Origin of the sequence: Microbacterium sp. SS28 (assembly GCF_022761035.1) — a bacterium.
Taxonomy (GTDB): Bacteria; Actinomycetota; Actinomycetes; order Actinomycetales; family Microbacteriaceae; genus Microbacterium.
In genome coordinates, this window is record NZ_JAKWJP010000006.1 from 113393 (window position 1) to 227152 (window position 113760).

The 113760-nt window shown below is 71.0% G+C and carries 111 protein-coding genes and 1 tRNA gene (2 of these 112 only partly in view); 38 read left to right on the plus strand and 74 right to left on the minus strand.

The genetic code is table 11. The features are described 5' to 3' along the window. From MJ607_RS17040 to MJ607_RS17080, 9 genes are all read right to left on the minus strand, one after another. A protein-coding gene (locus tag MJ607_RS17040) for an aldehyde dehydrogenase family protein (RefSeq protein WP_243076812.1) crosses the window boundary here: on the minus strand, window positions 1–58 show its start. It extends 806 nt beyond the left edge of the window; the window shows 58 of its 864 coding nt (coding positions 1–58); the start codon lies at window positions 56–58; its stop codon lies off the left edge, out of view. Further along, complete coding sequence (locus tag MJ607_RS17045; RefSeq protein ID WP_243076813.1) at window positions 55–1554, minus strand: aldehyde dehydrogenase family protein; 1500 nt, start codon at window positions 1552–1554, stop codon at window positions 55–57. Before MJ607_RS17045 ends, MJ607_RS17040 begins: the two co-directional genes overlap by 4 nt. Window positions 1555–1587: 33 nt before the next feature. Continuing rightward, entirely contained in the window at window positions 1588–2595 is a 1008-nt protein-coding gene (deoC, locus tag MJ607_RS17050; RefSeq protein WP_243076814.1) for a deoxyribose-phosphate aldolase, read from the minus strand. Window positions 2596–2647: 52 nt separating this feature from the next. Continuing rightward, a complete protein-coding gene (locus tag MJ607_RS17055; protein ID WP_243076815.1) occupies window positions 2648–3016 on the minus strand; it encodes a hypothetical protein in 369 nt (122 codons plus the stop codon). Between the two features lie 52 nt (window positions 3017–3068). After that, entirely contained in the window at window positions 3069–4040 is a 972-nt protein-coding gene (locus MJ607_RS17060) for a bifunctional riboflavin kinase/FAD synthetase (protein WP_243076816.1), read from the minus strand. Beyond that, window positions 4037–4525, minus strand: coding sequence for a hypothetical protein (locus MJ607_RS17065; RefSeq protein ID WP_243077060.1), 489 nt, complete (start codon window positions 4523–4525; stop codon window positions 4037–4039). The genes MJ607_RS17060 and MJ607_RS17065 overlap by 4 nt, the downstream gene beginning before the upstream one ends. 123 nt (window positions 4526–4648) lie before the next feature. Then, window positions 4649–5017: a hypothetical protein gene (locus tag MJ607_RS17070; RefSeq protein ID WP_243076817.1), complete on the minus strand. Its 369-nt coding sequence runs from the start codon at window positions 5015–5017 to the stop codon at window positions 4649–4651. Further along, a complete protein-coding gene (gene truB, locus MJ607_RS17075) occupies window positions 5014–5913 on the minus strand; it encodes a tRNA pseudouridine(55) synthase TruB (protein WP_243076818.1) in 900 nt (299 codons plus the stop codon). Before truB ends, MJ607_RS17070 begins: the two co-directional genes overlap by 4 nt. After that, window positions 5913–6599 carry a uridine kinase gene (locus MJ607_RS17080; protein ID WP_243076819.1) on the minus strand — a complete coding sequence of 229 codons (687 nt, stop codon included), beginning with the start codon at window positions 6597–6599 and terminating at the stop codon, window positions 5913–5915. The genes truB and MJ607_RS17080 overlap by 1 nt, the downstream gene beginning before the upstream one ends. A gap of 57 nt (window positions 6600–6656) precedes the next feature. Between MJ607_RS17080 and MJ607_RS17085 the strand changes: the two genes are divergently transcribed. Beyond that, complete coding sequence (locus MJ607_RS17085; RefSeq protein WP_243076820.1) at window positions 6657–7523, plus strand: A/G-specific adenine glycosylase; 867 nt, start codon at window positions 6657–6659, stop codon at window positions 7521–7523. A gap of 48 nt (window positions 7524–7571) precedes the next feature. Here the strand turns inward: MJ607_RS17085 and rbfA are convergent, their stop codons facing one another. The 4 genes from rbfA to nusA form a co-directional block, all read right to left on the minus strand. Continuing rightward, window positions 7572–8006: a 30S ribosome-binding factor RbfA gene (rbfA, locus tag MJ607_RS17090; protein ID WP_243076821.1), complete on the minus strand. Its 435-nt coding sequence runs from the start codon at window positions 8004–8006 to the stop codon at window positions 7572–7574. 70 nt (window positions 8007–8076) lie between these two features. Further along, entirely contained in the window at window positions 8077–10944 is a 2868-nt protein-coding gene (infB, locus tag MJ607_RS17095; protein ID WP_243076822.1) for a translation initiation factor IF-2, read from the minus strand. A 77-nt stretch (window positions 10945–11021) separates the two neighbouring features. Beyond that, a complete protein-coding gene (locus MJ607_RS17100; RefSeq protein WP_279234808.1) occupies window positions 11022–11294 on the minus strand; it encodes a YlxR family protein in 273 nt (90 codons plus the stop codon). Window positions 11295–11434: 140 nt separating this feature from the next. Next, the gene (gene nusA, locus MJ607_RS17105; RefSeq protein WP_243076824.1) at window positions 11435–12421 is read right to left on the minus strand and encodes a transcription termination factor NusA; all 987 of its coding nucleotides are present in this window, start codon (window positions 12419–12421) and stop codon (window positions 11435–11437) included. A gap of 111 nt (window positions 12422–12532) precedes the next feature. On the opposite strand from nusA, the gene MJ607_RS17110 reads away from it, so the two are divergent. The 3 genes from MJ607_RS17110 to MJ607_RS17120 all read left to right on the plus strand — a co-directional run bounded on the left by MJ607_RS17110 (window position 12533) and on the right by MJ607_RS17120 (window position 14953). Beyond that, window positions 12533–13144, plus strand: coding sequence for an acetate uptake transporter family protein (locus tag MJ607_RS17110; RefSeq protein WP_243076825.1), 612 nt, complete (start codon window positions 12533–12535; stop codon window positions 13142–13144). A gap of 197 nt (window positions 13145–13341) precedes the next feature. Beyond that, entirely contained in the window at window positions 13342–14328 is a 987-nt protein-coding gene (locus tag MJ607_RS17115) for an ion transporter (protein ID WP_243076826.1), read from the plus strand. A 121-nt stretch (window positions 14329–14449) separates the two neighbouring features. Beyond that, entirely contained in the window at window positions 14450–14953 is a 504-nt protein-coding gene (locus MJ607_RS17120; protein WP_243076827.1) for a pyridoxamine 5'-phosphate oxidase family protein, read from the plus strand. 32 nt (window positions 14954–14985) lie between these two features. Here MJ607_RS17120 and MJ607_RS17125 read toward each other — a convergent pair whose 3' ends face one another. Continuing rightward, window positions 14986–16785 (minus strand): proline--tRNA ligase, encoded by a 1800-nt coding sequence (locus tag MJ607_RS17125; protein WP_243076828.1) that lies wholly within the window; start codon window positions 16783–16785, stop codon window positions 14986–14988. A gap of 76 nt (window positions 16786–16861) precedes the next feature. Continuing rightward, entirely contained in the window at window positions 16862–17464 is a 603-nt protein-coding gene (locus MJ607_RS17130) for a TetR/AcrR family transcriptional regulator (protein WP_243076829.1), read from the minus strand. Between the two features lie 115 nt (window positions 17465–17579). Here MJ607_RS17130 and MJ607_RS17135 point away from each other — a divergent pair, with 115 nt between their 5' ends. Further along, window positions 17580–17843, plus strand: coding sequence for a hypothetical protein (locus MJ607_RS17135; RefSeq protein ID WP_243076830.1), 264 nt, complete (start codon window positions 17580–17582; stop codon window positions 17841–17843). Window positions 17844–17862: 19 nt separating this feature from the next. On the opposite strand, the gene ispG is transcribed toward MJ607_RS17135, so the two are convergent. Beyond that, the gene (gene ispG, locus MJ607_RS17140; RefSeq protein ID WP_243076831.1) at window positions 17863–19014 is read right to left on the minus strand and encodes a flavodoxin-dependent (E)-4-hydroxy-3-methylbut-2-enyl-diphosphate synthase; all 1152 of its coding nucleotides are present in this window, start codon (window positions 19012–19014) and stop codon (window positions 17863–17865) included. An 82-nt stretch (window positions 19015–19096) separates the two neighbouring features. Between ispG and MJ607_RS17145 the strand changes: the two genes are divergently transcribed. Then, window positions 19097–20335, plus strand: coding sequence for a low temperature requirement protein A (locus tag MJ607_RS17145; protein ID WP_243076832.1), 1239 nt, complete (start codon window positions 19097–19099; stop codon window positions 20333–20335). A gap of 162 nt (window positions 20336–20497) precedes the next feature. Beyond that, the gene (locus tag MJ607_RS17150) at window positions 20498–22423 is read left to right on the plus strand and encodes an anthranilate synthase family protein (RefSeq protein ID WP_243076833.1); all 1926 of its coding nucleotides are present in this window, start codon (window positions 20498–20500) and stop codon (window positions 22421–22423) included. A 6-nt stretch (window positions 22424–22429) separates the two neighbouring features. Here the strand turns inward: MJ607_RS17150 and MJ607_RS17155 are convergent, their stop codons facing one another. The 3 genes from MJ607_RS17155 to MJ607_RS17165 form a co-directional block, all read right to left on the minus strand. Next, window positions 22430–23680, minus strand: coding sequence for an RNA polymerase sigma factor (locus tag MJ607_RS17155; RefSeq protein WP_243076834.1), 1251 nt, complete (start codon window positions 23678–23680; stop codon window positions 22430–22432). Next, window positions 23677–24045, minus strand: a complete 369-nt coding sequence (locus MJ607_RS17160) for a YciI family protein (protein ID WP_243076835.1) — start codon at window positions 24043–24045, stop codon at window positions 23677–23679. Before MJ607_RS17160 ends, MJ607_RS17155 begins: the two co-directional genes overlap by 4 nt. 80 nt (window positions 24046–24125) lie before the next feature. Next, on the minus strand, window positions 24126–25433 hold the full coding sequence (locus MJ607_RS17165) for a site-2 protease family protein (RefSeq protein ID WP_243076836.1): 1308 nt from the start codon (window positions 25431–25433) through the stop codon (window positions 24126–24128). Window positions 25434–25505: 72 nt separating this feature from the next. On the opposite strand from MJ607_RS17165, the gene MJ607_RS17170 reads away from it, so the two are divergent. The 5 genes from MJ607_RS17170 to pflA all read left to right on the plus strand — a co-directional run bounded on the left by MJ607_RS17170 (window position 25506) and on the right by pflA (window position 32092). Further along, window positions 25506–26144 (plus strand): hypothetical protein, encoded by a 639-nt coding sequence (locus tag MJ607_RS17170; RefSeq protein ID WP_243076837.1) that lies wholly within the window; start codon window positions 25506–25508, stop codon window positions 26142–26144. 115 nt (window positions 26145–26259) lie between these two features. After that, window positions 26260–26973 (plus strand): DUF1775 domain-containing protein, encoded by a 714-nt coding sequence (locus tag MJ607_RS17175; RefSeq protein ID WP_243076838.1) that lies wholly within the window; start codon window positions 26260–26262, stop codon window positions 26971–26973. 97 nt (window positions 26974–27070) lie between these two features. Then, window positions 27071–28726, plus strand: a complete 1656-nt coding sequence (locus tag MJ607_RS17180; protein ID WP_243076839.1) for a Mur ligase family protein — start codon at window positions 27071–27073, stop codon at window positions 28724–28726. 175 nt (window positions 28727–28901) lie between these two features. Then, the gene (gene pflB / locus MJ607_RS17185; RefSeq protein ID WP_243076840.1) at window positions 28902–31181 is read left to right on the plus strand and encodes a formate C-acetyltransferase; all 2280 of its coding nucleotides are present in this window, start codon (window positions 28902–28904) and stop codon (window positions 31179–31181) included. 8 nt (window positions 31182–31189) lie between these two features. Continuing rightward, window positions 31190–32092, plus strand: a complete 903-nt coding sequence (gene pflA / locus MJ607_RS17190; protein ID WP_243076841.1) for a pyruvate formate-lyase-activating protein — start codon at window positions 31190–31192, stop codon at window positions 32090–32092. On the opposite strand, the gene dxr is transcribed toward pflA, so the two are convergent. Together dxr and MJ607_RS17200 are read right to left on the minus strand one after the other, a co-directional pair. Beyond that, window positions 32086–33171: a 1-deoxy-D-xylulose-5-phosphate reductoisomerase gene (gene dxr, locus MJ607_RS17195; protein WP_243076842.1), complete on the minus strand. Its 1086-nt coding sequence runs from the start codon at window positions 33169–33171 to the stop codon at window positions 32086–32088. The genes pflA and dxr overlap by 7 nt on opposite strands. Before the next feature lie 49 nt (window positions 33172–33220). Further along, entirely contained in the window at window positions 33221–34177 is a 957-nt protein-coding gene (locus MJ607_RS17200) for an FKBP-type peptidyl-prolyl cis-trans isomerase (protein WP_243076843.1), read from the minus strand. A gap of 173 nt (window positions 34178–34350) precedes the next feature. Here MJ607_RS17200 and MJ607_RS17205 point away from each other — a divergent pair, with 173 nt between their 5' ends. Continuing rightward, entirely contained in the window at window positions 34351–35064 is a 714-nt protein-coding gene (locus MJ607_RS17205) for a 1-acyl-sn-glycerol-3-phosphate acyltransferase (protein ID WP_243077061.1), read from the plus strand. Between the two features lie 2 nt (window positions 35065–35066). On the opposite strand, the gene MJ607_RS17210 is transcribed toward MJ607_RS17205, so the two are convergent. Beyond that, complete coding sequence (locus MJ607_RS17210) at window positions 35067–35543, minus strand: OsmC family protein (RefSeq protein WP_243076844.1); 477 nt, start codon at window positions 35541–35543, stop codon at window positions 35067–35069. A gap of 54 nt (window positions 35544–35597) precedes the next feature. Between MJ607_RS17210 and MJ607_RS17215 the strand changes: the two genes are divergently transcribed. Together MJ607_RS17215 and ald are read left to right on the plus strand one after the other, a co-directional pair. After that, window positions 35598–36587 carry an asparaginase gene (locus MJ607_RS17215; RefSeq protein ID WP_243076845.1) on the plus strand — a complete coding sequence of 330 codons (990 nt, stop codon included), beginning with the start codon at window positions 35598–35600 and terminating at the stop codon, window positions 36585–36587. 33 nt (window positions 36588–36620) lie between these two features. Beyond that, on the plus strand, window positions 36621–37736 hold the full coding sequence (ald, locus tag MJ607_RS17220; RefSeq protein ID WP_243076846.1) for an alanine dehydrogenase: 1116 nt from the start codon (window positions 36621–36623) through the stop codon (window positions 37734–37736). Window positions 37737–37806: 70 nt separating this feature from the next. On the opposite strand, the gene MJ607_RS17225 is transcribed toward ald, so the two are convergent. From MJ607_RS17225 to MJ607_RS17255, 7 genes are all read right to left on the minus strand, one after another. Next, window positions 37807–39351: an APC family permease gene (locus MJ607_RS17225; protein WP_243076847.1), complete on the minus strand. Its 1545-nt coding sequence runs from the start codon at window positions 39349–39351 to the stop codon at window positions 37807–37809. Between the two features lie 33 nt (window positions 39352–39384). Then, window positions 39385–42195, minus strand: coding sequence for an FtsK/SpoIIIE domain-containing protein (locus tag MJ607_RS17230; protein WP_243076848.1), 2811 nt, complete (start codon window positions 42193–42195; stop codon window positions 39385–39387). Between the two features lie 66 nt (window positions 42196–42261). After that, a complete protein-coding gene (locus MJ607_RS17235) occupies window positions 42262–43065 on the minus strand; it encodes a PP2C family serine/threonine-protein phosphatase (protein ID WP_374238070.1) in 804 nt (267 codons plus the stop codon). A 50-nt stretch (window positions 43066–43115) separates the two neighbouring features. Beyond that, window positions 43116–45209, minus strand: coding sequence for an ABC transporter ATP-binding protein (locus tag MJ607_RS17240; RefSeq protein ID WP_374238071.1), 2094 nt, complete (start codon window positions 45207–45209; stop codon window positions 43116–43118). Then, window positions 45206–46939: an ABC transporter ATP-binding protein gene (locus tag MJ607_RS17245; RefSeq protein WP_243076849.1), complete on the minus strand. Its 1734-nt coding sequence runs from the start codon at window positions 46937–46939 to the stop codon at window positions 45206–45208. The genes MJ607_RS17240 and MJ607_RS17245 overlap by 4 nt, the downstream gene beginning before the upstream one ends. 147 nt (window positions 46940–47086) lie before the next feature. Next, window positions 47087–48073 carry an aldo/keto reductase gene (locus MJ607_RS17250; protein WP_243076850.1) on the minus strand — a complete coding sequence of 329 codons (987 nt, stop codon included), beginning with the start codon at window positions 48071–48073 and terminating at the stop codon, window positions 47087–47089. A gap of 72 nt (window positions 48074–48145) precedes the next feature. Further along, entirely contained in the window at window positions 48146–49246 is a 1101-nt protein-coding gene (locus MJ607_RS17255; RefSeq protein ID WP_243076851.1) for a DUF5684 domain-containing protein, read from the minus strand. Between the two features lie 171 nt (window positions 49247–49417). Here MJ607_RS17255 and MJ607_RS17260 point away from each other — a divergent pair, with 171 nt between their 5' ends. Then, window positions 49418–49921 (plus strand): DUF4282 domain-containing protein, encoded by a 504-nt coding sequence (locus tag MJ607_RS17260; RefSeq protein WP_243076852.1) that lies wholly within the window; start codon window positions 49418–49420, stop codon window positions 49919–49921. A 3-nt stretch (window positions 49922–49924) separates the two neighbouring features. Here the strand turns inward: MJ607_RS17260 and MJ607_RS17265 are convergent, their stop codons facing one another. The 13 genes from MJ607_RS17265 to prmC form a co-directional block, all read right to left on the minus strand. Then, complete coding sequence (locus tag MJ607_RS17265) at window positions 49925–50674, minus strand: YaaA family protein (protein ID WP_243076853.1); 750 nt, start codon at window positions 50672–50674, stop codon at window positions 49925–49927. A 67-nt stretch (window positions 50675–50741) separates the two neighbouring features. Then, window positions 50742–51002 carry a F0F1 ATP synthase subunit epsilon gene (locus MJ607_RS17270; RefSeq protein ID WP_243076854.1) on the minus strand — a complete coding sequence of 87 codons (261 nt, stop codon included), beginning with the start codon at window positions 51000–51002 and terminating at the stop codon, window positions 50742–50744. Window position 51003: 1 nt separating this feature from the next. Next, entirely contained in the window at window positions 51004–52452 is a 1449-nt protein-coding gene (gene atpD, locus MJ607_RS17275; RefSeq protein WP_243076855.1) for a F0F1 ATP synthase subunit beta, read from the minus strand. Window positions 52453–52472: 20 nt separating this feature from the next. Next, window positions 52473–53366, minus strand: coding sequence for a F0F1 ATP synthase subunit gamma (locus MJ607_RS17280; RefSeq protein WP_243076856.1), 894 nt, complete (start codon window positions 53364–53366; stop codon window positions 52473–52475). A 21-nt stretch (window positions 53367–53387) separates the two neighbouring features. Further along, entirely contained in the window at window positions 53388–55028 is a 1641-nt protein-coding gene (gene atpA / locus MJ607_RS17285) for a F0F1 ATP synthase subunit alpha (RefSeq protein ID WP_243076857.1), read from the minus strand. 75 nt (window positions 55029–55103) lie between these two features. Next, window positions 55104–55895, minus strand: a complete 792-nt coding sequence (locus MJ607_RS17290; RefSeq protein WP_243076858.1) for a F0F1 ATP synthase subunit delta — start codon at window positions 55893–55895, stop codon at window positions 55104–55106. Beyond that, a complete protein-coding gene (locus MJ607_RS17295) occupies window positions 55895–56446 on the minus strand; it encodes a F0F1 ATP synthase subunit B (RefSeq protein WP_243076859.1) in 552 nt (183 codons plus the stop codon). The genes MJ607_RS17290 and MJ607_RS17295 overlap by 1 nt, the downstream gene beginning before the upstream one ends. 26 nt (window positions 56447–56472) lie before the next feature. Next, on the minus strand, window positions 56473–56709 hold the full coding sequence (gene atpE, locus MJ607_RS17300) for an ATP synthase F0 subunit C (RefSeq protein WP_028496101.1): 237 nt from the start codon (window positions 56707–56709) through the stop codon (window positions 56473–56475). Between the two features lie 44 nt (window positions 56710–56753). Then, the gene (gene atpB / locus MJ607_RS17305) at window positions 56754–57563 is read right to left on the minus strand and encodes a F0F1 ATP synthase subunit A (protein ID WP_374238079.1); all 810 of its coding nucleotides are present in this window, start codon (window positions 57561–57563) and stop codon (window positions 56754–56756) included. A gap of 146 nt (window positions 57564–57709) precedes the next feature. Next, window positions 57710–58192 (minus strand): hypothetical protein, encoded by a 483-nt coding sequence (locus MJ607_RS17310; RefSeq protein WP_243076860.1) that lies wholly within the window; start codon window positions 58190–58192, stop codon window positions 57710–57712. Further along, entirely contained in the window at window positions 58189–59340 is a 1152-nt protein-coding gene (locus tag MJ607_RS17315) for an MraY family glycosyltransferase (RefSeq protein ID WP_243076861.1), read from the minus strand. The genes MJ607_RS17310 and MJ607_RS17315 overlap by 4 nt, the downstream gene beginning before the upstream one ends. After that, window positions 59337–60140, minus strand: a complete 804-nt coding sequence (locus tag MJ607_RS17320; protein WP_243076862.1) for an L-threonylcarbamoyladenylate synthase — start codon at window positions 60138–60140, stop codon at window positions 59337–59339. The genes MJ607_RS17315 and MJ607_RS17320 overlap by 4 nt, the downstream gene beginning before the upstream one ends. Window positions 60141–60199: 59 nt before the next feature. After that, entirely contained in the window at window positions 60200–61084 is an 885-nt protein-coding gene (prmC, locus tag MJ607_RS17325; protein ID WP_243076863.1) for a peptide chain release factor N(5)-glutamine methyltransferase, read from the minus strand. Between the two features lie 231 nt (window positions 61085–61315). Between prmC and cysK (MJ607_RS17330) the strand changes: the two genes are divergently transcribed. The 3 genes from cysK (MJ607_RS17330) to epsC all read left to right on the plus strand — a co-directional run bounded on the left by cysK (MJ607_RS17330) (window position 61316) and on the right by epsC (window position 63886). Then, the gene (gene cysK / locus MJ607_RS17330; RefSeq protein WP_243076864.1) at window positions 61316–62254 is read left to right on the plus strand and encodes a cysteine synthase A; all 939 of its coding nucleotides are present in this window, start codon (window positions 61316–61318) and stop codon (window positions 62252–62254) included. A gap of 88 nt (window positions 62255–62342) precedes the next feature. After that, window positions 62343–63296, plus strand: coding sequence for a cysteine synthase A (gene cysK, locus MJ607_RS17335; RefSeq protein ID WP_243076865.1), 954 nt, complete (start codon window positions 62343–62345; stop codon window positions 63294–63296). Beyond that, entirely contained in the window at window positions 63293–63886 is a 594-nt protein-coding gene (gene epsC, locus MJ607_RS17340; protein WP_243076866.1) for a serine O-acetyltransferase EpsC, read from the plus strand. Before cysK (MJ607_RS17335) ends, epsC begins: the two co-directional genes overlap by 4 nt. Window positions 63887–64019: 133 nt before the next feature. Here the strand turns inward: epsC and MJ607_RS17345 are convergent, their stop codons facing one another. The 11 genes from MJ607_RS17345 to MJ607_RS17395 all read right to left on the minus strand — a co-directional run bounded on the left by MJ607_RS17345 (window position 64020) and on the right by MJ607_RS17395 (window position 76920). Then, window positions 64020–64565, minus strand: a complete 546-nt coding sequence (locus tag MJ607_RS17345; RefSeq protein WP_243076867.1) for a toxin — start codon at window positions 64563–64565, stop codon at window positions 64020–64022. Between the two features lie 22 nt (window positions 64566–64587). Beyond that, window positions 64588–64989 (minus strand): hypothetical protein, encoded by a 402-nt coding sequence (locus MJ607_RS17350; protein ID WP_243076868.1) that lies wholly within the window; start codon window positions 64987–64989, stop codon window positions 64588–64590. 97 nt (window positions 64990–65086) lie between these two features. Then, a complete protein-coding gene (gene prfA, locus MJ607_RS17355) occupies window positions 65087–66163 on the minus strand; it encodes a peptide chain release factor 1 (RefSeq protein WP_243076869.1) in 1077 nt (358 codons plus the stop codon). Window positions 66164–66184: 21 nt separating this feature from the next. After that, on the minus strand, window positions 66185–68335 hold the full coding sequence (gene rho / locus MJ607_RS17360) for a transcription termination factor Rho (RefSeq protein WP_243076870.1): 2151 nt from the start codon (window positions 68333–68335) through the stop codon (window positions 66185–66187). 179 nt (window positions 68336–68514) lie between these two features. Next, complete coding sequence (thrB, locus tag MJ607_RS17365) at window positions 68515–69468, minus strand: homoserine kinase (RefSeq protein ID WP_243076871.1); 954 nt, start codon at window positions 69466–69468, stop codon at window positions 68515–68517. Beyond that, window positions 69465–70553 carry a threonine synthase gene (thrC, locus tag MJ607_RS17370; RefSeq protein ID WP_243076872.1) on the minus strand — a complete coding sequence of 363 codons (1089 nt, stop codon included), beginning with the start codon at window positions 70551–70553 and terminating at the stop codon, window positions 69465–69467. The genes thrB and thrC overlap by 4 nt, the downstream gene beginning before the upstream one ends. Window position 70554: 1 nt before the next feature. After that, the gene (locus tag MJ607_RS17375; protein WP_243076873.1) at window positions 70555–71868 is read right to left on the minus strand and encodes a homoserine dehydrogenase; all 1314 of its coding nucleotides are present in this window, start codon (window positions 71866–71868) and stop codon (window positions 70555–70557) included. Further along, complete coding sequence (gene lysA, locus MJ607_RS17380; RefSeq protein ID WP_243076874.1) at window positions 71865–73304, minus strand: diaminopimelate decarboxylase; 1440 nt, start codon at window positions 73302–73304, stop codon at window positions 71865–71867. The genes MJ607_RS17375 and lysA overlap by 4 nt, the downstream gene beginning before the upstream one ends. A gap of 159 nt (window positions 73305–73463) precedes the next feature. Further along, a complete protein-coding gene (locus tag MJ607_RS17385) occupies window positions 73464–74285 on the minus strand; it encodes a DUF2993 domain-containing protein (RefSeq protein ID WP_243076875.1) in 822 nt (273 codons plus the stop codon). A gap of 4 nt (window positions 74286–74289) precedes the next feature. Further along, window positions 74290–75954: an arginine--tRNA ligase gene (argS, locus tag MJ607_RS17390; RefSeq protein ID WP_243076876.1), complete on the minus strand. Its 1665-nt coding sequence runs from the start codon at window positions 75952–75954 to the stop codon at window positions 74290–74292. Window positions 75955–76056: 102 nt separating this feature from the next. Further along, window positions 76057–76920, minus strand: a complete 864-nt coding sequence (locus MJ607_RS17395; protein WP_243076877.1) for a transglutaminase family protein — start codon at window positions 76918–76920, stop codon at window positions 76057–76059. Between the two features lie 182 nt (window positions 76921–77102). Between MJ607_RS17395 and MJ607_RS17400 the strand changes: the two genes are divergently transcribed. Beyond that, entirely contained in the window at window positions 77103–77891 is a 789-nt protein-coding gene (locus MJ607_RS17400) for an SGNH/GDSL hydrolase family protein (RefSeq protein ID WP_243076878.1), read from the plus strand. A gap of 48 nt (window positions 77892–77939) precedes the next feature. Next, window positions 77940–78012: transfer RNA gene (locus MJ607_RS17405), tRNA-Arg, on the plus strand. A gap of 112 nt (window positions 78013–78124) precedes the next feature. Here MJ607_RS17405 and MJ607_RS17410 read toward each other — a convergent pair. Beyond that, entirely contained in the window at window positions 78125–78448 is a 324-nt protein-coding gene (locus tag MJ607_RS17410; protein WP_243076879.1) for a hypothetical protein, read from the minus strand. 151 nt (window positions 78449–78599) lie between these two features. On the opposite strand from MJ607_RS17410, the gene opgC reads away from it, so the two are divergent. Further along, window positions 78600–79739, plus strand: coding sequence for an OpgC domain-containing protein (opgC, locus tag MJ607_RS17415; RefSeq protein ID WP_279234812.1), 1140 nt, complete (start codon window positions 78600–78602; stop codon window positions 79737–79739). A gap of 240 nt (window positions 79740–79979) precedes the next feature. Here opgC and MJ607_RS17420 read toward each other — a convergent pair whose 3' ends face one another. The 4 genes from MJ607_RS17420 to MJ607_RS17435 all read right to left on the minus strand — a co-directional run bounded on the left by MJ607_RS17420 (window position 79980) and on the right by MJ607_RS17435 (window position 83923). Further along, complete coding sequence (locus tag MJ607_RS17420) at window positions 79980–80870, minus strand: CPBP family intramembrane glutamic endopeptidase (protein ID WP_243076881.1); 891 nt, start codon at window positions 80868–80870, stop codon at window positions 79980–79982. Further along, complete coding sequence (locus tag MJ607_RS17425) at window positions 80870–82081, minus strand: MFS transporter (RefSeq protein ID WP_243077065.1); 1212 nt, start codon at window positions 82079–82081, stop codon at window positions 80870–80872. Before MJ607_RS17425 ends, MJ607_RS17420 begins: the two co-directional genes overlap by 1 nt. A gap of 104 nt (window positions 82082–82185) precedes the next feature. After that, window positions 82186–82851 (minus strand): tRNA (guanosine(46)-N7)-methyltransferase TrmB, encoded by a 666-nt coding sequence (gene trmB / locus MJ607_RS17430; protein WP_243077066.1) that lies wholly within the window; start codon window positions 82849–82851, stop codon window positions 82186–82188. A gap of 238 nt (window positions 82852–83089) precedes the next feature. Beyond that, window positions 83090–83923 carry a DUF3097 family protein gene (locus MJ607_RS17435; RefSeq protein WP_243076882.1) on the minus strand — a complete coding sequence of 278 codons (834 nt, stop codon included), beginning with the start codon at window positions 83921–83923 and terminating at the stop codon, window positions 83090–83092. 163 nt (window positions 83924–84086) lie between these two features. On the opposite strand from MJ607_RS17435, the gene MJ607_RS20085 reads away from it, so the two are divergent. From MJ607_RS20085 to MJ607_RS17455, 4 genes are all read left to right on the plus strand, one after another. Then, window positions 84087–86129, plus strand: coding sequence for a TPM domain-containing protein (locus MJ607_RS20085; RefSeq protein ID WP_279234813.1), 2043 nt, complete (start codon window positions 84087–84089; stop codon window positions 86127–86129). 87 nt (window positions 86130–86216) lie between these two features. Continuing rightward, window positions 86217–86978 (plus strand): PspA/IM30 family protein, encoded by a 762-nt coding sequence (locus MJ607_RS17445; protein WP_243076883.1) that lies wholly within the window; start codon window positions 86217–86219, stop codon window positions 86976–86978. A 106-nt stretch (window positions 86979–87084) separates the two neighbouring features. Beyond that, complete coding sequence (locus MJ607_RS17450) at window positions 87085–87906, plus strand: arginase family protein (RefSeq protein ID WP_243076884.1); 822 nt, start codon at window positions 87085–87087, stop codon at window positions 87904–87906. After that, window positions 87903–88364, plus strand: a complete 462-nt coding sequence (locus tag MJ607_RS17455) for a Fe-S oxidoreductase (RefSeq protein ID WP_243076885.1) — start codon at window positions 87903–87905, stop codon at window positions 88362–88364. Before MJ607_RS17450 ends, MJ607_RS17455 begins: the two co-directional genes overlap by 4 nt. Window positions 88365–88406: 42 nt before the next feature. On the opposite strand, the gene MJ607_RS17460 is transcribed toward MJ607_RS17455, so the two are convergent. From MJ607_RS17460 to MJ607_RS17475, 4 genes are all read right to left on the minus strand, one after another. Next, entirely contained in the window at window positions 88407–88712 is a 306-nt protein-coding gene (locus MJ607_RS17460) for a hypothetical protein (protein WP_243076886.1), read from the minus strand. Window positions 88713–88852: 140 nt separating this feature from the next. Then, a complete protein-coding gene (locus MJ607_RS17465; RefSeq protein WP_243076887.1) occupies window positions 88853–89317 on the minus strand; it encodes an SIP domain-containing protein in 465 nt (154 codons plus the stop codon). 66 nt (window positions 89318–89383) lie between these two features. Next, window positions 89384–90103 carry a tyrosine-protein phosphatase gene (locus MJ607_RS17470; RefSeq protein ID WP_243076888.1) on the minus strand — a complete coding sequence of 240 codons (720 nt, stop codon included), beginning with the start codon at window positions 90101–90103 and terminating at the stop codon, window positions 89384–89386. Continuing rightward, window positions 90100–90576, minus strand: a complete 477-nt coding sequence (locus MJ607_RS17475; protein ID WP_243076889.1) for a carboxymuconolactone decarboxylase family protein — start codon at window positions 90574–90576, stop codon at window positions 90100–90102. The genes MJ607_RS17470 and MJ607_RS17475 overlap by 4 nt, the downstream gene beginning before the upstream one ends. A 12-nt stretch (window positions 90577–90588) precedes the next feature. Here MJ607_RS17475 and MJ607_RS17480 point away from each other — a divergent pair, with 12 nt between their 5' ends. From MJ607_RS17480 to MJ607_RS17520, 9 genes are all read left to right on the plus strand, one after another. Then, on the plus strand, window positions 90589–91593 hold the full coding sequence (locus MJ607_RS17480) for an alpha/beta fold hydrolase (protein WP_374238072.1): 1005 nt from the start codon (window positions 90589–90591) through the stop codon (window positions 91591–91593). 140 nt (window positions 91594–91733) lie between these two features. After that, window positions 91734–93248 carry an ABC transporter substrate-binding protein gene (locus MJ607_RS17485; RefSeq protein WP_243076891.1) on the plus strand — a complete coding sequence of 505 codons (1515 nt, stop codon included), beginning with the start codon at window positions 91734–91736 and terminating at the stop codon, window positions 93246–93248. Continuing rightward, window positions 93245–94195, plus strand: a complete 951-nt coding sequence (locus MJ607_RS17490; RefSeq protein ID WP_243076892.1) for an ABC transporter permease — start codon at window positions 93245–93247, stop codon at window positions 94193–94195. Before MJ607_RS17485 ends, MJ607_RS17490 begins: the two co-directional genes overlap by 4 nt. Next, window positions 94192–95211 (plus strand): ABC transporter permease, encoded by a 1020-nt coding sequence (locus tag MJ607_RS17495; RefSeq protein ID WP_243076893.1) that lies wholly within the window; start codon window positions 94192–94194, stop codon window positions 95209–95211. The genes MJ607_RS17490 and MJ607_RS17495 overlap by 4 nt, the downstream gene beginning before the upstream one ends. Then, window positions 95208–95996, plus strand: coding sequence for an ABC transporter ATP-binding protein (locus MJ607_RS17500; protein WP_243076894.1), 789 nt, complete (start codon window positions 95208–95210; stop codon window positions 95994–95996). The genes MJ607_RS17495 and MJ607_RS17500 overlap by 4 nt, the downstream gene beginning before the upstream one ends. After that, window positions 95993–96841, plus strand: a complete 849-nt coding sequence (locus MJ607_RS17505) for an ATP-binding cassette domain-containing protein (RefSeq protein WP_374238073.1) — start codon at window positions 95993–95995, stop codon at window positions 96839–96841. Before MJ607_RS17500 ends, MJ607_RS17505 begins: the two co-directional genes overlap by 4 nt. Before the next feature lie 73 nt (window positions 96842–96914). After that, window positions 96915–98810 (plus strand): amylosucrase, encoded by a 1896-nt coding sequence (locus MJ607_RS17510; protein WP_243076895.1) that lies wholly within the window; start codon window positions 96915–96917, stop codon window positions 98808–98810. Window positions 98811–98884: 74 nt separating this feature from the next. Beyond that, complete coding sequence (locus tag MJ607_RS17515) at window positions 98885–99961, plus strand: M4 family metallopeptidase (protein ID WP_243076896.1); 1077 nt, start codon at window positions 98885–98887, stop codon at window positions 99959–99961. Further along, entirely contained in the window at window positions 99933–100280 is a 348-nt protein-coding gene (locus MJ607_RS17520; RefSeq protein WP_243076897.1) for a protealysin inhibitor emfourin, read from the plus strand. Before MJ607_RS17515 ends, MJ607_RS17520 begins: the two co-directional genes overlap by 29 nt. Window positions 100281–100305: 25 nt before the next feature. On the opposite strand, the gene MJ607_RS17525 is transcribed toward MJ607_RS17520, so the two are convergent. The 4 genes from MJ607_RS17525 to MJ607_RS17540 form a co-directional block, all read right to left on the minus strand. After that, a complete protein-coding gene (locus MJ607_RS17525) occupies window positions 100306–100926 on the minus strand; it encodes a GNAT family N-acetyltransferase (protein WP_243076898.1) in 621 nt (206 codons plus the stop codon). Between the two features lie 23 nt (window positions 100927–100949). Beyond that, the gene (locus tag MJ607_RS17530; protein ID WP_243076899.1) at window positions 100950–101642 is read right to left on the minus strand and encodes a uracil-DNA glycosylase; all 693 of its coding nucleotides are present in this window, start codon (window positions 101640–101642) and stop codon (window positions 100950–100952) included. Between the two features lie 3 nt (window positions 101643–101645). Continuing rightward, window positions 101646–102164 carry a phosphoribosyltransferase gene (locus MJ607_RS17535; protein ID WP_243076900.1) on the minus strand — a complete coding sequence of 173 codons (519 nt, stop codon included), beginning with the start codon at window positions 102162–102164 and terminating at the stop codon, window positions 101646–101648. Window positions 102165–102267: 103 nt separating this feature from the next. Beyond that, window positions 102268–103047, minus strand: coding sequence for an SDR family oxidoreductase (locus tag MJ607_RS17540; protein ID WP_243076901.1), 780 nt, complete (start codon window positions 103045–103047; stop codon window positions 102268–102270). A gap of 127 nt (window positions 103048–103174) precedes the next feature. Here MJ607_RS17540 and MJ607_RS17545 point away from each other — a divergent pair, with 127 nt between their 5' ends. Further along, window positions 103175–104497: a bifunctional o-acetylhomoserine/o-acetylserine sulfhydrylase gene (locus MJ607_RS17545; protein ID WP_243076902.1), complete on the plus strand. Its 1323-nt coding sequence runs from the start codon at window positions 103175–103177 to the stop codon at window positions 104495–104497. A gap of 126 nt (window positions 104498–104623) precedes the next feature. On the opposite strand, the gene MJ607_RS17550 is transcribed toward MJ607_RS17545, so the two are convergent. Further along, window positions 104624–104854: a hypothetical protein gene (locus tag MJ607_RS17550; RefSeq protein WP_243076903.1), complete on the minus strand. Its 231-nt coding sequence runs from the start codon at window positions 104852–104854 to the stop codon at window positions 104624–104626. Window positions 104855–104935: 81 nt separating this feature from the next. Here MJ607_RS17550 and MJ607_RS17555 point away from each other — a divergent pair, with 81 nt between their 5' ends. Continuing rightward, entirely contained in the window at window positions 104936–106141 is a 1206-nt protein-coding gene (locus MJ607_RS17555; RefSeq protein WP_243076904.1) for a homoserine O-acetyltransferase, read from the plus strand. Between the two features lies 1 nt (window position 106142). On the opposite strand, the gene MJ607_RS17560 is transcribed toward MJ607_RS17555, so the two are convergent. The 5 genes from MJ607_RS17560 to MJ607_RS17580 form a co-directional block, all read right to left on the minus strand. Further along, on the minus strand, window positions 106143–106895 hold the full coding sequence (locus tag MJ607_RS17560) for an NUDIX hydrolase (protein ID WP_243076905.1): 753 nt from the start codon (window positions 106893–106895) through the stop codon (window positions 106143–106145). A 118-nt stretch (window positions 106896–107013) separates the two neighbouring features. Continuing rightward, window positions 107014–108198 (minus strand): MFS transporter, encoded by a 1185-nt coding sequence (locus MJ607_RS17565; RefSeq protein WP_243077068.1) that lies wholly within the window; start codon window positions 108196–108198, stop codon window positions 107014–107016. Window positions 108199–108320: 122 nt separating this feature from the next. Beyond that, the gene (locus MJ607_RS17570; RefSeq protein ID WP_243076906.1) at window positions 108321–108635 is read right to left on the minus strand and encodes a thiamine-binding protein; all 315 of its coding nucleotides are present in this window, start codon (window positions 108633–108635) and stop codon (window positions 108321–108323) included. 28 nt (window positions 108636–108663) lie between these two features. Beyond that, on the minus strand, window positions 108664–109872 hold the full coding sequence (locus MJ607_RS17575) for a glycosyltransferase 87 family protein (RefSeq protein WP_243076907.1): 1209 nt from the start codon (window positions 109870–109872) through the stop codon (window positions 108664–108666). Between the two features lie 101 nt (window positions 109873–109973). Continuing rightward, window positions 109974–110807, minus strand: a complete 834-nt coding sequence (locus tag MJ607_RS17580) for an ADP/ATP-dependent (S)-NAD(P)H-hydrate dehydratase (protein ID WP_243076908.1) — start codon at window positions 110805–110807, stop codon at window positions 109974–109976. A 28-nt stretch (window positions 110808–110835) separates the two neighbouring features. On the opposite strand from MJ607_RS17580, the gene MJ607_RS17585 reads away from it, so the two are divergent. Further along, on the plus strand, window positions 110836–111939 hold the full coding sequence (locus tag MJ607_RS17585) for an NADH:flavin oxidoreductase/NADH oxidase (protein WP_243076909.1): 1104 nt from the start codon (window positions 110836–110838) through the stop codon (window positions 111937–111939). Between the two features lie 79 nt (window positions 111940–112018). Here the strand turns inward: MJ607_RS17585 and MJ607_RS17590 are convergent, their stop codons facing one another. Then, window positions 112019–113095, minus strand: coding sequence for a hemolysin family protein (locus MJ607_RS17590; protein ID WP_243076910.1), 1077 nt, complete (start codon window positions 113093–113095; stop codon window positions 112019–112021). After that, on the minus strand, window positions 113092–113760 hold the 3' portion of the coding sequence (locus MJ607_RS17595; protein WP_243076911.1) for a hemolysin family protein. Its footprint extends 657 nt past the window's final position; only the last 669 of its 1326 coding nucleotides appear in the window; its start codon lies off the right edge, out of view; the stop codon is at window positions 113092–113094. The genes MJ607_RS17590 and MJ607_RS17595 overlap by 4 nt, the downstream gene beginning before the upstream one ends.

Sequence of the window (113760 nt, forward strand, 5' to 3'; positions counted from 1 at the left end):
GGAAGGCGCCGCCGATGAACAGCTTGTAGGTCTTGGGAACGGTCAGCCGCTTGCTCACGAGGAGACCTCCTTCTTGACGGAGCGCGCATCGACGCGCTTCGCCTGCTCGATCGTCCCGCCAGGGCCCTGCAGATACGCGAGCAGTCCGTGCCGCCCGCCCTCGCGGCCGAAGCCCGACTCCTTGTAGCCGCCGAACGGGCTCGACGGATCGAACCGGTTGAAGGTGTTCGCCCACACGACGCCCGCGCGCAGACGGTCGGCGACCGCGAGGATGCGCGAGCCCTTTTCGGTCCAGATGCCGGCCGAGAGGCCGTAGGGGGTGTTGTTCGCCTTCTCGATGGCTTCGGCGGGCGTGCGGAAGGTCAGCACCGACAGGACGGGCCCGAAGATCTCGTCGCGCGCGATGCGGTGGCTCGACTGCACGTTCGTGAAGATCGTCGGCGCGAACCAGAAGCCCTTGTCGGGGATCGCGCACTCCGCCGTCCAGCGCTCCGCGCCCTCTTCGTCGCCGATGCGGCTCAGTTCGCGCACGCGCTCGAGCTGCTCGCGCGAATTGATCGCCCCGATGTCGGTGTTCTTGTCGAGCGGATCGCCGAGGCGGAGGGTTGACAGACGCGACTTGAGCCGGTCGACGACCTCGTCGTGGATCGCCTCCTGCACGAGCAGACGACTGCCCGCGCAGCACACCTGGCCCTGGTTGAAGAAGATCCCCGTCACGATCCCGTCGACGGCCTGCTCGATGGGGGCGTCCTCGAAGATGATGTTCGCGGCCTTGCCGCCGAGCTCGAGGGTCAGCTTCTTGCCCGTCCCCGCGACAGCCTTCGCGATCTCACGGCCGACGGCGGTCGAGCCCGTGAAGGCGACCTTGTCGACATCGGGATGCCGCACGAGCGCCGCTCCCGTCGCACCCGCGCCCGTGATGATGTTGACGACGCCCGCCGGGAGGTCGGCCTGCTGGAGGATCTCGGCGAAGATGAGCGCCGTGAGAGGCGTGGTCTCGGCGGGCTTGAGGACGACGGTGTTGCCCGCGGCGAGCGCCGGTGCGATCTTCCACGCGAGCATCAGCAGCGGGAAGTTCCACGGGATCACCTGACCTGCGACGCCGAGCGGCCGAGGGTCGGCGCCGAGGCCGGCGTGGTCGAGCTTGTCGGCCCACCCCGCGTAGTAGAAGAACCATGCGGCGACGAGGGGGACGTCGACATCCCGGCTCTCCTTGATCGGCTTGCCGTTGTCGAGACTCTCCGCGACCGCGAGCTCCCGCGCGCGCTCCTGCACGAGTCGTGCGATGCGGAAGAGGTACTTGCCGCGGTCGCGGCCGCTCATCTTCGACCACGTCCTGTCGAAAGCGCGTCGCGCGGCCGCGACGGCGGCGTCGACATCCGCTTCGCTCGCCGAGGCGATCGTCGCGATGTGGGATTCGTCGGCGGGCGAGATCGTCGCGAACGACGTCCCGCTGCCGGCGCGGAACTCGCCGTCGATGAAGAGCCCGTACTCGTCGCGCAGGTTCAGGATCGCGCGCGACTCGGGAGCGGGGGCGTACTCGAGGAAACTCATCTGTTCGTCTTCTCTTCCGGTTTCGAGTCTGCGTCAGTCGATCGTCACGTAGTCGGCGCCCGAGTAGTGCCCCGTGCGCAGCTTCTGCCGCTGCAGGAGCACGTCGTTGAGCAGGCTCGACGCGCCGTAGCGGAACAGGTGCGGCTGCAGCCACTCCTCCCCCGCGATCTCGGCGACCGTCACGAGGTACTTGATCGCATCCTTCGAGGTGCGGATGCCGCCCGCGGGCTTGACGCCGATCTTCTCCCCCGTCGCACGGTGCCAGTCACGCACGACCTCGAGCATGAGGAGCGTCGTGGGCAGAGTCGCGGCGGGCTGCACCTTGCCGGTCGAGGTCTTGATGAAGTCGCCGCCCGCGAGGATCGCGAGCCACGACGCGCGCTTGATGTTGTCGTACGTCGTCAGCTCGCCGGTCTCGAGGATCACCTTGAGGGACGCGTAGGTGCCGTCAGCGCGGCGGCACACCTGCTTGACGCGGGCGATCTGGTCGAAGACGAGTCCGTACCGGCCCGAGAGGAACGCGCCGCGGTCGATGACCATGTCGATCTCGTCCGCGCCGTGCGCTACCGCCTCGGCGGTGTCGGCGAGTTTGATCTCGAGCGACGCGCGGCCGCTCGGGAACGCCGTCGCGACTGCTGCGACGCTCACGCCGCCGTCGTCGGGATCGCCGTGGGCGGAGCCGAGCGCCTCGACGGCGTACGGCACCATGTCGCCGTAGACGCAGACCGCCGCGACGCGCGGGCAGGTGGGGTCGGAGGCATCCGGATTCAGTGCCTTCGCGACGAGCGAGCGCACCTTCCCGGGGGTGTCTGCGCCTTCGAGGGTCGTGAGGTCGATGAGCTCGATGATCTTGTCGAGCGCCCACGCCTTGGAGGTGGTCTTGATCGAGCGGGTGCCGAGGTCGGCGGCGCGCTGCTCGAGGCCCACGGCGTCGACGCCGGGGAGCCCGTGGAGGTAGCGGCGCAGCGTCGTGTCGTCGGGCTGGCCGCCGAGCAGCTCGACAGCGCGCTCGGGCAGCGTCTGCAGTTCGGTGCGGCTCATGTCTCTCCTTGTCGGGAATGCGTGACTTGCGGATCGGCGGGGATCTCCCGCGTCATCCTCCGGGCGGTGCCGTGCGGGCGAGCGCCCTCGAGTGTCTCAGCAGCACGGCGAGGCCGATCGCGACGACGACCAGGAAGGCGATCGTCAGGCTCGTGAAGGCGAACCAGTTCTCGTCGAGTGCGAGCACGATGGCCGCGGCGACCACGGCGATCGCGGCTGCCGCGATCTTCGACCCGAACTTCAAGCCTACCGCCGGGGTGAGCCGCCCGGCGGGCGAGTCGGCCCGCGCGAGGATCCAGTCGGCGAAGGCGTCGAGCGTCGCGAGCAGCGAGGCCGAGTAGGCGACGGCGCAGCCGAGCGCGCCCCACAGATTGACCGATGGCGCGGCGGACGGATCCGCGACGGCGAGGAGGGCATCCACGGTCTCGATCGTAGAGCGGGCCCCTCACGGGGTCTACGGCGCGGGGCCGGGATCAGGCGAGCAGCGTGCGGACGCGCCGCACGTCGTCGGCCATCTGCTCGATGAGCGCGGGGATCCCCTCGAAGGCGACCATGCCGCGCACGCGCGCCGTGAACTGCACTTCCACGAGCCGGCCGTACAGATCGAGATCGGTCTCGTCGAGGATGTACGCCTCGACCTGCCTCGTCGTGACGTCGTCGAACGTCGGGTTCGTGCCGACGCTGATGGCTGCGGGGTACCGCGTCGTGCGGCGGGGCTCGGCGAGGGGCGATCCGTCGGCGACCCCCTCGTCGACGAGCCATCCCGCGTAGACGCCGTCCGCCGGCACGAAGCCTTCCAGGTCGATCGAGAGGTTCGCCGTCGGGAAGCCCAGTTCGCGGCCGCGCTTGGCACCGTGGACGACCTCGCCCCACACGGCGTGCGGGCGCCCGAGCAGCCGCGCGGCGGACTCGACGTCGCCCTGCGCCAGGAGGTCGCGGACCCACGTCGACGAGACGCGGCGGTCGCTGTCGATCGAGCGCACATCGCCGATCACGTCGACCCGGAACCCGAGTTCGGCGCCGAGCTCCGTCAGGACCTCGGGGTTGCCGGCGCCACCGCGGCCGAAGCGGAAGTCGGTGCCGACCAGGACGGTCCGGGCTCCCAGCGCGTCGACCAGGATGCGCTCGACGAACTCGCGCGGGGACAGGCCCGCGAGCGCCTCGTCGAAGCGCAGCATGAGCGTCGCGTCGATGCCGGTGCCCGCGAGGAGCTGGATCTTCTGCGTGACGCCGATGAGGTCCTCGGGGCACAGTTCGGGGCGCAGGAGGCTCAGCGGATTGCGGTCGAACGTCACGGCGACGACCTTCGCGCCGGCGGCCGCGTCGACCTTCGCGCGCTCCAGCACGGCCCGGTGGCCCGCGTGCACGCCGTCGAACTTGCCGATCGCGACGACCGAGGGCCCGAAGCCGGCGGGGACCTCGGCCGGATCGCGGAAGACGATCACGACGTCACCGCGGCCGACGCGGACGGGCCCCCGTCCCCCGAGGCTCCGGGCGCGGCGTCAGCGGCCTCCGGAGTGGGGATGGCGACCGCCCGCTCGTCCGTCGAAGGCGCGGGCGGGTGCTTCACGAGCCACCACAGGCCGAAGAAGGGCAGAACGAGCGGGATGAAGACGTACCCGAACCCGAACAGCGACCAGACTGTCGGATGCTGGAACAGCTCCGGCAGCGCGAGGCTCAGTGTTCCGATCACGAGCACGCCCACGAGCTCGAAGAGGATCGCGACCCACGCCACGATGTACCAGCCGCGGCGGCCCGCGAAGACGAGCGCGAGCGTCGCGACGATGTAGACGACGGCCGAGACCGCCGACAGCGTGTACGCGAGGGGCGCATCGTCGAACTTCTGGACGATCTGCACGAACGAGCGACCGGTCGCCGCGAGCGCCATGATGCCGTAGACGAGCACGAGCACGCGGCCGATGCCGGTCATCCGGCGGGAACGGGGGGTGGGGGAAGACATCGCCTGACGATTCTATTCGCTGGCGCGGGCGGGCCCGGCGCGGCCCCCGGCGCCGCCCCACTCGCGCCCGCTGCGGCGCCCGGGTGCGGGTGCTCAGGCGAGCTGCACGGTCCAGATGATGTGCATGCGCCATGTCATGACGGCGACCGAGAGCGCCGCGACGCCCATGATCACAGTGCTCCAGCGGCTGCGCTCGAGGAGCGCCCACACGACCGCGGCGGGCGGCAGGAGCGCGGCCGAGACGAGATAGACCCAGAACTCCAGGAGCGACCCCGACGGAGGGTTGCCCACGAGCGGCGCGATGATCGCGACGACGATCTGGATGATCAGGAGCAGCTCGAGCAGCGCGATCGACCCGACCGTCCAGTCGCTCGGACGGCGTCCCGCGAGGCCCGCGATGACGCAGAACAGGCCCGCGGCGACCGCGACCCCCACCTGCACGAGGGTGAACCACAGGATCATCGGGACTGCTCCTCGGGCATGTTCATGGCGCTCTTGAGGTCGTCGCCGCGTCGCTCCACGATCCCGACGAGGACGCCCTCGGGATCGATCGCCGCCGCATGCTTGCCGCCCATGCGCACGGCGGCGCCTGCGAGCCGCTTGCCGTGACGCAGATCGCGCGCCTCGTCGGCGGTGACCTCGAGCCCGCCGATGACCGCCTGGGCCGCCGACGCGGGTGAGAGCCTGCGGGCGTCCGCGAGGTCGTCGAGGGATGCCGCATCCGCGACCTCGAACGGACCGATCCGCGTGCGGCGGAGGGCCGTGAGGTGTCCACCGACGCCGAGGCCCGCGCCCAGGTCGCGGGCGAGCGCGCGGATGTAGGTGCCGCTCGTGCAGTCGACGACGACGTCGAGGTCGATCACGCCGCCTTCGCGCCGCTCGGCGAGCACGTCGAACCGGCTCACCGTGACCTGCCGCGCCGCGAGCTCGACCTGGAAGCCCTCCCGGGCGAGGTCGTAGGCCCGCTTGCCGCCCACCTTGATCGCCGACACGCGGCTGGGCACCTGCGAGATCGGGCCGGTCAGCGCCGCGATGCCGGACAGCACGTCGGCGGAGCGGACGGCCGAGGCATCCGTCTCGTCGGTGATCTGTCCGTCGGCGTCGTCCGAGTCGGTCGTCACCCCCAATCGGATCGTCGCCTCGTAGGTCTTGTCGAGTCCCACGATGAAGGTCAGCAGTCGCGTCGCGCCCTCGACGCCGAGGACGAGCAGGCCCGTCGCCATGGGATCGAGGGTTCCCGCATGGCCGATCTTGCGCGTGCCGAACGCGCGGCGCGCACGGGCGACGACGTCGTGGCTCGTCATCCCGCCCGGCTTGTCGACGAGGACGACGCCCGCCGCGGGCTTCTCGCCGGCCATCAGCAGTAGTCCTGGTAGACGCGGACGGGATGCTCGGGGTCGATGGCGTCGACGATGGCCGAGGCCGCGGCACGCGGGTTCGCCTCGCGCAGGTACAGCTCGTGGCCCTCGCGAACCCGCGTGTTCGAGGCCGCGAGGAAGTCCGGGTCCGACCCGTCGCGCTGCGCGAGCCGTTCGAAGGCGACGTCGACCGGCACGTCGAGCCACACCGACCAGTTCCACGCTCCCCGCAGCTCGGGACGGTGCAGGAACGTCCCGTCGACGATCAGGACGGCGTCGCGGGATGCCGTGACCCAGGTGGACTCGAGGGGTTCGTCGCGGAGGAGGTCGAAGGCGGCGAGCTGGAACCCCGTCGATCCGCCCGTGCGGCCGCCCTCGCGGAACGGGTCGAGCAGCACGCGACGGAAGGTCGCGTAGTCGAACGAGTCGAGGTAGTAGCCCTCCGGCGAGGTGCGCCCCCGCGCCTGCCGCTCGACGCGCGGCCGGTGGAAGTCGTCGATGCTCGCGCGGAACACGACGGACCCGTCCTCGGCGAAGACCGCCGCGAGGCCGTCGGCGAAGGCCTTCTCGCCCGCGCCGTCGCGCCCGTCGACCGCGATGACGACGCGTCCGGCACGGGAGTGCTGGCGCACCTCGCCGCGGAGCCCCCGCCACAGAGTCGTCGCGGGAGTCGTGGGGAGGCGCATGGTTCCAGCCTACGGCGGCGCGACTCCCGCGCTCAGCGCGCGCTTAGGGTGGAGCGCATGCCCGACCTCGCTCCCGCGCTCATCGCGTGGTACCGCGAGAACGCCCGCGATCTGCCGTGGCGCAGGCCAGGGTTCGGGGCGTGGGGCGTGCTCGTGAGCGAGTTCATGCTGCAGCAGACGCCCGTGAGCCGCGTCATCCCGCATCTCGAGGCATGGCTCGAGCGGTGGCCGACCCCGACGGCGCTCGCGGCGGATCCGCCGTCCGAGGCGGTGCGGCAGTGGGCCAACCTCGGCTATCCGCGCCGCGCGCTGTGGCTGCACCGCGCGGCCGTCGAGATCCGCGACCGGCATGCGGGCGTCGTGCCGAGCGACGTCGATCCGCTGCTCGCACTGAGCGGGATCGGCGACTACACGGCGCGCGCCGTGGCGGTGTTCGCGTACGGGATGCGGCATCCCGTGGTCGACACGAACACGCGACGCGTGCTCGCGCGCGCCGTCGACGGACGGTCCCAGCCCGGTCCCCCGGCGCGCCGCGACCTCGCCGCGATGGACGCGATCCTGCCGCAGGGCGACGCCGAGGCAGCCGTCGTCGACGCCGCGGCGATGGAGCTCGGCGCGACAGTCTGCACGGCCCGCGCTCCGCGCTGCGAGGCATGCCCGATCGCCCATCTCTGCGCATGGCGCGCCGCGGGGTATCCCGACACGGGCGATGAGCGCCGCAGGCAGGCGCGGTACGAGGGCAGCGATCGTCAGGCGCGGGGTGCCGTGCTGAAGACGCTGCGGGATGCCGCGTCCCACGCCGTCGCGATGGACGACGTGATCCCGGACTGGCCCGACGCGCTGCAGCGCGACCGCGCGATCGACTCGCTCATCGCCGACGGCCTCGCCGAGGCATCCGGCGGAATGCTCTCGCTCCCCCGCTGACCCCGTGTCAGGCGTCGAAGCCCTCGCCGACGGTGCGGTGCGGACTGACTACTCTTCCTCGTCGAACTCGCGAGGCTTGAGGTACGGGTCGGCGTCGCCCGCATAGGTCGCCGATGCGGCGATCCCTGCGACGGCCTGGTCCCGCTCCCGCGCTTCGCGCAGAAGGTCCTCGATGTGCCCCGCGTTCTCGGGGATCGCATCGGGGATGAACTCGAGGCTCGGGGTGAGCCTGACGTTGAGGTGCTTGCCCACTTCGGAGCGCAGCATCCCGGTCGCCGACTTGAGCGCCTCGCCCGATGCCGCGCGCTCCTCAGGGGTGCCGAGCACCGTGTAGAAGACCGACGCGTGCTGCAGATCGCCCGTGACGCGGACGTCCGTGATCGTCACGAAGCCGAGGCGCGGGTCGCGCAGCCCCTTCTCGAGGCGCTCGGCGAGGATCACGCGGATGCGGTCGCCGAGGCGTGCTTGACGTTCGCTGGCCATGAGTGTTCCTTTCGACAGGTGAGGGACGCACCGTACAGATCAGTACAGTGGCGCCCCTCACCGAGTGCGATCAGCCGCGCGGCTTCTCGACCATCTCTGTGGTCTCGATCTCGTCGCCGATCTGGATGTCGTTGTACTTGCCGAGGCCGATACCGGCTTCGAAGTCCGTGCGGACCTCGGTGACGTCGTCCTTGAAGCGGCGCAGCGACTCGATGGCCAGGCCATCGGCCAGCACGACGCCATCGCGGATGACGCGCGCCTTGGCGTTGCGCGTGATCGTGCCGGAGCGGACGATGACACCCGCGATGTTGCCGAACTTCGAGGAGCGGAACACCTCGCGGATCTCGGCCACACCGGACTGGACCTCTTCGTACTCGGGCTTGAGCAGACCCTTGAGCGACTGCTCCACGTCGTCGATCGCGTTGTAGATGACGGAGTAGAAGCGGGTGTCGACACCCTCGCGGGCCGCGCGCTCGCGGGCCTTCGTGTCGGGCCGGACGTTGAAGCCGATGATGATCGCGTTGTCGATCGTCGCCAGGTTCACGTCGGACTCGGTGATGGCGCCCACACCGCGGTGGATGATGCGCAGCTGCACCGAATCGTCGACCTCGATCTTGAGGAGCGACTCCTCGAGCGCCTCGACGGCACCCGACACGTCACCCTTGATGATGAGGTTGAGCGACTCGACCTTGCCCTCTTCGAGAGCGCGGGTGAAGTCCTCGAGCGAGATGCGCTTGCGGGCCTTGGCCAGCTGGGCGTTGCGCTCGGCGGCCTCGCGCTTCTCGGCGATCTGGCGGGCCAGGCGGTCCTCTTCGGTCACGATGAACGTGTCGCCGGCGCGCGGCACCGAGTTGAGACCCTGCACCTGCACGGGGCGCGACGGCCAGGCCTCGAGGACCGGGTCGCCGTTCTCGTCCGCCATGGCACGGACGCGGCCGTAGGCCGTGCCCGCCACGATGGCGTCGCCGACGCGGAGCGTTCCGGACTGGATGAGCACCGTGGCCACGGATCCGCGACCCTTGTCGAGCTTCGCTTCGATCGCGACACCGCGGGCTGCCTTGTTCGGGTTGGCCGTGAGGTCCAGACCCGCGTCGGCGGTCAGCAGGACGGCGTCGAGGAGCTCCTGGATGCCGGTGTTCTGGCGCGCCGAGACGTCGACGAACATGACGTCGCCGCCGTACTCCTCGGCCACGAGGCCGTATTCGGTCAGCTGCTGACGAACCTTGGCCGGGTTGGCGTCGGGCTTGTCGACCTTGTTGACCGCGACCACGATCGGCACATTGGCCGCCTGGGCGTGGTTGAGCGCCTCGACCGTCTGCGGCATGATGCCGTCGTCGGCCGCGACCACGAGGATCGCGAGGTCGGTGACCTGCGCACCACGGGCACGCATGGCGGTGAACGCCTCGTGACCCGGGGTGTCGATGAAGGTGATGGCGCGCTCGATGCCGTCGTGCTCGGTCCACACCTGGTAGGCACCGATGTGCTGCGTGATGCCGCCGGCCTCGCCCGCGACCACGTTGGTCTGGCGGATGGCGTCGAGCAGTCGCGTCTTACCGTGGTCGACGTGGCCCATGACGGTCACGACGGGCGGACGGATCTCGAGGTCGTCTTCGCTCTCGGCTTCCAGCTCCGCGTCGAGGTCGAGACCGAAGCCCTCGAGGAGCTCCTTGTCCTCGTCCTCGGGCGAGACCATCTGGATCTTGTAGCCGAGCTCGACGCCGAGCACCTCGAACGTCGCCTCATCCAGCGACTCGGTGGCCGTGGCCATCTCGCCGAGGTTGAAGAGGATCGTGACGAGCGTGCCGGGCTGCACGGTGTAGCCCGTGATGGCCTCGATCTTGTCGGCGAAGTCGGCGATCGATGCGCCGCGGCGCATGCGGATGATCTCGCCGTTGCCGCGCGAGACGTTGACGCCGCCGACGACCGGCGCCGACCGCATCTCGAATTCCTGCCGCTTCGCCCGACGCGACTTGCGCTGCTTGGACTTGCCGCCACCCTTGCCGAAGGCACCTGCGGTGCCACCGCCGGGACCGCGGCCACGACCGCCGCCACCGCCGGGACGACCCGCGAATCCGCCTGCCGGAGCACCCGCTCCGGGCGCTCCACCGGGACGCTGGAAGCCGCCGCCGGCGCCGCCGGGACGGCCGGGGCCGCCGGGACGCTGCTGGAAGGGCGCGCCGGGACGACCGCCGCCACCGGGACGACCCGCGCCGCCCGGACGCGGAGCGCCGGGACGGGGGGCGCCGGGGCGCGGAGCCTGCGGACGCGGGATGTTGCCGGGGCTGGGTCGCTGGCCCATGCCCTGCGCCGAGGCGAAGGGGTTGTTGCCGGGGCGGGGGCCCGCGGGACGCTGGCCCATGCCCTGGCTCGACGCGAAGGGGTTGTTGCCGGGGCGCGGAGCTCCACCCGGACGCGGCGGCTGCGGCGACGGCGCACCGGGCTTCGGCGCGGCGTCCGGAGCGGCCGGGGTCGCCTCAGCGGCGGGCGCTGCCGGAGCTTCCTGCGCAGCCGGGGCTGCGGGAGTCGTGGCGGGCGCGGCCGGAGCAGCCGGCGCTGCCGGACGTGCGGGGCCGGGCGTCGGTCCGGACGAGGTCTTGCGAGCAGGCGCGGCCGAAGCCGGAGCGGCGGGTGCCGAAGCGGCCGGCGCCGCAGCGGCCGGGGCCGCCGGTGCCGCAGCAGCCGGCGCGGCGGGTGCCGCGGGCGCTGCCGGACGAGCCGGGCCGGGACGGCCGGCGGGGCGCGCGGGCGCTGCCGGCTTCTGGGCGGCACCCGCAGCGGCGGATGCTCCCGCTCCGTCCGCCTCGAGGGCGGCGCGGAGCTTGCGAGCCACGGGGGGCTCGATGGTCGATGAAGGGCTCTTGACGAACTCGCCGAGCTCCTTCAGCTTCGCGAGCGCGACTTTGCTGTCGACGCCGAGTTCGGAAGCGATCTCGTGCACGCGTGGTTTGGCGTTTACCACAATTCTCCTGTCTGGGGGCCTACCCAGACAGGGCAGGCCGTTCTAGCGGACGGGACTCATTTCGAGCCGTTCACTTTGTTTCCATAGCCATTCAGCCGTTTCTCGATGGTGTGCGTGTCGAGCGGACCCGACACACGCAATGCCCGTACGAAGGCGCGGCGCCGGATCGCGGCATCCATGCACTCGTAGGTCTCATGCACCCACGCACCCCTCCCCGGCATCGACGCGCGCTCATCGGGGATGAGGACGGAATCGATGGCCACCACTCTGAGCAGAGAGGCACGGGGGGCACGCGTGCGGCATCCGACGCACGTTCGTACGGATTCCATTCTACACCTCCGGCTTGAGCCGCCGGTCCGCTCGGCACCCCGCAGCGCGCAGCGCTCGCAGAGCTCGATGCGCTCGCCGGCGCCCGCTGCTCGATCTCGAGTCGTGACGCGTCAGCGCGGACTGCACGCGCATCGACCTGTCACGACTCGAGGATGCTGTCGGGCTGGATGTCGATCTTCGCGCCGGTCAGCTTCGCGGCGAGGCGGGCGTTCTGGCCCTCCTTGCCGATCGCGAGCGACAGCTGGTAGTCGGGCACGAGCGCGCGGACTGCCTTGATCGAGGCGTCCAGCACGAAGCTCGACGTCACCTTCGCGGGCGACAGGGCGTTCGCGACGAACTTCGCGAGCTCGGGGTCGTAGTCGACGATGTCGATCTTCTCGCCGCTCAGCTCTTCGGTGACGGCGCGGACGCGGCGTCCGAGCTCGCCGATGCAGGCGCCCTTGGCGTTGATCGTCGGGTCGTTCGCCTTGACGGCGATCTTGGAGCGGTGGCCCGCCTCGCGTGCGAGCGAGACGATCTCGACCAGGCCCGACGCGATCTCGGGGACCTCGAGCGCGAAAAGCTTGCGGACGAGGCCGGGGTGAGTGCGCGAGACCGTGATCTGCGGGCCCTTCGTGCCCTTGGCGACCGAGGTCACGTAGACGCGCAGCCGCGAGCCGTGCGTGTACTCCTCGCCGGGGACCTGCTCCTCGGGCGGGAGGATCGCCTCGACCGAGCCGAGGTCGACGTGCACCATGCGCGGGTTAGGGCCCTGCTGCACGACGCCGGCGACGATGTCGCCCTCCTTGCCGCGGAACTCGCCCAGCACGGCGTCGTCGGCGATGTCGCGGAGGCGCTGGCTGATGACCTGTTTGGCGGCGAAGGCGGCGATGCGGCCGAAGTCCTCGGGAGTGCTCTCCTCCTCGCCGATGACGACGTCCTCCTCGTCGAGGAGGGGGATGAACACGGCGACGTGGCCGGTCTTCCGATCGAGCTCCGCGCGCGCGCCGGCGGGCAGCTCGCCCGTGGGCGAGGTGTGCTTGGCGTACGCCGTGAGGATCGCCTGCTCGATGATCCCGACGAGCTCCTCGAAGGGGATCTCCTTCTCGCGCTCGACAGTACGCAGCAGTCCGAGATCGATATCCACCGGGACCTCCCTATTCAGCTCTCGCCGGCACGCCACACGCGCCTCGGCATCCCACATACGTTACCGGATGCCGCCTCCCGCGAGCCTGGGAGCTGGCTCTAGGCTGGCGCCATGGTGGACTCCTCGACCGAAGCCCGCGCGCGGGCGCGCACGGCGGATCCCGGGCTCATCGGCCTGCTCGGCTTCGTCATCGCGACGATGACGGCCCAGCTCGCCCACCTCGGCGTGCAGGACGAGCACCCCGTCTTCTGGGTCGGTGCGGTCTTCGGCGGGGTCGTGCAGGTCACGGCCGGGATGCTGTCCTACTTCATCGGCGACGACTTCCACTTCATCGTCTACAACGCGTTCGGGTGGTACTGGATCGTCGTGCCGGGGTTCCTGCTCGGCGAGGAGCTCGGGTTCTTCGAGGTCACGAGCGTCGCGCGAGGCCTGTTCGCGCTGACCTTCGCGATCCTCGCACTCGCGTTCGCGCCGGCCGGCGCGGTGCACAACACGGTCCTGCCGATCACGCTGCTCTGCGTCTCGGCAGGTCTCACGCTGCAGGCGATCGGGGCGTTCGCGGGGGCTCCGGGCATCGCAGCCGTCGGATCGTACGTCCTCATCGCGGCCTCCGCCCTCGCCGCCTACATGCTCGTCGAGAAGTTCTACTGGCGCACGATGGGCCGGCGCGTCGTGCCGCTCGGGCGTCCCTGGGTGCGCGGCAACCCCGACCCGGAGTCCTGAGCGCGTGTCAGCTGCCGCGGCATCCCTGACACCGAAGCGCTCCCCCGCCACACGACTCCGCGGCACCGGCTGAAGCGTGCGTCCTCGCGGCGTCTCATGCGCGGCGCAGTATCCCCGCGAACGGTCACCCTGCGACGGGGCCATACTGGTGCCGCCGGCCGCCGGTGGATGGCGGCCTCGAGCGTGAGGAGCCGATCATGGCCAGGTCGCACGTCAAGAAGCCGCGGTCCGAGCTGAAGAACATCTCGTACGAGATCTTCATCGGCGTCCTCTCGGTGCTCTCGATCGTGAACCTCGTGCTGCTGTACGTCATGAACCGCAGCGAGGCGCTGGAGCTCATCCTCTACGTCATGAACGCGCTCTTCAGCGCGATCTTCCTCGGCGACTTCATCTACCGCATCGCGACGGCGCCGTCGGCCTCGCACTACTTCTTCCGGAGCTTCGGCTGGGCGGACCTGCTCGCGAGCCTCTGGTTCCCGCAGCTCAAGGTCCTGCGCGTCTTCCGCCTGTGGCGCGTCTTCCGGCTCATGCGCGAGGTCGGCCCCCGCACGCTGTGGAACACCCTCATCCACGATCGCGCGAACAGCGCCCTCATGACGCTGCTGCTCATGGGCATCCTCGTGCTGCAGTTCGGCAGCATCTCGATCCTCTTCGTCGAGGAGGACGCCGAGGGCGCCAACATCACGTCCGCGTCCGACGCCCTCTGGTACACGGTCGTCACGATCTCGACCGTCGGCTACGGCGACCAGTACCCCGTGACGAACGCCGGACGCCTGCTCGGCACGCTCATCATCGTCGTCGGCGTCGGCATCTTCGGAACCTTCACGGGCTACCTCGCCAACCTCTTCCTGGGGCCGAGCAAGGAGGCCGCTGCCGGTGAGCACAACGAGGAGACGGATGCCGCACCCGCGGCCCCGGCGCTCCCGCCCGTCACGTCCGACCACACCGCGACAGGCCTCGCCGCGGGCGCCGTGTCATCCGCCGTCACGGCCGGCGCGGCATCCGGGTCCGCATCACTCGACGGGGCTGCGGGAGCAGGCGACGGTGCGGCGGCCCCGCTCGCGGTCACCTCGACGGCGCAGCTGCTCGCACTGCTCGAGCAGTCCGAGCGCTTCTCCGCCGAGCTGCGCGCGCTCGTCGCGGCAGCTCCGGCGTCGGGCGGTGCGGCGGACGACGATCGCTGAACCGGCGCGGCCCGCGACGTCAGCGCGCCGCCGCGGCCGGCGGCCGCGCTCGGCCTCCACATCCCACGGCGCGGCTGTCAACCCCTGTCCGCGCACGGGGGTGACGCGTGAAGCTCGGTTCATGACGGAACTGACGGGAAACGAAGCACGCGATCGGCTCAAGGAGCTCGTGGAGGACATCGACTTCACGATGCTCACGACAGTCGACGGGGCGGGCAACCTCGTGGGCCGCCCCATGAGCACGCGCGAGATGGACGAGGCCGGCGACATCTGGTTCTTCACCGCCGACGACTCCAAGAAGGTCGCCGAGGTCGAGGCCGACAACGACGTGAGCCTCTCGTATCTCGATGCGAAGGGCATGCGGTTCGTGGCGGTCGCCGGTCGCGCGCGGATCGAGCACGACCGGGCTCGCATGGAGCAGCTCTACACGCCCTCGCTCGACATCTGGTTCGAGGACGGTCTCGACACCCCCGGGATCGCGCTGCTGCGCGTCACCCCCGTCGAGGCCGAGTTCTGGGAGCCGTCGAAGGGCAAGGTCGCGATGGCCGCCGGAATGCTCAAGGCGCTTGTGACGCACGACACGCCCGACGATGACGTGATGACCCACGGCCGCGTCGGCGGCTGAGCGGCGGCCGGAGACCCCGGTGCAGGCACCCGCTACGCCGTGAGGCGCGCGACGGCCTCGGCGACCGAGAGCACTTCGCGGTCGCCCGAGCGACGGTCCCACAGCTCGACCTGGCCCTCGGCGGCGCCGCGTCCCACGACGAGGATGCGCGGCACGCCGACCAGCTCGGCGTCGGCGAACTTCACACCGGGCGAGACCTTGCCGGCACGGTCGTCGTACAGGACGTCCAGGCCGGCCGCCTCGAGCTGATCCGACAGCGACGCAGCGAGATCGAAGGCGACGGCATCCCTCCCCGTCGCGACGACGTGGACGTCGAACGGCGCGATGGACTCGGGCCAGACGAGGCCCTTGGCGTCATTGTTGAGCTCGGCGAGGATCGCGAGGATGCGGGTGACGCCGATGCCGTACGACCCCATCGTGACGGTGACGAGCTTGCCGTTCTCGTCGAGCACCTTGAGTCCGAGCGTCTCAGCGAAGAAGCGTCCGAGCTGGAAGACATGGCCGATCTCCATGCCGCGCGCGAGCTCGACCGGTCCCGAGCCGTCGGGCGCGGGATCCCCTGCGCGCACTGTCGCGACCTCGACGAAGCCGTCGCTCGTGAAGTCGCGGCCCGCGACCAGGGAGTGCACATGCTTCTGGTCGATGTTCGCGCCCGTGACCCACGCGGTGCCGTCGACGACGCGGGGGTCGAGAAGGAACCGGATGCCGGTAGCCGACTCCTCGCCGAGGATCGGGCCGGTCTCGGACCAGGGCCCGATGTAGCCCTTGGTGAGCAGCGGGTTGTCCTCGAAGTCCTGCTCGGTGGCAGCCTCCACGGCTGCCGGGGCGAAGGCGACCTCGACGCGCTTGTCGTCGACATCGCGATCGCCGGGCACTCCGACGATGACCAGCTCGCGCGTCCCGTCGAGGTGCGTCAGTGCGAGCACGACGTTCTTGAGGGTGTGCGCAGCAGTCCACTCCGTCGCATCGGCGGTGTCAGGGCCGGCGATGCCCGCCGCCGGAGCGGCGAGGTGCGCATTGCAGTGGTCGACGAGGGTCTGGATGGTCGGCGTGTCCGGGGAGTCGAAGATCACGGGAGCCGGAAGGCCGTCGAACGGGATCGCGTCGGGCGCCGTCGTCGTGTACGCCTCGACGTTCGCGGCGTAGCCGCCCGCCGAGCGCACGAAGGTGTCCTCACCGACCGCGATCGGGTGCAGGAACTCCTCGGAGCGCGCGCCGCCCATGAGGCCGTTGTCGGCCGCGACGATGACGTACTCGAGCCCGAGACGCTGGAAGATGCGCTCATACGCGTCGCGCTGCGCCTGGTACGAGGCATCCTGACCCTCGTCCGTGTAGTCGAACGAGTACGCGTCCTTCATCGTGAATTCGCGACCGCGCAGGAGGCCGGCGCGGGGGCGGGCCTCATCGCGGTACTTGTCCTGGATCTGGTAGATCGACAGAGGCAGGTCCTTGTAGGACGAGTAGAGGTCCTTCACGAGGAGCGTGAACATCTCCTCGTGCGTAGGCGCGAGCAGGTAGTCGGCGCCGCGGCGGTCCTGAAGGCGGAAGATGCCGTCGCCGTACGAGGTCCAGCGGCCGGACGCCTCATAGGGTTCGCGCGGCAGCAGCGCGGGGAAGTGCACCTCGAAGGCTCCCGCGTTCGTCATCTCGTCGCGGATGACGCCCTCGATCTTCGCCTTCACCTTGAGCCCGAGAGGGAGCCACGTGAAGATGCCCGGCGCAGCGCGGCGGATGTAGCCGGCGCGGACGAGCAGCTTGTGGCTCGTGACCTCCGCGTCGGCGGGGTCTTCACGGAGCGTGCGGAGGAAGAAGTTCGACAGACGGGTGACCACGAGGGTCAAGTCTAGAGCGGCGGGATGCCGCGACCCGATCCGCATCGCGGGCGGCGGTGCGCGTGCGCAGCCCCCGTCAGCGGACGGTGGACTCGATCGCGGCAGCCGCGGCCGCGGTGACAGCTGCGACGATCGCGGCCCGGCGCCTGCGGGTGCGCGTCGCGGCGTCTCCCGCGTCGGGCACGATGAGCGCGTCGAGCTGCGGCAGCACAGGCCACGCGTTGACGAGACTGACCACGGTCAGCAGCAGCTCCCCCGCATCGACTCGGTCGAGGCCCGGCAGCATGCGCTGCATGCGCGTGACCTTCTCAGCATGGAACGCCGCCCGCACGGGACTGTCGGCCGCCGCGATGCCGCGCTCGAGTCCCTCCCAATAGACGAGGCGCGGAATCTCGCCGTGCGCGATGTGGTGGTCGAAGAGCCGCGCGGCGTAGTCGCCGACCGCCTCAGGCCCGGTCCCCTCGGCCTGGACGGCCTGCAGCGCCTCCTGCAGCGCCTCCGCCAGCACGGTGGCGAACAGCTCGTCCTTCTTGCCGAAGTACTGGTAGATGCGCTCCTTGTTGACACCCGCCGCAGCCGCGATGCGGTCGACGCGGGCTCCGGCGAGCCCGTGCTCGCTGAATTCCGCCGTCGCCGCCGCGAGCAGCAGCCGCTTGGTGCGCTCGGTGTCCCACGCCATGCGACACATGGTACCGAAGAATCCAACTAAATGGTTGCGGAATAGACCCGACGGTGGTTCACTTACAACCAACCAGTTGCAACCATTCAGTTGGACTGTTCGAAGGATGCATGAGATGACCGCTTCGCCCACGACCCAGCCCACCCGCACTCCGGCCGCCGCACCGTCGATCCACGTCCGCGCCGTGATCACGTGGCTCGCGATCTTCCCGCTCGTCTCCGTGGGGATGCTGCTGATCGCGCCGATCTCGGAGTCGTGGCATCCACTCCTCCGCGCGTTCGTGCTGACGGCGGTCGTCGTCCCGCTCGCGGTTTACGTCGTCGTGCCGCGCCTGCTGCGCGCGTACGGGGCGCTGATGCGCCGCCGCGCGTCGCGCTGACAGGCGCCGCCGGCCGAGCTCAGGCCGTGACGACCTGCGCCGTGCCGACGGGGGCCTCGGGGCCCATCTCGGCGGCGAGGCGATTGGCCTCTTCGATGAGCGTCGCGACGATCATGGCCTCGGGGACGGTCTTGATGACCTGCCCCTTGACGAAGATCTGGCCCTTGCCGTTGCCCGAGGCGACGCCGAGGTCGGCTTCGCGGGCCTCGCCGGGGCCGTTGACGACGCATCCCATGACCGCGACGCGCAGCGGCACCGTCATGTCCTTGAGACCCTCTGTCACGTCGTCGGCGAGCGTGTAGACGTCGACCTGCGCGCGGCCGCACGAGGGGCACGAGACGATCTCGAGCTTGCGCTCGCGCAGATTGAGCGACTGCAGGATCTGGTGGCCGACCTTGACCTCTTCGGCGGGCGGGGCGGACAGCGAGACGCGGATCGTGTCGCCGATCCCCTCCGAGAGGAGGATGCCGAACGCCGTCGCGGACTTGATCGTGCCCTGGAACGCGGGACCGGCCTCGGTCACGCCGAGGTGCAGCGGCCAGTCGCCCATCCCCGCGAGCAGGCGATACGCCTTGACCATGACGACGGGGTCGTTGTGCTTCACCGAGATCTTGAAGTCGTGGAAGTCGTGCTCCTCGAAGAGCGACGCCTCCCAGCGCGCGCTCTCGGCGAGCGCCTCGGGCGTCGCCTTGCCGTACTTCTCGAGCAGGCGGGGGTCGAGCGAGCCCGCGTTGACGCCGATGCGCAGCGACACGCCGGCCGCCTTCGCGGCGGCGGCGATCGCGCCGACCTGGTCGTCGAACTTGCGGATGTTGCCCGGATTGACGCGGACGGCGGCGCACCCCGCGTCGATCGCCTGGAAGACGTACTTCGGCTGGAAGTGGATGTCGGCGATGACCGGGATCTGGCTCTTCGCCGCGATGATGTGCAGCACGTCGGCGTCGTCCTGCGACGGGACGGCGACGCGCACGATCTCGCAGCCGGAGGCCGTGAGCTCGGCGATCTGCTGAAGCGTCGCGTTGATGTTCGTCGTCGGCGTCGTCGTCATGGACTGGACGCTGACGGGCGCATCGCCGCCGACGAGCACCCGGCCGACCTTGATCTGGCGGGACTTGCGTCGCGGGGCGAGCACGTCAGTGGTCTTCGGCATCCCGAGGTTCACAGCTGGCACGGCTGACAGCCTACGCCGCGGAAGCGTCGAGGGGCTGGGAGCCCGCGCCCCCGGGGCGCCGGGACCCGGTACCTTCTCGACCATGACCGTGAACCGTGTCTACGCCCGCATGACGGGTCGCGACCCCCGCGAGCACCACCGCGCCGCAACGCCCCTCGAGCTGCTCTTCGACCTCGTGTTCGTCGTCGCGTTCAGCCAGATCGGCTCGCAGATGGCGCACTATCTCGAGCTCGGCCACGTGTCGACGGCGCTCATCGCCGCGTCGTTCACGACCTTCGCGGTCACGTGGGCGTGGATCAACTACTCGTGGCTCGCCTCGGCGTACGACACCGACGACGTCTACTTCCGCGTCGCGACGATGGTCGTGATGATCGGCCTCATCGTCGTGGCCCTCGGCGTGCCGAACGTCTTCCACTCGATCGACGAAGGCCATTACCTCGACAACACGGTCGTCGTCGCGGGCTACGTCATCATGCGCATCGCGACGATCGCCCTCTGGGTGCGGGTCGCGCGCGAGGACGAGAAGCGGCGGCCGACGGCGATCGCCTACATCGTCAACATCTCGATCGCCCAGCTCGGGTGGATCGCGCTCATCTTCCTCAACCTTCCGGTCGCCACGACCCTCGTCTTCACGACGATCCTGTCGCTCTTCGAGCTCGCGGGGCCGCTCTTGGCCGAGCTGAGGTTCGGCCGCACGCCGTGGCATCCGCATCACATCGCCGAGCGCTACGGCCTGCTCGTCATCATCACGCTCGGCGAGGTCATCCTAGGCACGGTCCTCGCGATCTCGGCGGTCATCGAGCAGCAGCACGGCTGGACGCTCGACGCGGCCCTCGTCGCGTTCGGCGGAACGGCGCTCGCCTTCGGCATGTGGTGGATCTACTTCGCGATCCCGTGGGGGCGTGTGCTCGAGGTCCACCCGAAGCGGGCGTTCGCGTGGGGCTACCTGCAGATCTTCCTCTTCGGCTCGCTCGTCGGAGTCGGCGCGGGCCTGCACGTCGCGGCCTACGTCATCGGCGGCGAGGCCCACGTCGACGCGACGTTCGCGGCGCTGTCGATCGCGATCCCCGTCCTGCTGTTCGAGACGCTCCTCTTCGTGCTCTACTCGCTCCTCGTGATGCAGCTCGACCCGTTCCACATCTGGCTCTTCTTCGGCGTCGTCGCCGTGCTCGTCGTGGCGGTCGGGGCCGTCGCGCTCGGCGCATCGCTCGGTGTCGGCATCCTGCTCATCGCGTGCTCTCCGATCGTCGTCGTGGTCGGCTACGAGACGATCGGCTGGCGGCACGCGACGGAGATGGTCGCCCGGTCGCTCGATGACTGACACGGGCGACCGCCGCGGTTCTGCTATCGTGACCGCATGCTCGCGAACACCTCCTGGTGGCCCACCCGCTGACGGCGGTGTGTTCGCGTTCCCACAGACACAGACCGCCCGAGGGCGGTCTTTCTCGTTTGAGCGACCGTCCGACCCGATGAAAGGCCGGCGATGACACCGAGCCCCTTCCCCTTGACCGCGGCGCTCGCGAAGGCCGACTCCTTCGCGCTCATCGCACGCGACGGGGCGACCGTCGAGCTGCTGACGGGCGAGGTCGTCGACGTCGCGCTGCTCGCCGACATCCCGCTCGTCCAGGACGGCGTCCCGCGCGAAGTGCTCGCGCTCGTGCCGTTCCGCCAGGTCGTCGAGCGCGGCTTCGTATGCCACGACGACCACGCGCCGCTGCGCTGCCTCATCGTCGGCGAGCACACGGCGTTCCCGCGCGACGAGGCGCTCGCCGAGCTGCCGTCGGCGCCCGTCGCCCTCGCGGACGCGGGCTTCGACATCCCGGACGACGAGTACGCCGAGATCGTGCGGCGCGTCATCGCCGACGAGATCGGGCGGGGGGAGGGCGCGAACTTCGTCATCCGCCGCGACTTCACGGCGACCGTCGACGCGGATGCGCGCACGACGGCGCTCACGTGGTTCCGCGCGCTGCTCGAGTACGAGCGCGGCGCGTACTGGACGTTCGCGATCGTGACCCCCGACCACATCGCGGTCGGCGCGAGCCCCGAGGCGCACGTCAGCGCGCAGGACGGGGTCGTCACGATGAACCCCATCTCGGGCACGTTCCGCCACCCCGCGGGCGGTGCGACCCCCGAGACCCTGAGCGAGTTCCTCGAGTCCACGAAGGAAACCGAAGAGCTCTTCATGGTCGTCGACGAGGAGCTCAAGATGATGAGCGCCGTCTGCTCCGACGGCGGGCGCATCACAGGCCCGCACCTCAAGGAGATGTCGCGCCTCACCCACACCGAGTACGTCCTGCGCGGCCGCAGTCGCCTCGACCCGCGCGACATCCTGCGCGAGACGATGTTCGCTCCGACCGTGACCGGCTCGCCCATGCAGAATGCGTGCACCGTCATCTCGCGCCACGAGCGCACGCCCCGCGGCTACTACTCGGGGGTCGCGGCGCTGTTCACCCCACGGGCCACGGATGCTCCTGCCGACGACGACCCGACGCACGACCTCGACGCGCCCATCCTGATCCGCACGGCGTATCTCGTCGACGGACGCCTGCGTGTGCCCGTCGGCGCGACGCTCGTGCGGCACTCCGACCCGTACGGCGAGGTCGGCGAGACGCACGGCAAGGCCGCGGGCGTCCTCGGCGCGATCGGTGCGATCCCCCGCGACACGGCGGTGCCCGTCGCACCCGACGCGATCGACGAGGACGCGCCCGCCGCTGCTCCGAAGCCGCTCGCCGACGATCCCGCGATCGCGGCACTCCTCACTTCGCGGAACGCGCGGCTCGCGTCGTTCTGGCTCAACCCCCAGGCCGCGGGCGAGGGCCCCTTCGCGGGACGCTCCGCGATCGTCGTCGACGTCGAGGACCGCTTCACGACGATGCTCGCGCACCAGCTGCGCCACCTCGGCCTGACCGTCGACATCGTGCCCTGGAGCGCCGTCACCGACGAGCAGGTCGACGAGGCCGAGCTCGTCGTGTGCGGCCCCGGGCCCGGCGACCCGCGCGACCTCTCGAGCGCCCGCATCCTGCGCATGCGCGAGGTCGTGCGCCGCCGGCGCGATGCCGGCAGGCCGCTGCTCGCGGTGTGCCTCAGCCACCAGATCCTCGCGGACTCGTTCGGCATCGACCTCGCGCCGCTCGCCCGCCCGCACCAGGGACTGCAGAAGTCCGTCGACGTCTTCGGCACGCCCGCGTCGATCGGCTTCTACAACACCTTCACGGCGCGCGTCGCCCCGGGGACGGCCGTCGTGGGCGAGGCCGAGGTCTCGGCCGACCCCGGGACCGGCGACGTCTACGCGCTGCGCGGCCCCGCGTTCGCGTCGGTGCAGGGGCACCTCGAGTCGATCCTCTCGCGGGACGGGATGTCGACCCTCGAGCGGCTCGTCGCGCAGGCGTTCTCGCCCGTCGAGGCGTAGGCCGGGTCAGCGGGCGATGCGCGCCTCGATGAGCCGGCGCTCGGCGGCGTTCGCCGTCAGCTCGAGTGCGCGCAGGTCGGCGTCGGTCGCCTCGGCGTCTCGGCCGAGCCCCCGCAGCAGGTGCGCCCGCACGGCGTGCCACAGGCGGTAGTCGGCGAGCGCCGCCTGAAGATCGTCGACCTCCGCGAGGGCCGCCTGCGGTCCCTCCACCTCGGCGAGCGCGACGGCGCGGTTGAGACGCACGACGGGCGAGCCGTCGAACCGCAGCAGCATGTCGTAGAGCGTCAGCACCTGCAGCCAGTCCGTCTCGGCCGAGGTCGCGGCGTCCGCGTGGCACGCCGCGATCGCGGCGTGCAGCTGCCACCGGCCGGGTCGGCGCAGCAGCGCGGCGCGCGCGAGCGTCCTGCGGGCGTCCGCGAGCAGCGCGGCATCCCATCTCGTCCGATCCTGATCGCCGAGCAGCACGAGCTCGCCATCGACGGCGCGGGCGTTCTCGCGCGCGCGGTGGAAGAGCAGAAGCGCGCGCAGTCCGTGCGCCTCGGCCTCGCGGGGCAGTGCCGCCGCGACGACGCCCGCGAGCCACAGCGCGTCGTCGGCGAGATCGCGGTCGGCCGCGGCATCCCTCCCCGCCGCCAGATGCGCCTCGCTGTACATGACCGAGACGACGCTCAGCACGATGTCGAGCCGCGCCGCGCGATCCTCGGGCTCGGGGATGCGGATCGGGATGCCGGCCTCGCCGATCTTGCGCTTGGCGCGCGAGATGCGCTGCCCGACGGTCGTCGGCGTCGACAGCGTCGCGCCCGCGATCTGCGCCGTCGTGAGACCGCACACGGCCCGCAGCGTGAGGGCGAGCTGCGCGTCGGGCGAGAGCGCGGGATGGCAGCATCCGAACAGCAGCGGCAGCCGCTCGTCGGCGTCGTCCGCGTGCGTCGCCGGAGGGGTCTCAGCGATCGTCGCGAGCTTCTCGCGGTAGCGCTTCTCGCGCCGGATCCGGTCGAGCGCGTTGTGCCGGGCCGCCTGCGTCAGCCAGGCACCGGGATTGGGCGGGATGCCGCGTCCTCGCCACTCCCGCAGCGCCTCTTCGACCGCCTCGGCGACAGCCTCCTCGGCGAGGTCGAGACTGTGCAGCGACGCGGTCAGCGCCGCGACGATCCGGCCGGACTCCTCGCGGACAGCACGTGCGAGCGCCGCATCGGAGGCGCGAGGGGATGCCACAGCCGAGCCGGCCGCGCCGGCCGCGGCATCCGTGTCGCTCACTGCTGCATGTGGCTGTAGTCGACGACCATCGGCCGGATCTCGACGGCCACGCCCGGGTGTTCGAGCATCGGCCAGGTCTTCACGATGGCGATCGCGGCGTCGAGGTCCTCGACGTCGAGCACGCTGAAGCCGCCGATGACCTCCTTGGCCTCGGAGAACGGGCAGTCGGCCACGACCGGAGCGCTCCCGCCGTACTTGACGGTCGTGGCCGTCGACACGGGATGCAGCTCGGCACCGGAGTCGGAGATCTGCTCGCTGTTCTCGCCGAACCAATCGAAGACGCGCCGGTACACCGCCTCCGCCCGCTCGGGCGGCACCGCCGCGTCGAGCTCGGGAGTCGAGGTGAACATGATGACGTACTTCATGATGCTGGTCCTTTCGTCAGGGAACCGTTTCATGAGTACAGCGAACGGACAACCGGCTTTTCGACAGGACCGCGAGATTCCTACGGACCGAAGAACGAGATCGGGTTGAAGATGTCGGCGAGGATCAGCACGCCGCCCATGACGATGAGGCCGATGACCACGACGAAAGTCACCGGCACGAGCTTGGTCGCGTCGACGGGCTTCGGCGCGGGGAGCCCGAAGATGCGCGCCCACACGCGCTTGATGCCCTCCCACAGCGCGACGGCGACGTGCCCGCCGTCGAGCGGGAGCAGAGGGATGAGGTTGAAGACGAACAGGGCGAGGTTGAGCGAGGCGAGCAGCCCCAGCATCGCCGAGACCCTGTTGAGGATCGGCGCGTCGACGGCGGCCACCTCGCCCGCGAGGATCCCCGCGCCGACGACGCTGAGCGGACCGTTGGGGTCGCGCTCCTCCCCCGTCACGAGCGACACCGCGGCGTCGTAGACCTTGACGGGCATCTGCCAGATGATGCCCGCGACGGCGCCGACGTTCTCGATCGTCGCCTGTGCGCCCGACCAGATCGGCTGGCGCACGTATTCGACCTCTGGGCGGATGCCCGCGAAGCCGACCTCCGTCGTGGCCCCGTCAGCGTCCGTCGCACCGATCGTCGCGGGCGTCAGGACGATCGACTGCTCCGCGCCGTCGCGCTCGACCACGATCGTGAGGGGCACGCCCGGGGACTGCCGGATGATGGCTGACGCGTCGGCGAAGGTCGCGACATCCGTCCCCTCGACCGACACGATGACGTCGCCCGGCTGGATCCCGGCCTCGACGGCCGGCGGTGCGGGGTCTTCGGACGTGCACTCGGCGGCGACCGTCTCGGGAACGCATGCGGACAGCCCCGCGACGGTCGTCGTCGCGGTCTGGACGCCGATCGCGCTGAAGACGATCGTGAACAGCACGACCGCGAACAGCAGGTTCATCGTCGGCCCGCCGAGCATCACGACGATGCGCTTCCAGACGGGGAGCTTGTAGAAGACGCGCTCGTCGTCCTCGCCCAGCAGCGTCTCGTCGTTCGCGGCGCGCGCGTCCTGCACCATCGTCGCGAAGAAGCCGCCGCCCGCACGCCCTTCGCGGCCGCCCGCGGCGACCGCGGCGCGCTCGCGGGGCGATGGCGGATACATGCCGGCCATCGAGATGTAGCCGCCGAGCGGGATCGCCTTGAACCCGTACTGCGTCTCTCCGCGGCGGCGCGACCAGATCGTCGGTCCGAAGCCGATCATGTACTGGCCGACGCGCACGCCGAAGCGCTTGGCGGGCCACAGGTGGCCGAGCTCGTGCAGCGCGATCGACACGGCGAGGCCCACGACGAGGACGACGACTCCGATGGCGAACGCGATGGCTGTCACACGGCAACGGTACCCGCGCGATTCTTTGATTTGGCCGTGGATGCCGGGGGCCGGTGCGAGGATGGGATCGCCATGCCGTCCCGCGCCGTTCCGACCTCGCCCGCGCCGGCGGCGAGCGCCCGCCTCACGGCGCGGCAGCTGCGGACCCTGCGGGGCATCTCGGCGGCGGGCGTCGCGACCGTCGTCGCTTCGACGGCGCACACCCTCGCGGGCGGCGGCGCCCCCTCAGCCGCGCTCGTCGCGGTCGTGATCCTGCTCGCCGCGCCCGTCGCGGTCGCGCTCGCGGGCCGCACGCTCGCGCTCTGGCGGCTCGCGCTCACGGTGCTCGCGAGCCAGCTCGTCTTCCACGTCGCGTTCGCGCTCTCCGCCGGCGCGACCGGCGCGGCCGGCGCGGCCGCGGCGCACGCGCACCACGGCGCCCTCGTGCTCGACTCCGGCCCCGCCGCCGCGTGGACGCTCGACCCGCTCATGCTGCTCGGCCACGCGGTCGCCGCGGTCGTCACGATCGCGGCACTCCACCGCGGGGAGCGGATGCTGCGCTCGATCGTGCGCGGCCTCCTTCGGCTGCTCGCGGCGCGGTGGGACGTCCCGCGTCCCGACTTCCCCGCGCTGCTCGCCCCGTCCGTGCCGGGCGAGCGCGGCATCCGTCCCCCGCTCTTCGTCACCGAGGTCTCGCGCAGGGGTCCGCCCGTGGGCTGCGCGGCGCTGTAGCGCCCGCGCCCCGACCACCTCCTCTGCGGCGACTCGCCCTCTGCGCGCGTCGCCGACCCCTTTCGCGCTGCCACGGCAAATGCCGTCGCGCGCACCCCGACGAAAGAGCACGTCCATGAACCGCACCACCCTGCCCACGCGCCGCACGAACACCCGCCGCACGACCCTCGCCCTGGCGGGCGCCGCGGCGGGCATCGCGCTCGCCCTCGCCGCTCCGCTCGCGGCCTCGGCGCACGTCCACGTCGACCCCGGCACGGCCTCCGCCGGAGCGAGCGAGACGCTCGCGTTCACCTTCTCGCACGGCTGCGACGGCTCGCCGACGACCGCCCTCGCGATCGGCATCCCCGAGGAGGTCGCGACGACGACACCCGTCGCCCAGGGCGGCTGGACGATCCAGCGCGAGCTCGGCGCAGACGAGCAGCCCACGCGCGTGATCTTCACGAGCGATGCGCCCGTCGAGTCGGGCATCCAGGCCTCGGTCTCCCTTGCCGTGACCTTCTCCGAGGATGCCGCGAACGCGACGCTCGCCTTCCCCGTGACGCAGATCTGCGTCGACGGGGAGACGGCATGGGTCGATGTCGCCGAGGACGGAGCCGATCCCGAGAGCCTCGAGGCGCCCGCGCCGACGGTCGTCGTCGGGGATGTCGTCGCAGAGGGCGACGGCCACGGGCATGCCGACGGCGCGGCCGACGCCGCAGCCGCGGCCGACCACGACGAAGCGCCCGCGCCCGCGGCCGCCGATCCCGTCGCGCGCTGGCTCGCGGGCGGGGCGCTCGCCCTCGCCCTCGCGGCGCTCGTCGTCGCGGTCGTGTGTCGCCGACGCGCCTGACACCCGGGCGCCCCGGGAGGCCGACGCACGTCGCCTCCCGGGGCGCCGCTCACAAGGCAGTGTCGACGGCGGCGCTCGATGAGAGGATTGATGCGCCATGCCGATCGACATCCCCTCGAACCTGCCCCCCGTGCTCCGGCCGGAGAATCCGCCCGTCCGCTCCCTCGCCGAGCTCGCGAAGCGGTTCGCCCGCGACGTGCGCGGCGACCTCGACGGAGTGTCGCTCAGCGGCATCACCCTCGCGACGGGCGATCTGCGTCCCGGTGAGGCCTTCGTCGCCATCCGCGGACTCAACCGGCACGGGGCCGAGCTCGCGCAGGTCGCCGCCGACAAGGGCGCCGTCGCGATCGTGACGGATGCCGCGGGCGCCGATCTCGCCGCCGCGACGGGGCTGCCGATCGTCGTCGTCGACGATCCGCGCGGTGAGCTCGGCGAGCTGTCGGCCTGGGTCTACGGCACGGGCGCGGACGACGCGCTGCCCATCCTCTTCGGCACGACCGGCACGAACGGCAAGACGAGCGTCTCCCACCTGCTCGAGGGCATCCTCGGGCAGCTCGGCGTCGTGACGGGCCTCTCCTCGACGGCCGAACGGCACATCGCGGGCGAGGTCATCGTCTCGCGCCTCACGACCCCCGAGGCATCCGAGTTCCACGCTCTCCTCGCGCTCATGCGCGAACGCGGCGTCGAGGCCGTCGCGGTCGAGGTCAGCGCGCAGGCACTCAGCCGCCACCGCGTCGACGGGCTGCTCTTCGACGTCGCGGGCTTCACGAACCTGAGCCACGACCATCTCGACGACTACGCCGACATGCGCGAGTACTTCGAGGCGAAGCTTCCGCTGTTCCTTTCCGACCGGTCGCGGCGCGCCGTCATCTCGCTCGATTCGGCGCCGGGTCTCGAGGTGGCCGAGCGCTCCGAGGTCCCCTTCGTGACGGTGGGCACGCCCGCCATCGCGGTGGATCCGGATGCCGCATCGGCCGCCGACTGGACCGTCGACATCCTCGACGAGCGCCCCGCCGGCACGCGGTTCGCGCTGACCTCGAAGGACGGCCGCTCGCTCACGACTGTCGTGCCCGTCATCGGCCGGCACATGGCCGCGAACGCGGGTCTCGCGATCGTCATGATCCTCGAGGGCGGCTACTCCTGGGAGTCGCTTGTCGCTGCGCTGGACGGCGGACGCATCGACGCCTACCTGCCGGGCCGCACGCAGCTCGTCTCGGGCGACCGCGGTCCCGCCGTCTACGTCGACTTCGGGCACTCCCCCGACGCTTTCGAGAAGACGCTCGCCGCCGTCCGGCGCGTCACGCCGGGCAAGGTCGTCATGCTCTTCGGCGCCGACGGCGACCGCGACGCCACGAAGCGCCACGACATGGGCCGCACAGGCGTCGAGGGCAGCGACATCCTGATCATCACCGACCACCACCCCCGCAACGAGAACCCGGACTCGATCCGCGCGACCCTCATCGAGGGCGCGCGCCTCGCGCAGCCGGAGGCCGAGATCCTCGAGTTCTCGCCGCCCGAGCGCGCCATCATCGAGGCTGTGCGGCTCGTCGGCGACGGCGACGCCATCCTCTGGGCGGGGCCCGGGCATCAGGACTATCGCGACATCCGCGGTGTCCGCACGCCCTATTCGGCGCGGGAGCTCGCGCGCCGGGCGCTCGCTGCCGAAGGCTGGCCTGTTCCCGAGCCGCACTGGCCCGTGCCTTACCCCGCCGACGAGACGCCTCTCTCGGACCCGACGCGCGACTGGCGCTGATCCCCGCTTGTGGTCTGACCACAAAATCCGGTCTTCTCGAGAGGCCGGATGTTGTGCTTTCCGTGCACACTCTTCTGTGGTCTGACCACACGCGGTAACCTCTTCGCATAGGCGCGCAGCGCGGATCCCTCCAGGGAATCGCCCGCGACCTGGCTCCACGAGAGAGGGAAGTACGATGAGCACCGTCAGCCAGACCCGCACCCGCGAGACCGAGGATCATGCAGACGTCCTCCCCGCCGCTTGGGCCGGCTTCGCCGCAGGCCCCTGGCAGGACGGCATCGACGTGCGCGACTTCATCCAGCGCAACTACACGCCGTATACGGGCGACGACTCCTTCCTCGCCGGCGCCACCGAACGCACGACCCGGGTCTGGGGCACGATCGCCGCGATGTTCCCCGAGGAGCGCGAGAAGGGCGTCTACGACGTCGACCCGCACACTCCCGCCGGCATCACGGCGCACACCCCCGGCTACATCTCGCGCGACGACGAGCTCATCGTGGGGCTGCAGACCGATGCTCCGCTCAAGCGTGCCATCATGCCCAACGGCGGCTGGCGCATGGTCGAGGGAGCCCTTGACACCTACGGCTACGAAGTCGACGAAGCCGTCAAGAACATCTACACGCAGCGCAAGACCCACAACGAGGGCGTCTTCGACGTCTACCCCCCGAACGTGCGCGCCGCTCGCAGCTCGCACGTCATCACGGGCCTCCCCGACGCATACGGCCGCGGCCGCATCATCGGCGACTACCGCCGGGTCGCGCTCTACGGCGTCGACGCGCTCATCGCCGCGAAGAAGCTCGACAAGCTGACACTCGACACCGCGCCGTTCGGCGAGGAGATCGTCCGCCAGCGCGAGGAGCACGCCGAGCAGCTGCGCGCCCTCGGCGAGCTCAAGCAGATGGCGGCCTCGTACGGCTTCGACATCGCGCGCCCCGCCCGCACGGCCCAGGAGGCGGTGCAGTGGCTGTACTTCGCCTACCTCGGCGCAGTCAAGGAGCAGAACGGCGCCGCCATGTCGCTCGGGCGCACCTCGACCTTCCTCGACGTCTTCATCGAGCGCGACCTCGCCGCGGGCCACCTGACCGAGACCGAGGCGCAGGAGATCATCGACGACTTCGTCATCAAGCTGCGCATCGTCCGGTTCCTGCGCACCCCCGAGTACGACGCCCTCTTCTCGGGCGACCCCACGTGGGTCACCGAGTCGATCGCCGGCATCGGCGAGGACGGCCGCCCCCTCGTGACGAAGAACTCCTTCCGCTACCTGCAGACGCTGTACAACCTCGGCCCCGCACCCGAGCCGAATATGACGGTCTTCTGGAGCGCCGAGCTCCCGCAGGGCTTCAAGGACTACTGCGCGCGCGTCTCGATCGACACGTCCGCCGTCCAGTACGAGTCCGACGACCTGATCCGCGGCGCGTGGGGCGACGACGCCGCGATCGCGTGCTGCGTCTCGCCGATGCGCGTCGGCAAGCAGATGCAGTTCTTCGGCGCCCGCGTCAACCTCGCCAAGACCCTCCTGTACGCCATCAACGGCGGACGCGACGAGGTCAGCGGCAAGCAGATCTCGCCCGCGGAGCAGCCCGTCGCCGACGGACCCCTCGAATTCGACGACGTCATGGCGCGCTTCGACCACACGATGGACTGGCTCGCCGCGACCTACGTCGAGGCGCTCAACTGCATCCACTGGTCGCACGACAAGTACGCCTACGAGCGTCTCGAGATGGCCCTGCACGACAAGGACGTGCTGCGGACCATGGCGTGCGGCATCGCGGGCCTCTCGGTCGCCGCCGACTCGCTGTCGGCCATCAAGCACGCGACGGTGACGCCCGTGCGCGACGAGCGCGGCATCGTCGTGGACTATGAAACCTCGGGCACGTTCCCCGTCTTCGGCAACGACGACGACCGGGCCGACGCCATCGCCGTCGACCTCGTCGAGCGCTTCATGGCGAAGGTCCGCACGCACCCCATGTACCGCGATGCCGTCGCGACGCAGTCGGTCCTGACGATCACCTCGAACGTCGTGTACGGCAAGGCGACGGGCAACACGCCCGACGGGCGCCGCGCGGGCGAGCCGTTCGCACCGGGTGCGAACCCCATGAACGGACGCGACACGCACGGGATGCTGGCCTCGGCCCTCTCCGTCGCGAAGCTGCCGTACGACCAGGCGCAGGACGGCATCTCGCTCACGAACACCGTCGTGCCGAGCGGCCTCGGTCGCACGGAGGACGAGCGCATCGCGAACCTGGCGGGACTGCTCGACGCGTACGTCGGGTCCAATGGGTACCACATGAACGTCAACGTGCTGAACCGCGAGACGCTCCTGGACGCGATGGAGAACCCCGAGAACTACCCGCAGCTCACGATCCGGGTCTCGGGCTACGCCGTCAACTTCGTGCGGCTGACGCGCGAGCAGCAGCTCGACGTGCTCTCGCGCACCTTCCACGGCGCAGTCTGACGACGATCATGGCCGCCCTCCTGCTCCCCACGCCGCTCCCGGCCGACGCGACGCGCCTCGACGCGCCCGTGTCGGCCGGGCCCGGCCGGGCCGACGCGGGCCTCGACGGCCTCGCCGTCGCCGAGCTGGAGCGGACCGAGCGGCTCTCCGCGATGCGCGAGGGCCGACTCGGCTCGGTCCACTCGTGGGAGCTCGTGACGGCCGTCGACGGCCCCGGCACGCGCCTGACGGTGTTCCTCAGCGGCTGCCCGCTGCGCTGCCTGTACTGCCACAATCCCGACACGCTCGCCATGAAGGACGGCAAGCCCGTCACGGCGGACGAGATCCTCGCGCGCATCGCCCGCTATCGCGGGGTCTTCCGCGCGACGGGCGGCGGCGTGACGCTCTCGGGCGGCGAGGTGCTGATGCAGCCTGCCTTCGCCGCACGGATCCTGCGCGGCGCGAGGGAGCTCGGCATCCACACGGCGCTCGACACGTCGGGCTACCTCGGCGCGCACGCGAGCGACGCGATGCTCGACGACACCGACCTCGTGCTGCTCGACGTCAAGTCGGGCGACCGCGACACGTACCGGCGCGTGACGGGGCGCGAGCTCGAGCCGACTCTCGCGTTCGGCGAGCGCATCGCCCGCCGCGCCCAGGGCCCCACCATGTGGATCCGGTACGTCCTGGTCCCGGGGCTCACCGATGACACCGAGAACGTCGAGGCGGCGGCGCGCTACGCGGCCTTCCTCGAGGCGCTCCGGCCCGGTGCCGTGGCCCGCGTCGAGGTGCTCCCGTTCCACCAGATGGGCCGCTCCAAGTGGGAGGCCATCGGCCGCACCTACGAGCTGGAGGACACTCCGGCCCCGAGCCCCGAGCTCGTCGAGCGCGTGCGCGGGCAGTTCCGCGCACACGGCCTCACGACCTACTGAGCCTTCGCGATCGCCCGATCGGCGGCAGCCCGCGCCCAGGCCTCCGCCGCAGTTAGCGACTCGCGCGTCAGTGCGCCCGACTCCTCGTGCGCCTCGACGACCCGCTCGATCGTCTCGAGGATGCCGAGGAACGACAGCGCGCCTTCGTGGAAGGCGTCGACGGCCTGCTCGTTGGCCGCGTTGAAGACGGCGGGGTAGGTGCCGCCCGCGCGCCCCACGCGCTTGGCGAGGCGCACGGCGGGGAACGCGTCGTCGTCGAGCGGCTCGAAGTCCCACGACGAGGCCTTCGTCCAGTCCAGCGGACGCCCGACGCCGGCGACACGGTTCGGCCAGTCCAGTCCGAGCGAGATCGGCAGCCGCATGTCGGGCGGCGACGCCTGCGCGATCGTCGATCCGTCGACGAACTCGACCATCGAGTGCACGATCGACTGCGGGTGGACGACGACGTCGATGTCTTCGAGCGGGACGTCGAAGAGCAGGTGCGCCTCGATGACCTCGAGGCCCTTGTTGACGAGGGTCGCGGAGTTCGTCGTGACGACCCGCCCCATGTCCCACGTCGGGTGCGCGAGCGCCTCGGCGGGCGTCACAGTCGCGAGCGAGGCGCGGTCGCGTCCGCGGAACGGGCCGCCGGATGCCGTCAGGACGAGCCTGCGGACCTCTTCGGGGGCGCCGGAGCGCAGCGCCTGAGCGATCGCCGAGTGCTCCGAGTCGACCGGCACGATCTGTCCCGGCTTGGCGCGCGAGGTCACGAGATGACCGCCGACGATGAGCGACTCCTTGTTGGCGAGTGCGAGCGTGCGCCCGCACTCGAGCGCCGCGAGGGTGGGGCCGAGGCCCACCGAGCCCGTGATGCCGTTGAGCACGACATCCGCCTCGACGTCCCGGACGAGCTGCTCGGCCTCGTCCGCCCCGAATGCCGTGTACTCGACCTCGAACTCGTCGGCCTGCGCCGCCACGAGTTCGCGATTCGAGCCCGCGGCGAGACCCACGACCTCGAAGCGCCGGGGATTCGAGCGGATGACGTCGAGCGCCTGTGTCCCGATGGAGCCGGTCGAGCCGAGGATCAGTACGCGCCGCACCTGGTCACCTTACTGCGAGGGGTCTGCGCCTGCGGGGCGGGGCTCTCGCCTACTGGGCGGGAGCCTTCGCGACGCCGAGGATGTCGATGACGAAGACGAGCGTCTGACCCGTGAGGTCGGACTCGTTGATCTCGCCCTCGCCGTACGCGACGGAGGGCGGCAGGATCGCGATGATCTGCGAGCCGACGGTCTCACCCGTCACGGCGTCGCTGAAGCCCTGCACGACGCCGCTTCCGACCGTGAAGCTGAAGGGCTGCTTGCCCCACGACTCGTCGAAGACCTCGCCCGTGTTCCACGAGACGCCGTGGTACTGCACGAGCACCGCATCGCCCGTCTCGACGACCGCGCCGTCGCCCTTCTGCAGGGTGGCCTTCGCGAACTCCGTCGGCATGTCGCCCTCGGGCAGCGTCACCGTCGGCGAGCCGTCGCTGTCGAGCTCGACGGTCGGGAACCCGTCCACGGGGTCCTGCGCCTCACCGGATGCCGCGGCCGGCGCGGTGCCGAAGACGTCGATGATGTACACCTGCGCCGGCGAGCCCTGGGAGTCGTCGCCCGGGATCGTCGCGACGTAGCGCGATCCCGGCTTGGGGCAGCCGAGCAGCTGGCCGAGGACGCTCTCGGGCGAGATCTGCTGCGGGAGAAGGTCGTCCTCGAAGCCCTGCGCGACGAGCTTCTCGCCCGTCGAGGCGTCGAAGCCGGTCAGGGCGATCGACACGAGGTCGCCCGCCTCGGCAGGGTCGCCGTCGCCCTCGTCGACCGTCGTCGACTGCAGCTCGGTGACCTCGAGGGGCGACTCGAAGGTCGCCGTCGACTCGGTGCCGACCTCTCCGTCGACGGTCACCGCGTCGGATGCCGCACCGGAGGGCACGATCGCGCCGCACAGGTCGGCCGCCGACGCCGTGGGCTCGGGCGACCCTTCGGACTCGGACGGCGTCGCAGTGCATCCCGCAAGCAGGACGACGGAGAGCGCGACGGCGGACAGAGAGACGAGCGAGCGAGTGCGCACGGAAGACCTCGTTGATCGATGGGCGGAACCTCCATCTTCTCCCACGTTTGCCACGTCTGTGCTGAGAAACCGCTATGCCGTGGACGGAATGCGAACGGGAGTACCCTCGACGGGTGACTTCCGCGGACCCTTCCGACCTCGCGTCGACCCGCGAAGAGCCGCCCGCGACCCGCATGGGGTACACGTACGCCATCGGCCGCTTCCTCATCTCGCACCTCGGGCGCTTCGTGTACCGCCCGCACGTCGAGGGGACGCATTCGGTGCCCGGCGACGGCCCCGTCATCTTCGCGAGCAACCACCTGTCGTTCCTCGACTCGATCGCGATCCCCGTGGCGGCACCCCGGCCCGTCCACTTCCTCGCGAAGGCGAGCTACTTCGAGGGCAAGGGAGTCTCGGGGTGGTTCTCCCGCGAGTTCTTCACGGCGATCGGCGCGATCCCCGTGCAGCGCGGCGCGGGCCAGGCCGCGCTCGACGCGCTCGGCCAGCAGCAGCGCCTCCTCGAAGAGGGCAAGGCCGTGGCGCTGTACCCCGAGGGGACCCGCTCGCTCGACGGACGCCTCTACAAGGGCCGCACGGGCGTCGCGTTCCTCGCGCTCGAGACCGGCGCGAAGGTCGTCCCCGTGGGCCTCATCGGAACCGACAAGGCGATGCCGGTCGGCGCCAAGATGCCCTCTCGCAAGGAGCGTGTCACCGTCCGCTTCGGCGAGCCCCTCGATCTGTCCCACCACGGACCCGCGTCCTCGGGCCGCGCCCGACGCCTCGCGACCGACGACATCATGGCCGCGATCCACGCTCTGTCCGAACAGGAGCTCGCGAACGCCTACAACGAGTCCCCCGCGCACGGCATCGACCGCATCAAGCAGGTCCTCCCGCACGAGCGCCGGTGACGTTACGCGCCGGCGACCTCGATCGTCGGCTCGTGCCGCACGGGGAAGTTCACCGAATTGGCGATGAAGCACCACTCGTTCGCCTGAGTGTGCGCCGCGGTCGCGGCATCCGTCATCGACGCGTCCGCCACCGTGACGTGCGGGCGCAGGACGACCTCGGTGAACCGGCCACCGCCGCGTCCGTCCTCGACCATGAGACCGGATGCCTCGTCGCGGTACGCGACGACGACCACTCCGGCCTGCACGCACGCGTGGAGGTACGACAGCAGGTGGCACTGGCTGAGGGAGGCGACGAGCATGTCCTCGGGGTTCCACAGCGCGGGGTCGCCGCGGAACGGCTTGTCGCTGGACGCCGCGACCGTCGCCTTGCCCGCGATCTCGATCGAGGTGGACCGGTCGTAGTCGCGATAGCCCGTCGTGCCCGGGCCGCGGTTGCCGGTCCAGGTCGTCTGCAGCCGATAGCGGTGCTCACCCCACATTCCGCCAGTCTCGCACGACGGCGATGGGCCGGGACTCGGCGGTAGGCTGGCGTGGTGCCGCAGACCTTCGCCGCAGCCGACGCCGTCGAGCTCGCCGTCGTCGAACGCAGCGGATTCGTGGAGTCGCGGCATTCCGGATCCGCGATCGTCCTCGGGCCCGACGGCGTCGTCGTCCAGCAGCTCGGCGCGGTCACCGCTCCGATCCTCCCCCGCTCGAGCCTCAAGCCGCTGCAGGCCCTCGCGTGCCTCACGGCCGGTGCGCCGCTCGAGGGCGAGCGCCTCGCGCTCGCGTCCGCGAGCCACTCCGGCACCGACCGCCACGTCTCGGTCGTCCGCGACATCCTGGACTCCGCGCGCCTCGGCGAAGAGGCGCTCGCGTGCCCGCCCGCGTGGCCGACGGATCAGGCGACCCGCGACGAGATGGTGCGCGAGCACTACGAGCCCTCGCGCATCCGCATGAACTGCTCCGGCAAGCACGCCGCGATGCTGCTGACCTGCAGCGTCAACAACTGGGATCCGCGGGGCTACCTCGACCCCGGACATCCCGTGCAGGCGCACATCCGCGACGTCATCGAACGGCTCATCGGCGAGAAGGCCGCGGTGACCGCGATCGACGGATGCGGCGCCCCCGTCTACGCGATGAGCCTCTCGGGCCTCGCCAAGGCGATCCAGCGCGTCGGCACGTCGTCGCAGACCTCGCCGTTCGCGCTGCACCGCAGCGCCGGGACGCTCGTGCGCGCCGTACGCGAGCATCCCTGGGCCATCGACGGCCCGGGCCGGCCGGACACGATCGCGATCGAGCGGCTCGGCGTCTTCGCGAAGACCGGCGCCGAGGGCGTCATGGTCATGGTCGCGCCCGACGGCACGACCGTGGCCCTCAAGATCCTCGACGGCAGCGCCCGCGCGGCGACCGCCGTCGCCGTCCGGCTGCTCGAGCGCGCCGGCGCCCTCGCGCCCGCCGACGTCGCCGAGACGCTGGCTGCGCTTCCGCTGTCGATCCACGGCGGCGATTCGACGGTCGGGGCCATCCGCCCCGCCTTCTAGCGCGCTCCCAGAAGGAGCGGAAAGGAGAGATCGATGAGGATCTGCGTCCCCACCGAGGTCAAGAACAACGAGTACCGCGTCGCGCTCACGCCCGCGGGCGTGCACGACCTCGTCGCCGCCGGGCACGAGGTGTTCGTCCAACGCGGCGCGGGCCTGGGCTCGTCCATGCCGGACGCCGAATACGAGCATGCGGGAGCGACGCTGCTCGACGATGCCGCCGATGTCTGGGCCCGTGCCGAGCTGCTGCTCAAGGTCAAGGAGCCCATCGCGAGCGAGTACGGGCACTTCCGCGACGACCTCGTGCTCTTCACCTACCTGCACCTCGCGGCCGACCGCCCCCTCACCGACCGGCTCGTCGCCGACGGCGTCACGGCGATCGCCTACGAGACGGTGCAGGTCGCGGGCGGCGGTCTGCCGCTCCTCGCCCCCATGAGCGAGGTCGCGGGCCGGCTCGCCCCGACCGTCGGCGCCGCGACCCTGCTGCGCTCGGCCGGCGGACTCGGACTCCTCATGTCGGGCGTCCCCGGCACGAGGCCCGCGCGCGTGACCGTCATCGGCGGCGGCGTCGCGGGAGCCAACGCGGCAGTCATCGCGGTGGGCCTCGGCGCCGACGTGACGGTGTTCGACACGAACGTCCAGCGGCTGCGGTACCTCGACGACCACTTCCAGGGACGCGTCAAGACCGCGGCATCCAATCCTCTCGATCTCGACCGCGCCGTCGTCGACAGCGACCTCGTCATCGGGTCGGTCCTGATCCCCGGCGCGAAGGCTCCCAAGCTCGTGACCAACGACATGGTGCGGCGCATGCGGCGCGGGAGCGTCCTCGTGGACATCGCGGTCGACCAGGGTGGATGCTTCGAAGACACGCGCCCGACGACGCACGCCGATCCGACGTTCCCCGTCCACGGCAGCATCTTCTACTGCGTCGCGAACATGCCCGGCGCCGTGCCCAACACGTCGACCTCCGCGCTCACCAACGCGACGCTCCCCTACATCAGGCAGATCGCGCGGCGCGGCTGGAAGGACGCGCTGCGCGCCGACCCGGCTCTCGCCGCGGGCCTCAACACGGTCGGCAGCGGGGTCGTCAACCCCGGCGTCGCGACAGCGCACGGGCTGGAACTCGCTCCGCTCGAGACTGCTCTGGTCTGATTCGCGAAAGGAGGCTCCCGGATGCCGCAGCCGCGGCGTCCGGGAGCCTCCTCTTGTCGAGAGTCCTGCGTCAGGCCAGCCCGCCGTCGACCGAACGCACGAAGTCGCCCGGCTCTTCAGGCACCAGGACCTCGGTGTCTTCGTTGAGCGACTCGCCGCGGAAGAACGGCTTCGACCGCGGGAAGAAGAACCACAGGAACATCAGCAGCACGCCGACCGCGAGCGCGCCGATGCCCATGACGAACGTGCCGCCGATCCCGAGCAGCACGCTGTAGCCGTATTCGGGGTCGTACATGTCGATGGCCGACTGCACGAACGCGTACGTCAGCATGAGCCCGCCCAGCAGCGGGAAGAGGAACCGGTAGAAGAAGTTGCGGGGTGTGTCGAACAGCGAGCGGCGGAAGTACCAGACGCACGCGAAGCCCGTGATCGCGTAGTAGAACGCGATGGCGAGCCCCAGCGAGAGGATCGAGTCCTGGAGGATGTTGTCGCTGATGAGCGAGATCCCCACGTAGTACGCGATCGCCACGACACCCATCACGAGCGTCGAGAATGACGGCGTCTTGTACTGCGGGTGCACGGTCGCGAACCTCCGCGGCAGCGCCTTGTAGGCCGCCATCGCGAGCGTTCCCCGCGCCGTCGGGAGGATCGTCGTCTGCGTCGACGAGATCGCGGAGATCATGACCGCCACGACGAGCAGCCAGCCCATCGGGCCGAGCAGACCATCCTTGATGGCCAGGAAGAAGTCGTCGGCGTTCGCTTCGTTGCCGAGACCGCTGCCCGTCTCGCCGAGGCCCGCGTACATCATCGCCGCGACCGTGACCGAGACGTAGGTGACGAGGAGGATGACCGTCGTCAGCAGGGCTGCCCGCCCGGGGATGCGCTTGGGGTCCTTCGTCTCTTCATTGAGCGCGAGGCACGTGTCCCAGCCCCAGTAGATGAAGATCGCGAGCAGGATCGCCTCGATGAAGGCGCCCCAGTCGGTGAACGCGAACGGGTTGAACCAGGCCCAGTCGAAGGGCGTCGGGTTCGGCGCCGTTCCTGCGAAGAAGTGCCACAGCGCCGCGACGACGAAGATCGCGAGGGCGAGGTACTGGATGCCGAGCAGCACGTTCTGGATGCGCTCGCCGATCTCGACACCGCGCCACGACACCCATGTCATGGCCGCAATGAAGATGACGCCGACGAGGAGGATGCGCCAGTCGTTGTTCTCCTCGAAGCTGAAGCCGAGGAGGTCCCAGAAGTAGATGGAGGCGATCTGGGCGAGGTTGGCGAGCACGACCATGCCGGCCACTGCCACGCCCCAGCCGCCCATCCAGCCGATCCACGGTCCGAAGGCCTTGGTGCCCCACGTGAACGTCGTGCCGCAGTCGGGCACGGCGTTGTTGAGCTCTCGGTAGGCGAACGCGATGAACAGCATCGGGATGAATGCGAGGACGAAGGCGATGGGGGCCTGGCCGCCGACGGCGAGCACGACCCAGCCGAGGGTCGCGACGAGGGAGTAGGCGGGCGCTGTGGAGGCGAGGCCGATGACGGTCGAGCCCCAGAGCCCGAGCGCCCCCGCCTTCAGACCTTTTCCGTCGGGCCGGTCCAGGTTGATGGGGGTAGTAGACACAATGCGTAACGTAAGCGCCTCGCTCGCCCGCGGTCAAGCGATCCGCCCCGCTTCCCCACCGGGAAGGGTGATGCGCGCGGCCGGGAGGCCGTCCCGGCACAGCCAGGCCCGCGCGCGCCCCGGCGCGCAGTACGGCGGCAGGGTGCGATCGGCACTCAGCGCTCTGAAGTCGGCCGCGACCGACTGGTCGATGACGAGCGCGTGATCGTTGCGGATGCCGGTCAGGAGCTGCCAGCTGCGCTGCCAGTCCTCGGCGTCGCCCGCGAGCACGACCCCTCCCACAGGCTGATCAAGGGATGCCTCGGCCACCGGGACGATCCGGATGCCCTGCCGCTCCCACTCGGCGAGCGCGGCCCGCGCCGCCGCCGATCGCCGTGCGACGAAGCCCGTGAGCCCCTCGCCGGGAGTCCAGGGCGCGTCGGCGTGCGCAGGCGCGGACGCTCGCCCGTGCTCCACCGCGATCTGGAGCGCGCGCCCGTCGAGCCGTGCGCGCCCAGGAGGCTGGCCCGGTGCATGGTGCGCGGCCTCTCCCCCGGCCGCGATGTACTCGGCGCGCGTGGGCGCCCCGAGCAGCACGCGCCGCGGCAGCAGCTCGGCGATCCGCGCGGCTCCTCCCGTCAGCCGCTGCGCGGAGGCGAGGACGAGCAGCCCCGAGTCGCCCGCGCCGCGCACGACCCGCTCGAGCCGCTCGAGGAGCTCGGCGGCGTATTCGTGCGGGAAGCGCGCCGCGAGGGCATCGAGGTCGTCGATCACGACGACCGTGCCGCGCGGTCCCGGCGATTCGGCGAGCGCCGCGACGGCATCCCAGGCGCCCTCCGGATCGGAGGGGAGGATGATCGGCGCAGCGGCCTGTGCGGCCAGCGTCCGCAGCGCGGTCGACTTGCCCATGCCCGCGGCACCGACGACGAGCACGCCCCGATCCCGCGCAGCGATGCCGATCGCGACCTGGCGCTGCCGTTCGGGCTCGTCGGCGAGTCCCAGCACCAGCTCATCGGACGGCAGGTCGCCGCGGGCGAGCTCCGCGAGCTCGATGCGGCGAGGGAGGTCGGGCAGCCACGGCCGGCGCGGCCGGTGGTCGTCGGCGGTCGCGGCGATCGCCGCGATGTCGTCACGTGTCGAAAGCGCGATCCGCACGCGCCGCGGGGCGGGATCGCCTGAGCGCCGCACGAGGGCGAGACCCCTCCCGGCCGCTCCGCCCGGGAGCCGGGCAGCGTCATCCGTTCCCACGACGGCGCGGCTGTCGGCGGTGTCGGCGACGCGCAGGCTCACGCGCAAGGGGCAATTCGCGAGGAGGGCGTCACGGACGACCCCGGCGACGCGCTGCGTGCCCAGCACGAGGTGCATGCCGAGCGCCCGGCCGCGCGCCGCGATGTCGGTGAAGACGGCATGCAGCTCGGGGTGATCGCCGAGGAGCGCCGCGAACTCGTCGACCACGACGACGAGCCGCGGGAGGTCGACCCGCGGATCGAGGATGTCGCGGGCGCCGCATCGCGCGAGCTCGCCCTCGCGCCACCGCACTTCGGCGCGCAGGCTCTCGATCGCACGCCGCGCGCCCGCGCCGTCGAGGTCGGTGATGACGCCCGTCACGTGCGGCAGGCCCGCGAGGGCGTCGAACGCCGTCCCGCCCTTGAAATCCGCGAGCAGGAAGCTCACTTCGCGGGCCGACCGCGACGCGCACAGCGCGAGCACCCACGTCACGAGCAGCTCGCTCTTGCCGCTGCCCGTCATCCCCGCCACAACGGCGTGCGGCCCGTCCGCCACGAGGTCGACCACCGCGGGCGCGCCGTCGTCGAGCCCGATGACGGCGCTGAGTCCCGCGGCGTGCGACCCCGGCGGGAGCGCGGCGAACAGCACGGCCGGCTGGTCGATCGCGCCGTGTCCGGGCAGCGCCTCGGCGAGCGTCGCGAGCCGGCGCGCGATCTCTTCGGCCTGGGCGAGCGACACGCCTTCGATCGCGACCTCTCGCACGTCACCCCCGGCATCGAGTCGCGCGCGCCCTGGCGAGTCCACCGTCAGGTGCGCGGCGCACGGCGGCGGGGTGCGCGCGGCGGGATCGGCGCGGACGATCGCCATCTCGGCATCGGCCGGCACTGCGGCGCCGGCCCCCACCACGGCGAGCGCGATGCCCGTCGTCGCGCGCCGATGCGGCAGGCGCTCCACCCACCGATCCTCGTCGCCGAGCGTCCCCAGGATCCGCAGCTCACCCGGCGGATGCACGAGGCAAGCCTGCAGGACGAGGGCTCGCACAACGGCGGCCGCGAGCGCCGGGGGTCCCGCCACGGCGATCCCGCCCGAGGCGGGGATCACAACCGGTGCGTCCGACACGATCCGCGCGCGGCGCCGGAGCGCCGTGCTGCGCTCGTCCGCGCCGCCGCCCGACACCTGCATGGCGCTGGGTACGGCGCCCGTCCCGACGACGAGTCCGAGCCCGCGCGTGGGAACGGGTCTCCAGATCTCGCCTGTGCTCGCGAGAAAGCTCGCGACATCGGGATGCTGCTCCCTCCGCCGCGCGCGCTCACGATCGTGTCGCGCATCGATCGCCGTGGCGATGCGGGCGTGCGCGGCATCCGTCTCGGCGGTCGCCCGGCGTCGCTCGCGGCGCGCCGCCCGCCTGCCGTCGAGGAAGCTCGCCCCCGCGAGGAGCGGACCGAGGAGCGCGAGCCACAGCGAGAGGGCGGAACCCGTCACGAGCCACAGCACCACGGCGCCCGCGAGCGGCACGATCATGGCGAGCACGGGGACGGGAGCGCGCGCGGCGGTCGTCGGCTCGGCGGGGAGTGCCAGCGGCTCGTCGAGGAGATCATCCGGGTCGGCGTGGAGCGGCGGCGGGGCGATGGGCGACACGGCACCAGTGAAGCCGCCGCCACCGGCGCCGGGCCGGGCCCGCACCGATCGGTGGATGGCGCCGCGTCAGCCTGCGGCTGTGGAGGAGTCCGTGCGCACCGCGACATCCAGGACGATGATCGTGACGTTGTCGCGACCGCCGTTCTCGAGCGCCGCGTCGAGCATCGCCGTGACGGCCTCGGCGGGATCGGGATGCGCGTCCAGGAAGTGCTGGATGCCGTAGTCCGTGAGCTCTTTCGTGAGCCCGTCGGAGCAGATGACGAAGCGATCGCCGTCGGCGACGTCGAGGCGGACGTAGTCGGGCGTCGCACCCTCGCTCGGCCCGACGGCGCGCGTGATGACGTTGCCGTACGGGTGGTTCTCGGCCTCTTCGGGACTCAGCCGCCCTGCCGCCATGAGCTCCTGGACGACCGAGTGATCGGTCGTGACCTGAGCGAGGACGCCGTCGCGCAGGAGGTAGACCCGCGAGTCCCCGATGTTGAGTGTCACCCACTGGGGCGGCGTGTGGGAGTCGTCGAGGTAGACCCCCGTCAGCGTCGTGCCCGTGCCGTCGTCCGTCGTCTCGGGGTGCGAGGCGATGTCCTTGACGGCCCGCGCGAGGCCCTTCTCGATCGTCTTCGAGGTCACGCGACCCGCGTCCACGACACCGCGCATGCGGTCGACGGTGCTCGCGCTCGCGATCTCGCCTCCGAGGTGACCGCCCATTCCGTCGGCCACGACGAAGAGCGGGAAGGCCGTGAGCAGCGCGTCCTGATTGATCTCGCGCCGGCGACCCGTGTCGGTCACGGACGCCCACGTCAGGTCGATCGCGCCGCTCTGCGCGCGATCGCCGAACCGCACTGATCGCTGCTGGGCGGATACTCCGGACACGCCGCAATTCCTCCCGTGGCCTATGGCGGACGGACGATCCGCCGATGTGCTCACATACTAGTGGACGGTCCCTCGAGGGCCTCGAACTCCTCCTCGTCGGTCGCGGCTGCGAGCAGCGTCGCGGCCGTCGGCAGCTGCGGAACGGGGGCCGGAGCGGGCGCGGCCGCTTCCTCGTCGTCGATCGCGGCCTCGAACTGTGCGTTGTAGAGACGCCAGTACGCTCCCCGTGCGCGGAGGAGCTCGTCGTGCGAGCCCTGCTCGACGATCGCGCCGCTCTCCATCACGAGGATGAGATCCGCATCCCGGATCGTCGAGAGGCGGTGCGCGATGACGAACGCCGTCCGATCGGCGCGCAGCCGCGACATCGCGCGCTGGATGAGCAGCTCCGTGCGCGTGTCGACCGACGACGTCGCCTCGTCGAGGATGAGGATGCGGGGGTCGGCGAGGAAGGCGCGCGCGATCGTCACGAGCTGGCGCTCGCCGACGCTGAGGTTCGTCGCCTCGTCGTCGAGCATCGTGTCGTAGCCGTCCGGGAGCGCGTGGACGAAGCGATCGACGTAGGCGGCGGTCGCGGCCTCGATGATCTCCTCTTCGGTCGCGCCGGGCCGGCCGTAGGCGATGTTCTCGCGGATCGTGCCGGCGAACAGCCACGTGTCCTGCAGCACCATGCCGGTGCGCGCGCGCAGGTCGTCCCGCGTCATGAGCCGCGTGTCGACGCCGTCGAGCGTGATGCGCCCGCCGTCGACGTCGTAGAACCGCATGATGAGGTTGACGAGCGTCGTCTTGCCGGCGCCCGTCGGGCCGACGATCGCGACAGTGCTCCCCGGCGTCGCCTCGAGCGAAAGCTCTTCGATGAGCGGCTTGTCGGCGACGTAGCGGAACGAGACGCCCTCGAAGGCGAGGTGGCTCGCCGACTCCGGGGCGGTGTCGGGCGACTCGGGGTCGACGGGCTCCTCCTCCTCGTCGAGCAGTTCGAAGACGCGCTCGGCGCTCGCGACGCCGGACTGCAGGAGGTTCGCCATCGAGCCGAGCTGACTGAGCGGCTGCGTGAACTGGCGCGAGTACTGGATGAACGCCTGCACATCGCCGATCGACATGAGCCCGGCCGCCACCTGGATGCCGCCGATGACGGCGATCGCGACGTAGACGAGATTCCCGATGAACATCATCGCGGGCATGATGATGCCGGACAGGAACTGGGCGCCGAAGCTCGCGCGGTACACCTCTTCGTTCTCGTCGCGGAACTCCGCCTCGACCTCTCTCTGGTGGCCGAACACCTTGACGATCGAATGGCCCGAGAAGGTCTCCTCGACGCGGGCGTTGAGCTTGCCCGTCGCCGCCCACTGCGCGACGAAGAGCTTCTGCGAGCGCTTCGCGACGAGCACCGTGATGACGATCGTGAGGGGGATCGTCACGAGGGCGATGGTCGCCAGGAGCGGCGAGATGATGAACATCATGACGAGCACGCCGATGACCGTCAGGAGCGAGATGACGACCTGCGAGAGCGTCTGCTGCATCGTCTGGCCGATGTTGTCGACGTCGTTCGTGACGCGGCTCAGAAGCTCGCCGCGCTGCACCCGGTCGAAGTATCGCAGCGGCAGGCGCTGGATCTTGTCCTCGACGTCCATGCGCAGCCGGTTCATCGCGCGCTGGACCACGCCGTTGAGGATGCGGGCCTGCAGCCAGCCGAAGAGGCTCGCGAAGACGTAGACCGCGAGGGTCACGAGCACGATCATCAAGAGCTTGTCGAAGTCGATGCCCGCACCCGGCACGAAATCCATCGCCGAGAGCATCTCGGCCTGCTGCTCGTTGCCCTGCGCGATGAGCCCGTCGATGACCTGCTGCCGCGTCATGCCCGGGGGCGTCTGGAGCGAGACGAAGCCCGCGAAGACGACGTTCGTCGCCTCGCCGAGCAGCTTGGGCCCGATGACCGACAGCGCAACGCTCAGGACGGCGAGCACGAGCACGAGGATCAGCAGCGGCCGATCGCTGCGGAGCGTGCCGAGCAGTCGCCGGGCGCTCGGTCCGAAGTTCTGCGCCTTCTCCCCCGGTCCCGCCTGACCCATGGGCCCGCGCTGCATCGGGATGCGCCGCGGTGCCGCCTGCGTGGTCGCGGCGCCGGTGTTCGCCTGGGAGCCGCTCATGCCGCCGCCTCCGCCGCGAGCTGCGAATCGACGATCTCGCGGTAGGTCTCGTTCGTGTCGAGGAGATCGTCGTGGGTTCCCACGCCGACCATGCGACCGTGGTCGAGGACGATGATCTGGTCGGCCTGCTGGATCGTCGTGACCCGCTGGGCCACGACGAGACGCGTCGTGTCGGGCAGGTGCGTGTCGAGAGCGCGCCGGAGCGCGGCATCCGTCCTGAGATCCAGCGCGGAGAACGAGTCGTCGAAGACGTGGATCGCGGGCTGTTTGACGAGCGCGCGTGCGATCGCGAGCCGCTGGCGCTGGCCGCCCGAGACGTTCGTGCCGCCTTGCGAGATGGGGGCGTCGAGGCCGCCTTCCATCGCCTCCACGAAGCCCTTCGCCTGCGCGAGCTCGAGCGCGCGCCAGAGCTCCTCGTCGGTCGCGTCCTCGTCGCCGTACCGGAGGTTCGAGGCGACGGTCCCCGAGAACAGGAACGCCCGCTGCGGGATGAGCCCGATGCGCCGCCACAGGAGGTCGGGGTCGTACTCCCGCACGTCGAGGCCGTCGATGCGGACGACGCCTCCCGTGACGTCGAAGAGCCGCGGCACGAGGCCCACGAGAGTCGTCTTGCCGGCGCCCGTCGAGCCGATGATGGCGGTCGTGGTGCCGGGGGCGACGGTGAAGGTGAGGTCGTGCAGCACGGCCTCCTCGGCAGCCGGGTAGGCGAAGTCGACGTGCTCGAACTCGATGCTCCCGCGCATCGCCGGCGGCGCGGCGGGGTCGGCGGGTGCGGCGACGGAGGGCTCGGTGTCGAGCACGTCGCCGATGCGGTTCGCACAGACGGCGGCGCGCGGGATCATGACGAACATGAAGGTCGCCATCATGACGCCCATGAGGATCTGCATGAGGTAGTTGAGGAAGGCGAACAGCGTGCCGATCTCGACGCCGTTGTTCTGCACCTGGAACGCGCCGAACCAGATCACCGCGACGCTCGAGACGTTCATGACGAGCATGACGGCGGGGAACATGAGCGCCATGAGGTTGCCGGCGCGCAGGCCCGTCTGCATGACGTCGAGGCTCGCGTCCTCGAAGCGGGCGCGCTCCTCGCGCTCGCGCACGAAGGCGCGGATGACACGGATGCCGGTCAGCTGCTCGCGCATGATCTGGTTGACGCGGTCGATCTTCTTCTGCATCTGCGTGAACGCGGGGACCATCCGCACGACGATCAGACCGACGATGATGAGCAGGATCGGGATCGCGACCGCCATGAGCCACGAGAGCCCGGCGTCCTGACGCACGGCCATGATGACGCCGCCGATCGCGAGCATCGGCGCCGAGATCATGAGCGTCGCCGAGACCTGCACGAGCATCTGCACCTGCTGCACGTCGTTCGTGTTGCGGGTGATGAGCGAGGGCGCCCCGAACTGGCCCACCTCGCGCTGCGAGAACGCGACGACGCGGTGGAAGAGGTCGCCGCGCAGGTCGCGCCCCATGCCCATCGCGAGGCGGGAGCCGAAATAGACGGCGACGATCGAGCACACGACCTGCACGAGGCTGATGCCGAGCATGACGACGCCGGTCTGCCAGATGTATTCGATGTCACCCGTGACGACGCCGTTGTCGATGATGTTCGCGTTGAGGGTCGGCAGCATGAGCGACGCGATCGACTGCGCGAGCTGGAAGAGGACGACGCCGATGATGAGGAGCCACGCGGGGCTCAAGTAGCGGACGAGCAGCTTGCCGAGCACAGTGGTCCTTTCGCGCGCGGCGACATCCGCATCGAGCGGCCGCGCACGTCGAATGACGCTACGCCAGTCCCCCGCGGTCGTCCAACCGCGGGGCGTGCGCTGAGAGCGAACCGGGGAGCGGATGCCGCTCCCGCTCCCCCGCGGAGGTCACATGTCGGCGGCGGGCGACGGCGCGAAGATCGCGTCGATCGCCGCGAGGTCGGCCGCCGTCGGAATCCACGCCGTCGCGGCGGCCGCGTTGGCGCGCACCTGCTCGGGGGTCGTCGCCCCCGCGATGACGCTCGCGACCGAGGGCCGCGCCAGGAACCACCCGAATGTCGCCTCGAGCATCGTGATCCCCTGCTCGTCGCAGAAGGCCTGGTACGCCTCGAGCGCGTCCCACGGCGCGTTCTCGTACAGATGCGGGCGCTGCCGCATGATCCGCGAGTCGGCGGGCGCGGCATCCCGAGTGAACTTGCCCGTCAGCAGGCCGTTGTGCAGAGGGAAGAACGGGAAGAAGCCCAGCCCGTACCGCTCGACGGCCCGGAGCACGTTGCGCTCGGCACCCCGCGCGAGCAGGCTGTACTGGTTCTGCGCCGACACGAACGGGATCGCACGGCGCTCACGCGCGACGAAGTGCGCCTCGGCGATCTCCCACCCCGCGAAGTTGGAGTGGCCGAAGTAGCGCACCTTGCCCTCCCGGACGAGGTCGCCGAGCGCGTCGAGGGTCTCCTCGATCGGGGTCGCGGAGTCCGGTGTGTGCAGCTGGTACAGATCGATCCAGTCGGTCTGAAGACGGCGGAGGGATGCCTCGACCGCGCGCCGCACGTGCGTGCGCGACGCCTTCGCCCCGCCGAGGACTCCGGGTGCGAAGTCGGCGTGGCCGAACTTCGTCGCGAGGATGACCTGATCGCGACGCCCCACGAGCGCCTCGCCCATGAGGGTCTCGGACAGACCGGGCTCGCGTCCGTAGATGTCGGCCGTGTCGAGGAACGTGACCCCCTCGTCGATCGCGGCGTCCAGAACGTCGCGTGTTCCGCCGATCGTCTCGGTCTTCGTGCCGGCGCGGCCGAAGTTGTTGCAGCCGAGGCCGACGGCGGAGACGAGCAGGCCGGACGAGCCGACGCGACGGAGGGGGACGGCAGCGGAGGTCATGCCCTCACGGTATCCCGCGCGCCTGCCCAGACGCGCGTGAACCCCCGCCGGGGCGGGGGTTCACGGTGGCGATCAGGCCTTGGGCGCGGGCGGCTCGTCGGGCTCGGGAGCCGCCGGCGATCCGAAGTCGATCGTCGGCTCGTCGGGCGCCGCGGGCGGGACCGGCGGCTCGGGCTCGGGCGCGACGGGCGGCTCCGGCGTCACGGGAGGTGCCGGCTCCGGAGTGACGGGCGGTGCCGGCTCGACCGGCGGCTCGGGGACGACGGGCGGCTCGGCCGGTGCGACGGGAGTCTCGGGAGCTGCCGGCGGCTCGGGGGCTGCCGGGGGCTCGGGTGCGGCGGGCGCCTCCGGGGCTCCGGGGGCCGCGGGCGGCTCGGGAGCCGAGGCCGCGGCGGGCGCAGGCGTGTAGCCGGCGGGTGCCTCCGGCGCAGTCGGCGGCTCGTATGCGGGCGGCTCGGCGGCGGGCGCTGCGGACGGGGCGGGCGTGTAGCCCGCGGGCGGCTCACCCGCGGCCGGCGGCGCGTAGGCGGGCGGCTCGGTGTACGCCGTGGGGGGCGGGGTGTAGCCGGCCGGGGGCGGCGGGTACGCGCCCGGGGCGGGTGGCGGGTACGCGCCGGGGGCCGCGGGCGGGTAGACGCCGGGGGCGGCGTAGCCCGCGGGCGGCGCGGCGTAGCCGCTCGACTGGGCGGGGACGCCCGCCCAGACCGTCCTGTCGCCGAGGAATCCGTTGCCCGCCCAGGGAGCCGGGGCGACGGCGGTGTTCCAGCGCGACTTGTCGAAGCCCGCGATGCCGAGCCACACGATCGGGAGGAAGAAGTACAGGACGACCCAGGCGGCTTCCTTCTGCAGCTTGAGTCCGACGCGCCACGCGGCGAGCAGGGTCACGACGAACGCCGCGAGCGAGCCCACCCAGCCGAGCCCGACGAAGCCGAGGAGGAAGGCGGCGCCGATGCCGTACAGCACGAGCCACGGACTCAGGTCGCCGAGCTTCGAGAACACCATCGTGTTGTAGACGGGAACCCACGCGCGCCAGCGACCCTGGACGCCCGCCTTGTCGAAGATCTTCATGAGGAACCACGAACCGATGACGTAGAACGCGATCCCGATGATCCATGCGAATAATGCGAAGACGGCCAGGAAGAGGCCGAACCCACCGTCGCCATAGTCGTACATGGTGTCCCTTTCCGGAACAGACGGACGTGTCACCACGCCGCGGGACGCTCCGCCCCGACGACTCACATGCTAGCGATGCGGATCGGGCCGTGGCAGTCTTCGCCGCGGCGACTCGCCGCGGCGCCCCGCCCTCGCTAGCCTGGCGATGAACCCTCGCGGAAGGAGCCTCCCATGAGCGACACGACCCCCACCCCTCCGCCTCTCCCCGAACAGCCCGCGGGCGAGGCGGCTGCCCGGCGATCCGCCACGACGCCCGGCGCGGCCGGCACAGGCCCCGCGCGGACGTACGACCCCGCCGTGGACCCCGACGACACCGGCGTCCCGCGTGCCGTCGGCGACGCGTCCGACATCGGCCGCGGCTTCCTGAGCGCGCTGTTCGACATCTCGTTCCGCACGTTCATCACGCGGCGGCTCGCGAGCGCGTTCTACGTCGTCGGCCTCATCGCGATCGGCATCGGATTCCTCGTCTGGTTCGTGCGGGGGATCGTGGGCGGCATCGACCTGCTCTCGTTCAACGTCGGCGCGGGTGTCTCGCTCCTCGTCGCGACGATCATCCTCGTGCCGATAGCGACGTTCCTCGCGATCGTCGTGCTCCGCTTCATCATCGAAGCGGTGGTGGCGCTCATAGCGATCGCCGAGAACACGCAGCGGACTGCCGACAACACGCGGCGCTGACCGCTACGCGAAGAGCTCGAGCGCGCCCGCCGCGCCCTGGCGCACGCGGATGCCTGCGGCATCCGCCCACTTCACGAATCCCGCGCGCGAGCCGATCCGCGGACGTTCGAGGGCGAGCCGGCGAACGAGCGCGCCCTTGGCGTGCTTGTTGAAGTGGTTGAGCGCGCGCACCGCGCCGCCGTCGCCCTCGGTCACGATGCGCACATAGGCGGAGGGGACTGATGCCGCAACCGGCCCGAGGGCGACGTACGCCTCCGAGCGCAGATCGAGCACGAACCCGGGCGCGGCCTCGGCGAGGGCGTGCGAGACGGATTCGGCCCAGAGGCGCCGCAGCGGCGGGACGCCGGGGAGCGACGTCGACGCGCCCAGCCGATACGTCGGGATGCGGTCGAGCGCCCCGACAGGGCCCAACGGGGCGGAGTGGATGAGGACGTTGCGTCCCAGCCACGAGCGCGCCCTGCCGTCGAGGGATGCCGCGTCCAGCGCGTCGAAGAGCACCCCCGTGTAGCGATCGACGGCGGCCATGGTGGGCGCCGTCGTCACGCGGGCGTTGTCCTCGATGTCGCCGAGCTGCGTCGCACCGAGCTTGAGGACGCGGGCTGCGGTCGCGGCATCCGTCGACAGCTCTTCGAGGGCCGCGAGCACCCGCGCGCGCTGCGCGCGCAGGGACGGGAGCGCGAGCGCCTCGAGGTCGACGGGTCGAGGCGTCCCCCCGGGACTCTTCGTCTCGGACGGGGGCAGAAGGATCAGCACGTCGGGTCCTCCACGAACGGCGCGCGCCGCCCGGAGTGATCCGGGCGGCGCGCGTCAGATGATTCGATCAGGCGATGAGCGCGGCGTTTCCTGCCACGATCGAGATCTCGTCGCCGTCCATCGACAGGAAGCCGTCCTGCGCGTTGGCGATGATCTTCGTGCCGTCGGCCTGCGTGATGCGCACCTGGCCTTCCGCGAGCACCGCGAGGACGGGCTCGTGACCGGGCATGAAGCCGATCTCGCCGAGGACGGTCTTGGCGACGACGAGCGACGCCTCCCCCGCCCACACCTCCGACTCTGCGGAGACGAGACTCACCTTGAGCGGCATGTCAGCCGTTCTCCTTCTGGATCTGCGACCACTTCTCCTCGACGTCGGAGATGCCGCCGACGTTGAAGAACGCCTGCTCGGCGACGTGGTCGAAGTCGCCCTTGACGATCGCGTCGAACGACTCGATCGTCTCCTTGATCGGGACAGTGGAGCCCTCGACGCCGGTGAACTTCTTGGCCATGTAGGTGTTCTGCGAGAGGAACTGCTGGATGCGGCGTGCACGCGACACGACGACCTTGTCCTCTTCCGAGAGCTCGTCGACACCGAGGATCGCGATGATCTCCTGCAGTTCCTTGTTCTTCTGGAGGATCTGCTTGACGGCCGTCGCGACGCGGTAGTGGTCGGCGCCGATGTAGCGCGGGTCGAGGATGCGGCTCGTCGAGGAGAGCGGGTCGACGGCCGGGTAAAGGCCCTTCGACGCGATCTCGCGGCTGAGCTCGGTCGTCGCGTCGAGGTGCGCGAACGTCGTGGCCGGCGCCGGGTCGGTGTAGTCGTCGGCGGGGACGTAGATCGCCTGCAGCGAGGTGATCGAGTGGCCGCGCGTCGACGTGATGCGCTCCTGGAGCACACCCATCTCGTCCGCGAGGTTGGGCTGGTAGCCCACCGCGGACGGCATGCGGCCGAGCAGCGTCGAGACCTCGGAGCCCGCCTGCGTGAAGCGGAAGATGTTGTCGATGAACAGGAGGACGTCCTGCTTCTGCACATCGCGGAAGTACTCGGCCATCGTGAGGGCCGAGAGGGCGACGCGCAGACGCGTTCCCGGCGGCTCGTCCATCTGGCCGAAGACGAGGGCCGTCTTGTCGAAGACACCCGCCTCTTCCATCTCGTGGATGAGGTCGTTGCCCTCACGCGTGCGCTCGCCAACGCCGGCGAACACCGAGACGCCACCGTGGTCCTGCGCGACGCGCTGGATCATCTCCTGGATGAGCACCGTCTTGCCGACGCCTGCGCCGCCGAAGAGGCCGATCTTGCCACCCTGCACGTACGGGGTCAGGAGGTCGATGACCTTGATGCCCGTCTCGAACATCTGGGTCTTCGACTCGAGCTGGTCGAAGCTCGGCGCCTTGCGGTGGATGCCCCAGCGCTCGGTGATCTCGATCTTCTCGCCCGGCTCGGCGTTGAGGATCTCGCCGGTCACGTTGAAGACGCGACCCTTGGTCACGTCGCCCACGGGCACCGTGATGGGGCCGCCGGTGTCGCGCACCTCCTGGCCGCGCACGACGCCGTCGGTCGGCTTGAGGGCGATGGCGCGCACGAGGTCGTCGCCGAGGTGCTGCGCGACCTCGAGCGTGAACTCGGTCGTGACGCCCTCGACCGTGACGGTCGTCTTGAGCGCGTTGTAGATGTCGGGGATCGAGTCGTGCGGGAACTCGATGTCGACGACGGGACCCGTGACGCGGGCGACGCGGCCCGTGGCGGGGGCTTCCGTCTTCTCAGCGGTGAGGCTCATGGCTTCTTCTCTTTCTAGGTCTACTTGCTCGACGCCAGAGCGTCGGCGCCGCCGACGATCTCGGCGATCTGCTGCGTGATCTCGGCCTGCCGCGCGTTGTTGCGCAGGCGCGTGTAGTCGGTGATGAGCTTGTCGGCGTTGTCGCTCGCCGACTTCATCGCCTTCTGGGTCGCGGCGTGCTTCGCGGCCGACGACTGCAGGAGCGCGTTGAAGACGCGGCTCTGGATGTACACCGGCAGAAGCGCATCCAGGACGACGCCCGCCTCGGGCTCGAACTCGTAGAGCGGGTACACCTGCGTGCTCGATGCATCAGCTTCCACGACCTCGAGCGGCAGCAGCCGCACGGTCTCGGGCGACTGCGTCATCATGCTGATGAAGCGGTTGTAGACGAGGTTGATCTCGTCCACGCCCCCGGCGTCGCCGCCGCGGTCGTACGCGTCGAGCAGGACGTCGGCGATCTCCTCTGCCGTGTGGAAGTGCGGCGTGTCGGTGTCACCCGTCCACTCGGCCGCGCTCTCCATGCGACGGAACTGGAAGTACCCGACGGCCTTCCGGCCCACGAGGTAGTAGACCGGCTCCTTGCCCTGCGAGCGCAGGAGCTCCGCGAGCTGCAGCCCCTCGCGGAGGATCTGCGAGTTGAACGCGCCCGCGAGTCCGCGGTCGGACGCGAAGATGACGACGGCCGAGCGCCGGATCGTCTCCCGCTCCGTCGTCAGCGGGTGTTCGACGTTCGAGTGCGTCGCGACCGCCGAGACGGCGCGCGTCACGGCGCGAGCGAACGGCGCCGACGTGCGCACGCGCGCCATCGCCTTCTGGATGCGCGAAGCCGCGATGAGCTCCATCGCCTTCGTGATCTTCTTGGTCGTCTGAGCAGAAGCGATCTTCTGCTTGTAGACCCTGAGTTGAGCGCCCATGGTTGCTGTCCAGGGGTGCCGTTAGCGGCGACCCTTGACGATCTTCTCCTGGCTGACGTCGGCGGCTGCTGCCGCTTCGAACTCCTCGTGACCGGGGTTGTCGATCGCCTGACCGCCCTTGCCCGACTGGAACTCGAGGATGAACGCGTCGGTGACCTTCTCGAGCTCGGCGGCGGTGTCGTCGTCGAGCACGTTGGTGTCGCGCAGGGTGTCGAGGATCGTCGTGCTGCGGCGCAGGTAGTCCAGCAGCTCGCGCTCGAACCGCAGGACGTCCTCGACCGCGAGCGAGTCGAGCTTGCCCTTCGTGCCGGCCCAGACCGAGACGACCTGCTCCTCGACGGGGTACGGCGAGTACTGCGGCTGCTTGAGCAGCTCGGTCAGGCGCGCACCGCGGGCGAGCTGACGACGGGATGCCGCGTCGAGGTCGCTCGCGAACATCGCGAATGCCTCGAGCGAGCGGTACTGGGCGAGCTCGAGCTTGAGCGTGCCGGAGACCTTCTTGATCGACTTGACCTGCGCGTCGCCGCCGACGCGCGACACCGAGATGCCCACGTCGACCGCGGGACGCTGGTTGGCGTTGAACAGGTCGGACTGCAGGAAGATCTGACCGTCCGTGATCGAGATGACGTTCGTCGGGATGTACGCCGAGACGTCGTTGGCCTTCGTCTCGATGATCGGGAGGCCCGTCATCGAACCCGCGCCGAGCTCGTCCGACAGCTTCGCGCAGCGCTCGAGCAGACGAGAGTGCAGGTAGAAGACGTCACCGGGGTACGCCTCGCGGCCCGGCGGGCGGCGCAGCAGGAGCGACACGGCGCGGTACGCCTCGGCCTGCTTCGAGAGGTCGTCGAAGATGATCAGGACGTGCTTGCCCTGGTACATCCAGTGCTGGCCGATGGCCGAGCCCGTGTACGGGGCGAGGTACTTGAAGCCGGCCGGGTCGGAGGCGGGAGCCGCGACGATCGTCGTGTACTCCAGCGCGCCGGCGTCTTCGAGCGCACCCTTGACGGAGGCGATCGTCGAGCCCTTCTGGCCGATCGCGACGTAGATGCAGCGAACCTGCTTGTTCTCGTCGCCCGACTCCCAGTTGGCGCGCTGATTGATGATCGTGTCGATCGCGATCGCCGTCTTGCCCGTCTGGCGGTCGCCGATGATGAGCTGACGCTGGCCGCGGCCGATCGGGATCATGGCGTCGATGGCCTTGATGCCCGTCTGCATCGGCTCGTGGACGCTCTTGCGCTGCATGACGCCGGGTGCCTGCAGCTCGAGTGCGCGGCGGCCGTCGCTGGCGATGGCGCCGAGTCCGTCGATCGGGTTTCCGAGCGGGTCGACGACACGACCGAGGTATCCGTCGCCGACGGGAACCGAGAGGACCTCGCCGGTGCGCGTGACCGGCTGGCCCGCCTGAACGCCGGAGAACTCGCCCAGGACGACGACGCCGATGGCGTGCTCGTCGAGGTTGAGCGCGAGGCCCGAGGTGCCGTCTTCGAACGTCACGAGCTCGTTCGCCATGACGCCCGGCAGTCCCTCGACGTGGGCGATGCCGTCAGCCGCGTCGACGACGGTGCCGACCTCGGTCGCCGCCGCCCCCGTGGGCTCGTACGCGGCGACGAAGTCCTTCAGCGCGTCACGGATGACGTCGGGGCTGATAGAGATTTCTGCCATTGTCTTCCTTCGTTCAGTGAGGCCGTCCGTGAGTCGGGCCCCGAAGCCTCCGCCGTTGAGGCGGGAAGTAGTGGATTAGCCGGCGAGACGCTGGCGGAGGTCGGCGAGGCGCGATGAGACGCTCGCGTCGATGACGTCGTCGGCGATCTGCACCCGCACGCCGCCGACCACCGAGGGGTCGACGACGGAGTTGAGCGTCACTGACGCGCCATAGCGCTTGCCCAGGGCGGCGGCGAGTCGCTCGGACTGCGACGCGCTCAGCGGGACGGCGGAGACCACCGTCGCAACCTTGCGGCCGCGCTCGTCGGCCACGAGGTCCATCGCCCGGATCAGGAGCTGACGGATCCGCCGCTCGCGCCGGGACTGCGCGAGGGAGGACACGATGAGGATCGTCGCGGCACTTGCGCGACCACCGAGGATCGAGCGCACGAGCGTGGCCTTGGCCGCGTCATCGCCGAGTCGGCTGCCCAGTGCCAGCTCGAGCTCCGGGTTGGCGGCGACCGTGCGCGAGAACTCGAAGAGCTCGCCCTCGATGTCGGCGTCGGCCCCCGCACGGGCGGCGGCCCGCACGGCGAGCTCTTCGATCGCGTCGACGAGGTCGGATGCCGACGACCACCGCTGCGCGACTGCCGTGTTCAGCAGCGACAGCGACGTGGGCGCGAGCGCCGTGCCGAAGACGTCCGCGACCACCTTCGCGCGGGCCGGACCCGACGCGGCCGAGTCGGCGAGGGCGCCGGACAGGTGCGGGGATACGCCGAGCGCACGGGCGGCTGCGAACAGCTGGTCCGCGGTCGCCAGGTCGACTCCGGCGGCGCTGTCGAGCGCCGCCGTCGTCGCGGCGAGAGCCTGCGTGGTCGCACTGCCCATTACTTCGACGCCTTCTCAGAGGCCTCGAGGTCCGCGAGGAAGCGGTCCACGACGCCCTGCGCCTTCTTGTCGTCGGCGAGCGACTCGCCGATGACTCCGCCGGCGAGGTCGATCGCGAGCGTGCCGACCTCACTGCGCAGCGACACGAGCGCCGTCTGGCGCTCCGCCTCGATCTGCGAGTGCGCGGACGCCGTCAGGCGAGCGGCCTCCGAGGTGGCCGCATCCTTGGCCTCGGCGATGATCTTGCGGCCGTCCTCACGGGCGGCGTCGCGGATCTCACCGGCCTCCTTGCGGGCACCGGAGAGCTGCGCCGTGTACTCCTCGAGTGCGGCCTCGGCACGTCGCTGAGCCTCGTCGGCCTTGGCGATGTTGCCTTCGATGACTGTCGCACGCTCATCCAGCAGCTTCTTGAGGCGCGGCAGCGCGACCTTCCAGAAGATGAAGAGGATGACGACGAAGCACACCGACGACCAGATGATGTCGTACCAGGCCGGCAGAAGCGGATTGGGCGTCTCCTCTTCGGCGGCGAGTGTGACAAGAGCGTTGAGCATCCTGTCTCCTTACGTCGAGAAGCGGATCAGTAGCCGAAGATGAATGCGGTCGCGATGCCGATGAAGGCGAGCGCCTCGGTGAAGGCGATACCGATCCACATCAGGACCTGCAGGCGACCGGCGAGCTCGGGCTGGCGAGCGACGCCCTCGATGGTCTTGCCCACGACGATGCCGACGCCGATGGCGGGGCCGATCGCGGCGAGACCGTAGCCGACGGTCGCGATGCTGCCGGAGACCTCGGCGAGAACCGTAGTTGCGTCCACGGGGGTGTTTCCTTTCGGTTATGGGCGGCTTGGCGCCGACCCGCTCAGTGCTCTTCCGCCACCGCGAGCTGGATGTAGACCGCGGTGAGGAGGGCGAAGACGTAGGCCTGAAGGACGGCCACGAGGATTTCGAAGAGTGTGAAGGCGAAGCCGAACGCGAGACTGCCGGCGGCGAGGATCGACCACCAGCCCCCCATCGTGAGGAGGAAGAACGAGGTCGCCGAGAAGAACAGGACGAGCAGCAGGTGGCCGACCATCATGTTCATGAGGAGTCGGAGCGTCAGCGTGATCGGCCGGATGATGAACGTCGAGATGAACTCGATGGGCGTCACGATGAAGTAGATCGGCCACGGGACGCCGGCCGGGAAGAGCGAGTTCTTCAGGAACTTCCCGGGGCTCTTCTTCAGACCCGCGTAGATGAAGGTCACGTAGCTCACGACGGCCAGCGTCAGCGGGACTGCGATGATCGCGGTGCCCGCGATGTTCAGGAACGGGATGACTCCCGTGATGTTCATGAACAGGATCATGAAGAACATCGTCGTGAGGATCGGCAGGAACCGGTCCCCGTCCTTCTTGCCGAGCAGGTCGTGCGCGATGTTCGTCCGGACGAATCCGAGTCCCATCTCGACGAGGCTCTGGAAGCGGCCGGGGATGACCGTCATCTTGCGGGTCCCGAGCCAGAAGACCAGCACGACGGCGATCGTCGCGAGGATCTGGATCAGGTGGATCCGCGTGATGGGGACTCCGAGGACGGTCGTGATGACGTCCGGGAAGAACTCATTGATCGAGGGGGCGTGAAATTCGCCCCCGTCTTCGGCGGTGGGGGCGATCAGTGTCGCAGCTTGAGTAAACAGCGCTGGCTCCAGCTTCGGGGCATCGGCGTGAACCGTTGCGACGATGGTCGATGAGCGTCACTCCGCAAGAGTGCTCACATGATGCGAGCGGGCGGGCGCAGGACAACCCTACCAAACTCGGGAGCCTCCTGAATCCGCACTGAGTGTCAGCTGAGTGTGTGGTCGGACCGCTCGCCCTCTTCGGGGTCGGTCGGAAGCTCGACATCGCTCACATGCGGCACCCGCATGCGCAGCAGGACCACGACGTCCACGACGAGCGAGGCGATGACGCTCGCGACGAGCGAGAGGAAGAAGACGGTGGGCTCGATCCACGGCTGTCCGCGCAGCACGACGAGGGCCACGATGAACACGACGAACTTGAGGATCCAGCCGCCCAGGACGACGCCGAAGAAGATCGGCACGTAGAGATCGTCGCCGTACCAGCGGTTGGCGATCAGGATGCTGAGTCCTGTGATCGCCAGGAAGACCGCCGCGACCAGGACGCCGGCCAGGCCGCTCCATAGACCCGTCTGGCCCGCGACGAGGTACCCGATGACGGCGGCGGCGACCGCGAGGACTCCCGTCACCACGCCCGCCCACAGGAGGGTCGTGCGCAGGATCGGGGTGCTCGAGACGGGGCTGGGGCTCATGGAGCGCTCTCCAGTGCGGGTCGGGGCGCCGGACGGCGCGAGGGCAGGAAGGTCACGACGAGGCATGCGGCGACGCCCAGAGCGACGTAGGCGACTCCGGGGAGGTAGTCCCCCGGCCATCCACTCGTCGTCCCGATGTACATCAGCAGCACGCCGAGTCCGAAGATCGCGGTCCACGCGTAGAAGATCAGCACGGCGCCGCGGTCGCTGTGGCCCATGTCGAGCATGCGGTGGTGCAGGTGCTTGCGGTCGGGCGAGAACGGCGACTTCCCGGCGCGCATGCGCCGGATGACGGCGAGACCGAAGTCCAACAGCGGCAGCAGGACGACGACGACGGGCAGCAGGATCGGGATGAAGGCACCGAGCAGCTGCGAGCGGCCGAAGTCCTCGGGGTCGAGGACGGAGGGGTCGAGCTGGCCCGTGATCGCGATGGCCGAGCACGCCATGAGCAGGCCGACCATGAGGGCGCCGGCATCGCCCATGAAGAGCTTGGCGGGATTCCAGTTGAGCGGGAGGAACCCGAGGCACGCGCCGATGATGACGGCGGCGATGAAGGTCGCGAGCGAGAAGTTGCTCGCCGCGAAGTCCCGCGACAGCATGTACGAGTAGGCGAAGAAGACGCTGTTCGCGATGAGGCACACACCCGCGACGAGCCCGTCCAGACCGTCGATGAAGTTGACGGCGTTCATGACGATCACGATCGAGAAGACGGTGAGCGCGAAGCTCACGGGCCCGGAGCCGACGATGAGCCCGCCGATCGGCAGCGAGTAGATCTGCAGCTCGCCGAACCACGCGATGATCCCGGCCGCGAGGAACTGGGCGCCGAGCTTGACGAACCAGTCGAGGTCCCACAGGTCGTCCGCGATGCCGACGAGCACGATGACGACGGTCGCCGCGAGGATCGCGTAGACGGGCCGCGGGTCGGCCCAGAAGATCTCGAAGAAGGGATTGGCGGCCGAGACGCCGATCGCCGCGACGACGCCGAAGAACATCGCGATGCCGCCCAGGCGCGGCGTCGGCGTCTTGTGGACGTCGCGTTCGCGGATGCCCGGGTAGAGCTTGTACTTCATGCTCAGCCGCCAGACGGCCCAGGCCAGCACGAAGGTCACGATCGCCGTGAACAGGATCGTGAAGACGTACTGCTTCACGCGCCGCCGCCGTGCGGCCGCGACCCGGCGTCCTGCGGGTCGGGGGCGTCCGTGTCAGGAGCGTCGGCCTCGACGGGCGCCTCCTCCGCCGCACCGGCGGGCTCGGGGCCGGCGGGCTCCGCGCCGGCGGGCACGGTGCCGTCGTCGAGCAGGTCGCCGAGCACCTCCCGCAGCCGCGCGAGGTCGATCGCGCCCTCCCGCAGCACCCGCACGCGCGGGTCGGCGCCGCCCACGAGGCTCGTCGCGTCGACGATGGTCGAGGCGACCCCCGTCTGCGACGATCCGCCGTCCAGGTAGACGCCCACGGAGTCGCCGAGCATGTCGCGCGCATCCTCGATGCGCACCGCCGCGGGCCTGCCCGTGAGGTTGGCGCTCGAGACGGCGAGCGGGCCCGTCTCCTCGAGCAGCTCGAGCGCGATGCGGTGGTCCGGCATCCGGACGGCGACCGTGCCGCGCGTCTCGCCGAGGTCCCACGACAGCGACGGCTGCGCAGGCAGCACGATCGTGAGGCCGCCCGGCCAGAACGCCTCGACGAGTCGCTCGACGGGCTCGGGGACCTCTGCCACGAGGGCGCGCAGCGTCGTGAGACCGGCTACCAGGACGGGCGGCGGCGACTGGCGATCGCGCCCCTTGGCGTCGAGCAGGCGCTGGACCGCGCTCGCGCTGAAGGCGTCGGCGGCGACGCCGTACACGGTGTCGGTGGGGATGACGACGAGCTCGCCGCGGCCGATCGCCTGGCGTGCCTGACGCATGCCGGGGAGGAGCTGGGCCTCGTCGCGGCAATCGAAGACGGAGGACATGTCGAATCCAGTCTATCGGCGCGGTCCGCGGCGACCCGTCTGGTGGGATCCGGGTCGCGTCACGGCCGGACGGCGGTGGTCGCGCGATCACGCAGCGTGAGGTCGGGATGCGTCGCGGCTGCGCGCCATCCGTCCGCCGTCAGGAGGTCGCGGATGGGCTCGCCCTGCCACTCGCCGTGCTCGATCACGAGGGTGCCGCCCGGGTGCAGCAGCCGCATGCCGACGCGGCTCAGCACGCGCACGACATCGAGGCCGTCCTCCCCGCCGTACAGCGCCGCCGGCGGGTCGAACAGGCGCACCTCGGGATCGCGCGGGATCGCGGCATCCGGAACATACGGCGGATTGGAGACGACGACCGACACCGTCCCGTCGAGCTCGGGGAACGCGTGCTCGAGGTCTACGAAGGCGAGGCGCGCGTTCGCGGCTCCGACGGCGCGGAAGTTCTCCGCGGTCCACACGAAGGCGTCGACCGAGTTCTCGGCGGCGTGCACCTGCGCGTGCGGCACCTCGGTCGCGAGGGCGAGGGCGATGGCGCCGCTCCCCGTTCCGAGGTCGACGGCGATGGGAGAAGGGGATGCCGCTGCCGTGAGCGCATCGATCGCGAACTGCGCCACGACCTCGGTCTCGGGGCGCGGGACGAAGACGCCCGGTCCCACCCGGAGCTCGAGGTGGCGGAAGGGCGCCGTGCCCGTGATGTGCTGCAGGGGCTCGCGCGTCGCGCGGCGCTGGACGAGACCCGCGAGCCGTGCCGCGGTCTCGTCGTCGATGTCGTCGCCGCGGATGCCTGCGGCCTGGACGGCGCCGCGGCTGACGCCGAGGGCGTGCGCGACGAGGAGCTCGGCGTCGACGCCCGGATCGGAGACGCCGGCGCGGGCCAGCTGCTCGGTCGCGAGGCGGATCAGGAGAGCGAGGGAGTGGGGGGCGGGCGCCGCTGCAGGTTCCATGAGCGCCGTCCAGCCTACGCACCCGGCCGGGCCCGCTGGAATCGGCCGCACCCGCAGCGGGCCGCGGAGAGAGCGAGGCATCCCGGTCATCTCCCTGCTCCAGCGCGGAGGCGGCAAGCGCCCTCGTCACACGCCGTAATGCGCGGGAAGCGCTCCCTTAGGCTGAGCAACGTTCTGATCACCCGGCGCCGCTGATCGCCCGGGGAAACCTGCTCACCCGAAAGGCACGCCATGCCCGGCATCCACTCCGACATCACGAGCGCGTTCGGCAACACGCCGCTCGTCCGCCTCAACCGTCTGACCGAGGGCCTCCCGGGAACGGTGCTGGTCAAGCTCGAGTTCTACAACCCCGCGTCCAGCGTCAAGGACCGGCTGGGGATCGCGATCGTCGACGCGGCAGAGGAGTCGGGACAGCTCCAGCCCGGCGGGACGATCGTCGAGGCAACCAGCGGCAACACCGGCATCGCGCTGGCGATGGTCGGAGCGGCACGCGGCTACAAGGTCGTGCTGGCGATGCCCTCGTCGATGTCGATCGAGCGCCGGCTGCTGCTGAAGGCCTACGGCGCCGAGCTCGTGCTCACCGACCCGGCCGGCGGCATGAAGGGGGCTGTCGCGAAGGCCGAGGAACTCGTCGCCGAGATTCCGGGCGCTGTGCTCGCGCGCCAGTTCGAGAACGAGGCGAACCCCGCGATCCACCGCAAGACGACAGCCGAGGAGATCCTGAGCGACACCGACGGCGAGATCGGCTACTTCGTCGCGGGCATCGGCACGGGCGGCACCATCACGGGCGTCGGTCAGGTGCTCAAGGAGCGTGCACCTGACGCGAAGGTCGTGGCCGTCGAGCCCGCCGATTCGCCCCTGCTCACGAAGGGCACCCCGGGGCCCCACAAGATCCAGGGCATCGGGCCGAACTTCATCCCCGCGATCCTCGACCAGGACGTCATCGACGAGGTCGTCGACGTCGAGCTGGACGACGCTCTGCGCGTGGCCCGCGAAGTCGGCGTGAAGGAGGGCATCCTCGTCGGCATCTCGAGCGGCGCAGCCATCTGGGCCGCGCTTCAGGTCGCGGCGCGGCCCGAGGCGGCCGGGAAGAACATCGTGGTGATCGTGCCGTCCTTCGGTGAGCGCTACCTGTCGACCCTCCTCTTCGAGGATCTGCGCGAAGATTGACACGTCACGACGGCGCGCCGGCCTCCGACCCGTTCGGGCGCCGGCGCGCCGTCGTCTTCTCTGACCGCACGAGCCTGGGAGCATCCTCTTGCCCGGTATTCATTCCGACATCACGACGGCGTTCGGCGACACCCCGCTCGTCCGGCTCAACCGGCTGACGGAGGGCCTCGCCGCCGAGGTCCTCGTCAAGCTCGAGTTCTACAACCCGGGATCGAGCGTCAAGGACCGTCTCGGCGTCGCCCTCGTCGCGGCGGCGGAAGCGTCCGGCGAGCTGAAGCCCGGAGGCACGATCGTCGAGTCGACGAGCGGCAACACCGGCATCGCTCTCGCGCTCATCGGCGCCGCGCGCGGCTACAAGGTGATCCTCACGATGCCCGCCTCGATGTCGAAGGAGCGGCGGACGCTGCTCAAGGCGTACGGCGCCGAGCTCGTCCTGACCGATCCGTACAAGGGCATGACCGAGGCGGTCGAGACGGCCAAGCGCATCGTGGCCGAGACACCCGGCGCCGTGCTCGCGCGCCAGTTCGACCACCCCGCCAATCCCGAGATCCACCGCCGCACGACGGCCGAGGAGATCTGGCGCGACACGGAAGGCCGCGTCGACTGGTTCGTCGCCGGCTCAGGCACGGGCGGCACGATCACGGGGGTCGGCCAGGTGCTCAAGGAGCGCAACCCCGACGTGCGGGTCGCGCTCGTGGAGCCTGCAGACTCCCCCGTCCTGACCGAGGGCCGCGCGGGCGGTCACCGCATCCAGGGCATCGGCCCCAACTTCGTGCCCGAGGTGCTCGACCGCTCCGTCGTCGACGAGATCTTCGACGTCCAGTTCGACGACGCGATCCGCGTCGCTCGCGAACTGGCGACGCGCGAAGGCATCCTCGCCGGCATGTCGGCCGGCGCCGCTGTGTGGAGCGCCCTGCAGATCGCAGCCCGCCCGGAGGCGGCGGGGAAGCGCATCGTCGTGATCATCCCGGATGCCGGCGAGCGCTACCTGTCGACCGCGCTCTACGAGCACCTGCGCGACCCCGAGGAGGCGAAGGCATGACCGGCGAGTCCCCCTCGATCGTCCGCGCCGTCGCGCGCGTGCGCGAAGACCTCGTCGCGGCCAAGCTCCGCGACCCCGCCGCGCGCAGCGCTGTCGAGATCTCGCTCCTCTACCCCGGGCTGCACGCGATCTGGGCGCACCGCGTCGACCACTGGCTCTGGCAGCGCGGATTCCGCTTCCTCGCGCGCGCGGGATCCCAGATCACGCGGTGGCTCACGGGCATCGAGATCCACCCCGGCGCCACGATCGGACGCCGCTTCTTCATCGACCACGGCATGGGCGTCGTGATCGGCGAGACGGCCGAGGTCGGCGACGACGTCATGCTTTACCACGGCGTCACGCTCGGCGGCCGCACGCGCGACGGCGGGAAGCGCCACCCCACGATCGGCGACGGCGTCGCGGTCGGCGCAGGCGCCAAGGTGCTCGGCCCCATCACGATCGGAGCGGGCTCGGTCATCGGCGCGAACGCCGTCGTGACGAAGGACGCGCCGGCCGACAGCGTCCTCGTGGGAGTCCCCGCGAAGCCGCGGTCGCGTCGCGTCGGCGACGATACCCGAGCCCTGCTGACGGTCCCCGAGTACCACATTTGACGCGTGCCGGATAAATGCGAGCAAAGCCCGCGTTTATGCGGCACGGGTCAAGGTTGAGTAGGCCGCGCGGAGCGCGCCCGTATCGAAACCCCAGCGACATCGCGGCGCGGGATGCCTCGGCCGCGGCACCCCGTCACCCCAGTGTTGCGAGCCACGCGTCCACGGCGCGCTGACTCTGCAGGCGCAGTACGGGCCACCCCTCGCCGACGTAGGCGAGCATGTGCTCACGCGTGGGGGCGTGCTGCGTCCACGACCACAGCATGATGTTGGTGTCGGGATCCCGCGAGAGCCACGTCGACGGGCGCTCACGGTTGCCGTGCCACAGCTCACGGCGCAGGACGCCGCGTCCCAGCGTGCGCGAGACGACCCGGCGCATGACGATCGAGCGCGGGTGATCGAGCCAGACCACGAGGTCTCCCCCGCCCGGGGTGCCGGGATCCAGCATCCCGTTCAGGCGCGAGTGCCAGTTGCCGTCGATGACCCAGCCCTCGGGATGCGCGGCGACGAACTCCCGAACGAGCTCGCGGGCTTCGTCCAGGTCGCGGAAGGTCCAGTCGGCGCCCCAGAAGACGGCGTCCAGTTCGAGGCGCGCGAGTCCGGACCGGGCGGCGATCTGCGACGCGAGCCTCGACTTGCCCGAGCCCGAGACGCCCACGACCCGGATGCGGCGCGGGATCACGGCATCCGTCCTTCGACAGTCGCTACGCGTCTCTGCGGCCCGCGACCTTCTTCTTGATGAACAGGGGCGGCAGCAGCCACGTCGCGATGGCCGTCACGAGCCACACGATGAGCGTTCCGATGATCCACGCGACGGGGCCGTCGATGCCGATCCCGGCGGCGGGGATGAGCACGGCGACCAGCAGCGCGACGAACGTCGAGAGCAGGCCGATGCCGCCGACGAACGCCTCGGCGTGGCGGCGGGTGATCTTGAAGAACCACGGCGTGAGGATGCTCTGGAGGACGGCGAAGATCACGACGGCGACCAGGATGCCCCACCAGTCGTTCCAGTAGAGGGTGAACCCCTCGAGGATGAGGTCGGCCGCGATGAGTCCCACGAACGCGGAGACCAGGAAGATCGCCGCGCGGATGAGGAAAGTGATCACGCGCTCAGGCTAGCGGCTCGCCCGCCGCTCCCACGGGAGCAGTGCGCCCAGGCGAGGCGTCGCTCCTCCTCGCGGGATGAGCCGCCTCGTCGTGCGCTCAGTCCCCGCCGAGGGCGGCGAGCCGCGCCTCTTCGTCGGTCTGGATCGCGGACTCGACGATGGGGCCGAGAGCGCCGTCCATGACCTGGTCGAGGTTGTACGCCTTGTAGCCTGTGCGGTGATCCGCGATGCGGTTCTCGGGGAAGTTGTACGTGCGGATGCGCTCCGAACGGTCCATGCCGCGGATCTGCGACCGGCGGGCATCGGATGCCGCGGCCTCGAGCTCTTCCTGCTGCTTCGCGAGGAGGCGCGCGCGCAGGACGCGCATGCCGGCCTCGCGGTTCTGCAGCTGGCTCTTCTCGTTCTGCATCGACACGACGATGCCCGTCGGGACGTGCGTGATGCGCACGGCGGAGTCCGTCGTGTTGACCGACTGACCGCCCGGGCCGGAGGAGCGGAAGACGTCGATCTTGAGGTCGTTCGGATCGATCTGGATCTCTTCGGGCTCGTCGACCTCGGGGAAGACGAGCACGCCCGTCGTCGAGGTGTGGATGCGTCCCTGCGACTCGGTCGCGGGCACGCGCTGCACGCGGTGGACGCCGCCCTCGTACTTGAGGTGCGCCCACACTCCCTGCGAGGGATCGCTCGACGAGCCCTTGATCGCGACCTGGACGTCCTTGTAGCCGCCGAGGTCGGACTCGTTGCGCTCGAGCAGCTCGGTCTTCCAGCCCATGGATGCCGCGTACTGGATGTACATCCGCAGGAGATCGGCCGCGAACAGCGCCGACTCGGCGCCGCCCTCGCCCTGCTTGATCTCCATGATGACGTCGCGCGCATCGTCGGGGTCACGCGGGATCAGGAGCCGCCGAAGCTTCTCCTGCGCGTGCGCGAGCTGCTCCTCGAGAACAGGCACCTCCTCGGCGAACGCGTCGTCCTCCTTCGCGAGCTCGCGCGCCGCCGCGAGGTCGTCGGACGCCGCGACCCACGAGTCGTGGGCCGCGACGATCCGCGACAGCTCCGCGTAGCGGCGGTTGACGCGCTTGGCGCGGGAGGCGTCGGCGTGCACGGCGGGGTCGGAGAGTTCCTCCTGGACCGCTTTGTGCTCGTCGATCAGCGCCTTGACGGACTCGAACACTCGAGAGACCTCAGCAGGGTCTCAGCGGATGCTGTTGTCGTGCGCGTGGCTGTGCCCGCCGCCGGTGGGCGCCGGGATCGACTTCTGCATCTGCACGAGGAACTCGACGTTCGACTGCGTCTCCTTGAGCTTGCCGAGGACGACCTCGAGGGCCTGCTGCGGGTCGAGGCCCGCGAGGGCGCGACGCAGCTTCCACGTGATCTTGACCTCGTCGGCCGAGAGCAGCATCTCTTCGCGGCGGGTGCTCGACGCGTTCACGTCGACCGCCGGGAAGATGCGCTTGTCGGCGAGCTGGCGGCTGAGGCGCAGCTCGCTGTTGCCCGTGCCCTTGAACTCCTCGAAGATGACGTCGTCCATCTTGGAGCCGGTCTCGACGAGCGCCGTCGCGAGGATCGTGAGCGATCCGCCGTTCTCGATGTTGCGCGCCGCGCCGAAGAAGCGCTTCGGCGGGTAGAGCGCCGAAGCGTCCACGCCGCCCGTCAGGACGCGACCAGAGGTCGGCGCCGAGATGTTGTAGGCGCGGCCGAGGCGCGTGATGGAGTCCAGCAGCACGACGACGTCGCGGCCGAGCTCGACGAGCCGCTTGGCGCGCTCGATGGCGAGCTCGGCGACCGTCGTGTGGTCTTCCGCGGGGCGGTCGAAGGTCGAGGCGATGACCTCGCCCTTCACGGTGCGCTGCATGTCGGTGACCTCTTCGGGGCGCTCGTCGACGAGCACGACCATGAGGTGGACCTCGGGGTTGTTGGTCGCGATGGCGTTCGCGATCTGCTGCAGGACGATCGTCTTGCCCGCCTTGGGCGGAGCGACGATGAGGCCGCGCTGACCCTTGCCGATCGGGGCGACGAGGTCGATGATCCGCTGCGTCAGCTTCTCCGGGGCCGTCTCGAGGCGCAGGCGGTCCTGCGGGTAGAGCGGCGTGAGCTTGCCGAACTCGACTCGGGTCGCGGCATCCTCGACCGAGAGGCCGTTGACGGCATCGACCTTGACGAGAGCGTTGTACTTCTGACGGCTCGACTGCTCGCCCTCACGGGGCTGCTTGATCGAGCCGACGACGGCGTCGCCCTTGCGCAGGTTGTACTTCTTGACCTGGCCGAGCGAGACGTAGACGTCGCTCGTGCCGGGCAGGTAGCCCGTCGTGCGCACGAAGGCGTAGTTGTCGAGCACGTCGAGGATGCCCGCGATCGGGACGAGGACGTCGTCCTCGCCGATCTCGGTCTCGAACTCGTCGGCCGGGCCCTGACCGCGGCGCTTGTTGCGCTGACGGTTGCGGGCGTTGCCGGACGCCGAGTCGTCGTCCTGCTCGGTCTGCTGTGCGGCGCCCTGGGGCTGACCGCCCTGTGCCTGAGCACCCTGCTGGCCGCCCTGCGGGGGCGCCTGCGGCTGGCCGTTCCCGTTCTGCGCGTTCTGGCCGTTCTGGGCGTTCTGCCCGTTCTGGGCCTGACCGCGGCTGCGGCTGCGGCTGCGTGAGCGGCTGCGCGAGCGGGACGGGGTCTCGTCGCCGGAGTCGGCACCGGATGCCTCGCCCTCGGCGCTCTGCTCCGCATCCTCGGCGGGGGCGCTGTCGGCGGTCTCGGCGGGCGACTCGTCGGCGACGGCCTCGACCGGCGCGTCGGCCGTCTCGGCGGGCTGCTCCGTCGCGGGCGCCTCGACGGCGGGCGCCTCGGCGACCTCCGCGGCAGGGGCCTCCGCGGCAGGGGCCTCCGCGGCAGGGGCCTCGGCGGCGGGGACGTCGGTGCTCTTGGCACGACGCGGCGCACGCTTGCGCGGGGCACGCGCGGGCGGCGCGGCCTCGACCGGCGCCTCGACCGGCGCAGGCTCTTCAGCGGGCGCGACAGCCTCGGGGGCTGCCTCGACGGGCGCCTCGGCAACGGGCGCCTCGGCGGGGGCCTCATCGGCGGGCGCGTCCTGCGCAGGAGTCTCCTCGACGGGCGCCTCGGCGACGAGCGCCTCCGCGACGGCGGGCTCCTCAGCGGGAGCCTCCTCGATGATGGGCTCCTCAGCCGGCGCCTCGTCGGCGGGGGCGGCTTCGGACTCGGCCGGGGCGGCCTCGGACTCGACGTGCTGGTTCTCGGCGACGACGTCGCCGGTCACGGCCTCCTCTGTGCCTTCGGGCGCTTCGGTGCGCTCGTCGGACGATGAGTCGACAGTGTGGATCTCGGAGATGGACTCCACGAGTTCTCCCTTGTGAAACGAATGGACATGCACGAACGCACAGTCACAGCGCGTGGCAGGAGACTGCCCGCGCGTACCCCTGCGAACTGCTCAGAGACCGGAAGGCTTCTCAGCGCTCGGATGGGGCGGGGGGTGTGCCAGGGTTTCGCAGATTTGCGACGGAGGCCAGATTCACGTGCTTACGTGGAACCCTCCGCGTACTCCCTCACTGTACCACCCTTGACATCGACGGCGAGCATGAGGGCGTCCCACGGGGTGTCGGTCGCGGCCTCGGCGACGCGGGCCGCCTCGAGGCGCTGACCGGGCCCGTCGGCGAGCACGAGCACGCTGGGACCGGCGCCCGAGACGACGGCCGCGAACCCGTGTTCGCGCAGCGTGCGCACGAGCCGATCGGTGTCGGGCATCGCCTGCGCGCGGTAGTTCTGGTGCAGCTTGTCCTCGGTCGCCGCGAGCAGCAGCTCGGGGCTCTGCGTGAGGGCCGCGATCAGCAGCGCCGAGCGCGAGACGTTGAAGACGGCGTCCTCGCGCGGCACCTGCAGGGGCTGCAGGCTGCGGGCGAGCTCGGTCGACATCGTGAACTCGGGCACGAACACGAGCGGCGAGACCCCGCGGTGCACCGCGAGCTTCTTGTGCTGCGGACCGGTCTCGTCCATCCACGCGATCGTGAGGCCGCCGAACAGGGCGGGCGCGACGTTGTCGGGGTGCCCCTCGAGCTCGGTCGCGAGGCTCAGCAGCGTCTCGTCGCCGAGGACGACGTCCCCTTCCAGCAGGCCCTTCGCCGCGAGCAGGCCGGAGACGACCGCCGCACCCGACGAGCCCATCCCCCGCCCGTGGCGGATGACGTTGCGCGCCTGCAGCCGCAGTCCCGGCATCCGTCGCCCTGCCGCCTCGAACGCGTACGCGATCGAGCGCACGACGAGGTTGGAGGAGTCGCGGGGAACGTCGTCGGCACCCTCGCCCGCGACCTCGATCTCGAGGCCCCCGTGGTCGAGCGCTGTCACGACGAGCTCGTCGTAGACGCTCAGCGCGAGGCCGAGGGTGTCGAAGCCGGGACCGAGGTTGGCGCTCGTCGCCGGCACGCGCACGACGACGGAGCGCCCAGCGGGCACCGTCGAGGCCGCGGCTGCGCTCACGCGGTGGCCTCGGCGCGGGCGAGTCCGAGCACGGACGCCACCTCCGACGTCGCGGCGTCGACGACCGTGGGCTCGACCTTCGAGCCGTCGGCGTTGCGCAGGGCCCACTGCGGGTCCTTGAGGCCGTGGCCCGTGACCGTCAGGACGACGCGCGCGCCAGGCGTGACGACACCGGCCTCGACGCGGTCGAGGAGGCCCGCGACGCTGATCGCGGATGCGGGCTCGACGAAGATGCCGACCTCGCCCGCCAGCAGCTTCTGCGCCGCCAGGATGCGGTCGTCGTCGATGGCGCCGAAGTAGCCGTCGGTCGCGGCACGCGCCTCGAGGGCGAGGTCCCACGACGCGGGGTTGCCGATGCGGATCGCGCTCGCGACCGTCTCGGGGTTCTTGACGACCTCGCCGCGCACGAGCGGCGCCGATCCCTCGGCCTGGAAGCCGAACATCCGCGGGATGCGGGTAGAGACGCCGCCCTCGTTCTCCTCGCGGTAGCCGCGCGTGTACGCCGTGTAGTTGCCGGCATTGCCGACCGGGATGAAGTGGAAGTCGGGCGCGTCGCCGAGCTGCTCGACGATCTCGTACGCCGCCGTCTTCTGGCCGTCGATGCGGTCGGGGTTGACCGAGTTGACGAGGTGCACGGGGTAGCTCTCGGCGAGCTCGCGCGCGATCTCGAGGCAGTCGTCGAAGTTGCCGCGGACCTGGATGAGGCGTCCGTTGTGCGCGACGGCCTGGCTGAGCTTGCCCATCGCGATCTTGCCCTCGGGCACGAGGACGGCCGCCGTGATGCCGGCGTGCGCCGCGTACGCGGCGGCCGAGGCGGAGGTGTTGCCCGTCGAGGCGCAGATGATCGCCTTCGCACCGTGCTCGATCGCGCGGGAGACCGCGACTGTCATGCCGCGGTCCTTGAACGAGCCCGTCGGGTTCATGCCCTCGAACTTCACCCAGACGTCGGCGCCCGTGCGCCGCGAGAGTGCCGGAGCCGGAAGCAGGGGCGTGCCGCCCTCGCCGAGGGTCACGACGGTCGAGGTGTCCGTGACGCCCAGTCGATCGGCGTACTCGCGGAGGACTCCGCGCCAGACGTGTGCCATGTCAGTCTCCTTCTACCCGCAGGACCGAGACGACGCGCTCGACGACGCCGCTCGCGGCGAGCCGATCGACGGTCTCGCTGAGGTCCTGTTCCAGTGCCTTGTGTGTTCCGATGACGAGGCGGGCGACGCCCGGCTCTCCGTTGCCTTCGTGGACGACCGTCTGCTCGACTGTCGCAATCGAGACGCGGCCTTCGCTCAGGATGCCGGCGACCGTCGCGAGCACGCCGGGCTCGTCGTCCACCTCGAGAGTGATCTGGTAGCGCGTCGTGACGCGGCCGACCTCGACGATCGGCAGGTTCGCGCGCGTCGACTCGCCGACCCCCACGCCGCCGGCGATGTGCCGGCGGGCGGCCGAGACGACGTCGCCGAGCACGGCGGAGGCCGTCTGCACGCCGCCCGCACCCGCACCGTAGAACATGAGGTTGCCCGCGGCCTCGGCCTGCACGAACACGGCGTTGTTGGCGCCGTGGACGCTCGCGAGCGGGTGCGCACGGTCGATGAGCGCCGGGTAGACGCGGACCGAGATCGACTCGCCCGCGTCGTCCGTGAGCCGCTCGCACACGGCGAGCAGCTTGATGACGTAGCCCGCGTGGCGCGCGGCATCCATCATCGCCTTGTCGATGCTCGTGATGCCCTCGCGGTGCACGGCCTCGAGCGGAACCGTCGTGTGGAACGCGAGGCTCGCGAGGATCGCGGCCTTCTGCGCCGCGTCGTAGCCCTCGACGTCCGCCGTCGGGTCGGCCTCGGCGTAGCCCAGGCGCTGCGCGTCGGCGAGCACGTCGGCGAAGTCGGCGCCCTCGGTGTCCATGCGGTCGAGGATGTAGTTCGTCGTGCCGTTGACGATACCCATGATCCGCTGCACGCGGTCGCCCGCGAGCGAGTCGCGCAGGGGCCGGATGATCGGGATGGCGCCGGCGGCGGCGGCCTCGTAGTACACCTGCGCGCCGACCTGGTCGGCGGCGTCGAAGATCTCGGGGCCGTGGGTCGCGAGCAGGGCCTTGTTCGCCGTCACGACGTCGGCGCCGGAGTTGATCGCCTGGTGGACGTAGGCGCGCGCGGGCTCGATGCCGCCCATCAACTCGATCACGATGTCGGCGCCCACGATGAGCGGCTCGGCGTCGGTCGTGAACAGCTCGCGCGGCAAGTCGACGTCGCGCGGCGCGTCGACGTCGCGCACGGCGATCCCGACGAGCTCGAGCGTCGCGCCCGCACGATCGGCGAGCTCGGGACCGTGACGCAGCAGCAGGGACGCGACCTGCGAGCCGACGGCGCCGGCTCCCAGCAGCGCGACGCGAAGGCGACGGTAATCGGTCACTTCGACCGCCCCTCACTCGATCCAGGCATGCGGTTCCCTTCCGTGGTGGCGGCGAGCCCCGCATCGCGCGCGAGCAGGTCGTCGACCGTCTCGCGGCGCACGATGACACGGGCCTCTCCCCCGCGCAGCGCCACGACGGGCGGGCGGGGGACGTGGTTGTAGTTGTTCGACAGCGAGAAGCAGTAGGCGCCCGTCGCGGGAACGGCGAGCAGATCGCCGGGGGCGACGTCGGCGGGCAGGTACTCGGCGTCCACGACGATGTCGCCCGCCTCGCAGTGTCTTCCGACGACGCGCGCGAGGGCGGGCTCGGCGTCGCTCACGCGCGACGCGAGACGCGCCGAGTACTGCGCGCCGTAGAGCGCGGGACGCGCGTTGTCGCTCATGCCCCCGTCGACGCTCACGTAGAGGCGCGTGAGCGTCTCGTCGACCGTGACGGGCTTGACGGTGCCGACCTCGTAGAGCGTGACGCCGGCGCGCCCGACGATCGCGCGTCCCGGCTCGAACGCGAGATTCGGCACCGGGATGCCGCGCACGTCGCACTCCTGGGCGACGGCTTCGACGATGCCCGCCGCGAGCTCTTCGATCGGCGTGGGATCGTCGCTCGCGACGTACGCGATGCCGAATCCGCCGCCGAGATTGAGGACCGGGATGTCGCCGCCCGCGAGAAGCTCGGCGTGCAGCTCGACGACGCGGGCGGCCGACTCGCGGAACCCCGCCGTGCCGAAGATCTGCGAGCCGATGTGGCAGTGCAGCCCGACGAAGTGCAGGCCGTCGATCTCGCGGATGCGGGCGACGGCGGCCGCGGCATCCTCCAGCGCGAAGCCGAACTTCTGGTCCTCGTGCGCTGTCGCGAGGAAGTCGTGCGTCTCGGCGTGCACGCCGCTGTTGACGCGGACGAGCACCGCCTGCGTCGCGTCGAGGCGCTCGACGATCGCCGCGAGGCGCTCGAGCTCGATCCAGCTGTCGATCACGATCGAGCCGACGCCCACCTCGACGGCGCGCTCGAGCTCGGCGACGCTTTTGTTGTTGCCGTGGAACCCGATCCGTGACGGGTCGGCGCCCGCCGCGAGTGCGACGGCGAGCTCGCCGCCCGTGCAGACGTCGACCGCGAGACCCTCGTCGGTGACCCAGCGCACGACCTCGCTCGAGAGGAACGCCTTGCCCGCGTAATAGACCCGCGCCTGCGCGCGCTGCACGGCGGCCGCGGCGCGGAACGCCTCGAGCGCGCGGCGCGCGTGCGCGCGGACCTCGTCCTCGTCGAGGACATAGAGAGGCGTTCCGAAGCGATCGCGCAGCGCGGTCGCATCGATGCCGCCGAGACGCAGCACTCCGTGCTCGTCGCGGTCGGCGCCGGTGGGCCAGACGCCTGCGGCGAGGTCGTTCGCATCGACCGGGGCGGGCGGGAGGTCGACTCGGCTCGACGGGGCGGCGGACACGGGTGGGACCAATCGGTGGGGGCTTCGACGCGACGCCGTCCGGTGCGGACCGGCGGCGGATGCCGCGGCCGGATGACTCACGCGCCGGGCAGTCCTTGCAGTCTAGGGCACGGAGTATGCCGGTCCCGGCCTACGCCGGCAGTGGGGCAACGGGTGCGCTCAGGAGCACGTGCCGTTCTCCTGGAGGGCGGAATCGCTCAAGATGCTCCCGTCGATGTCGACGGCGGCGACGAGCTGATCGCCGACCACCTCGACCGACGTGAGCGTCATGCCTGCCGGCACATGCTCGGCGATGCACACCGTCCAGTCCTTCAGGACGAGGTCTGCGACGGCGCCGAAGCGGTCGCGCAGGTCGTCGGCCGAGACGTCGGCTCCCGCGAGCTGAAGGCGTGAAGGCGTCAGGACGAGATCCCCGTCGACCGCCGAGGGTGTCAGTGCGACGCCGACCGGGATGCCGACGCCGAAGAAGCTGAGCTCCGTCGCCATCGTGACATCCGGCTCCGCCAGGCCCAGGCTGTCGACAGGGAAGTCCTGCACTCCCGCGAGGAGCGCCTGGAGCTGGGCCGTGTCGAGGGCGAGGGTCGCCGTCGCGGCGTCGGCCGCGGCATCCCCCCGGATCGCGATGCCCTGCGCGTGCACCGTGACATCCCCCGTGACGGTGCCGATCGCGACGTCGTCCGACGCGACGGTGACGTCGTCGAGCTCACCCGCGATGAGCTGCGGGATGACGGCGCCCGCGACCGTGACGTCGATCGGCTGATCGGCGGGCAGCGCGAGGTTCGTCACGATCTGATCGCGGATGGTGCGCTCGACGAGCCCCCGTGCGACCCACTCCGCGACGAACCATGCGGCGATCGCGAGGGCCACGACGATGAGCGCCGAGATGATCCACGGCCACGCGCTGCGCCGCCGGCGCGGCTCATGCGGCGCCGTCGCCCAATCGGGGAGCGGCTGGGTGGGCTGCGTGTCGGCGGCGCTCATATCGCTACATCCGTTCGGGTGCCTGGACGCCGAGCAGCTGCAGGCCGTTGCGCAGAACCTGCCCCGTCGCGTCGTTGAGCCACAGCCGCGTGCGGTGCACGGGCTCCACGGGATCGTCGCCCTGCGGGATCACGCGGCAGTTGTCGTACCAGCGGTGGTAGAGGCCCGCGAGCTCCTCGAGATAGCGCGCGATGCGGTGCGGCTCGCGCAGCTCGGCGGCGAACGCGAGGATCCGCGGGAACTCCTGCAGCGCGCCCAGGAGCGCCGACTCGGTCTCGTGACCGAGCAGCTCGGGCGCGAAGTCCGAGCGGTCGACGCCGGATGCCGCGGCATTGCGCCCGACGTTGTGCGTGCGGGCGTGCGCGTACTGGACGTAGAAGACGGGGTTGTCGTTCGAGCGCTTCTGCAGCACGTCGAGGTCGACGTCGAGGTTCGAGTCGGTCGAGCTGCGCACGAGGGCATAGCGCGCGGCATCCGTCCCCACGATCTCGACGAGGTCCTCGAGCGTCACGACGGTGCCCGCGCGCTTGGACATGCGCATCGGCTGTCCGTCCTTGACGAGGTTCACCATCTGTCCGATGAGGATCTGCAGGTTGACGCGCGGCTCGTCGCCGAACGCGGCGCACATCGCCATGAGGCGCTGCACGTAGCCGTGGTGATCCGCGCCGAGCATGATGATGCAGCGGTTGAACCCGCGCTCCCGCTTGTCGAGGTAGTAGGCCAGGTCGCCCGAGATGTAGGCCGGCTGCCCGTCCGACTTGATGACGACGCGGTCCTTGTCGTCGCCGAACTCGGTCGTGCGCAGCCACGTCGCACCGTCGGCCTCGAAGATGTGGCCGAGCTCGGTGAGGCGCTGCACGGCGCGCGCGACGGCGCCCGTCTCGTGCAGGTGGTTCTCGTGGAAGTAGACGTCGAAGTCGACGCCGAAGTCGTGGAGGCTCTTCTTGATCTCCTCGAACATGAAGCCGACCCCGAGCTCGCGGAACGCCTCCTGCTTGCCCACCGGGTCGAGCGCGTCGATGTCGCCGTCGTAGGCGAGCGCGACGCGGCGCGCGATATCGAGGATGTAGCCGCCGCCGTAGCCGTCCTCGGGCGTCGGGAGACCCTCGTGGGCCGCGATGAGGCTGCGGGCGAAGCGGTCGATCTGCGCGCCGTGGTCGTTGAAGTAGTACTCGCGGGTCACGGAAGCGCCCTGCGACGCGAGGATGCGCGCGAGCGAGTCGCCGACGGCGGCCCAGCGCGTGCCGCCGAGGTGGATGGGGCCGGTCGGGTTCGCCGAGACGAACTCGAGGTTGATGACCTCGTCGGAGCGGCTCTCGTTGGTGCCGAAGGCGGCGCCGGCGTCGACGATGGTCTTCGCGAGCGCACCGGCGGCCGCGGCATCCAGTCGGATGTTGATGAAGCCGGGTCCCGCGACCTCGACGCTCGCGACGCCCTCGGTCTCGGCGAGGCGCTGCGCGATCTCGGCCGCGAACTCGCGGGGATTGACGCCCACGACCTTCGCGAGCTTGAGCGCCGCGTTTGACGCCCAGTCTCCGTGGTCGCGGTTCTTGGGACGCTCGAGCGGCAGCTCCGCACCCGTCAGCCCATCCGCCGATCCAGGGCGTCGCGCCTCGGCGAGGGGGACGATGACAGCGGCGAGGGCGGCGGAGAGTGCGTCTGGAGTCATAACCGCACCAGTCTACGTTCGGGCGGCCACGCGATCCTGTGCGCGTGGCATGAGGAAGGCGGGGGTTTGTCCGCATCCGGCGCGCGGGTGCGGGCCCTCGGGTCAGGAGATCTGGACGAGCGACGTGAAGTCGTCTGCCGCGGGGTCGGATGCCTCGATGAGCGCAGGCTCGAGGGGCGCTCCGGCGTCCAGGGCGTCGCCCGATGCGTCGTCGGGGACAACTGTCGCGTCGACGTGCATGCGCTTGAGTCCCACGTGACCGCCGTGGTAGCTGAGGAACGCGCAGTCGGCGGCATCCCGCCCCGTCGCAATGCGGACGAGCGAGTGGCGGTTCGCGAGACGCGTGCCGTCGATGACGTACCAGGAGCCGTCGAGGTAGGCCTCGGCGACGGCGTGGAAGTCCATCGGCCGCAGCCCCGGCGCGAAGCACGCGGCGTAGCGGGCGGGCATGTCCATCGCCCGCAGCAGCGCGATGACGACGTGCGCATAGTCGCGGCAGACGCCCTGGCCGGTCATGAGCGTCGTGACCGCGCTGTCCGTGCCCTGGCTGAGCCCCGGGGTGTATGTCGTGCTCGTCGCGACGAAGTCGCTCACGGCGGCGATGAGCTCGTGGCCGTGCAGACCCTTGAACTGGCGACGCGCCTGCGAGAACACCTCGTCGGACTGGCAGTAGCGGCTCGGACGCAGATACGTGATGGCCTCGAGGTCGCTCGTGCGGCTCGCCGCCATCTGCCCCTCGACGGTCGCGGCATAGCGCACCTCGAGGCGTCCCGCCTCGCCCGTGAGGCGGTGCAGCCGGCTTCCGGACTGGTCGACGATCTCGGTCGGGGTGTAGACGCGGTCGCCCTGCGTGAACGTCAATTCCTCGCTCACGAGGGGCACTTGCTGGGCCGCCGTGATCTGGAAGATGAGGTCGACGGAGGACCCCAGATCGAGGTCCAGTTGGGCGGTCACGACGCGTTGCACCGAAGTATCCTCGCACGCCGGATCGGGTGCTCCCTCCGGGTGTGCAGAACGGATGCCGAGCACTCGCTGTGACGGTCCTGCGAACGTCGATCGCGCCCGTCGAACGGAGGCCTCTGATCTGCGGTTTTCGCGCGGTTTCCCGCGGATGCGGCGATCGGCGGATTCTGACGTACACTCGCCGCGTGAACCCGCACGGACCCTCCCGCGGGCGGCATCCGGGGCGGCTCCTGCTCACGTCCCTCGCCGCCGTCGCGATCGTGTGCGCCATCGCGGTGTGGCACGCATGGTCCGCACCCGCCGAGCCGGTCCGTCCCGTCGCGCAGGCGGAGTCCGCGGCGATCGCCCCCGCGCCGATCAGCCTCCCCGACGAGCCCACCGTCCTGGTGTTCGGCGACTCGTGGACCTACGGCTCCGCCGCGACCCTTCCGACGCTCGGCTATGCGTATGTGCTGGGCGAGACTCAGGGGTGGAACACGATCGTGGACGGGGTGCGCGGCAGCGGCTACCTCAAGCCCGGAATCGACGGCGGGAGCTACGGCGAGCGCATCGCCGCACTCGACCCCGCGCTCCACCCCGACCTCGTGATCGTCGAAGGCTCGATCAACGATCGGCGCCTGTATCCGACGGGATTCCGGGATGCCGTCACCGCCGCGTGGGACGCGCTCGGCGCCCTCTACCCCGACGCCGACTTCGTGATCCTGGGGCCGGCGCCGCAGGTGCTGCCCGTGGAGAAGGCGACGGCGCGCATCGACGCCGACCTCGCGGAGCTCGCGACGGCGCGCGGCTGGTGGTACGTCTCCCCCATCGCCGACGACTGGATCACGGACGCCAACTACGCCGCCGTCATCGACTCCTCCGACTTCGGCCGCGACCACCCCTCGACCGAGGGGCACGCGTATCTCGCGGCGCGCGTCGCCGAGGCGCTCGACGGGATGACGGCGCTCGACGCCGTCGCGGCCGACGCCGGCTGACCCGGCCGTCGGGAACCCGTATGCCGCGGTGATACCCTCGATCGGTACGCCTCCGTAGCTCAGGGGATAGAGCGTTGGTTTCCGGTACCAAAGGTCGCAGGTTCGATTCCTGTCGGGGGCACAACCGCGAAAGGCCGTCCCCAAGGGGCGGCCTTTCGCGGTTCTGACGTCGGCGGGAATCGAACAGCCCGCGAAGCGGGCGTGGTTCGCGGGCCCCACCCACCAGATCGTCGCTAGTCGTACTCCTCGGCCGACGGAACCCCTTCGTCAGCGGAGGACGCGACCGGGCGGAGGCGGCGCGTGAGCCGGCGGAGCACGTCCACGACATCGCCGTCGATGAGCTCGTCATCCGACGTCCCCGCGTCGATCGCGACGATCTGACTCGCGGGGCCGACGAGGAAGGTCGCCATCACACTGTGGCCGGCCGCGGTCCGGATCGGGATCTCGACACTCCCCGCGGTGCCTACCTCGGCGAGCGCCGCGCCGTACTCGAAGAGCGCCACGACGATCTCGTCTCCGGTGAGGAACTCACCGCCTGCGTACGTCACGATCTTCACCCTTCATTGCTACCGCAGGCCCACTCGTCACGCCCCGGGGTTGCCATCTGACGGGGTCGGCGCTACGGCGCACGCGTTCACGGTGTCGTTTCGGTGATCCGTTACTCGAGCGAAACCTCGTGTCCAGGCCCCGCTCGTACACTCTCGAGGGATGCCAGGCCGAGATCGAGTGACGAAGACGGCGGGACGCGATCCCGCGATCGACGTTATCCGTGCTCTCTGCATCGTGAGCATGACGTTCGCCCATGTGGCATACGGAAGCCCCGCCTACCGCGCGACGCACGGACTGCTGTGGTTCGACGGCGCGATGGGATTCGTGCTCCTGTCGGGCTTCGTCGTCGCGATCGTCCAGCGCAGGACCCTCGAGCGGGTCGATCTCGGCGCGGCCCAGGCGAAGGCGCTGCGTCGCGGCCGGCTCGTCTATCTCGCTCACGTGGGCATCTGCGCGCTGGCGTTCGTCGCCGCGTCGCTGAGCGTCGCTCAGAGCGTCGACTACGCGGGCGTCGACGACTTCACCTCGTGGTGGGAGCCGATCGTCGCGGCGCTGACGCTGCAGATCAATCCGAGGAACGCCTCGATCCTGTCGCTCTACGTGATCCTCCTGCTGCTGACGCCCCTGGCCACGTGGGCGCTCGCCCGTGGACGCACGATGCTCCTGGCCGTTCCGGCAGCGGGGCTCTTCGTGCTGGGTACCCTGCTGCCGGGGCTGTTCACGCTGCCGCGGGTGCCCGGCATCCCGGGCCTGATCAACTGGGCGACGTGGCAGACGCTCTATTTCGCGGCCTTCCTGGCGGGGTGGCACTGGACGCGGATCCGCGGCGCGCTGCTGCGTCCGGCCGTGTGGATCAGCCTGCTTGGCGCGGCGATCCTCGTCGGCGCTCTCGCTCAGGCTCGCGTCCGGCTCTGGCCGGCCGAGGGCGACGGCTTCTTCGCGATGCTCGACGCACTCTTCGACGACGGCACGCTGGGCGTGGGAACGATCGCACTCGCGTTCACCGTCGTCGCGGGACTCTACGGCGCGCTGTCGCCGTTCGCCGAGCGGTGGCCGCGCCTGGCCGCCGAGGTCGGGCGCGTCGGCCGGCGGAGCCTCGACTGCTACATCATCCTCTGCATCCTCGTCCTGGTCGTCCCCGCCTTCTGGCAGTACGAGACGAGGAGTCTCGCCGCGATGGTCTACGGCGCGGGGGTGCTCACGCTCATGTACGGCTGGTGCCGGGTGCGCGACGCGCGACAGCACCGCAGGCTCTCGGCAGCGGCATCCGCCTCCGGACACGCGTCGGCGACGATCTAGCCGGAACCCGCGGCGAACCGGAGAACGGGCCGGATTCATTGAAGGAACCGCCCGTACAAACAGGTCACCCCGGGGCCGGAGCCTCGGGGTGATCGGTCGCAGTCGTGGTTTCTGTGTATCCGCCTGTCTTTCGATGGGCTACGTTTCTGTTTTCTTCTGCATGCCTGACGATACTCTCCGCGCGGACGTCGTCAAGAGGTCCCGTCGAAGTTGCTTCACCGTCACGCTGAAGGTGAAGGATCAGACCAGGAACAGCCCGTCCAGGAGCCCGGGATTGTGGGCGTGGACGAGCACGAGGAAGACGATCGCGTCGAAGAGCAGGTGCACCGTCACGACGTAGGCGAGCGACCTCGTCACCATGAAGATGAAGCCCTGCAGGAGCGCGAACGGGATCGTCAGGACGGGACCCCACGCCTGGTAGCCCAGCTCCCACAGGAACGACACGAAGACGATCGTCTGCAGGATGTTGGACTGCCAGTCCGGGAAGTGCCGGCGCAGCAGCGCGAACACCGTGCAGATGAAGAAGAGCTCGTCCCAGATGCCGACGGAGCCCACGCCCACGAACAGGCGCGCGATGAGCGCGGGGGTGTCCACGACGGGCCAGTTGAGGTAGACGCCCGACGTGATGAAGTAGAACGGCAGGATCAGCCACCCGAGCGCCAGCACCGCGACGAGCCACGACCACTGGAAGGCCGTCCAGCGTCCTCCCCCGCGCCACGGGAACCGGATCGCCCGGTCGCGGTAGACGAACCGTGAGACGAGGTAGGGCACGGCCACCGCCCCGCCCAGCGCCGCGCCGAACCGCACGAACGCGAGGTCGTCGAGCTCGGCCTTGAGCGGGATGGCGCTCACGATGAGCAGTCCGGCCGCGATGAGCGACAGATCCCGCAGCAGACCCGGTCGGCGGACGGATGCCGCATCCCCCGCCGGCGCCGATGCCGCGGGCGCGGCATCCCGTCTCCGCTCGAAGAGCCAGGCCGCGGCGAGCGCCGCCGCGAGCAGCAGCCAGCCCAGCCAGGGAATGCGCAGCACGAAGAACGCGGGCGCCGAGAGGCACGCGAGCAGGGCCGGCACGAGCCCCACGGACCACGCAGGGCGCGCGAGCGGGAGGGCGGAGGGGGCGGCGGGCATCAGTCTCCGAGTGGGTGGGCGAGCTCGTCGCGGGGCATCCGGGCGATGCGCAGGACGAGGAACGACAGCAGGAACGGGATGAGGCCCGCCGCGAGGAAGATGATCGGGATCGGGACGACCTGGGCGAGCGGGCCCGCGAGCGCCATCGACACCGGCATGAGGGCGAGCGAGACGAAGAAGTCGAGGCTCGAGATGCGGCCGAGCATGTGCCTCGGAACCCGCCGCTGCAGGAGCGTCCCCCAGATGACGTTGCCGTAGCTGAAGCCGAATCCGACGGCGAACAGCGACAGCACCATGAGCCAGTACAGGTCGGTGAAGCCCACCACGATGAAGGGCAGGGTGCTGAACCCCCATACCGAGATCATGACGGTCAGATAGCGGCGCGGAAGCCTCAGGGACGACACGACGATCGACCCGAGCACGCCCCCGAGGCCGTAGGCCGCCAGCAGGAAGCCGAACCAGCGAGGATCGTCCCCGACGCGCTCGCGCGTGATGAACGGGAGGAGGACCTCCTCGGGGCCCATCCACACGAGCACCCACACCGTCGCGTAGAGCAGCGTCCACAGGAGCCAGGGCGTCCGCACCGTGAAGGCCACGGCTTCGCGGAGGTCGTGGAAGACACTCCTCGTCGAGGATGCCTCGTGGTCGGGCGGATCGTCCGTGGCCGGTTCGGGATGCACGAACAGGAGCAGCACGAACGCGAGCGCGTGCGCTCCCACGATGACCCACGCCGCGTGAGCGGGCGCGACGACCGCCGCGACGACCAGGCCCGCGACGGCGGGGCCGGCGGCCTGCTGCAGGGCGGGGCGGATCGCACCCTCGAGCCCGTTGGCGGCGAGCAGCTGCGCGGGCGGCAGGATGCGCGGGAGGATCGCGCTGTAGGCGGGGAAGAAGAAGCCGGCGCTGGCGCCCAGCACGAACGCGGCGATCGTGAGGTGCGGGATCGAGACGGGACCGAGCATCCCGGCGATCGCGACCGACGTGATGGCGGCGAGGTTGACGAGTTCGACGGTCCGGAGGATGAGCCGGCGCGAGACGCGGTCGGCGAGGATGCCGCCCGGGATGGCGCAGGCGAGGAGACCGACCGCGTTGGCCGCCGCGACGATCGAGAGCTCGACCGGCCCGCCGCCGGAGTCGATGACCGTGTAGACCATCACGACGGCCCACATGCCGGCACCGAAGATCGAGAGCACGACGGCGGAGAACAGCATCCGGAAGTCCCGGTGCGCGAGGGGGCGGACGAACCGCCAGCGGTCCCGGCGCGCAGGCTCGGGCGCGCCCTCGCGCCCCGTGTCGCGCGGATCCGCGGGCTGCGTCACGCCCGCACGACCCGCCGATACGCGAGGTCGCGGATCGCCCGGCCCGCACGCGCGCCCTTGCGCTCGAACGCCGTCAGGATGCGGCCGTCGAAGCGCTCGGCCCACTCGCCCTCGAAGACCCGCTCGAACTCAGGGGCCTCGTCGAGGACGTCGCGCATCTGCAGCGCGTAGTCCTCCCAGTCGGTCGCGAGGCGCAGCATCCCGCCCTCTCGCAGCGCTCCCGCGGCGATCGGCGCGAACCCCGGCGTCACGAGGCGCCGCTTGTTGTGCTTGTTCTTGTGCCACGGGTCGGGGAAGAAGACCCAGAGCTCGTCGAGGGATGCCGCCGGGAGCAGGTGCTGCAGCACTTCGGGCGCGTTCGCCTCGACGAGCCGCAGATTCTGCAGTCCGGCGCGCTCGGCGTCGAGCATCGTGCGGGCGAGCCCCGCGCGGAAGACCTCGATCGCGAGGAAGTTGCGGTCGGGAGCGGATGCCGCGGCGTGCACGATCGCGTGACCCTGCCCCGATCCGATCTCCGCGACGAGCGGCGCCTCGCGCTCCCACACGGCGGCGGGGTCGACCGCGGTGCCGGCGAGGATGCTCGTCGCGGCGGCATCCCGTTCGACGTTCAAGACCATGTGCGGTGCGAGCTCGGCCCACGCGCGCTCCTGCGCATCGGACATGCGGCCGCTTCGCCGGACGAACGAGACGGGCCTGGATCGGAACGGACGCGGCTCGGCGGGACTGTCGGTGGCGGGGTCGGACACCACTCCAGGCTAACGACCCGCCTGCGCAGTCGCGGCCGGGCGCCCGCGGTGGAGAAAACCCCGCGAGACGTCACCTTTGTCACCGCAGCTCGGCGAGACAGCGACAAGGCGAAGCCTCGCGGGCATCTGCGCACGCGTCAGACAGACGACGCGGTCAGGCGGTGACGTAGTCGATGAGCTCTTCGACGCGGCCGAGGAACGAGGGCTCGAGGTCGCGATAGCTCGAGACGCGGCCGAGGATGCGCTTCCAGGCGCGCGCGATGTCGGCCTGATCCTCGGCGGGCCACCCGAGAGCTCGGCAGACGCCGACCTTGAACTCGATGCCGCGCGGCACTTCGGGCCACGCGGCGATGCCGAGCGCCCGCGGCGTGACGCACTGCCACACGTCGATGTAGGGATGTCCGACGATCCTCACGTGCGCGCCGTGCGGGCCACGGGAGATCGCGTCGGCGATGCGGGACTCCTTCGAGCCCGGCACGAGGTGGTCCACCAGCACGCCGTAGCGGCGGTCCGCCGTGGGCGGCTCGTCGTCGAGCAGATCCGCGAGCAGGTCGACGCCCTGCAGGTACTCCACCACGACGCCCTCGACGCGGAGGTCGTCGCCCCACACCTTCTCGACGAGTTCGGCATCGTGCCGGCCTTCGACGAGGATGCGGCTGGGTCGCGCGACGCGCGCGCGGGCGTCTTCGACGGCGAACGAGCCGGACGCCGTGCGCGAGGGCCCTGCGGGGGCCTTGGGCGCGGGCGGCACGAGGACGACGTCGGCTCCGTCGACGAGGAAGCCGGGGCCGAGCGGGAAGACGCGACGGCGTCCGTGGCGATCCTCGAGCTCGACGGTCCCGGAGCGGGCGTCCGTCACGGCGCCGCAGAACCCGTCGTCGGCGACCTCGACCACGAGGTCGCGCTCCGCGGGAACCCGCTCCAGTGTGCGCTGGAACTGCGTGCGCCATCCCGCGGCGAGCACGTCGGTGCCGTATCGATCGTCCATAGGGGTCCTCCCGGAGGGGTCATCGTATCCGCGGATGCGGCAGCCCCGCGGGAGCGACCCGCATCGGGCCGAATGCGTCCCGCGTCCCTTTCCCCGTCCGCGCACGCGTGAATAGACTCGGCGACGGGGCGGCTTCCACGGCTCGACCTCGGAGGGGGAAGCGATGCGCGCGCGCCGGACACTCGCGCTCACGGCGGCTCTCTCGCTGCTGTTCGCCGGCGGCGCCGTCGCGGCATCCGCGACACCGCCCGTCCAGCTGGAGTCGAACAGGGTCGTCGACGAGGCGGGTGCGCTGTCGAGCTCCGACGCGGCCACCGCGGAGGAGCGGCTGCGTCAGCTCTCGGACGAGACGGAGGCCGACCTCTGGGTCGTCTACGTCGACGAGTTCACCGACCCGTCGTCCCGCGAGGAGTGGGCCAACCAGACCGCGCAGGACAACGGCCTCGGACCCAACCAGTATCTTCTCGCCGTCGCGGTCGAGGGGCGCCAGTACTACCTCTCGGCGGACTCGTCGGGTCCGCTCACCGAAGAGCAGATCGCGACGATCGAGCGGGATCAGATCCAGCCCGCGCTCGCCGACGACGACTGGCTCGGCGCCGTCGAGGGGGCGGCGGACGGCATGACGGCGGCCCTGAACGGCCAGACCGGCGACGCCGGTACAGGCGGAGGGGGCTTCACCGGCATCCTCGTGATCGTCCTGCTCGCCGTCGTCGTGGGCGGCATCATCTGGATCGTCGTGCGCCGGCGCCGGGCGAAGGCAGCGCCCGGGGGCAGAGGCGGCGGGCCCGCCCCGGTCGAGGAGATCAGCACCGAAGAGCTCGAGCGGCAGGCCTCCGCGGCCCTCGTCGAGACCGACGACGCCGTCAAGACGAGCGAGCAGGAGCTCGGATTCGCGCGCGCCCAGTTCGGGGATGCCGCGGCCGCGGAGTTCGAGCAGGCGCTCGAGAAGGCCAAGAGCGACCTCGAGAAGGCCTTCCGCCTCAAGCAGCAGCTCGACGACGCGATACCAGACACCGAGGACCAGGTGCGCGCCTGGAACTCGCAGATCATCCGACTTCTCGAGGGCGCCAACAGCGGGCTGGACGAGAAGGCCGAGGCGTTCGACGAACTGCGCAAGCTCGAGCAGAACGCGCCCGAGGCGCTCGCCCGCGTGCAGGAGGACCGCATCGCGGTCGCGGCGCGGCTCGACCAGGCCGCGGCACAGCTCGCGGAGCTCGCGCAGTCCTATGCGCCCACAGCACTCTCGACGGTCGCCGACAACCCCGCCCAGGCGAAGGATCGCCTCGAATTCGCCGACGCGCAGCTCTCGGCGGCGCAGACCGCGATCGGCGCGGGCGACGGCGGCGAGGCGGCCGTCGGCATCCGCGCGGCGGAAGAGGCCGTCGGGCAGGCGAAGCTCCTCGAAGACGCGATCTCAGGGCTCGCGCGCGATCTCGCGGAAGCCGAGCAGCGGGCCGGGGCGCTCGTCGCCGAGCTCGAGCAGGACGTCGCCGCGGCGTCCGCTCTCCCCGACGCCGACGGTCGCGTCGCCGCCGTCGTGACCGCGACGCGCCAGCAGCTCGACACGACCCGTGCGCTCCTGAGCGGCACGCAGAAGCGGCCGCTCGCCGCGCTGCAGGCCCTCGAGTCGGCGAACCAGCAGATCGACGCGATCATCGCGGGGGTCCGGGATGCCGCAGCCCAGGCCCAGCGCGCGCAGCAGCTGCTCGGCCAGGTCGTGCTGAAGGCGCGGGCCCAGGTCTCGGCGGCGGAGGACTACATCACGACCCGCCGCGGCGCCGTCGGCGCGGAGGCGCGCACGCGACTCGCCGAAGCGGGGGCGTCACTCGTGCAGGCCGAGCAGCTCGCCTCGGTCGACCCCCAGCGCGCGCTGCAGTACGCGCAGCGCGCCGACCAGCTCGCGGGGCAGGCGATCCAGTACGCGCAGAACGACGTCGGCTCGTTCGGCGACGCGGGCGGAATGGGCGGGGGCATGGGAGGCTCCGGCGGAGGAGGCGGCATGCTCGGCGCCGTCCTCGGCGGGATCGTGCTCAACTCCGTCCTCGGCGGCGGAGGCGGCCGCTCGTCGGGCGGCCTCGGCGGCATGCTCGGCGGAGGAGGCGGCGGCGGGCTCGGGCGGATCCCCGGGTCGGGCGGCGGCGGATTCCGCCCCGGCAGCTTCGGCGGCGGCGGGACGCGCGCCCGCCGCGGAGGCGGCCGCTTCTGACAGCCTCGTCCGTGCCGCCCAGGAGGCGGCATCCCGATCCACAGACTCTTCGATAGCCACAGACTCTTCGATAGGAAGGAAACACCCATGGCAAAGCAGTCCATCTTCGGTCGCATCTCGACACTCGTGAGGGCGAACATCAATTCGCTGATCGACTCGGCGGAGGACCCGCAGAAGATGCTCGACCAGCTCGTGCGCGACTACACGAACAGCATCTCGGATGCGGAGTCGGCGATCGCCGAGACGATCGGCAACCTGCGCCTGCTCGAGCGCGACCACCAGGAGGACATCCAGGCGGCCGCCGAGTGGGGAAACAAGGCGCTCGCCGCTTCGCGCAAGGCCGACCAGCTGCGCGGACAGGGCAACGCCACCGACGCCGACAAGTTCGACAACCTCGCCAAGATCGCGCTGCAGCGTCAGATCAGCGAGGAGAGCCAGGCGAAGGCCGTCGAGCCCACGATCGCCGCGCAGACGGAGGTCGTCGGCAAGCTCAAGGACGGCCTCAACGGCATGAAGCAGAAGCTCGAGCAGCTGAAGTACAAGCGCTCCGAGCTGCTCGCCCGCGCCAAGACCGCCGAGGCGCAGAACAAGGTCGCCGACGCCGTCAAGTCGATCGACGTGCTCGACCCGACGAGCGAGCTCGGCCGCTTCGAGGACAAGATCCGTCGCCAGGAGGCGCTCGCGCAGGGCAAGCAGGAGCTCGCGGCGTCGAGCATCGACGCGCAGTTCAACCAGCTCGAGGACGTCGGCGAGCTGACCGAGGTCGAGGCGCGGCTCGCCGCGCTCAAGTCCGGCGGCCAGCCCTCGCAGGCGGCGATCGACGCGCCGAGCGCGCCGTACACGCCGTAATACGCGGGGCTCGATCGAGCGCCGCGACCTCCCGGTCGCGGCGCTCCGTCGTTCGCGGGGAGCGGATGCCTCGCCCCCGCGGGCGCGCCTGGGCAATGATGGGGGCATGGCCCGATTCGTGATCGTCCCCCAGTGGCAGGGCTCGCCTTCGGCGCGGGCGATGCAGCTCATCGATGGAGCGCAGGCGATCGCGGGCGATCTGCCCCGCAGCGCCTGCACGGTGATCGACGTTCCGCTCGAAGCGGGAGAGGCGCTCGAGACGGGAGTCCTGCGGTACTCCGCCCTGTCTCGAACGCGCGACGCGATCGCGCTGCAGACGGCGGGCGACACCGAACCGGCCATCGTCGTCGGCGGCGACTGCGGCGTGAGCATCGGGGCGATCGGGATCGCGGCGGACCGCGCCGAGTCCCTGGCCGTCGTCTGGTTCGACGCGCACCCCGACCTGCACCTCCCCTCGACCTCGCTCTCGGGAGCCTTCGGCGGCATGGCGCTCAGCGCCGTCCTGGGTGACGGGACGACCGGACTCGCCCTCGAGCCCGGCGCCGTGACGCCCGACCGCGTCGTGCTCGCGGGCGCGCGCGACTACGAGACCGACGAGGAGTCCCGCGTCGCGGAGCTCGGCATCCGGGCCATCGACGTCGCCGACCTCGTCGATCCCGCAGCCCTCGCCGCCGCGGTCGCGGCGACCGGCGCCACCGAGGTCTACGTGCACGTCGACCTCGACGTCCTCGATCCGTCGGTGCTCGCGAGTGTCACGGCGCCCGTGCCGTTCGGCCTGACCCTCGCGCAGCTCACCGCCGCGATCGCCGCCGTGCGGGACGTTCTGCCCCTCGCGGGCGCGACGATCGCGGGCTTCGCACCGGGCTCACCGGACGCCGCGGCCGGCGATCTCGGCACGATCCTGCGCGTCGTCGGGGCCCTCGCGTGAGCCCCATCCCCACGCCGCCCGCGGGCTGGGAGGCCGTCGCCGAGCGCGCCGTCGCACGCGGCCGCTCGCGGGACCGCCTCATCCCGGGGTTCCTGCTGGACTCCCCCGTGAGCCGCGTCGGCTACTGGTACGGCACGACCGTGGGCTGGATCTGGGGTGGCCTGTGGAGCACGGGCCCCGTCGAGCGACACGGCGAGCTGTGGGTGTTCCGCGGCATGCCGTCGTGGGCGTTCAAGCGCGGCGGCGTCTGCGTCGGCGGCTGCTTCCTCACGGGCGACGGCCGGATCGGCGAGCGCCTGCTCGCGCACGAGACGGTGCACGCGCGCCAGTGGCGGCGCTACGGCCTGCTCATGCCGCTGCTGTACCTGCTCGCGGGGCGGGATCCGCTGCGCAACAGGTTCGAGATCGAGGCGGGGCTCGAAGACGGCAACTACGTGCCGCGTCGCCGCACACGATGAGCGAAGGTGGCCGGAGCAGTGCTCCGACCACCTTCGGATGGGTCACTTGTTCGGGTAGAGGTGTGCGTTGCACCCCTGCTCGCCGAACGGGGTGTCGACGACCGACGCGCCCCGCGTGCTCCAGTCCTTGCGTGCCTCCTGGGGGATGTGGCCCCAGTTCTGCACCTGCTGTCCGGTCTCCTCGGGGGCGTCTTCGAGCCCCGAGAACGCGCAGAGCGAGCGCGAGTGCGCGGCCCCCTGCGTCGGCTGGCCATTGCCGCCGATCTCGCCCGCGAACGCGCCGCCCGCGGATCCCACTACGAGCACGGCCCCGACCGCGACTCCCCAGAGGATATTCTTTCGTGCCATTTCCACCATCTCCCAAGATGAGGTGCAGCGAGCATCTTTGCTCGCACTCCACATCGAACTGCGGGCGACGGAGGGCGTCAAGAGGGTGCGCCGCGACCCTCTCGCGAGGATCTGTCGGCCGCGATCGCGGCGGAGCCGCGTCAGCGGGCGGTCGTGAGACCGAAGCGCTCGGGGGCGTTGATCGCGGCGAGCGGGATGCCGCGTCGCTCGGTGAGGTGATCGATGATGTCGGCCGTGCCGAGGTAGCCGCCCAGCAGGTGGATGCGGGTGTGATCGTCGTCGGCGCACAGCATCTCGTCGGCCCACGCCGTGACGGCGCGGGCGACGGCCTGTCCGGATACGCACGCGCGTCCCGAGCCGGGGGCGCCTGAGCGGAGCGAGCGATCGAGCCACGTCACGACCATGCGGGCCGGAGCCGAGATCTCGGCCTGCCACGAGGCATCCGGGATCTCGATGAACACGCGACCCGTCGAGCAGATCGGAAGCGTCGCCAGCAGCGCCTCGAGATCAGCGAGCGACGTCTCGTCAGCAGTGATGAGGTGCTGTACGCGCGTGTGCCGCGATGCCCGGCAGGCGGAGGCGTTGTGCTCGGTGGTCTCGGTCATGTCACGACGAGTATAGCGCGAACCAAGGGTTGCCTAACCTGAGTTGCACGAGATCGAAACGAAGCGTCACGCTTCCGACACGAGGACCCGCCGCAGCTCCGCGATCTCGTCGTCGCCGAGGCCGTGCGCGCGCAGGTAGTCCGCGACGGAGCCGTAGCGCTCGGCGACCCCCGCGAGCAGCCCCGCCATGACGGGCGCGGGCGAGCGCGTCGCGAGGTCTTCGAGGTGGACGGATTCGGGATGCATCGCCCGCAGCCGCGCGACGACGCGCTCGTTGCGCCACTGCGGCAGCAGGCCCTCGGTGCGCGCATAGTCGGCCACGACGGCCTCCTCGTCGACGCCCGCCGCCGCGAGGGCGAGAGCGACCGTGACGCCCGTGCGGTCCTTGCCCACGGTGCAGTGCACGAGGACGGGCTGATCGGCGAGGATGCCGCGCACGACCGCGACGACGCCGTCGGAGGACTCCTCGACGAGCAGGCGGTACATCTCGGGCAGCGCGATGTCGTCGGCGAAGAACGACTCGACCGAGCCGAGGAACAGCGGGGCGCGCTGCGTCGTGATCGCGAGATCGCCGAGGCGGCTCGGCGCCCACCTCACCTCGTCGTCGGCCCGCAGATCGATGATGCGGCGCAGGCCCAGCCCGCCGAGCGCAGCGACGCCGGCCTCGTCGAGCTGCGCGAGGTTGCCCGAGCGGAAGAGGACGCCCGAACGCGTGCGACCCGTCCCCGCGGGGAGGCCGCCGACATCGCGGAGATTGACGGCTCCCGGGACGAGCGGATCGGTCATGCCGAGTGCGGTGTGCGCGGCGGGACGGGGTACCGGCCCGCGATCGCGACGCGGTTGAAGGCGTTGATCGACACGAGGATCCAGCTGAGGGCGACGTATTCGTCCTCGCTCAGGACGCCGCCGACGTGGTCGTAGACGTCGTCCGCGACGCCGCCGTCGTGGATGAACGTGAACGCCTCCGCGAGCTCGAGACCCGCCCGCTCGCGATCGGTGAAGACGCCCGACTCCCGCCAGGTGGGCAGCTGCGCGATGATGTCGGCGTCGAGGCCCTCCTTGACTGCGCGGTCGACGTGCACGCGCACGCAGTAGGCGCAGCCGTTGAGCTGCGACGCGTGGATCTGGATGAGCTCCTTGAACCGCGCCTCGATCCCGGCATCCGCCGCGATGCGACCCACGGTCTTCGAGAACGCGTCGAGCGTCTTGTAGGCGTCGGGCGCCGAACGCGACAGGTGGACGCGACGTTCTTCGCTCATGTGAATCACCCTATGACGGACGGATGCCGCGGGGCCCGGCCATCGCGGCAGAATGGCGGGGTGAGCGCCCCCATCGACGAGTTCTCGTTCCTTCCCGCCCAGGCGGCGGACGCCGGCATCGCAGGCCCCCTCCCCCGCGGCGAGCGCCTCTCGCTGACCCTCCCGGACGGGCGCGTTCTGAGCGCGCTGCGGTACGGCCGCACGGCGGACTCGGGGGCCATCCGGCCCGAGGTGACGTTCCTGCACGGCGCGGGGCTCAACGCGCACACGTGGGACACGACGATCCTCGCGCTCGGCCTCCCTGCGCTCGCGATCGACCTGCCCGGTCACGGCGACTCGTCGTGGCGCGACGACCTCGCCTACGTCGGCGGCGCGCTCGCGCCCGACGTCATCGCCGGCATCGAGGCGTGGACCGAGGCGCCGCAGGTGCTCGTGGGGCAGTCGCTCGGAGGCCTGACCGCGGCGGCGGTCGCGGCATCCCGTCCCGATCTGATCCGCGAGGTCGTCGTCGTCGACATCACACCCGGCATCGACCCGAACGGCGGCGCGGCGCAGCTGCGCGCGTTCTTCGCGGGGCCGACCGACTGGGCATCGCGCGACGAATTGGTCGAGCGCGCGCTCTCCTTCGGCCTGGGCGGCTCGCGAACGGCGGCCGAGCGCGGCGTCTTCCACAACTCCCGCATCCGCCCCGACGGGCGCGTCGAGTGGAAGCACCACTTCGCGCACCTCGCCAACGCGACGGCCTCGACGCCCGGCGCGGGAGAGGCGGCGGCGGCTCAGCAGGACGCGCTGCGCTCCGTCCTCTCCGAGAGCGGATGGGCGGACCTCGCCGGGGTGCAGGCCCCCTTGACACTCGTCCGCGGCACGCGCGGGTACGTGACGGATGCCGACGCCGAGGCGTTCCGCGAACGCGTGCCCGCGGCATCCGTCGTCGATGTCCCCTCGGGTCACAACGTGCAGGAGGAGATCCCCGCAGAGCTCGCGCGACTCGTCCGGGAGCGCGCGCGGAAGGGTTAACGCTTCTGTTGCGTTGTGCGTAGCGTCGACGATCGGCCCCTTGCCGGTTGCCTAGGCTGGGTTACCGCCGACAAAGCCCTGGGGGCTCTGCTCGGGGCCAGCTCTCTGACTCCACCGGATGTCCACCCGAAAGGACGGCCATGCTTCGCCGCACCGCCCTCGCCGCCTCGGCGCTCCTCGCCGCCGGCGCCCTCCTGCTCACCGCCTGCTCGGGCGGATCCACCGAAGCGCCGACCGCCACGGGCGAGCCCGACCCGGACGCCTCGGCGATCATCCGCCTCGTGCTCGAGCCGGACAACCTCGACATCCGGCAGACCGCGGGCGCCGCGCTCGACCAGATCCTCGTCGACAACATCTACCAGGGCCTCGTGGCGCGCACCCCCGAGCAGGAGATCGTGCCGGCCCTCGCGAGCGACTGGACGGTCTCGCCCGACGGACTCACGTACGAGTTCACGCTCCGCGAGGGCGTGACGTTCCACGACGGCCAGGCGCTCACCCCGCAGGACGTCGTGTGGTCGCTGACGACGCGCCGCGACACCACGACGTGGAGCGACTCGTCGCGCCTCGCGAACGTGTCGTCGATCGGCGCGGAGGGCCAGACGATCACGCTGACGCTGGCGGCGCCCGATTCGACCCTGCTGTGGAACCTCACGGGCCGCGCCGGGCTCGTCTTCAAGGAGGGCGACACCGTCGACTACAAGACGGCCGCCAACGGCACGGGGCCCTTCATCCTGGACGACTGGCGCGAGGGCGCAAGCATCACGTTCGTCCGCAACGACGCCTACTGGGGTGAGCCCGCGCAGGTCGCCGAGGTCGTGCTCGACTACATCCCCGACAACCAGGCCGCGCTCAACGCGGCGCTCGCGGGCGAGGTCGACGTCGTCACGGGGTTCGACGCGAACCTCAAGGACAAGATCGAGGCCGACGGCGCATTCGAGCTCGTGCTCGGCAAGTCGACCGACAAGGGCACGCTCGCCTTCAACCAGACCTCGGGCCCGCTCGCCGACAAGCGCGTCCGTCAGGCGATCCGCCAGGCGATCGACCACGAGGCCTTCATCGAGGCGGCCGCGTCCGGCGAGACGCTCTACGGCCCCATCCCCGAGCTCGACCCGGGCTACGAGGACCTCTCCGACGTCGCGCCGTACGACCCGGAGGCTGCCAAGGCCCTCCTCAAGGGGGCGGGTGCCGAGGACCTCACGCTGACGCTCACGATCCCCTCGTTCTACTCGACGTCGATCCCGATCGCCCAGATCCTCGTGTCGGACCTCAACGAGGTCGGCATCACGCTCGAGGTCGAGTCGGTCGACTTCCCGACGTGGATCAACGACGTCTACGTCAACAAGGACTACGAGTTGAGCTACGTGCTGCACACCGAGGCGCGCGACTTCGAGAACTGGGCCAACCCCGACTACTACTTCACCTACGACAACCCCGAGGTGCAGCGGCTGTACGCGGAGTCCGTCGCCGCGACGGACGAGGCCGAGGCGGCCGACCTGCTCGCTCAGGCCGCGCGGATCGTGTCGGAGGACGCAGCGGCCGACTGGCTTGCCAACGGCGCCTCCGTCGTCGCGGTCGGCACTAACATCGCGGGTATGCCGTCGACCAACGTGAACGCGCGTCTCAATCTGGCAGAGCTGTCCAAGAGCGACGGGTGATCCGATACACGCTGACGCGCCTGGCCCTGCTTCTGCTCGGGCTCTTCGTCGCCAGCGTGCTGATCTTCCTCTCGCTGCGCGTGCTGCCCGGCGACGTCGCGCAGCTCATCGCAGGGACGAACTCCTCGCCCGAGCAGATCGCGGCCATCCGCACGGAGCTGGGGCTCGATGAGCCGCTGATCTCGCAGTACATCGACTGGATCGGCGGGGTGCTCCGCGGCGACCTCGGCACGTCGCTCCTGACGGGCACGAGCGTCACCGAGGAGCTCGTCGAGAAGGCGCAGGTGACGGTCCCGCTCGGGATCTTCGCCCTCACGATCGCCCTCGTGTTCAGCCTCCCGCTCGGAGTGATCTCGGCGATGCGGCGCGGCCGCTCGTCGGGCACAGCGCTCAGCGTCGGCGCTCAAGCGCTCGCGGCGGTGCCGGTCGTCTGGGCCGGGATGCTGCTGGTCGTCGTCTTCGCCGTGTGGCTCGGCTGGCTCCCCGCGCAGGGCTTCCCGCGCGCGGGCTGGTCGGATCCCGCCGCGGCCGTCCTCGCCCTCGTGCTGCCCGCGCTCACGATCGGGATCGTCGAGGGCGCGATGCTCCTGCGATTCGTGCGCAGCGCGACGCTGCAGGCGGTCGGCCAGGACTACGTGCGCACGGCCGCCGCGAAGGGCCTGACGCGCGACGCCGCGCTGCTGCGGCACGGCCTGCCCAACGTCGGACTGTCGGTCGTGACGGTGCTCGGCCTGCAGGTCGCGGGCATCATCGTCGGCGCCGTCGTCATCGAGCAGCTGTTCACGCTGCCCGGCATCGGACGCATGCTCGTCGCCGACGTCGGCGCGCGGGATCTGCCGAAGGTGCAGGGCGAGCTCCTCGCCCTGACGGGCTTCGTCCTCATCGTCGGCTTCTTCGTCGACCTCGCGCACCGCGCGCTCGACCCGCGGCAGAGGGAGGCGGCATGAGCGACGACCGCCGCAACCCGTCGGGCACGTCCCGGAGTTCGTCGCCCGCGACCCCTCAGCGCGACCGACTGCGGGACACGGCTGGCCGGGCGGGCAGCCGCAAGGAGCGGCGGCGCGCGCGGCGCGCGCGCTCGCGGTGGGCGTGGCTGCGCCGGCTGTGGGCGCTGTCCACGGGGCGCTTCGGGCTCATCGTCGTCGCGGTGGTCCTCGCGACGGCGATCGTCGCCTCGTTCTGGACGCCGTTCGACCCGCAGCAGGTCGAGATCTCGAACCGCTGGGCGCCGCCCGGCTGGCCGCACCTGCTCGGCACGGATGCGTCGGGACGCGACATCCTGAGCCTTCTCATGGCGGGCGCGCGCACGACAGTCATCGTCGCGGTGGGCGCGGGGATCGTCGCGTCGATCGTGGGGATCTCGCTCGCGGCGCTCGGCGCGCTGACGGCCCGGTGGGTCCGCGAGTCCGTCGCGGTGTTCGTCGACATCCTGATCGCCTTCCCCGTGCTCATCATCGCGATGATGATCTCGGCCGTGTGGGGCGGGTCGCTGTGGGTCGTGATCTGGTCGGTCGGGATCGGCTTCGGCGTCAACATCGCGCGCGTCACGCGTCCCGAGCTGCGACGCGTCCTGCAGAGCGACTTCGTGCTGGCGGGTCGCATGGCGGGCCTCACTCCCGCGCAGAACCTCGTGCGCCACCTGCTGCCGAACGTCGCACCCGTCTTCATCGTCCAGCTGTCGTGGGGCATGGCGGTCGCGGTCCTCGCCGAGGCGGGCCTGTCGTACCTCGGCTTCGGCGCTCCGATCACCGAGCCCTCGTGGGGGCTGCTGCTCGCGGAGCTCCAGCAGTTCATCACGGTGCATCCGCTCTCGGTCGTCTGGCCGGGCCTCGCGATCACGTTCACGGTGCTGGGCCTCAATCTGCTGGGCGACGGCCTGCGCGAAGCGACCGACCCGACCCTCGCGCGTCGCGGCGGTGCGGCGCGCACCGCCCGTACGCACGTCCCGGAGGTCGTCGCATGACGCTCGAGGTGCGGGACCTCACGATCGACATCGACGGTCGGCGCGTCGTCGACGGCATCTCGTTCGACGTGCCCGACGGCGCCCGTGTGGGCCTCATCGGCGAGTCCGGCTCGGGCAAGTCGCTCACGGCACTCGCGATCCTCGGGCTCCTCCCCGACGGCGCGAGCGCGAGCGGATCCATCCGCTGGAACGGGCGAGAGCTGCGGGGCCTCGCCGACCGCGAGCTCGCGCAGCTGCGCGGCGACGACATCGGGATCGTCTTCCAGGAGCCCCGCACGGCGCTCAACCCGATCCGGACGGTGGGCCGTCAGATCGCGGAGTCGGTGCGGATCCACGAGCGCGTGAGCCGTGCCGAGGCGAAGGCGCGCGCCGTCGAGGAGGCGCGCCGCGTCGCCCTCCCCGATCCCGAGCGCATCGTGGCCCGCTATCCGCATCAGCTGTCGGGCGGGCAGCGGCAGCGCGTCGCGATCGCGACGGCGCTCGCGTGCCGGCCGCGCCTGCTCATCGCCGACGAGCCGACGACGGCGCTCGACGTCACGATCCAGGCCGAGATCCTCGATCTGCTCCTCTCGCTCGTCGAGGACGACGGCATGTCGCTCGTGTTCATCACGCACGACCTGGCCGTCCTCTCGCGCATCGCGACGCACGGCATCGTCCTCGAGGACGGGCGCATCGTCGAGGAGGCGCCCGTCGCGACCCTTCTCACGACGCCGTCCTCGCCCGTCACACAGGGACTCCTGCGCGATGCGACGGCGACCCTGTGGCGTCCGGGAGGTGCCGCGTGAGCGCGCCCCTGAGGCAGGACGGGACCCCGCTCCTGCGCGCGAGGGGCCTGACCCGGCGGCATCCGATCCCGAAGGCGACCCTCTTCGAGCGCGCCCGCACGATGACGGCGCTCGAGGACGCCGACATCGACGTGCACGCCGGCTCCGCGGTCGGCATCATCGGCGAGTCCGGCTCGGGGAAGTCGACCCTCGTGCGACTGCTGCTCGCGCTCGACACCCCGTCCGACGGCGTCGTCGAGTTCGACGGAAGGGAAGTGGATGCCGCCGCCGGCGCCCGCGCGCTGCACTGGCTGCGCCGCGACACCGGGATGGTGTTCCAGGACCCGTATTCGTCGCTCGACCCGCGCATGAGCGTCCGGCGCATCGTCGGAGAGCCGCTGTGGGCGCTCGGGCTCGGCCACGACGGCGAGCCCGGCGCCGAGGGACGCCGCGAGCGCGTCGACGAGGTGCTCGCCGAGGTCGGCCTCGAGCCGGACATGGCCGACCGCTACCCGCACGAGTTCTCGGGCGGCCAGCGCCAGCGGATCGCGATCGCCCGCGCGATCGTGCACCGTCCGCGTCTGCTCGTCGGCGACGAGCCGATGTCGGCTCTCGACGTGACGGTGCGCGCGCAGATCCTCGAGCTGCTCGCCGACCTGCGCCGCCGCGACGACCTGACGCTCGTGCTCGTCTCGCACGACATCGGCGTCGTCCAGAGCCTGTGCGACGAGGTCGTCGTCATGAAGGACGGCCGCATCGTCGAGGAGGGCCCGACCGAGAAGGTGCTGCTCGAGCCGCAGGTCGCCTACACGCGCCGGCTGCTCGCGTCGATTCCCGTGATCGACCCGGGCCCCGCGGCATCCTGACCCGCGCGAGACCCCCGCACTATCGTGAGAGAAGCCCCTCGCCAGGGGGCGCGGACCCGCCCGGAGGTGTGCCATGCCCAGACTGTCCGACGGATGGGCCCGTGACGTCGAAGAGATCGAGCGCCTCGCCTCCGTGCGCGCGGGGTCGTTCGACGCGGCGTTCGCGCAGCGCTTCGCCGAGCACTTCCCGACGCTGCACGGGCTGTTCGTGCAGCTGTACGGCGAGCGTGACGACGGGCTCGAGCAGCTCGCCGCCGTCGTCGCCGATGCCGCGGCATCCTGGACCGCGCGTTCACCGGAGCTCAAGGAACGCGACCTCGCACGCGAATCCGATCCGGGCTGGTTCCTCTCGAACGGGATGCTGGGCGGCGTCTGCTACGTCGACCGCTTCGCCGGCTCGCTCGCGGGCGTGCGCGAGAGCATCCCGTACTTCCAGGAGCTCGGGCTCACGTATCTGCACCTCATGCCGCTCTTCGAGAGCCCCGAGGGCAATTCGGACGGCGGATACGCGGTGTCGAGCTATCGGCGCGTGAACCCCGCTCTCGGCACGATGGACGAGCTCGCCGCCCTCGCGGACGACCTGCGTCGTGCGGGCATCTCGCTCGTCGTGGACTTCATCTTCAACCACACCAGCAGCGAGCACGAGTGGGCGCGGAAGGCGGTGTCGGGCGAGCCCGGGTACGAGGACTTCTACCTGATCTTCCCCGATCGCACGATGCCCGACCGCTACGAGGAGACGGTCCGCGAGATCTTCCCCGACGACCATCCGGGCTCGTTCGTGCAGCTCCCCGACGGCCGGTGGATCTGGGCGACCTTCTACCACTTCCAGTGGGACCTCAACTATGCGAATCCCGCGGTGTTCCGCGCGATGGCGGGCGAGATGCTCTTCCTCGCGGGACAGGGCGTCGAGATCCTGCGGATGGACGCCGTCGCCTTCATCTGGAAGCGCCTGGGCACCGCGTGCGAGTCGCTCCCCGAGGCGCATCTGCTGCTGAGGGCCTTCAACGCCGTGCTGCGGATGGCGGCGCCGAGCCTGCTGTTCAAGTCCGAGGCGATCGTCCACCCCGACGAGGTCATCGAGTACATCTCGCTCGAGGAGTGCCAGCTCTCGTACAACCCGCTGCAGATGGCGCTCACGTGGGAGGCGCTCGCGACGCGCGACCCCCGCCTGCTGCAGCAGGCGCTCGAGCGGCGGCACGCGCTGCCGGCGGGGACGGCGTGGGTCAACTACGTCCGCAGCCACGACGACATCGGCTGGACCTTCGCCGACGAGGACGCCGCCGAGTTCGGGATCGACGGATACTCGCACCGCCGGTTCCTCAACGACTTCTACGTGGGCCGGTTCCCCGGCACCTTCGCGCGCGGCGTGCCGTTCCAGGAGAACCCGAAGACCGGCGACGCCCGCGTCACGGGGACGACGGCCTCGCTCGCCGGGATCGAGTCCGGCGACGCCGGGGGCGTCGACCGCGTGCTCCTCGCGCACGCGATCGCGCTGTCGACGGGCGGCATCCCCCTGCTCTACCTCGGCGACGAGGTCGCGCAGCTCAACGACTACTCCTTCGCCGACGACCCCGCCAAGGCGGCCGACAGTCGCTGGGTGCACCGGCCGGCGCGGTCCGCGCACCGGTACGAGGAGCGATCGGATGCCGGCACCGACGCCGCGCGGGTGTACAGCGGGCTCACGGGGCTCATCCGCACGCGCCAGGCGACTCCCGAGTTCGCGGGCGGCGAGCTGATCGGGTTCGATGCGCGGCACCCCTCGGTGCTCGCGTACCAGCGCCCCGGCGACGGGGCCGTCATCCTCGTGCTCGCGAACGTCGGCGACGACCTCGCCGTGATCGACCCGGTCACCCTGAGCGGCTTCGACAGCGCCGCGACGGACGTCGTGACAGCGGCCGAGGTCGATCTCGCCCGCGGTGTGGCGCTGCCGCCGCACGGCTTCGTGTGGCTGCGGGCACGCCCCGTCTGACCGCGATCGCCGCGCGTGCGGCCGCGCCCGGCACGGGAGCCCGGGATGTCCCGAGCCGCCGCTAGCCTCGGACCATGACGCACGCGATCGTTCCGCCGTATCTGCTCGCACGCATCGCCGCGGCCCAGGAGCCGCACCTCGCGCACGCCGCCGCCGCGGCGCGCGCGACCCTCGCGGCGCAGCGCGAGTACACCCCGACGCGCTCGCGACTGCGGCTCTCGATCGACGAGGCGGGCGCCCTGGTGGCCGAGAGCGCCCCCGCCCCCGATCGCACGATCTACGACGCGCAGCAGCGCGAAGTGCTCCCCGGCGTGAAGGTGCGGGGCGAGGACGAACCGCCGACGAAGGACGCCTCCGTCGACGAGGCGTTCGACGGGCTCGGCGCGACTTTCGACTTCTATTGGGACGCCTACCGCCGCAACAGCATCGACGACGCGGGCGGGGCGCTGCTCGCGACGGTGCACTACGGCCGCGACTACGACAACGCGTTCTGGAACGGCGAGCAGATGGTGTTCGGCGACGGCGACGGCGAGATCTTCACGGGCTTCACGCGCTCGCTCACCGTCATCGCCCACGAGCTCGCCCACGGCGTCACCGAGTACTCCGGCGGGCTCGACTACCAGGACCAGTCGGGGGCGCTCAACGAGTCGCTCTCGGACGTGTTCGGCGCGCTCACCGAGCAGCACCAGCTGGGTCACACCGCCGACGAGGCGACGTGGCTCATCGGCGCGGGCATCTTCACGCCCGCCGTGCAGGGCCGCGCGCTGCGGTCCCTGCGCGCGCCCGGCACGGCGTACGACGACGACGTGCTCGGCAAGGACCCGCAGCCCGCGCACATGCGCGACTACGTCGTGACCGCGGGCGACAACGGCGGCGTGCACATCAACTCCGGCATCCCGAACCGCGCGTTCGCCGTCACTGCGCTCACCCTCGGCGGACGGGCATGGGAGCGGGCGGGGCTCATCTGGTATCGCACCCTCACGGCGGGCACCCTCTCGCGCACGACGGACTTCTCGGCGTTCGCCGCCGCGACCCTGGCCACGGCCGAGGCGGAGTACGGTGAGGAATCGGAGGAGGTGGCCGCCGTCCGCGCCGGCTGGGCCGACGTGGGCGTCGCACACGATGCACGACTCGCGCAGCCCCGAGCCTGACGAACCGGCCCAACCGGCTCCCGCGCTCGTCGTCGCCGTGACCCGCACAGGCGGGTTCGCGGGGATAGCCCGCGCGTGGACCGCCGAGCCGCGCGAAGCCGAAGCGCCCGAGTGGATGGCCCTCATCGCCCGCTGCCCGTGGGACGAGCGGCTCGAGAGCGACCCGCGCGGCGCCGATCGCTTCCAGTGGAGCATCCGCGCGCAATGCGGTCCCGAGGAGGACAGAGAGGCCGAGCTTCCCGACAGGGCCGTGCAGGGTCCGTGGCGCGACCTCGTCGACGCCGTCCGGGAGTGGAGCGCGGGCAACCCGTCGCACTGACGTCGCGGTACCGGGCCGCGCCGGCTCACGCGTCGGACGAGCGTCCGAACAGGCCCTTCTTCTTGACCGGCTTGAGGTGCTTCTGCAGGTAGATCGTGCCGAGCCAGCGGCCGAACTTGAACCCGACACGGCCCATGCGGCCCACTTCGGTGAACCCGAGCTTCTCGTGCAGCGCGATGGACGCCTCGGCGCCCTTGTCGCTGATGACGGCGACCATCTCGCGGATCCCCACCTGCTCGCACGCCACGATGAGCGCTTCGAGCAGCGCGCGCCCGAGGCCCTTGCCTGCCGCCGCCTGGCCCAGGTAGATCGAGTTCTCGACCGAGAACCGGTACGCGCTCTTGGTCGACATCGGCTGCACGAGGGCGTAGCCGAGGATCTGCCCCGTCGGCCCCTCGGCGACGAGGAACGGCATCTTGAGCTTCCGCAGATGCGCGACCTTCTCGCGCCACTGCGCGATCGACCAGCGCTTCTCGTCGAAGGTCACGACCGAGTTGGTGACGTAGTAGTTGTATATCTCGCGGATGTCGGGGATGTCGGTGTCCTCGACCGGCCGGATCGTGTACGAGAAGGGCCGCTCGGTCTCGGGCTTGCGCAGGTGGAGCGGAAGCCGCCGACGCGTCTTCTCGTACTCCTCCTCCAGCATGTCGACCAGCCTAGACGCCCGCGTCAGGAGGGGAGAGCCCACTCGACGGGGGCGGCTCCCTGCTGAGCGAGCAGGTCGCCTGCGCGCGAGAAGGGGCGCGACCCGAAGAAGCCGCGACTCGCCGACAGGGGCGACGGATGCGGCGATTCGATGATGGGAGTCGCACCGAGCAGCGGCCGGAGGTTGGCGGCATCCCGCCCCCACAGAATCGCGACGAGCGGCGCATCGCGTGCCGCGAGGGTGCGGATCGCGTGCTCCGTGACCTTCTCCCAGCCCCATCCGCGATGCGAGGCGGGCGCGCCGGGCGCGACGGTCAGCACGCGGTTGAGCAGCATGACGCCCTGATCGCTCCAGCCCGACAGATCGCCGTGCGGGGCGGGCGGGATGCCGAGGTCGGCCTGGAGCTCCTTGTAGATGTTGGAGAGGCTGCGCGGGAGCGGGCGCACGTCCCGGTCGACGGCGAAGGACAGCCCGATGGGATGCCCGGGCGTGGGGTACGGGTCCTGCCCGACGATGAGCACGCGCACATCCGCGAGCGGGCGCTGGAACGCGCGCAGGACGCGGTCCCCCGCGGGGAGGTAGTGGCGCCCCGCCGCGACCTCGCCGCGCAGGCGCTCGCCGATCGCCGCGATGTCGGGCGCGACGGGCGCGAGCGCTTCCGCCCAGCCGGCGTCGATGAGCCCCGCCGAGGCGAGCTCGGGCAGCGTCAGCGCCACAGGTCAGGCCGACCGTTCGGCGGCGGCGGCGGCGGCGGCGGCGGCGGCATCCTCCTCGGCGACCGAGCCCTGCCACGACCACGGGAAGTCGATCCAGAGGTCGGTGGCCTTCCACGAGTAGTCCGGCTGCACGATCGTCGTCGGCTTCGTGTAGATCGTGACAGAGCGCACCTCGGCGCCGCGCTCGATGAGCAGCTTGACCGCGAGATCGAGCGTGCGGCCGCTGTCGGCGACGTCGTCCACGAGCAGCACGCGACGACCCGCGAGGTAGGTCATGTCGAGCTCGGGCGGCAGCACGGCCGGAGCATCCAGCACCGTCCCGATGCCCGTGTAGAACTCGACGTTGATCGCGCCGCAGTTCTTGATGCCGAGCCCGTAGGCGATCGATCCCGCCGGAAGGAGGCCTCCGCGCGCGATCGCGACCACGACGTCGGGGATGAACCCGTCCTCGAGGATCGCCCTGGCCAGGGTTCGGGATGCCTCACCGAACCCGTCCCACGTCAGCTGCTCGCGCTCGGCCACCTGCCCGTCCTCCCCTGCCCACGCGCGCGGGCTCCGGCATCCAGGTTACGGCCCGGTCCGATCCGAGCCTGCTCCGTCCGTGCACCCGGCAGGCGGGCTCGGATCAGTCGAGCCCGCGAGGCCGCAGCGGTCCGCGCGCGAGGAGGTGCTGGGCGGACTGCGCGACGGGGCGCATCGTGATCAGGTCGAGGTTGACGTGACCCGGCGCGTTGAGCGCGTAGGCGATGACGTCGGCGACGTCGTCCGCCGTGAGGGGCGCCTCGACGTCCTGATAGACCTTCTCGGCCGCGATGCGGTCGCCACCGAGGCGGTTGAGGGTGAACTCGGGCGTGTGCACCATGCCCGGTGCGACCTCGACGACCCGGATGGGCTCGCCGTTGAGCTCGAGCCGCAGGGCGTGCGCGAGCATCGACTCGGCGGCCTTCGCGGCGTTGTATCCGCCGCCGCCCGGGTAGGCGGTCTGGGCCGCGGTCGAGGTGACGAACACCACGTCGGCGTGGCCGTCGTCGGCGGCGGCGCGGCGCAGCCGGCTGATCAGCGCCGAGACGAGCCGCTGCGCGCTCAGGACGTTGACGTCGAACATCCACTGCCAGTCAGCCACGTCGCCGTCCTCGACGCGCTGCGTGCCGCGCGCGCCCCCCGCGACCTGCACGAGGGCGTGCACGCCGCCCGTCTCGTCGAGCCATTCCGCGAGCGCGTCGACATCGGCCTGCTGCGTGAGGTCCGCGGCGAAGGCGACCGCTCCCGTCTCGGCCTCGAGCGCCGCGAGCCGGTCCGCGCGGCGCGCGACGGCCACGACATCCCATCCGGAGGCGCGAAGGTGGCGCGCGGCCGCCTCGCCGATCCCGGAACTGGCACCTGTCACCACTGCACGTCGAGTCATCCCTCCACGCTAGCCCGAGAGCGCGTTACGTAACATTTCCCGCTCGTTGTCGCGCGGACGGGCGAGACCTACTCTCGGACGAGGCCGCGCAACCCGCTGCGCGCCGCCAAGACACGCAGGAGTCATGATGTCCGCAGCCGAGAACTGGCGCTTCGAGACCAAGCAGATCCACTCGGGCGCTCAGCCCGATCCGGTCACGAAGGCTCGCGCCACGCCGATCTACCAGACGACGTCGTACGTCTTCGACAACACCGACCACGCCGCGAACCTCTTCGCGCTGGCCGAGTTCGGCAACATCTACACGCGCATCCAGAACCCCACGCAGGCGGTCGTCGAAGAGCGCCTCGCAGCCCTCGAGGGCGGCACCGGCGCACTGCTGGTCGCGAGCGGGCAGGCCGCGTCGACCTTCGCGATCCTCAACATCGCCGAGGCCGGCGACCACATCGTGTCGTCGAGCTCGATCTACGGCGGAACGTACAACCTCTTCAAGTACACGCTCGCCAAGCTCGGCATCGAGACGACGTTCGTCGAGAACCAGGACGACGCCGAGGAGTGGCGCGCGGCGGTTCGCCCCAACACGAAGCTCTTCTTCGCCGAGACGATCGGCAACCCGAAGATCAACGTCCTCGACATCCGCACGGTCGCCGAGATCGCCCACGCCTCGGGCGTGCCGCTCATCGTCGACAACACGATCGCGACGCCGTACCTCATCCGCCCCTTCGAGCACGGCGCCGACATCGTCATCCACTCGGCGACGAAGTTCCTCGGCGGCCACGGCACGACGATCGGCGGCGTCATCGTCGACGGCGGCACGTTCGAATGGTCGAAGAACGTCGACCGCTTCCCCGGCCTCACCGTTCCCGACCCCTCGTACCACGGCGCCTCGTACACGGCCGCCGTGGGCGACGGCCTCGCCTACATCATCAAGGCGCGCGTCCAGCTGCTGCGCGACCTCGGTGCCGCGATCGCCCCGAACAGCGCGTGGCTGCTCATCCAGGGCATCGAGACGCTGTCGCTGCGCGTCGAGCGCCACGTCTCGAACGCGCAGGAGATCGCGGAGTGGCTCGAGAACCACGCCGACGTCGCCTCGGTCAACTACTCGGGCCTGCCGACCTCGCCGTGGTACGCCGCCGCCAACAAGTACGCCCCCAAGGGCGTCGGAGCGGTGCTCTCGTTCGAACTCAAGGGCGGTGTCGAGGCGGGTCGCGCCTTCGTCAACAGCCTGACGCTGTTCAGCCACCTCGCCAACATCGGCGACGTGCGCTCGCTCGTCATCCACCCCGCCTCGACGACGCACTCGCAGCTCACGCCCGAGCAGCAGCTCACGACGGGTGTCACGCCCGGCCTCGTGCGCCTCTCGGTGGGACTCGAGAACATCGACGACCTCAAGGCCGACCTCGAGCAGGCCCTCGCGGCCGCCCGTCGCGTCTCGGAGGCTGCTCGCGCCTGACCATCAGTGCGACACGAGGGATGCCTCGGACCCGGCTGGGTCCGAGGCATCCCTCGTTCCCCGGCCTCTCCGTGAGGGCCTGGGCTCTCGCGGCTGCCGTGGCATCCGGCCGCTGAGCTGTCGATGTCAGTCCGCGTCGCCGAGGTCGGCGGCGAGCTCCTCCGGCGTGAGGCGCGCACCGGGCACGGGCGGACGGAACGGCGGAGCCGGGGTCTCGGCGTCGAAGGCAGAGCCGTCCGGCGCCTCGACCGCGGCGTCGTCCGGGAAGACGTCGACATCGTGATCGATGTCGCGTTCCGTGTCCGGCCGCGGCGCAGGCGGCTCGTGTTCGGGCATGAAGGGTTCGGCGCTCGACATGCGGGCATGATCTCACGACCGGATGACGCGCACGCGTGTAATACGACGCCCGCCGCCACCGCGACCCGGGACAATGGACCGATGGACTGGCAGACCTCCGAAGACACGGTGCCCTCGGCGCCCGTGACGGAGGCCGATGCGCGGCTCCTGCTCGGCCGCCCGCCCGCGACGGGCGCGTGGCGCGACGGCGATCCCGCCGGCGACCGGCACTTCGCGGCGTTCGGCGCCTTCCGCACCGAGGGCGGTCGCGAGCTGCCCGGCTACCGGCTCGCGTACGAGACGTGGGGCGAGCTCAACGCGGCGCGCGACAACGCGGTGCTCGTGCTGCACGCCCTGACGGGCGACAGCCACGTGCGCGGACCCGCGGGACCGGGGCATCCGACCGCCGGATGGTGGGGCGACATCGTGGGCCCCGGGGCCCCGATCGACACGGACGAGTGGTTCGTCATCGCCCCGAACATGCTGGGCGGCTGCCAGGGCTCGACGGGCCCTGCGAGCATCTCCCCCGACGGCTACGAGTGGGCGTCGCGGTTCCCGTACCTCACGATCCGCGATCAGGTCGCTGCGCAGGTGCGCCTCGCCGACGCGCTCGGAATCGACCGCTGGGCCGCCGTCGTGGGCGGCTCGATGGGCGGCATGCACGCCCTCGAGTGGTCCATCACCCTGCCCGAGCGCGTCGCGCGCGTCGCGGTGCTCTCGGCGCCGCCCGTCAACACGGCCGACCAGATCGCGCTCAATTCGGTGCAGCTCGAGGCGATCTCGATCGACCCCCGCTTCCAGAACGGCGAGTACTACGACGCCGACGCGGGCGACGGCCCGCACCGCGGCCTGGCCCTCGCCCGGCGCATGGCGCTGCTGAACTACCGCAGCCCCACCGAGCTCAACCAGCGCTTCCAGCGCTCGTGGCAGTCCGGCGTCTCGCCCCTCGGCCACGGCGGGCGCTTCGCAGTCGCCTCCTACCTCGACTTCCACGGCAATCGCTTCACTCGCCGGTTCGACGCGAACACCTACATCACACTCGTCGAGGCGATGAACTCGCACGACGTCGGCCGCGACCGCGGCGGCGTCGAGGACGCCCTCGCACGCGTCACCGCGAAGGCGCTCGTCCTGGGCATCGACTCCGACCGGCTCTTCCCGATCGACGGTCAGCACCGCATCGCGCGCGGCATCCCGAACACCCTCGACGGCGACCGCTCCGTCGTGCTCACGAGCGACTTCGGCCACGACGGCTTCCTCATCGAGACGACGGCCGTCGGCATGCACCTGCGGCGCCTGCTCGAGGCGTGACTCAGTCGCTGCGCGTATAGACCCAGGGCAGCGCGCCCAGTTCGAGGCGATGCCTGGTGGCGGATGCCGCTCCCCCGGCCTCGTCGTACTCGGCGTCCTCCTGCCACAGCAGCATCGGCCCGGCGTCCGTCTTGCGCGCGATCGTCTCGAACCGGCGGAACCCCGCGAGCCGCAGCGCGCCGAGAAGCGCCTCGACGTCGGGCTGCCCCGAGAGGGCGTGGAGGGTGACCCACGTCGGCGGGTAGAGCGTCGCCTCGCCCCGCGCGTGCCGCTCGAGCAGCGTCTCGGGCCGCACCCATTCCGCCGCGACCGCCTCGTGCTCCGAGAGGATGAGCTCATCCTCGGCGCCGCGACCCGCGAAGAACCACGTGCGGATGCGCAGCGCGAGCCCGGGCGGCGGATCCCACACCGACACCGTGAGGAGCGCGTCCGGGTCCAGCCTCAGGCCCGCTTCCTCCCACGTCTCGCGCACGCCCGCCCGGCGCGCGGCATCCTCCTCGGCCTCATCCTCGGAGCCGCGGTCGGCGGGTTCGAGCTTGCCTCCCGGAAACACCCACGCCCCCGCGAACGAGCCGCGGTCGGGGCGCTCGATCAGGAGCGCCTCGGGCCCCTCCGCACCGTCGCGCAGCAGGATGACCGTCGCGGCGACGGGGATGCCGGGGTCGGTGCCGTCGCCCGGCAGACGGGGCCGCGACTCGCCGATCGCGTCTCCCAGAGCGCGGAGGGCCCGGTCGGCTGAGGTCGGCTCTGACATCCGCTCAGCCTACGGGGAGCGCCTCCACAGGGGCGCACCGTCCGCCGTCCGGGAAACGAAGGAGTCCGGCACCGGGAACCCGGCAGGCTCGCGCCGCGAGCCCCGAACGCGATCCCGGTCAGGCGGCGAGCACGACGCGCCGGCGCTCGACCGAGAGGCTCACGATCGCCAGGACGAAGCCCGACAGCGCGAGTGCTACGCCGACCCAGGCGGGCGCGACGAAGCCCCAGCCGAGGGCGATGACGGTGCCGCCCAGGAAGGCGCCGAGGCTGTTTCCCATGTTGAGCGCGGAGTGGTTGAGGGCTGCCGCGATGGACTGGTTGTCCTCCGCGACATCCATGAGCCGCGTCTGGATGGCGGGGCTCAGGCACGCCGAGATGAAGCCCGTCGCGAAGATGAAGACCGCGAGCGCCCACACGGTCTGCGCCGAGAGCGCGAGCAGCGTCTGCACGATCGCGAGTCCGACGAACCCGCCGAGCAGCGTTCGCTTGAGGTCGATGTCGGCCACGACGCCGCCGACGAGATTGCCGATCGTCATGCCGAGGCCCATGATCACGAGGATGATCGGCACCGCCCACTGCGGCGATCCCGAGACCTCGGTCACGAGCGGCGCGACGTAGCTGTAGACCGCGAAGAAGCCGCCGAAGCCGATCGCGCCGACGGCGAGCGTGAGCCACACCTGGCCGATCCGGAAGACGCGGAGCTCCGCGCGGAACGTGCGGGCGGAGTCGCCGTCGTGCGCGGGCACGAAGAAGGCGATGCACACGGCGGCCGCGCCGAAGATCGCGGCGACGACCACGAAGGCCGCTCGCCAGCCGACCTGCTGCCCGAGGAACGTGCCGAGGGGCACGCCCACGACGTTGGCGATCGTGAGCCCCGTGAGGACGAACGCGACGCCCTTCGCGCGCTTGCCGGGCCCGAGCACGTCTGCCGCGACGAGGGCGCCGATGCCGAAGTACGCGCCGTGCGGAAGACCCGCGAGGAATCGCGATGCCGCGACGAGCTCGAACGTCGGAAGCAGGAAGGTCAGCGCGTTGAACACCGTCAGGGCGATCGCGAGCCCCAGCATGACGCGGTGGCGCGGGTACTTCGCGACCGCGCCGGCGATCGTCGGAGCCCCGACGACGACGCCGAGCGCGTAGAGAGTGATGAGCCAGCCCGTCTGCGCGATCGCGCCTTCGGGGTCGCCCGCCCAGAGGGTGGGAAGCAGGTCCTGCGCGATGTCGGGCAGCAGGCCCATCACGACGAACTCGGTCATGCCGATGCCGAAGCTGCCGACGGCGAGAGAGAGGAGCGCCCACATCGCCGCACCCCTCGAGAGATTCGAGGAGGTCACGCCGTCATGCTAGCGGCCTGCGCGGCATCCTGTCGAATCGATTCGAGGCGCGCGGCCGGCGGTCGACGCGGGACGGCCGGGAGCCGATGTCAGGCGTCGGGCTGGGCGTCGATCGCGGCTTCGAGTCGCTCGATCTTGCCGTCGAGCTCGCCTGTCCAGCCCGGGCGGATGTCGGCCTTCAGCACGAGCGAGACGCGCGAACCGAAGGGCAGCACGGCCTCGGTCGCGCGCTTGACGACGTCGAAGACCTCGTCCCACTCCCCCTCGATCTCGGTGAACATCGAGGTCGTGCGGGCGGGCAGTCCGCTGTCGCGGACGACGCGCACGGCCGCTGCGACGGCGTCGTGCACCGAGCCGTCGGCATTGCCGGTGCCGCTCGGGGCGACGGAGAAGGCGACGATCATGGGGTTCCTCCAGGGATGGGGCGGGCGTTCAGAGCTGCGCGGCGCGGACTGTGGTGCGGACGGGCACCCGGACGAGGCGCGCGACGATCCACGCGAGCATGACGGCCAGGAGCAGGTTGCGGATCGTGAGCAGGGCGCCGGGCCCCGCCTCGGCGAGCAGGAGCCCCCGGTAGGTCATGGGATACACCGCGAAGGTGAGCCCCGCGATCGCGAGGCCCAGGACGGCGGGCTTCCACCAGCGACGCCGGTCGATCACGAGCCCCACGACGAGCGGGGCGATGATCCAGGTCACGTACTGCGGCGAGCCGACCTTGTTGAACACGATGAAGGCGAGGACGAGACCGAGACCCAGATTCGGGTACAGCGAGACGAACGCGGCGCCTCGCCACGCCTTGTACCCGCCCACGGCCGCGACCGCGAGGACGGCGATCGCGAGCAGCGGCGTCATGAGCGCGATGAGCGCGTCGACCTCAGGTCCCGTGACCTGGAAAGTGAGCAGATCCCGGTCGTAGTAGATGAAGGACCCCGGGATGCCGGCCACGGCCCGCCACAGATAGAACGTGCTGACGGGAGCCTCGAGCTGCAGTCCGCGATCCGTCTGGTCGGTCACGAAGCCGAGCAGGTTCGCGGCTCCGCCCGCCGCGACGACGACCGCGACGATCGCGGCCGAGACGACGGCTCCGCTCGCGAAGACCGCCAGGCGCCGACGCACGGCGATGAGGGCGGCCACGACGAGCGCGGCGGGCCACACCTTGATCCACGTCGCGGCGGCGAGCAGGGCAGAGCCCAGCCACGGCCTGCCGATGAGCCACAGGCTCCCCGCGATCGCGAGGGCGACGGTGAGGCCGTCGAGCCGATACATCCCGACCGGGCCGAGCACCGCGATGAAGACGAGCCAGTACCAGCCGCCGAGCCACCGCCCCGTCGAGGTCGCGCGTCCGATGAGCACCGCGAAGGCGAGCGCATCGCATGCCGTGACGAGAAGGGCCCACGCGACGAGGTAGCCGGCGATCCAGGCGAGGCCCTGCGCGATGACCATCGGCAGCAGCGCGAGCTGCGGGTACACCCAGGGCGCGGTGATCCCGACGATGCCGTGTCCTTCGAGCGCCCGCCTCGACCACGGCTCGTAGACGTTGGTGACATCGCCCATCGGCTGGTTCGGCAGGAGGAACCCGAGCACGGCGACGCCGACATGGACGACGGCGAATGCGATCCACAGCACCGCCCGCCTCGACACCTCCCCATCCTAGAAGGCACGATGGCGGCGGCTTTCCGCCCGTGTCACGGGCCGACGCCACCCGCGTGAACGCGTGGCCGCTGCGCGCCGCGTCCCCCGGCTCAGAGCAGCTCGGCGACGGCGAACGGCAGGACTTCGGCGACATCGAGCGCCGTGATCGGCCCACCCGCGGGACCGAGGCGCTCCGCAGCGAGGCGTGCCGCGCGGCCGTGGAGCCACGATCCCGACGCGGCGAGGGCTGCGAGCGTCTCGGCATCGGGGATCGCATCCGTCGCCGCGGCGGCCACGAGCGCGCCGATCACGCCGCCCAGCACATCGCCCGTTCCCGCCGTCGCGAGCCACGGCGTGCCGGCCTCGACGAAGCGCACCGATCCCGACGGGGCGGCGACGATCGTCGTGCCGCCCTTCAACAGCACCGTCGCACCGAGCGCCTCGGCCGTCTCGATCGCCGCGGCAGCGCGCCCCTCGCGGTCGTCCTGTGATGCGTCTGCCAGCCCGAGCGCCTTGCGCAGCCGCGCGTGCTCGCGGTCGTGGGGCGTCACGATCCGGGGAGCTGTCGCGCCCGGCGCGAGATCGAGGGCGCCCGCATCGACGATGACGGGGAGCTCGCCGGACAGGATGCCGCGCAGGGCATGCGTCTCGACGGACGCGCGGGAGGCGGCATCCGTTCCCGACCCGATGAGCCACGCCTGCACCCGCCCGTCGACCGTCACGGTCTCGGGGCGGCGCTGCAGGACGAGGTCGCGGGCAGGCCCGACGTAGCGCACCATTCCGAGGCCCGTGCGCCAGGCCGCCTCGACGCCGAGGACGGCGGCACCCGGGTATTCGACCGACGCGGTTCGGACTCCGAGCACGCCACGGGAATACTTGTCGTCGGCGGCGGTTGGCCTCCTGAGGAATCCCGCAACGTCGGAAGCCGCCCACGATCCGCCCATGGGCCACACACTACGCCGGAGTGCACGAATGACGACGACCCTCTTCTCGCCCCTCACGATCCGCGGGCTGACGGCGCGCAACCGCCTGTGGGTTGCCCCGATGTGCCAGTACAGCGCCGTCGACGGCGTACCGCAGGAATGGCACCACACGCACCTCGCGCAGTTCGCGTCCGGCGGAGCGGGCATCGTCATGGCCGAGGCGACGGCCGTCCTCGCCGAGGGTCGCATCTCGCCCGAGGACACCGGCATCTGGAACGACGAGCAGCGCGACGCGTGGGCTCCCATCACGGCCGCGATCCGGGCACGCGGCGCCGTTCCGGCGATCCAGCTGGCCCACGCGGGCCGCAAGGCCTCGACGTGGTCGCCCTTCTCCACCGGGCGCGGGAGCGTCCCCGTCGGCGCGGGCGGCTGGCCGACCGTCGCGCCGTCCGCCGTCGCGTTCGAGGGCTACGCCGAGCCCGCCGAGCTCGACATCGCGGGCATCGACGCGATCGTCGACGCGTTCGCCGCTGCGGCGCGCCGCTCGCTCGAGGCGGGCTTCGAGCTGCTCGAGATCCACGCCGCGCACGGCTACCTCGTCCACGAGTTCCTCTCGCCCCTCGCGAATCTGCGCACCGACGAGTACGGCGGATCGCTCGAGAACCGCGCGCGCCTGCTGCTGCGGATCGTCGATGCCGTGCGGGATGCCGCAGACCGCTGGCGCGCAGACGCCTCCTCCGCGGCCGAGGTGCCGCTGTTCGTCCGGTTCTCCGCGACCGACTGGGCCGACGGCGGCCTCACGGTCGAGGAGACGGCGGTCGTCGCGGGCTGGGCGGCCGAGCGCGGCACGGACTTCTTCGACATCTCCAGCGGCGGCCTCGTCGCCCACCAGCGGATCGTCCCCGGCCCGGGGTACCAGGTGGGTCTCGCGCGTCACGTGCGCGATGCCGCGGGCGTGCCCGTGAGCGCCGTCGGCATGATCGACACGGGCCGCCTCGCCGAGGACGTCCTGCAGCGCGGCGATGCCGACGCGATCATGTCGGGACGCGAGTGGCTGCGCGACCCGCACTTCGCCCTGCGCGCCGCGGGCGAGCTCGGCGCCGACATCGACTACTGGCCGAAGCAGTACGTGCGGGCCCGCCGCCACCGCTGACCCGCGCGTCCGGCGCCGGGAGACGGCACGAGGGGCCGGTCGGAATCTCCGACCGGCCCCTCGCTCGGCTCAGCTCGATTCACCCGGCCCAGCGGCGGCGCCGCGTGGCGTCCTGGATCTCGCCGACGAGCTCCTCGATGATGTCCTCGAGGAACAGGACGGCCGTCGTCTCGCCGGCCGCGTTGCGCACCTGGGCGAGGTGGCGCCCCGCGCTGCGCATGAGCGCGAGGGCGTCTTCGAGATCTGTCGACTCGAGCACCGGCACCATGTGGTGGATGCGCTTCGTCGGCAGAGCGCGCGTCACTTCGGCGCCGGCGGCGCCCGCGGCATCCGGAATCTCGGCCGCCCGCAGGACGTCCTTCAGGTGCACGTACCCGACGGGCGCGCCCTCGTCGTCGACGATGACATAGCGCGAGAAGCCGTGCTTCGCGACAGCCCCCTCGATCGCGTCGGCCGTCGTCTCGGCGGGCAGCGTCACGATGTCCGCGAGCGGCACGGCGATGTCCTTCGCCTTCTTGTCGGTGAACTCGACCGCCGCGGCGACCGTTCCCGACATGTCGTCCAGGACGCCTTCGATGCGCGACTGGTTCACGATCGTCGCGACCTCGTCGAGCGTGAAGGTCGAGGCTGCCTCGTCCTTCGGCTCGACCCGGAACAGCCGCAGCACGCTGTTGGCTGTCCAGTTGAGCGTCACGATGACGGGGTGGAAGACCTTCGAGACCCACACGAGCGGCGTCGCGAGCATCAGGACGGCGCGATCGGGGACCGAGAACGCGAGGTTCTTGGGAACCATCTCGCCGAAGACGACGTGCAGATAGGACACGACCAGCAGCGCCACGATGAAGGCGATGACGTCGACCGCCGTCTCGGTGAGGCCCGTGAGCCCGAGCGGCACCGCCAGGAGGTGGTGGATCGCCGGCTCGGAGACGTTCAGGATCAGCAGCGAGCAGATCGTGATGCCGAGCTGACACGTCGCGAGCATGAGCGTCGCGTGCTCCATCGCGAAGAGCGCCGTCTTGGCCGACCGCGATCCCTTCTCGGCGAGCGGCTCGATCTGCGATCGACGCGCCGAGATGACGGCGAACTCGGCGCCGACGAAGAAGGCGTTGAAGGCCAGCAGCACGACCAGCCATGCGATTCCCGCCCAGTCGTTCATCGCTCGCCTCCTTCCTCGTCGTCCGTATGGGGCATGGGCTTGGGGATGAACCTCACCCGGTCGACGCGGCGGCCGTCCATGCGCTGGACGACGAGCGTGCCGTCCTCCACTTCGACCTCGTCGCCGACGGCCGGGATGCGCTCGAGCTCGCTCATGAGGAACCCGCCGACCGTGTCGTACACCTCACCCTCGGGCACGCGGATGCCCGTGCGGTCGAGCAGCTCGTCGGGGCGCAGCTCGCCCGGGAAGACGACGCGGTCGTCCTCGCGGACGATGCCCGCGCGACGGCGGTCGTGCTCGTCGAGCACTTCGCCCACGATCTCCTCGACGAGGTCCTCGAGGGTCACGACTCCCGCCGTGCCGCCGTACTCGTCGACGACGATCGCCATCTGGTAGCCCCGGGCGCGCAGCTCCGAGACGAGAGCGTCGAGGTGCACAGCCTCGGGAATCCGCAGCGGCTCGCTCGCGAGCGCGCCCACCGGCACGTCCGAGCGACGATCGCGCGGGACGGCCACGGCCGCCTTGAGGTGAACGACGCCGACGATGTCGTCCATCGAGTCGCCGTACACGGGGAAGCGGCTGTGGCCCGTCCGCCGCGCGAGCTGGATGACGTCCTCGGCCGAGTCGCCGGCCGCGAGGGCATGGATGCTGGGGCGGGGCGTCAT

Bases quoted from the DNA above. Each gene is read 5' to 3' on its own strand.
- MJ607_RS17560 (WP_243076905.1), bottom strand. From the start codon at position 106,895: ATGTCAGAGCCGACCTCAGCCGACCGGGCCCTCCGCGCTCTGGGAGAC.
- cysK (WP_243076864.1), top strand. From the start codon at position 61,316: ATGCCCGGCATCCACTCCGACATCACGAGCGCGTTCGGCAACACGCCG.
- MJ607_RS17085 (WP_243076820.1), top strand. From the start codon at position 6,657: ATGCCCGACCTCGCTCCCGCGCTCATCGCGTGGTACCGCGAGAACGCC.
- epsC (WP_243076866.1), top strand. From the start codon at position 63,293: ATGACCGGCGAGTCCCCCTCGATCGTCCGCGCCGTCGCGCGCGTGCGC.
- MJ607_RS17130 (WP_243076829.1), bottom strand. From the start codon at position 17,464: ATGGCGTGGGACACCGAGCGCACCAAGCGGCTGCTGCTCGCGGCGGCG.
- prmC (WP_243076863.1), bottom strand. From the start codon at position 61,084: ATGGAACCTGCAGCGGCGCCCGCCCCCCACTCCCTCGCTCTCCTGATC.
- pflB (WP_243076840.1), top strand. From the start codon at position 28,902: ATGAGCACCGTCAGCCAGACCCGCACCCGCGAGACCGAGGATCATGCA.
- truB (WP_243076818.1), bottom strand. From the start codon at position 5,913: ATGGCCGGCGAGAAGCCCGCGGCGGGCGTCGTCCTCGTCGACAAGCCG.
- MJ607_RS17445 (WP_243076883.1), top strand. From the start codon at position 86,217: ATGGCAAAGCAGTCCATCTTCGGTCGCATCTCGACACTCGTGAGGGCG.
- MJ607_RS17480 (WP_374238072.1), top strand. From the start codon at position 90,589: ATGACGGACGGATGCCGCGGGGCCCGGCCATCGCGGCAGAATGGCGGG.
- MJ607_RS17570 (WP_243076906.1), bottom strand. From the start codon at position 108,635: ATGATCGTCGCCTTCTCCGTCGCCCCGAGCGGCACCGGCAATGCCGAC.
- MJ607_RS17550 (WP_243076903.1), bottom strand. From the start codon at position 104,854: ATGTCGAGCGCCGAACCCTTCATGCCCGAACACGAGCCGCCTGCGCCG.
- MJ607_RS17205 (WP_243077061.1), top strand. From the start codon at position 34,351: ATGGGGTACACGTACGCCATCGGCCGCTTCCTCATCTCGCACCTCGGG.
- MJ607_RS17150 (WP_243076833.1), top strand. From the start codon at position 20,498: ATGACACCGAGCCCCTTCCCCTTGACCGCGGCGCTCGCGAAGGCCGAC.
- MJ607_RS17495 (WP_243076893.1), top strand. From the start codon at position 94,192: ATGAGCGACGACCGCCGCAACCCGTCGGGCACGTCCCGGAGTTCGTCG.
- atpD (WP_243076855.1), bottom strand. From the start codon at position 52,452: ATGAGCCTCACCGCTGAGAAGACGGAAGCCCCCGCCACGGGCCGCGTC.
- MJ607_RS17385 (WP_243076875.1), bottom strand. From the start codon at position 74,285: ATGAGCGCCGCCGACACGCAGCCCACCCAGCCGCTCCCCGATTGGGCG.
- MJ607_RS17485 (WP_243076891.1), top strand. From the start codon at position 91,734: ATGCTTCGCCGCACCGCCCTCGCCGCCTCGGCGCTCCTCGCCGCCGGC.
- MJ607_RS17525 (WP_243076898.1), bottom strand. From the start codon at position 100,926: ATGCTGGAGGAGGAGTACGAGAAGACGCGTCGGCGGCTTCCGCTCCAC.
- rbfA (WP_243076821.1), bottom strand. From the start codon at position 8,006: ATGGCCAGCGAACGTCAAGCACGCCTCGGCGACCGCATCCGCGTGATC.
- MJ607_RS17580 (WP_243076908.1), bottom strand. From the start codon at position 110,807: ATGGGCGGATCGTGGGCGGCTTCCGACGTTGCGGGATTCCTCAGGAGG.
- ald (WP_243076846.1), top strand. From the start codon at position 36,621: ATGAGGATCTGCGTCCCCACCGAGGTCAAGAACAACGAGTACCGCGTC.
- MJ607_RS17435 (WP_243076882.1), bottom strand. From the start codon at position 83,923: ATGGACGATCGATACGGCACCGACGTGCTCGCCGCGGGATGGCGCACG.
- MJ607_RS17510 (WP_243076895.1), top strand. From the start codon at position 96,915: ATGCCCAGACTGTCCGACGGATGGGCCCGTGACGTCGAAGAGATCGAG.
- MJ607_RS17280 (WP_243076856.1), bottom strand. From the start codon at position 53,366: ATGGGCGCTCAACTCAGGGTCTACAAGCAGAAGATCGCTTCTGCTCAG.
- MJ607_RS17110 (WP_243076825.1), top strand. From the start codon at position 12,533: ATGGTGGACTCCTCGACCGAAGCCCGCGCGCGGGCGCGCACGGCGGAT.
- deoC (WP_243076814.1), bottom strand. From the start codon at position 2,595: ATGAGCCGCACCGAACTGCAGACGCTGCCCGAGCGCGCTGTCGAGCTG.
- MJ607_RS17320 (WP_243076862.1), bottom strand. From the start codon at position 60,140: ATGTCCTCCGTCTTCGATTGCCGCGACGAGGCCCAGCTCCTCCCCGGC.
- trmB (WP_243077066.1), bottom strand. From the start codon at position 82,851: ATGTCCGATGCGCAGGAGCGCGCGTGGGCCGAGCTCGCACCGCACATG.
- MJ607_RS17180 (WP_243076839.1), top strand. From the start codon at position 27,071: ATGCCGATCGACATCCCCTCGAACCTGCCCCCCGTGCTCCGGCCGGAG.
- MJ607_RS17120 (WP_243076827.1), top strand. From the start codon at position 14,450: ATGACGGAACTGACGGGAAACGAAGCACGCGATCGGCTCAAGGAGCTC.
- MJ607_RS17515 (WP_243076896.1), top strand. From the start codon at position 98,885: ATGACGCACGCGATCGTTCCGCCGTATCTGCTCGCACGCATCGCCGCG.
- MJ607_RS17065 (WP_243077060.1), bottom strand. From the start codon at position 4,525: ATGACCGGCATCGGCCGCGTGCTCGTGCTCGTCTACGGCATCATGGCG.
- MJ607_RS17460 (WP_243076886.1), bottom strand. From the start codon at position 88,712: ATGGCACGAAAGAATATCCTCTGGGGAGTCGCGGTCGGGGCCGTGCTC.
- MJ607_RS17520 (WP_243076897.1), top strand. From the start codon at position 99,933: ATGCACGACTCGCGCAGCCCCGAGCCTGACGAACCGGCCCAACCGGCT.
- MJ607_RS17565 (WP_243077068.1), bottom strand. From the start codon at position 108,198: ATGTGGGCGCTCCTCTCTCTCGCCGTCGGCAGCTTCGGCATCGGCATG.
- MJ607_RS17100 (WP_279234808.1), bottom strand. From the start codon at position 11,294: ATGGAATCCGTACGAACGTGCGTCGGATGCCGCACGCGTGCCCCCCGT.
- MJ607_RS17175 (WP_243076838.1), top strand. From the start codon at position 26,260: ATGAACCGCACCACCCTGCCCACGCGCCGCACGAACACCCGCCGCACG.
- MJ607_RS17555 (WP_243076904.1), top strand. From the start codon at position 104,936: ATGGACTGGCAGACCTCCGAAGACACGGTGCCCTCGGCGCCCGTGACG.
- MJ607_RS17295 (WP_243076859.1), bottom strand. From the start codon at position 56,446: ATGCTCAACGCTCTTGTCACACTCGCCGCCGAAGAGGAGACGCCCAAT.
- MJ607_RS17255 (WP_243076851.1), bottom strand. From the start codon at position 49,246: ATGTACGACTATGGCGACGGTGGGTTCGGCCTCTTCCTGGCCGTCTTC.
- MJ607_RS17420 (WP_243076881.1), bottom strand. From the start codon at position 80,870: ATGCCCGCCGCCCCCTCCGCCCTCCCGCTCGCGCGCCCTGCGTGGTCC.
- MJ607_RS17585 (WP_243076909.1), top strand. From the start codon at position 110,836: ATGACGACGACCCTCTTCTCGCCCCTCACGATCCGCGGGCTGACGGCG.
- MJ607_RS17545 (WP_243076902.1), top strand. From the start codon at position 103,175: ATGTCCGCAGCCGAGAACTGGCGCTTCGAGACCAAGCAGATCCACTCG.
- MJ607_RS17290 (WP_243076858.1), bottom strand. From the start codon at position 55,895: ATGGGCAGTGCGACCACGCAGGCTCTCGCCGCGACGACGGCGGCGCTC.
- MJ607_RS17465 (WP_243076887.1), bottom strand. From the start codon at position 89,317: ATGACCGAGACCACCGAGCACAACGCCTCCGCCTGCCGGGCATCGCGG.
- opgC (WP_279234812.1), top strand. From the start codon at position 78,600: ATGCCAGGCCGAGATCGAGTGACGAAGACGGCGGGACGCGATCCCGCG.
- MJ607_RS17470 (WP_243076888.1), bottom strand. From the start codon at position 90,103: ATGACCGATCCGCTCGTCCCGGGAGCCGTCAATCTCCGCGATGTCGGC.
- argS (WP_243076876.1), bottom strand. From the start codon at position 75,954: ATGACTCCAGACGCACTCTCCGCCGCCCTCGCCGCTGTCATCGTCCCC.
- MJ607_RS17310 (WP_243076860.1), bottom strand. From the start codon at position 58,192: ATGAGCCCCAGCCCCGTCTCGAGCACCCCGATCCTGCGCACGACCCTC.
- MJ607_RS17080 (WP_243076819.1), bottom strand. From the start codon at position 6,599: ATGCGCCTCCCCACGACTCCCGCGACGACTCTGTGGCGGGGGCTCCGC.
- MJ607_RS17070 (WP_243076817.1), bottom strand. From the start codon at position 5,017: ATGATCCTGTGGTTCACCCTCGTGCAGGTGGGGGTCGCGGTCGCCGCG.
- MJ607_RS17450 (WP_243076884.1), top strand. From the start codon at position 87,085: ATGGCCCGATTCGTGATCGTCCCCCAGTGGCAGGGCTCGCCTTCGGCG.
- MJ607_RS17045 (WP_243076813.1), bottom strand. From the start codon at position 1,554: ATGAGTTTCCTCGAGTACGCCCCCGCTCCCGAGTCGCGCGCGATCCTG.
- MJ607_RS17270 (WP_243076854.1), bottom strand. From the start codon at position 51,002: ATGCCGCTCAAGGTGAGTCTCGTCTCCGCAGAGTCGGAGGTGTGGGCG.
- MJ607_RS17145 (WP_243076832.1), top strand. From the start codon at position 19,097: ATGACCGTGAACCGTGTCTACGCCCGCATGACGGGTCGCGACCCCCGC.
- MJ607_RS17590 (WP_243076910.1), bottom strand. From the start codon at position 113,095: ATGAACGACTGGGCGGGAATCGCATGGCTGGTCGTGCTGCTGGCCTTC.
- MJ607_RS17250 (WP_243076850.1), bottom strand. From the start codon at position 48,073: ATGACCTCCGCTGCCGTCCCCCTCCGTCGCGTCGGCTCGTCCGGCCTG.
- MJ607_RS20085 (WP_279234813.1), top strand. From the start codon at position 84,087: ATGCGCGCGCGCCGGACACTCGCGCTCACGGCGGCTCTCTCGCTGCTG.
- MJ607_RS17475 (WP_243076889.1), bottom strand. From the start codon at position 90,576: ATGAGCGAAGAACGTCGCGTCCACCTGTCGCGTTCGGCGCCCGACGCC.
- pflA (WP_243076841.1), top strand. From the start codon at position 31,190: ATGGCCGCCCTCCTGCTCCCCACGCCGCTCCCGGCCGACGCGACGCGC.
- MJ607_RS17425 (WP_243077065.1), bottom strand. From the start codon at position 82,081: ATGCTGTTCTCCGCCGTCGTGCTCTCGATCTTCGGTGCCGGCATGTGG.
- MJ607_RS17115 (WP_243076826.1), top strand. From the start codon at position 13,342: ATGGCCAGGTCGCACGTCAAGAAGCCGCGGTCCGAGCTGAAGAACATC.
- thrC (WP_243076872.1), bottom strand. From the start codon at position 70,553: ATGGCACACGTCTGGCGCGGAGTCCTCCGCGAGTACGCCGATCGACTG.
- MJ607_RS17240 (WP_374238071.1), bottom strand. From the start codon at position 45,209: ATGAGCGGCTCCCAGGCGAACACCGGCGCCGCGACCACGCAGGCGGCA.
- MJ607_RS17260 (WP_243076852.1), top strand. From the start codon at position 49,418: ATGAGCGACACGACCCCCACCCCTCCGCCTCTCCCCGAACAGCCCGCG.
- MJ607_RS17160 (WP_243076835.1), bottom strand. From the start codon at position 24,045: ATGAAGTACGTCATCATGTTCACCTCGACTCCCGAGCTCGACGCGGCG.
- MJ607_RS17170 (WP_243076837.1), top strand. From the start codon at position 25,506: ATGCCGTCCCGCGCCGTTCCGACCTCGCCCGCGCCGGCGGCGAGCGCC.
- MJ607_RS17135 (WP_243076830.1), top strand. From the start codon at position 17,580: ATGACCGCTTCGCCCACGACCCAGCCCACCCGCACTCCGGCCGCCGCA.
- MJ607_RS17500 (WP_243076894.1), top strand. From the start codon at position 95,208: ATGACGCTCGAGGTGCGGGACCTCACGATCGACATCGACGGTCGGCGC.
- MJ607_RS17540 (WP_243076901.1), bottom strand. From the start codon at position 103,047: ATGACTCGACGTGCAGTGGTGACAGGTGCCAGTTCCGGGATCGGCGAG.
- MJ607_RS17210 (WP_243076844.1), bottom strand. From the start codon at position 35,543: ATGTGGGGTGAGCACCGCTATCGGCTGCAGACGACCTGGACCGGCAAC.
- atpA (WP_243076857.1), bottom strand. From the start codon at position 55,028: ATGGCAGAAATCTCTATCAGCCCCGACGTCATCCGTGACGCGCTGAAG.